Annotated in this window: 91 protein-coding genes; 43 read left to right on the top strand and 48 right to left on the bottom strand. The window is 32.9% G+C overall.

Annotated elements, in window-relative coordinates; all coding sequences use genetic code 11:
- Positions 1–98 precede the first annotated feature (98 nt).
- The 9 genes from AAGV28_RS05105 to AAGV28_RS05065 all read right to left on the bottom strand — a co-directional run bounded on the left by AAGV28_RS05105 (position 99) and on the right by AAGV28_RS05065 (position 7,445).
- Complete coding sequence (locus AAGV28_RS05105) at positions 99–455, bottom strand: helix-turn-helix domain-containing protein (RefSeq protein WP_373405748.1); 357 nt, start codon at positions 453–455, stop codon at positions 99–101.
- Between the two features lie 5 nt (positions 456–460).
- Positions 461–754, bottom strand: coding sequence for a type II toxin-antitoxin system HigB family toxin (locus AAGV28_RS05100; protein WP_373405747.1), 294 nt, complete (start codon positions 752–754; stop codon positions 461–463).
- A gap of 91 nt (positions 755–845) precedes the next feature.
- Positions 846–1,586: an acyl-[acyl-carrier-protein] thioesterase gene (locus tag AAGV28_RS05095; RefSeq protein ID WP_373405746.1), complete on the bottom strand. Its 741-nt coding sequence runs from the start codon at positions 1,584–1,586 to the stop codon at positions 846–848.
- A 21-nt stretch (positions 1,587–1,607) separates the two neighbouring features.
- Positions 1,608–2,531 (bottom strand): tRNA (adenosine(37)-N6)-dimethylallyltransferase MiaA, encoded by a 924-nt coding sequence (gene miaA, locus AAGV28_RS05090; protein WP_373405745.1) that lies wholly within the window; start codon positions 2,529–2,531, stop codon positions 1,608–1,610.
- A 1-nt stretch (position 2,532) separates the two neighbouring features.
- On the bottom strand, positions 2,533–3,366 hold the full coding sequence (locus AAGV28_RS05085) for an ion transporter (protein ID WP_373405744.1): 834 nt from the start codon (positions 3,364–3,366) through the stop codon (positions 2,533–2,535).
- An 11-nt stretch (positions 3,367–3,377) separates the two neighbouring features.
- Complete coding sequence (locus AAGV28_RS05080; RefSeq protein ID WP_373405743.1) at positions 3,378–4,739, bottom strand: exonuclease domain-containing protein; 1,362 nt, start codon at positions 4,737–4,739, stop codon at positions 3,378–3,380.
- A 77-nt stretch (positions 4,740–4,816) separates the two neighbouring features.
- Positions 4,817–5,485 (bottom strand): YggS family pyridoxal phosphate-dependent enzyme, encoded by a 669-nt coding sequence (locus AAGV28_RS05075; protein WP_373405742.1) that lies wholly within the window; start codon positions 5,483–5,485, stop codon positions 4,817–4,819.
- Between the two features lie 18 nt (positions 5,486–5,503).
- Positions 5,504–6,391, bottom strand: coding sequence for a 3-hydroxyacyl-CoA dehydrogenase family protein (locus AAGV28_RS05070; protein WP_373405741.1), 888 nt, complete (start codon positions 6,389–6,391; stop codon positions 5,504–5,506).
- Positions 6,392–6,479: 88 nt separating this feature from the next.
- Positions 6,480–7,445 (bottom strand): Gfo/Idh/MocA family protein, encoded by a 966-nt coding sequence (locus AAGV28_RS05065; protein ID WP_373405740.1) that lies wholly within the window; start codon positions 7,443–7,445, stop codon positions 6,480–6,482.
- Between the two features lie 123 nt (positions 7,446–7,568).
- Between AAGV28_RS05065 and AAGV28_RS05060 the strand changes: the two genes are divergently transcribed.
- Positions 7,569–8,210: a protein-L-isoaspartate(D-aspartate) O-methyltransferase gene (locus AAGV28_RS05060; RefSeq protein ID WP_373393144.1), complete on the top strand. Its 642-nt coding sequence runs from the start codon at positions 7,569–7,571 to the stop codon at positions 8,208–8,210.
- 154 nt (positions 8,211–8,364) lie between these two features.
- Here AAGV28_RS05060 and smpB read toward each other — a convergent pair whose 3' ends face one another.
- Positions 8,365–8,820, bottom strand: a complete 456-nt coding sequence (gene smpB / locus AAGV28_RS05055) for an SsrA-binding protein SmpB (RefSeq protein ID WP_373405739.1) — start codon at positions 8,818–8,820, stop codon at positions 8,365–8,367.
- A gap of 70 nt (positions 8,821–8,890) precedes the next feature.
- Between smpB and AAGV28_RS05050 the strand changes: the two genes are divergently transcribed.
- On the top strand, positions 8,891–9,118 hold the full coding sequence (locus AAGV28_RS05050) for a VF530 family protein (RefSeq protein WP_373405738.1): 228 nt from the start codon (positions 8,891–8,893) through the stop codon (positions 9,116–9,118).
- Here the strand turns inward: AAGV28_RS05050 and AAGV28_RS05045 are convergent.
- On the bottom strand, positions 9,115–9,969 hold the full coding sequence (locus tag AAGV28_RS05045; protein ID WP_373405737.1) for an aldose 1-epimerase family protein: 855 nt from the start codon (positions 9,967–9,969) through the stop codon (positions 9,115–9,117). The two genes, AAGV28_RS05050 and AAGV28_RS05045, sit on opposite strands and share 4 nt — an antisense overlap.
- A gap of 123 nt (positions 9,970–10,092) precedes the next feature.
- Between AAGV28_RS05045 and AAGV28_RS05040 the strand changes: the two genes are divergently transcribed.
- Both AAGV28_RS05040 and cmk read left to right on the top strand, forming a co-directional pair.
- The gene (locus AAGV28_RS05040; protein ID WP_373405736.1) at positions 10,093–12,345 is read left to right on the top strand and encodes a M1 family metallopeptidase; all 2,253 of its coding nucleotides are present in this window, start codon (positions 10,093–10,095) and stop codon (positions 12,343–12,345) included.
- 153 nt (positions 12,346–12,498) lie between these two features.
- Entirely contained in the window at positions 12,499–13,185 is a 687-nt protein-coding gene (gene cmk / locus AAGV28_RS05035; RefSeq protein ID WP_373405735.1) for a (d)CMP kinase, read from the top strand.
- Positions 13,186–13,319: 134 nt separating this feature from the next.
- Here cmk and AAGV28_RS05030 read toward each other — a convergent pair whose 3' ends face one another.
- Positions 13,320–13,742, bottom strand: coding sequence for a GNAT family N-acetyltransferase (locus AAGV28_RS05030; protein ID WP_373405734.1), 423 nt, complete (start codon positions 13,740–13,742; stop codon positions 13,320–13,322).
- Between the two features lie 163 nt (positions 13,743–13,905).
- Complete coding sequence (locus AAGV28_RS05025; RefSeq protein ID WP_373405733.1) at positions 13,906–14,421, bottom strand: hypothetical protein; 516 nt, start codon at positions 14,419–14,421, stop codon at positions 13,906–13,908.
- Positions 14,422–15,138: 717 nt separating this feature from the next.
- Between AAGV28_RS05025 and rpsA the strand changes: the two genes are divergently transcribed.
- The 14 genes from rpsA (at position 15,139) to AAGV28_RS04955 (ending at position 41,649) form a co-directional block, all read left to right on the top strand.
- The gene (gene rpsA / locus AAGV28_RS05020; RefSeq protein ID WP_373405732.1) at positions 15,139–16,917 is read left to right on the top strand and encodes a 30S ribosomal protein S1; all 1,779 of its coding nucleotides are present in this window, start codon (positions 15,139–15,141) and stop codon (positions 16,915–16,917) included.
- Between the two features lie 474 nt (positions 16,918–17,391).
- On the top strand, positions 17,392–19,992 hold the full coding sequence (locus AAGV28_RS05015) for a gliding motility-associated C-terminal domain-containing protein (protein ID WP_373405731.1): 2,601 nt from the start codon (positions 17,392–17,394) through the stop codon (positions 19,990–19,992).
- Positions 19,993–20,024: 32 nt separating this feature from the next.
- The gene (locus tag AAGV28_RS05010; protein WP_373405730.1) at positions 20,025–20,960 is read left to right on the top strand and encodes a PorP/SprF family type IX secretion system membrane protein; all 936 of its coding nucleotides are present in this window, start codon (positions 20,025–20,027) and stop codon (positions 20,958–20,960) included.
- Between the two features lie 10 nt (positions 20,961–20,970).
- Positions 20,971–23,094: an OmpA family protein gene (locus AAGV28_RS05005; RefSeq protein ID WP_373405729.1), complete on the top strand. Its 2,124-nt coding sequence runs from the start codon at positions 20,971–20,973 to the stop codon at positions 23,092–23,094.
- A gap of 502 nt (positions 23,095–23,596) precedes the next feature.
- A complete protein-coding gene (locus AAGV28_RS05000) occupies positions 23,597–26,335 on the top strand; it encodes a substrate-binding domain-containing protein (RefSeq protein ID WP_373405728.1) in 2,739 nt (912 codons plus the stop codon).
- A 231-nt stretch (positions 26,336–26,566) separates the two neighbouring features.
- Positions 26,567–27,877 (top strand): sugar porter family MFS transporter, encoded by a 1,311-nt coding sequence (locus AAGV28_RS04995; RefSeq protein WP_373405727.1) that lies wholly within the window; start codon positions 26,567–26,569, stop codon positions 27,875–27,877.
- 4 nt (positions 27,878–27,881) lie between these two features.
- Positions 27,882–29,483: a glycoside hydrolase family 32 protein gene (locus AAGV28_RS04990; protein WP_373405726.1), complete on the top strand. Its 1,602-nt coding sequence runs from the start codon at positions 27,882–27,884 to the stop codon at positions 29,481–29,483.
- Positions 29,484–29,617: 134 nt separating this feature from the next.
- Positions 29,618–32,785 carry a SusC/RagA family TonB-linked outer membrane protein gene (locus AAGV28_RS04985; protein ID WP_373405725.1) on the top strand — a complete coding sequence of 1,056 codons (3,168 nt, stop codon included), beginning with the start codon at positions 29,618–29,620 and terminating at the stop codon, positions 32,783–32,785.
- Between the two features lie 9 nt (positions 32,786–32,794).
- Positions 32,795–34,540, top strand: coding sequence for a RagB/SusD family nutrient uptake outer membrane protein (locus AAGV28_RS04980; protein WP_373405724.1), 1,746 nt, complete (start codon positions 32,795–32,797; stop codon positions 34,538–34,540).
- Between the two features lie 223 nt (positions 34,541–34,763).
- Positions 34,764–36,983, top strand: coding sequence for an alpha-galactosidase (locus tag AAGV28_RS04975; protein WP_373405723.1), 2,220 nt, complete (start codon positions 34,764–34,766; stop codon positions 36,981–36,983).
- 54 nt (positions 36,984–37,037) lie between these two features.
- Positions 37,038–37,943: a carbohydrate kinase family protein gene (locus tag AAGV28_RS04970; RefSeq protein ID WP_373405722.1), complete on the top strand. Its 906-nt coding sequence runs from the start codon at positions 37,038–37,040 to the stop codon at positions 37,941–37,943.
- 253 nt (positions 37,944–38,196) lie between these two features.
- Positions 38,197–39,315, top strand: coding sequence for a vWA domain-containing protein (locus AAGV28_RS04965; protein WP_373405721.1), 1,119 nt, complete (start codon positions 38,197–38,199; stop codon positions 39,313–39,315).
- A gap of 135 nt (positions 39,316–39,450) precedes the next feature.
- Positions 39,451–40,914: an AAA family ATPase gene (locus AAGV28_RS04960; RefSeq protein WP_373405720.1), complete on the top strand. Its 1,464-nt coding sequence runs from the start codon at positions 39,451–39,453 to the stop codon at positions 40,912–40,914.
- 141 nt (positions 40,915–41,055) lie between these two features.
- Entirely contained in the window at positions 41,056–41,649 is a 594-nt protein-coding gene (locus tag AAGV28_RS04955) for a 2OG-Fe(II) oxygenase (protein ID WP_373405719.1), read from the top strand.
- Between the two features lie 206 nt (positions 41,650–41,855).
- Here AAGV28_RS04955 and fucP read toward each other — a convergent pair whose 3' ends face one another.
- The 4 genes from fucP to AAGV28_RS04935 form a co-directional block, all read right to left on the bottom strand.
- On the bottom strand, positions 41,856–43,184 hold the full coding sequence (gene fucP, locus AAGV28_RS04950) for an L-fucose:H+ symporter permease (RefSeq protein ID WP_373405718.1): 1,329 nt from the start codon (positions 43,182–43,184) through the stop codon (positions 41,856–41,858).
- A gap of 87 nt (positions 43,185–43,271) precedes the next feature.
- Entirely contained in the window at positions 43,272–44,063 is a 792-nt protein-coding gene (locus AAGV28_RS04945; RefSeq protein ID WP_373405717.1) for an SDR family oxidoreductase, read from the bottom strand.
- Positions 44,064–44,066: 3 nt separating this feature from the next.
- Positions 44,067–44,894: an amidohydrolase family protein gene (locus AAGV28_RS04940; protein WP_373405716.1), complete on the bottom strand. Its 828-nt coding sequence runs from the start codon at positions 44,892–44,894 to the stop codon at positions 44,067–44,069.
- Position 44,895: 1 nt separating this feature from the next.
- Entirely contained in the window at positions 44,896–45,912 is a 1,017-nt protein-coding gene (locus AAGV28_RS04935) for a zinc-binding alcohol dehydrogenase family protein (RefSeq protein ID WP_373405715.1), read from the bottom strand.
- Between the two features lie 133 nt (positions 45,913–46,045).
- Between AAGV28_RS04935 and AAGV28_RS04930 the strand changes: the two genes are divergently transcribed.
- Positions 46,046–47,080 carry a LacI family DNA-binding transcriptional regulator gene (locus AAGV28_RS04930; protein ID WP_373405714.1) on the top strand — a complete coding sequence of 345 codons (1,035 nt, stop codon included), beginning with the start codon at positions 46,046–46,048 and terminating at the stop codon, positions 47,078–47,080.
- Positions 47,081–47,328: 248 nt separating this feature from the next.
- Here the strand turns inward: AAGV28_RS04930 and AAGV28_RS04925 are convergent, their stop codons facing one another.
- The 4 genes from AAGV28_RS04925 to AAGV28_RS04910 all read right to left on the bottom strand — a co-directional run bounded on the left by AAGV28_RS04925 (position 47,329) and on the right by AAGV28_RS04910 (position 51,139).
- A complete protein-coding gene (locus tag AAGV28_RS04925) occupies positions 47,329–48,861 on the bottom strand; it encodes a cryptochrome/photolyase family protein (RefSeq protein WP_373405713.1) in 1,533 nt (510 codons plus the stop codon).
- A gap of 3 nt (positions 48,862–48,864) precedes the next feature.
- On the bottom strand, positions 48,865–49,506 hold the full coding sequence (locus AAGV28_RS04920; protein WP_373405712.1) for a flavin reductase family protein: 642 nt from the start codon (positions 49,504–49,506) through the stop codon (positions 48,865–48,867).
- A 117-nt stretch (positions 49,507–49,623) separates the two neighbouring features.
- Positions 49,624–50,184 (bottom strand): DUF6642 family protein, encoded by a 561-nt coding sequence (locus AAGV28_RS04915; RefSeq protein ID WP_373405711.1) that lies wholly within the window; start codon positions 50,182–50,184, stop codon positions 49,624–49,626.
- 76 nt (positions 50,185–50,260) lie between these two features.
- Positions 50,261–51,139 (bottom strand): AraC family transcriptional regulator, encoded by an 879-nt coding sequence (locus tag AAGV28_RS04910; protein WP_373405710.1) that lies wholly within the window; start codon positions 51,137–51,139, stop codon positions 50,261–50,263.
- A 261-nt stretch (positions 51,140–51,400) separates the two neighbouring features.
- Here AAGV28_RS04910 and AAGV28_RS04905 point away from each other — a divergent pair, with 261 nt between their 5' ends.
- The 5 genes from AAGV28_RS04905 (at position 51,401) to nagB (ending at position 63,874) form a co-directional block, all read left to right on the top strand.
- A complete protein-coding gene (locus AAGV28_RS04905; RefSeq protein ID WP_373405709.1) occupies positions 51,401–53,836 on the top strand; it encodes a beta-galactosidase in 2,436 nt (811 codons plus the stop codon).
- 91 nt (positions 53,837–53,927) lie between these two features.
- Positions 53,928–56,276, top strand: coding sequence for a beta-galactosidase (locus AAGV28_RS04900; RefSeq protein ID WP_373405708.1), 2,349 nt, complete (start codon positions 53,928–53,930; stop codon positions 56,274–56,276).
- Positions 56,277–56,422: 146 nt separating this feature from the next.
- Entirely contained in the window at positions 56,423–59,326 is a 2,904-nt protein-coding gene (locus tag AAGV28_RS04895; RefSeq protein ID WP_373405707.1) for an exo-beta-1,4-galactosidase, read from the top strand.
- Positions 59,327–59,715: 389 nt separating this feature from the next.
- On the top strand, positions 59,716–61,809 hold the full coding sequence (locus tag AAGV28_RS04890) for an alpha-L-fucosidase (RefSeq protein WP_373405706.1): 2,094 nt from the start codon (positions 59,716–59,718) through the stop codon (positions 61,807–61,809).
- Positions 61,810–61,960: 151 nt separating this feature from the next.
- A complete protein-coding gene (nagB, locus tag AAGV28_RS04885; RefSeq protein WP_373405815.1) occupies positions 61,961–63,874 on the top strand; it encodes a glucosamine-6-phosphate deaminase in 1,914 nt (637 codons plus the stop codon).
- A gap of 208 nt (positions 63,875–64,082) precedes the next feature.
- On the opposite strand, the gene argH is transcribed toward nagB, so the two are convergent.
- From argH to AAGV28_RS04830, 11 genes are all read right to left on the bottom strand, one after another.
- Positions 64,083–65,363 (bottom strand): argininosuccinate lyase, encoded by a 1,281-nt coding sequence (gene argH / locus AAGV28_RS04880; protein WP_373405705.1) that lies wholly within the window; start codon positions 65,361–65,363, stop codon positions 64,083–64,085.
- Between the two features lie 68 nt (positions 65,364–65,431).
- On the bottom strand, positions 65,432–66,514 hold the full coding sequence (locus AAGV28_RS04875) for a M20 family metallo-hydrolase (protein ID WP_373405704.1): 1,083 nt from the start codon (positions 66,512–66,514) through the stop codon (positions 65,432–65,434).
- A gap of 112 nt (positions 66,515–66,626) precedes the next feature.
- Complete coding sequence (gene argB, locus AAGV28_RS04870; RefSeq protein ID WP_373405703.1) at positions 66,627–67,412, bottom strand: acetylglutamate kinase; 786 nt, start codon at positions 67,410–67,412, stop codon at positions 66,627–66,629.
- 70 nt (positions 67,413–67,482) lie between these two features.
- Complete coding sequence (locus AAGV28_RS04865) at positions 67,483–68,430, bottom strand: N-acetylornithine carbamoyltransferase (RefSeq protein WP_373405702.1); 948 nt, start codon at positions 68,428–68,430, stop codon at positions 67,483–67,485.
- Between the two features lie 104 nt (positions 68,431–68,534).
- Positions 68,535–69,296, bottom strand: coding sequence for a glutamate 5-kinase (proB, locus tag AAGV28_RS04860; protein WP_373405701.1), 762 nt, complete (start codon positions 69,294–69,296; stop codon positions 68,535–68,537).
- An 87-nt stretch (positions 69,297–69,383) separates the two neighbouring features.
- Positions 69,384–70,580: a glutamate-5-semialdehyde dehydrogenase gene (locus tag AAGV28_RS04855; protein ID WP_373405700.1), complete on the bottom strand. Its 1,197-nt coding sequence runs from the start codon at positions 70,578–70,580 to the stop codon at positions 69,384–69,386.
- A gap of 178 nt (positions 70,581–70,758) precedes the next feature.
- Positions 70,759–71,895 carry an aspartate aminotransferase family protein gene (locus AAGV28_RS04850; protein WP_373405699.1) on the bottom strand — a complete coding sequence of 379 codons (1,137 nt, stop codon included), beginning with the start codon at positions 71,893–71,895 and terminating at the stop codon, positions 70,759–70,761.
- Positions 71,896–72,022: 127 nt separating this feature from the next.
- Positions 72,023–73,000 (bottom strand): N-acetyl-gamma-glutamyl-phosphate reductase, encoded by a 978-nt coding sequence (gene argC / locus AAGV28_RS04845; protein WP_373405698.1) that lies wholly within the window; start codon positions 72,998–73,000, stop codon positions 72,023–72,025.
- A gap of 102 nt (positions 73,001–73,102) precedes the next feature.
- Positions 73,103–74,296, bottom strand: coding sequence for an argininosuccinate synthase (locus tag AAGV28_RS04840; protein ID WP_373405697.1), 1,194 nt, complete (start codon positions 74,294–74,296; stop codon positions 73,103–73,105).
- Positions 74,297–74,334: 38 nt separating this feature from the next.
- A complete protein-coding gene (locus AAGV28_RS04835; protein ID WP_373405696.1) occupies positions 74,335–75,000 on the bottom strand; it encodes a GNAT family N-acetyltransferase in 666 nt (221 codons plus the stop codon).
- A 421-nt stretch (positions 75,001–75,421) separates the two neighbouring features.
- Positions 75,422–76,600: a hypothetical protein gene (locus AAGV28_RS04830; RefSeq protein WP_373405695.1), complete on the bottom strand. Its 1,179-nt coding sequence runs from the start codon at positions 76,598–76,600 to the stop codon at positions 75,422–75,424.
- 658 nt (positions 76,601–77,258) lie between these two features.
- Here AAGV28_RS04830 and AAGV28_RS04825 point away from each other — a divergent pair.
- The 11 genes from AAGV28_RS04825 (at position 77,259) to AAGV28_RS04775 (ending at position 95,715) form a co-directional block, all read left to right on the top strand.
- Complete coding sequence (locus AAGV28_RS04825) at positions 77,259–82,241, top strand: translocation/assembly module TamB domain-containing protein (protein WP_373405694.1); 4,983 nt, start codon at positions 77,259–77,261, stop codon at positions 82,239–82,241.
- Entirely contained in the window at positions 82,228–84,516 is a 2,289-nt protein-coding gene (gene tamL, locus AAGV28_RS04820; RefSeq protein WP_373405693.1) for a translocation and assembly module lipoprotein TamL, read from the top strand. Before AAGV28_RS04825 ends, tamL begins: the two co-directional genes overlap by 14 nt.
- Before the next feature lie 126 nt (positions 84,517–84,642).
- Entirely contained in the window at positions 84,643–85,461 is an 819-nt protein-coding gene (locus AAGV28_RS04815) for an MlaE family ABC transporter permease (protein ID WP_373405692.1), read from the top strand.
- Positions 85,461–86,219 carry an ABC transporter ATP-binding protein gene (locus AAGV28_RS04810; protein ID WP_373405691.1) on the top strand — a complete coding sequence of 253 codons (759 nt, stop codon included), beginning with the start codon at positions 85,461–85,463 and terminating at the stop codon, positions 86,217–86,219. The genes AAGV28_RS04815 and AAGV28_RS04810 overlap by 1 nt, the downstream gene beginning before the upstream one ends.
- A 6-nt stretch (positions 86,220–86,225) precedes the next feature.
- On the top strand, positions 86,226–86,984 hold the full coding sequence (locus AAGV28_RS04805) for an MlaD family protein (protein ID WP_373405690.1): 759 nt from the start codon (positions 86,226–86,228) through the stop codon (positions 86,982–86,984).
- A gap of 41 nt (positions 86,985–87,025) precedes the next feature.
- On the top strand, positions 87,026–88,033 hold the full coding sequence (locus AAGV28_RS04800) for an AI-2E family transporter (protein WP_373405689.1): 1,008 nt from the start codon (positions 87,026–87,028) through the stop codon (positions 88,031–88,033).
- 169 nt (positions 88,034–88,202) lie between these two features.
- Entirely contained in the window at positions 88,203–90,029 is a 1,827-nt protein-coding gene (locus AAGV28_RS04795; RefSeq protein WP_373405688.1) for an SLC13 family permease, read from the top strand.
- Between the two features lie 3 nt (positions 90,030–90,032).
- Positions 90,033–90,935: a mechanosensitive ion channel family protein gene (locus AAGV28_RS04790; RefSeq protein ID WP_373405687.1), complete on the top strand. Its 903-nt coding sequence runs from the start codon at positions 90,033–90,035 to the stop codon at positions 90,933–90,935.
- Between the two features lie 39 nt (positions 90,936–90,974).
- On the top strand, positions 90,975–91,316 hold the full coding sequence (locus AAGV28_RS04785) for a hypothetical protein (protein WP_373405686.1): 342 nt from the start codon (positions 90,975–90,977) through the stop codon (positions 91,314–91,316).
- Positions 91,317–91,627: 311 nt separating this feature from the next.
- Positions 91,628–93,181 carry a DUF748 domain-containing protein gene (locus AAGV28_RS04780; protein ID WP_373405685.1) on the top strand — a complete coding sequence of 518 codons (1,554 nt, stop codon included), beginning with the start codon at positions 91,628–91,630 and terminating at the stop codon, positions 93,179–93,181.
- A gap of 197 nt (positions 93,182–93,378) precedes the next feature.
- Positions 93,379–95,715 carry a glycosyltransferase gene (locus AAGV28_RS04775; RefSeq protein WP_373405684.1) on the top strand — a complete coding sequence of 779 codons (2,337 nt, stop codon included), beginning with the start codon at positions 93,379–93,381 and terminating at the stop codon, positions 95,713–95,715.
- Positions 95,716–95,783: 68 nt separating this feature from the next.
- On the opposite strand, the gene AAGV28_RS04770 is transcribed toward AAGV28_RS04775, so the two are convergent.
- From AAGV28_RS04770 to AAGV28_RS04750, 5 genes are all read right to left on the bottom strand, one after another.
- On the bottom strand, positions 95,784–97,241 hold the full coding sequence (locus AAGV28_RS04770) for a glycoside hydrolase family 130 protein (protein ID WP_373405683.1): 1,458 nt from the start codon (positions 97,239–97,241) through the stop codon (positions 95,784–95,786).
- Between the two features lie 618 nt (positions 97,242–97,859).
- The gene (locus AAGV28_RS04765) at positions 97,860–98,015 is read right to left on the bottom strand and encodes a DUF1328 family protein (protein ID WP_373405682.1); all 156 of its coding nucleotides are present in this window, start codon (positions 98,013–98,015) and stop codon (positions 97,860–97,862) included.
- A gap of 229 nt (positions 98,016–98,244) precedes the next feature.
- Positions 98,245–98,694, bottom strand: coding sequence for a ferritin-like domain-containing protein (locus AAGV28_RS04760; RefSeq protein WP_373405681.1), 450 nt, complete (start codon positions 98,692–98,694; stop codon positions 98,245–98,247).
- A gap of 263 nt (positions 98,695–98,957) precedes the next feature.
- Positions 98,958–99,974 carry a helix-turn-helix domain-containing protein gene (locus tag AAGV28_RS04755; RefSeq protein WP_373405680.1) on the bottom strand — a complete coding sequence of 339 codons (1,017 nt, stop codon included), beginning with the start codon at positions 99,972–99,974 and terminating at the stop codon, positions 98,958–98,960.
- 56 nt (positions 99,975–100,030) lie between these two features.
- A complete protein-coding gene (locus AAGV28_RS04750; RefSeq protein WP_373405679.1) occupies positions 100,031–100,192 on the bottom strand; it encodes a hypothetical protein in 162 nt (53 codons plus the stop codon).
- A gap of 305 nt (positions 100,193–100,497) precedes the next feature.
- Between AAGV28_RS04750 and AAGV28_RS04745 the strand changes: the two genes are divergently transcribed.
- The 5 genes from AAGV28_RS04745 to AAGV28_RS04725 all read left to right on the top strand — a co-directional run bounded on the left by AAGV28_RS04745 (position 100,498) and on the right by AAGV28_RS04725 (position 102,831).
- Positions 100,498–100,923 carry an OsmC family peroxiredoxin gene (locus AAGV28_RS04745; RefSeq protein ID WP_373405678.1) on the top strand — a complete coding sequence of 142 codons (426 nt, stop codon included), beginning with the start codon at positions 100,498–100,500 and terminating at the stop codon, positions 100,921–100,923.
- Between the two features lie 347 nt (positions 100,924–101,270).
- Positions 101,271–101,573, top strand: coding sequence for a YtxH domain-containing protein (locus AAGV28_RS04740; RefSeq protein WP_373405677.1), 303 nt, complete (start codon positions 101,271–101,273; stop codon positions 101,571–101,573).
- Positions 101,574–101,581: 8 nt separating this feature from the next.
- A complete protein-coding gene (locus AAGV28_RS04735) occupies positions 101,582–101,971 on the top strand; it encodes a hypothetical protein (protein WP_373405676.1) in 390 nt (129 codons plus the stop codon).
- Positions 101,958–102,296: a hypothetical protein gene (locus AAGV28_RS04730; RefSeq protein WP_373405675.1), complete on the top strand. Its 339-nt coding sequence runs from the start codon at positions 101,958–101,960 to the stop codon at positions 102,294–102,296. Before AAGV28_RS04735 ends, AAGV28_RS04730 begins: the two co-directional genes overlap by 14 nt.
- Complete coding sequence (locus AAGV28_RS04725) at positions 102,289–102,831, top strand: hypothetical protein (protein WP_373405674.1); 543 nt, start codon at positions 102,289–102,291, stop codon at positions 102,829–102,831. The genes AAGV28_RS04730 and AAGV28_RS04725 overlap by 8 nt, the downstream gene beginning before the upstream one ends.
- A 337-nt stretch (positions 102,832–103,168) precedes the next feature.
- Here AAGV28_RS04725 and AAGV28_RS04720 read toward each other — a convergent pair whose 3' ends face one another.
- Positions 103,169–103,789, bottom strand: coding sequence for a CatB-related O-acetyltransferase (locus tag AAGV28_RS04720; RefSeq protein WP_373405673.1), 621 nt, complete (start codon positions 103,787–103,789; stop codon positions 103,169–103,171).
- A gap of 371 nt (positions 103,790–104,160) precedes the next feature.
- Here AAGV28_RS04720 and AAGV28_RS04715 point away from each other — a divergent pair, with 371 nt between their 5' ends.
- A complete protein-coding gene (locus tag AAGV28_RS04715) occupies positions 104,161–104,442 on the top strand; it encodes a hypothetical protein (protein WP_373405672.1) in 282 nt (93 codons plus the stop codon).
- A gap of 329 nt (positions 104,443–104,771) precedes the next feature.
- On the opposite strand, the gene AAGV28_RS04710 is transcribed toward AAGV28_RS04715, so the two are convergent.
- The 3 genes from AAGV28_RS04710 to AAGV28_RS04700 all read right to left on the bottom strand — a co-directional run bounded on the left by AAGV28_RS04710 (position 104,772) and on the right by AAGV28_RS04700 (position 106,821).
- Positions 104,772–105,296 (bottom strand): hypothetical protein, encoded by a 525-nt coding sequence (locus tag AAGV28_RS04710; RefSeq protein WP_373405671.1) that lies wholly within the window; start codon positions 105,294–105,296, stop codon positions 104,772–104,774.
- Between the two features lie 434 nt (positions 105,297–105,730).
- Positions 105,731–106,165 carry a hypothetical protein gene (locus tag AAGV28_RS04705; RefSeq protein WP_373405670.1) on the bottom strand — a complete coding sequence of 145 codons (435 nt, stop codon included), beginning with the start codon at positions 106,163–106,165 and terminating at the stop codon, positions 105,731–105,733.
- A 101-nt stretch (positions 106,166–106,266) separates the two neighbouring features.
- A complete protein-coding gene (locus tag AAGV28_RS04700) occupies positions 106,267–106,821 on the bottom strand; it encodes a hypothetical protein (protein WP_373405669.1) in 555 nt (184 codons plus the stop codon).
- Between the two features lie 510 nt (positions 106,822–107,331).
- On the opposite strand from AAGV28_RS04700, the gene AAGV28_RS04695 reads away from it, so the two are divergent.
- Positions 107,332–108,027: a hypothetical protein gene (locus tag AAGV28_RS04695; RefSeq protein ID WP_373405668.1), complete on the top strand. Its 696-nt coding sequence runs from the start codon at positions 107,332–107,334 to the stop codon at positions 108,025–108,027.
- A gap of 141 nt (positions 108,028–108,168) precedes the next feature.
- The gene (locus AAGV28_RS04690) at positions 108,169–108,615 is read left to right on the top strand and encodes a GNAT family N-acetyltransferase (protein WP_373405667.1); all 447 of its coding nucleotides are present in this window, start codon (positions 108,169–108,171) and stop codon (positions 108,613–108,615) included.
- Between the two features lie 116 nt (positions 108,616–108,731).
- Here AAGV28_RS04690 and trpA read toward each other — a convergent pair whose 3' ends face one another.
- The 7 genes from trpA to trpD all read right to left on the bottom strand — a co-directional run bounded on the left by trpA (position 108,732) and on the right by trpD (position 115,267).
- On the bottom strand, positions 108,732–109,493 hold the full coding sequence (gene trpA / locus AAGV28_RS04685) for a tryptophan synthase subunit alpha (RefSeq protein WP_373405666.1): 762 nt from the start codon (positions 109,491–109,493) through the stop codon (positions 108,732–108,734).
- Between the two features lie 133 nt (positions 109,494–109,626).
- Positions 109,627–109,947: a gamma-glutamylcyclotransferase family protein gene (locus tag AAGV28_RS04680; protein ID WP_373405665.1), complete on the bottom strand. Its 321-nt coding sequence runs from the start codon at positions 109,945–109,947 to the stop codon at positions 109,627–109,629.
- A 135-nt stretch (positions 109,948–110,082) separates the two neighbouring features.
- On the bottom strand, positions 110,083–111,267 hold the full coding sequence (trpB, locus tag AAGV28_RS04675) for a tryptophan synthase subunit beta (RefSeq protein ID WP_373405664.1): 1,185 nt from the start codon (positions 111,265–111,267) through the stop codon (positions 110,083–110,085).
- A gap of 10 nt (positions 111,268–111,277) precedes the next feature.
- The gene (locus AAGV28_RS04670; protein WP_461782281.1) at positions 111,278–111,916 is read right to left on the bottom strand and encodes a phosphoribosylanthranilate isomerase; all 639 of its coding nucleotides are present in this window, start codon (positions 111,914–111,916) and stop codon (positions 111,278–111,280) included.
- Positions 111,917–112,038: 122 nt separating this feature from the next.
- Positions 112,039–112,818: an indole-3-glycerol phosphate synthase TrpC gene (trpC, locus tag AAGV28_RS04665; protein ID WP_373405662.1), complete on the bottom strand. Its 780-nt coding sequence runs from the start codon at positions 112,816–112,818 to the stop codon at positions 112,039–112,041.
- 22 nt (positions 112,819–112,840) lie between these two features.
- Positions 112,841–114,238 (bottom strand): Fic family protein, encoded by a 1,398-nt coding sequence (locus tag AAGV28_RS04660; protein WP_373405661.1) that lies wholly within the window; start codon positions 114,236–114,238, stop codon positions 112,841–112,843.
- 36 nt (positions 114,239–114,274) lie between these two features.
- The gene (gene trpD / locus AAGV28_RS04655; RefSeq protein WP_373405660.1) at positions 114,275–115,267 is read right to left on the bottom strand and encodes an anthranilate phosphoribosyltransferase; all 993 of its coding nucleotides are present in this window, start codon (positions 115,265–115,267) and stop codon (positions 114,275–114,277) included.
- Between the last annotated feature and the right edge of the window lie 76 nt (positions 115,268–115,343).

The following is a 115,343-nucleotide window of genomic DNA, read 5'->3' as shown; positions in this document are numbered from 1 at the left end:
TTAAGATTTTAAAGTAAATAAAAAAAGCCAAACTAAAAAATTTAGCGTGACTTTTATAGCTTATGATTTGGAAAAATTAGGATTGTTTTTAGAAACAATCAATAGGATTGAATTAAAACATCTGTAGGAATATGTAATCCTTCATGTAATTTTCTAATCATTTCAAGAGATAATTTTCTTTTACGATTTAAAATTTCACTGGCACGACTTTTTAATCCCACTATTTTAGCCAAATCATTTTGATTGTAATTCATTTGTTCCATTCTAAATTTAATTGCTTCAATTGGATCCGGAAGAGCAATAGGGAAGTGTTCTTTTTCATATTGATCGATTAGAATTCCAAGAATTTCTAATTCATCACCATCTGGAGTATTACTTTTTGCATCAAAGATAATTTCAAGTCTTTCGAGTGCTTTTTCGTAATCTATAGCTGTTTTTATAGGTTTAATTTCCATAATTATTAAATTTCATTAGCATTGATTTTATCATATTCTGAATGCGTTCCAATAAAACGTATCCAAACCATTTGATAATCATAATTTATTTTTAAAATCAAGCGATATTTGTTTCCTTTTATATTGAAAACAACACGATTGCTATTCAAAATACTGACACTTGGATAGTCTAACTTTATTTCATTAGGATTTTTCCATTCTGCTTTTGATACTTCTAAATACCAAGATTTTAGTTGTTGTTCACAATCGGCATGTGATTCCCAAAAATCTCTCAATATTTTTTTAGCGATGACTCTCAAGCTTTTCTATTTTAGGCAAAGATATTAAAAAGTTCCCCTTTTGGGAATTGTTTTTTATTAAAATGTTTGTAAATTTTTAGTCTTAAAAACATTATCCTAAATTCAACTGCAACGCAAAGCAGTTTTTATCTTCTTTGGTAATACTAAAAACAATGGAATCGTCGGAAGCATTTTCATGAATCATTACTTGATCTCGTAATGAAAGTTCTTTCATGAAATTCATTTCGAAGCTTTTTATTTTTTGCTTCAAAATAATTTTTTCGTCTACTAAATCCATACACCATTCCAGATACTTAACATTATTAACGTGGTTGACAATATCCAAATCTGATAAAATAACAGTTTTGCTAAAAACTTCTTCTTTCTCAGTATTGATTTCAATTTTCGAAAAACTCTCTTCGGTCGCTTTTACATCTGGGAATAGTTCAAAGTGATCATGTGTAAGTGTTAACAATTCTGGACGACGTTTTTTAGTATTGAAAACCGCCCAAAAAGTCTCGCAACCCACCATCTTTTTACCATTAACATACATTTCCAGAGCACGAACGGAACGTGAATTCTCTAAGCTGTTAATCCATGTTTTTACTGTTACGGTATCTTTCCACTTTGGCAAATCGCTAATTTCTACTCGCATTCTGCTCAAAACCCAGGCTTGATCAAATTCCTGCATGTCAGAAAAACTGATACCTCCAATTTCAGAATGTGTCGCTGCTGTGAGTTGTAGCAAATTACACAATTCGGTATATTTTAGGTTTCCCGAAGGCAAACATTGGGTAAAATTGATTTCAAAATCTTTGCTTAGTACAGAAGTGAAATTAGAATCTATTGGCATGGGTATTTTAGATTAACGATTTTAGATTTTTTTATTTAAATTAATATAATCAACTATTTGATGAGTTGGTGTTTCAAAATGAAACCATTTGGTGTTTTCATCTCGTTTGAACCATGTAAGTTGACGTTTTGCAAAACGACGCGTATTTTTCTTAATTTCTTCTATGGCAAATTCTAAAGAAAATTCTTTTTCAAAATAACTAAACAATTCACGGTAACCAACGGTTTGTAGTGCATTTAACTCCTTATTTGGATACAAACTCTTGGCTTCTTGCAGCAAACCTTCAGTCAACATGATATCAACACGCTGATTGATGCGATTGTACATTACATTTCTTTCGGCTTCAAGCCCAATGAGAATAGGAGTGAAGTTTCTTTCGTTTTTTGTTTGGTTTAAAAAAGAAGAATATGGTTTTGAAGTTCCAATACAAACTTCTACAAATCGCATCATACGTTGCGGATTGAGTAAAGTTTGCGGATTTTCGATATTGATTTTTTCGAAATAATCAGGATCTTGTTTTTTTAGCTCTCCTTGCAAATAACCAATTCCTAGCTTTTCATATTTAGCGTTGATTTCTTGGCGTACAGCCGAATCTATTTCGGGGAAAGTATCAAAACCTTGTAAAATAGCATTGACATATAAACCTGAACCGCCAACTAAAACTACATAATCATTGGTTTTGAACAACTCTTCAATGGTTGCAATGGCTTCTTTTTCGAAATCACCTACGGTATAATTTTCAAAAATAGATTTGTTTTGGATAAAATGATGTTTTGCTGCAGCCAATTCTTTTGGATTAGGTACAGCAGTTCCAATAGTCATTTCCTTGAAAAACTGACGGCTATCACAAGAAACAATTTCGCATTTATAATGATTGGCTAACTGAATACTCAAAGCTGTTTTTCCGATAGCTGTGGGACCAATTATAGTAATTAGGTGTTTCATTTTAATTGTTTTCGAACGAATGTCCGCATTGAGGACAAAATTTTGCATTAACAGGATAATCGGTATTGTCGCAATTTACGCAAGGATTTTGATGATGCGTCATTTTATTCTGGTTGAATTTGCTTATTTCAGCCGACACAATTCCTGTAGGTACGGCAATGATACCATAACCTAAAACCATTACAAAGGAAGCAATAAATTGACCTAAAGGTGTTTGTGGAGAAATATCACCATAACCTACAGTGGTAAGTGTAACTATAGTCCAATAAATGCTAATTGGGATACTAGTAAAACCATTTTCTTTCCCTTCTACTAGGTACATTATTGAACCAATAATTATGGTACTAATAAGTACAAAATAGATAAAAACAACTATTTTTCCACGGCTTGCAATAAGTGCTTGTTTTAGTTTATAAGAATGGCTAGTAAATTGTGGATTGTTTAAAATTTTGAATAAACGCAATAAACGCAAGGCTCTTATAACAGTTAATATATTATAACCTGTAAGAAAAAGTGAGGCATACATAGGTAAAATAGCCAATAAATCAATAATGCCATAAAAACTAAAAATATACCGAATGGGTTTGTTTATACATAGAATTCGAAGTAAATATTCGATAGTGAAAAATACGGTTATAATCCATTCGAGTGTAATTAAGTACGTATGGTATTTTAAATCAAACTCAGCAACGGTTTCCAGCATTACCAGAAGTACACTTACCAGAATAACTCCCAATAGTATTAAATCAAATAACCGTCCCGCTCTGGTATTTGTATGGTAAATGATTATATAGACTTTTTTTCTAAACTTAGAATACATTGAGGAAAACTCCATTTGTTGAAAATTTAAAAATGAATTAATTTTAAAGCTTTATTTTTTCTAATGTATGCGTGGATAATTCGTTGTATATCTCTATTGCTTTCCATCGGGATAAGAATGTTTTTCAGGATGTTAACATTAGTAATTTGGTAATTCAAATCATAAAAAGCATAGCCTTTGTAAATACCATTTTCAATTAAAACAGCACTTCTTTCATTTATGTTTCTGCCTCTGCTAATGATAATCATGCTTTTGTTTTCAAATGTATGATTGCTAATAAAATTTTCTACACGAGCATTGTAAATTTCAGTAGATTCTATACCAATGCAGGCTCCATTACATTCTTTTATATTGTACTGAAAACATTCTTTTTTGGTTTCGTATAACCCATTTAATTTTTGGCATAACTGGTGTTTTTCGGTTATGCTGAACAGAAAACTTTTTCCTTCTTGTAACGAAGCAAAAGCGGTAATTTCTTTTTTACGACCGTCTGTTTTTTGTAACTTTAAATTAAAATAACCGTTTGAATCTTTTTCTAAGTAGAGTGCATATATAAAAATATTTTTGCGTTGGGCTCTATTCAGAATAGGTTTATTGACTTTTATTTCCTGACTTTCTTTTAATAATGCAATAAGTTCACTTCCAGTTTCATCAAAAGTAACTGTATAAACTTCATTTTGGATGCGTTTACTCTTTTTGGTTATGCCTGTAAAATGTTGATTGATTCTTTTTTTAATGTTATTGCTCTTACCAATATAAAGAATATCCCCATTTTTATTATGAATGTAATAAACTCCAGTTTGGGAGGGTAAATCCCTTAAAATATCCAGCAGTTTAGGCGCAATGCCTTTTTCTACCTCGATTTTGATAAAATCTTTCACAATTGATTTTTCAAGGTCTTTTTCGAGTAGCATTTTGAATAATTTTACCGTAGCCATAGCGTCACCACTGGCACGATGTCTATCGGCCATTGGAATACCCAGAGCGCGAACTAATTTCCCTAAACTATGCGAAGTTTGTTCAGGCAATAATTTCTTAGATAGTTCAACTGTACAAAGGGTTTTTGTGTTGAAATCGTATCCTAAACGGCGAAATTCGGTTCGTAAAATTCGATAATCAAATGAAGCATTATGAGCAACTAAAACACAATCAGTCGTGATTTCGATAATCCGCTTGGCTACTTCGTAGAATTTAGGTGCCGAATGCAACATAGCATTATTTATCCCTGTTAATTTTACCACAAAAGGCTGAATAGGAATTTCGGGATTTACTAAACTGATAAACTGATCCACAATTTGATGACCGTCAAACTTATAAATAGCAATTTCGGTAATGCCCTCTTCGTTGAATTGTCCTCCAGTAGTTTCTATGTCTAATATTGCGTACAAAATAAGTATTCAGTTTACAGTTAACAGTTTGCAGATTTTAATCTGAAATTATAAATCGTTTATTCTATAATGAAAAATCAATTTCTTCCTCCAAAGATACTGCTTCCTACACGAATCATCGTGCTTCCAGATTCAATAGCTAATTTATAATCGCCCGACATTCCCATGGACAGGGATTTCAGATTGCAGATTTCAGATTTCAGATTTTGTTTTGAATCAAAAATAGATTTCAAATGGGTAAATTCTTTTTTGATTTGATCTTGATTATCTGTAAAAGTAGCCATTCCCATCAAACCCACAATTCGGATGTTTTTCATTCCTTCTTTTTCGTTCTCAACAAAATCAAAAATCTCATTTAGCTCTTTTTCATCCAAACCAAATTTAGTTTCTTCCTCAGCAATGTGAATTTGTAGTAAACAATAAATTACACGGCGGTGTTTTTGAGCTTGTTTGTTGATTTCTTGCAATAATTTTAAACTATCCACACCGTGAATCAAACTCACGTATTCTGCCATAAATTTGACTTTATTGGTTTGAACGTGACCAATCATGTGCCATTGAATGTCTTTGGGCATTTGCGCCCATTTTTCAGTCATTTCCTGAATTTTGTTTTCCCCAAAAATTCGTTGACCCGCATTATAAGCTTCCATCAAATCAGCAACAGGTTTGGTTTTAGAAACCGCTACCAGAGTTACTTGTTCAGGCAAATTGTTTTTTATCGACAGTACATTTTCTGCAATTGACATTGTTATGTTTTTTTAATTCTATTGGAATTGTTTCGAAACTTTTTCTGCTTTTTTACTTTCGCTGTAATCATAAAATCCTTCTCCTGATTTTACACCTAATTTTTTAGCATTGACCATATTGACTAAAAGTGGACAAGGAGCGTATTTTGGATTTTTAAAACCATCATACATCACATTTAATATGGATAAACAAACATCAAGCCCAATAAAATCAGCTAATTGTAAAGGTCCCATCGGATGCCCCATTCCTAATTTCATTACAGTATCAATTTCGCTCACTCCAGCTACTTTGTTGTATAAGGTTTCGATGGCTTCGTTAATCATGGGCATCAAAATTCTATTGGCAACAAAACCAGGATAATCATGAGCTTCAACAGCAGTTTTTCCTAATTTGGATGCTAGTGTCATAACAAATTGGTTTACTTCATCACTGGTGTTGTAACCACGAATGACTTCTACTAGTGGCATTATGGGAACAGGATTCATAAAGTGCATACCAATTACTCGTTCTGGATGCGCCACTACAGCTGCAATTTGAGTAATAGAAATAGAAGAAGTATTAGTAGCAAAAATGGTGTTGTGGGAACAAAATTCGTTCAGCTTTTTGAAAATTCTAAGTTTTAAATCCAGATTTTCAGTTGCAGCTTCAATAACTAAATCAGCACCAACGACACCGTCTTCAATATCTGTGTAACAAATAATGTTCGAAATGGTTTTCATTTTATCTTCGGCAGTAATGCTTCCTTTGTTTTGCATCCTATCCAAATTGGTAAAAATAGTGGTCATTCCTTTTTCCAAAACATCTTCAGAAACATCAATCAATTTTACGGTAAAACCATTTTGGGCAAAAGTATGAGCAATTCCGTTACCCATAGTTCCTGCGCCTATTATTGCTACTATTTTCATTTTGTAAAAGATTGATATTTATAATTTTAGCCACGAATTCATCAATTAATTCGTGAATTCGTGGCTAACTTATCTTTTTATTTTTGAATTATTTCTTGAAACAAGCTATAATTTGGTGTGCCACTCTAAGTGCCTCGGTGGCCTGATCTAGCGTCACAATTGGAGTTGTATTATTAACAATGGCATCAGCAAAAGTTTCTAATTCGTCTAATATGGCGTTGTTTTGTTGCACTTCAGGATTCGAAAAATAGATTTGCTTTTTTACACCTTCGGCATTTTGTAAAATCATATCAAAATCTCCGGGAACTTCGGGAGCATCTTTCATTTTGACCACTTCACATTTTTTTTCTAAAAAGTCAACTGAGATATAAGCGTCTTTTTGAAAGAAACGCGTTTTGCGCATGTTTTTCATCGAAATACGGCTTGCTGTTAGATTGGCAACACAACCATTTTCAAATTCGATTCGGGCATTGGCAATATCTGGAGTGTCACTAATAACAGAAATTCCGCTGGCGCTAATGTTTTTTACTTTCGAATTAACAACACTTAGAATAACATCAATATCGTGAATCATTAAATCCAAAACTACGGGAACATCTGTACCACGCGGATTGAATTCGGCCAAACGATGTGTTTCTATAAACATCGGATTTTCGACCATATTTTTAGTTGCAATGAAGGCAGGATTAAAACGCTCTACGTGTCCTACCTGACCTTTAACATTGTATTCGTTAGCTAAAGCGATAATTTCTTCGGCTTCTTCAATGGTATTTGAAATGGGTTTTTCGATAAAAACGTGTTTCCCTGATTTGATGGCAGTTCTAGCACATTTGTAGTGTGAAAGGGTAGGAGTTACAATATCGATTACGTCTACAGCATGAATTAATTTAGCAATAGTATTGAAGTTTGTGTATCCAAATTCTTTTGATATTTTTTCGGCGTATTCCTGATTTTCATCATAAAAACCAACTAACTCATATTTTTCAGATTGTTGTAATAAACGCAAATGAATTTTACCTAGATGACCAGCACCTAAAACTCCTACTTTTAGCATGATAATGTATTTTTAACAAAAATAGGAAATTCAAATTAAAATAATAGAATAATTGATTTGGATTTTGGATATTGCTTTTTGGATTTTTTACTGCTATTTTTACCAAAAATTAATTCCCCAACATTGAAAGATACAGCAAAACATCAAGGACTTCGCAATCAATTAGTAAGCACTTTACAACAAAAAGGAATTACTGATTTGAAGGTGCTTGATGCGATAAAAAAAATCCCAAGACACCTTTTTTTGAACTCTAGTTTTGAAGATTATGCGTATCAGGACAAAGCATTTCCTATAGGTGCAGGGCAAACTATTTCGCAGCCTTACACCGTGGCGTTTCAATCTCAGTTATTGGAAATAAAAAAAGATCATAAAGTTCTTGAAATTGGTACAGGTTCTGGCTATCAAACAGCAGTTTTGTGTTTGATGGGCGCTAAAGTGTACAGTATTGAGAGACAAAATGAGTTGTTTAAACAAACGTCAGCTTTGTTACCAAAATTAGGAATTAGACCCAAACATCTTACTTTTGGCGATGGTTATAAAGGTTTACCAACCTATGGTCCTTTTGATAGTATTATTGTTACTGCGGGTGCTCCAATTATTCCAAAACCATTGATGGCTCAGTTAAAAATAGGAGGAAGATTAGTAATTCCGTTAGGAGAAGATGTACAGGTAATGACGTTGTTGATTCGAAAAAACGAAACACAGTTTGAAAAACATGAATTAGGTGAATTCCGATTTGTTCCTTTATTAGAAGATAAAAATTAAAAAAGGTAAACACGGATTTCACAAATTTACACGAAGTTCAATCTGTTCTAATTGCACGAATTTTAAAACTATTCTATAATTCGTGTAATCCAATTTTAATATTTCAAATTTGCGTTATTTCGTGTAATTCGTGGCTAAAAAAAATGCGAATATTTTAATTATAAGCTTTTTTGATGCGGTCCAAATCTCGTTTTGTATCTTGTTCTTTCAAAGATTCGCGTTTATCGTAATTTTTCTTACCCTTGCAAAGACCAATTTCTAGTTTAGCCATTCCTTTTTCATTGGTAAACAATCGCAAAGGAATAATAGTTAAACCTTTGGCTTGTACACTTCGGGCTAGATTTTTTAATTCTCGTTTGTTTAAAAGCAATTTTCTTTCGCTTCTGGATTTGTGATTGAATTGGTTTCCAAAAGCATATTCTTCTATGTAGGTGTTAATGGCAAATAGTTCAGTGCCAGTAAATTCACAAAAACTTTCGGTGATATTAGCTTTTCCTAATCGGATGGATTTGATTTCAGTTCCCGCTAAAACAATTCCAGCAGTAAATTTTTCGATTATTTCATAATCAAATCGAGCTCTTTTATTAAGTATGTTGACAGTTTTTAGCATAGGATTGCAAATGTAGGAACAATTACTAAAATTCCACAATTTTTTAATGAAATTGATATAAATTTGCTTTATGGAAAAACAAATTTCAAACGATCCGCTTCACGGAGTGACTTTAAAAGCAATACTGGAAAAATTAGTTGATTTTTATGGATTCGATACTTTGGGCGAATTAATAAAAATTAAGTGTTTTACTGAAAATCCAAGTATAAAATCAAGTCTGACTTTTTTAAGAAAAACCGATTGGGCCAGAAAAAAAGTCGAAGAATTGTATATTCAATCGTTAAAAAAAATGGGTTAAAAAATGGCTACTGAAAAAATTGAATTAAAAATTGAATTAGCTTCAATAATTTGGATTCCTTCTTTTTCAAAAAGATTCCCCGTTGATTCATCAGTATCAGAGTATCCATACCAAGGTTCGATACAAAGAAAAGGTGCGTCTTTTTTAGTCCAAATCCCTAAATGTGGGAAACCTTGAAAATCAATTTTTAGTAAAGGAATTCCATTTTTTAAAATGTTTAGACTTTCTGATTCTAAACTTTTAAAAATCAAAGCATCATTTTCGAATAATGGATAATTTAACGGGACTAAGTTGTCTTGTTTTTCGACTCTTTTAGTTTTTTTTGAAATCAAATCGTTTTCTAATAAATGATAAACTAAAGTTTCGTCTTTTTCGAATTGTAATTCGTAATCTTCAAAATTTCCATTTAAAGCAAAAGCAGGATGCGCACCAATAGAGAAAGGCAATTGCGATTGATTTTTATTGATGACGTTGTATGCAATGTTTAGTTTTTTACCTTCCAGAGCATAAATTATTTGTAATTCAAATTCAAAAGGATATATTTTTAATGTCTCAACTGAAGATTGAATTGAAAAAGTAACGCTATTTTCGGTTTTATCAATGAGTTCGAAATTCATATCTCTAGCAAAACCATGTCGGGCTAATTGATAAGAAGTATTATCTATTTGAAAAGAATTGTTTTTAAGTGTTCCTACAATTGGAAATAAAACAGGCGAATGTTTTCCCCAATATTCCGGATTTCCTTCCCAGATGTATTCTTTTTGAGTGTCGTTTGCTAGCAATGAGCATAATTCGGCTCCTTGGTGTTTGATTTTTGCAGTTATCTGTTTGTTAGAAAGTATTGATATCAAGATGCAGTTTGTTAAGTATGAAATTAAAAGTATAAATATATTTCATAAATTTTAATTAAACATTAAATTATATTAAAGTAATCTGTAATTTTTTTTATTAATTTGTTTCAAATTGGAAAAAACATGAAAAACATTCGATTCGGAGCTATTTTTCAGATAGCAATATTATTCGGAGCATTGTCTTTGCAGGCTCAGGAAACATCAGTTCTAAAAACTAATTACGATTATCACGATGCTTTTGCACCATTTTTTTATACTCAAAATGGTACAGCAACCCGTTCGGCAAGTGGTCAGCCAGGAGCTGAATATTGGCAAAACCGTGCTGATTATAAATTAACGGTCAGTTTAAACGAACAAACTAATGAGATTACGGGTACTGATATTATTACTTATACTAATAATAGTACTGATGCCATGTCTTTTTTATGGCTGAATTTAGAACAAAATTTATTTAAATCAGATTCTAGAGGTGAGGCAATTGTACCCATTACAGGAAGTAGAAATGGTGCTCGTGGACAAATTTTTGATGGTGGATACAAAATCAAATCGGTTAAAATAATCAAAATCGATAATAAGAAAATTAATGATGTTGAAGCAAAGTTTCTTGTAAGTGATACTCGAATGCAGCTTTTTCTTCCAGAAGAATTAAAATCCAAAGGTGGGAAAATCGAGTTTAAGATTGAATACTCCTATATATGTCCTAATGAAGGTTCAGATAGAACTGGAGTTTTAGAAACTAAAAACGGGAAAATTTTCACTATTGCACAGTGGTATCCTCGTATGTGTGTGTATGATGATGTAAGAGGTTGGAATGTAAATCCTTATTTAGGAGCTTCTGAGTTTTATTTGGAATACGGAGATTTTGAAATTGCAATCACTGCTCCATCAAATCATGTAGTGGTATGTTCTGGTGAATTAATGAATCCAAAAGAAGTGTATTCTACTGAAGAATTTAAACGATTTAATGAAGCTAAGAACAGTGATAATACTGTTGTAATTCATTCATTGGACGATGTGTTGGCTGCTAAAAATTTGGTAACTACTGCTACTAAAACATGGCGTTATAAAATGATTAATGCACGTGATGTTTCTTGGGCTTCTTCGCCAGCTTTTATTTTAGATGGTGCTCAAATCAACTTGCCAAGCGGAAAAAAATCATTAGCATTATCGGCTTATCCTGAAGAAAGCGCTGGTAATGAGGCATGGGGTCGTTCTACAGAATATGTAAAATATTCGATAGAAAATTATTCTAAAAGATGGATGGAATACACGTATCCAGTAGCCACAAATGTTGCTGGAAATGAAGGTGGAATGGAATATCCTGGCATTGTTTTTTGCAATTGGAAGTCTAAAGGAAAAAGACTTTGGGGTGTTACAGATCATGAGTTTGGGCACAACTGGTTTCCTATGATTGTAGGTTCTAACGAACGCTTATTTGGCTGGATGGATGAAGGTTTTAATACTTTTATCAATTCATTGAGTGATATTGATTTTAATAATGGAGAATACAAGGATGAAAAAGTAGATATGCACGAAAGGGGTACTGCTTATACCAGTTCAGAATTAGAACCCATTATGAGTTCGCCAGACAATATGAAAGAAGCGCATATTGGCGATTTGTGTTATTCTAAACCAAGTGCGGGATTGGTTATTTTGCGCGAGCAGGTTCTAGGGCCAGAACGTTTTGATTTGGCTTTAAAAACCTATGTAGAGCGTTGGGCATTTAAACATCCACAGCCAGATGATTTTTTTAGAACGATGGAGAATGTTGGAGGAGAAGATTTAGCTTGGTTTTGGAGAGGTTGGTTTCAATACAATTGGCGTTTTGATCAAGGTATCAATTCAATAAAATACATTAAAAATGATCCTAAAAAAGGGGTTTTAATCACCATAGAGAATTTTGAAAAAATGCCGATGCCAGTAGTTTTGGATGTTAAAACAAAAAGCGGTAAAGTAAACCGTGTAAAATTACCGGTAGAAGTATGGCAGAAAAATGTTGTATGGACTTTTGAACATAATTCGACAGAAGAAATAGAAAGTATTACTCTTGATCCAGATCGTGTTTTCCCAGATATTAATTCGGCAAATAATGTTTGGACAGCTGGTAAAGGAGTGGTTGAAGAAGATATGATTTATGATCCTTATTTGGGTACATTTTCGAATGCGAGAATGCCAATTAAGATTGTTGTTTCAGAAAAAAATACTTTGCTGAATGTAGAAATTACCGATTATCCTGAGTTCTCTGTTGATGCTGTTGGAAAAGATGAGTTTGAATCTAAACGTGCTGGTTTGAAATTCAAATACAATAAAGACAAAACAGGATTTGATATGATTATAGGAGATGGAAGAACAATTCCATTTACAAAAGATAAATAATTCTAAAAATATTTGAGTTTTAGGCGGCTATTGAATTTCAATAGCCGTTTTTTTTATTCGAAATTTATATCCACAAAATCTTTGTAAGCTAAGCTTAAAAAAATGTACTTTTATTGCTTTTTTATTTGATTACTAATTTTCAATACATTCATTTTGGATAAAAAGATTACAATTGCAATTGATGGATATTCTTCTACGGGGAAAAGTACTTTGGCTAAACAACTAGCTAAAAAATTAGGTTATGTATATGTCGATACAGGAGCCATGTACCGAGCCATTGCTTTTTTTTCGATGCAACACGGTTATATAAATGCTGATTCTTTTAACAAAGAATCATTAATAAATAGTTTGCCAAGTATTCGTTTGCAATTTCAATTTAATCCTGATTTGGGTTTTGCCGAAATGTATTTAAATGATGAAAATGTGGAGAAGCAAATCAGAACCATCGAAGTTTCTAGTTTTGTGAGCAAAGTGGCTGAAATTACTGAAGTTCGAACGAAACTAGTCGAGCAACAACAAGAAATGGGCAAAAACAAAGGCATTGTGATGGATGGAAGAGATATAGGAACCGTTGTTTTTCCAGATGCCGAACTTAAAATATTCATGACGGCATCTTCGCAAACACGTGCTCAAAGACGTTATGATGAGTTGATTCAAAAAGGCGATACGGTTACTTTTGAAGAAGTATTTAAAAACGTAGAAGAACGTGATTATATCGATACACACAGAAGCAATTCTCCATTAGTAATAGCTGATGATGCTATAGAGATTGATAATTCTAATTTAAATCGTGAGGAACAGTTTAATTTGGTTTTAGAATTGGTTAGAGAGAAATTGTAAACGATTATTTTGTGTACATAATCTACTTCCGCAATCTTGTCATTGCGAGGAACGAAGCAATCTCATTTAGTAACTCGACAAAGTTGCTCACTGTTGCGGGCACGGAAAACATTTCTGTGCTAACCTTCTTTTATCTATATTTTTTTTCGATAATAATATTTCTCAAAACCTTTTGGAAAGTCAGTTTCGGTTCCAATTTTTTCAAAGCCTAGTTTTTCATAAAATCCGGGTGCTTGGAATGAAAAAGTGTCCAAACTTATAAACCGACAATTCCGATTTTTAGCTTCTTTTTCTGCTTCTGTAATTAATTTTCGTCCAATTCCTTGGTTTCTGTTTTCAAGTTTGACAACAAGAGTTTTTACTTCCAAAGTTCCCCAAATGGAACGTCCATAGAGTCCACCAATAATTTCATCCAGTTCATTTCTGGCAATTATTTCAATCGGTTTGTTAATTTCGTTTTTAAACTCCTGTGTTTTACTTAAATTATATTCAACAAGCAATTGGATAACTCTGTCGTGAGATTCTTGGTTAATTTCGTCGGTTACTTTTATTTTCATTTTTAGAAATGGTTAAAGTGTTTGATGTTGCTTACTGTTACGGGCACGGAAAACATTTCCGCGCTATCGGGATTTTTATTGAGACACGAGTGCGACGCTCGTCCAAGCTGAGAGGGAACGGTAATTCCACTAATTTGGAAATTATGCAAGACCTATGTTGGTATTAGTTTTTCTCTGCTTTATTCCACCAAAATATCAAATAAATGAAAGGTGAGTGAATTAATAAATTAAGTATATAATTCAAATATGGTCTATTCCATAGCAAAGGGATCTTATAAGCAATCCAAGTAATTACATATATAATTCCGATAACTATAATTATTGCAGCAATAGCACCTAAAATATTTTTTAATTCTCTGTGAACAGAACCAGTAAAAGGCATAATCATTAAGCCAATAATTAAAATAATAAAGAAATAATTAGATGTCAAAACCATCCAAAACAATGAGCGAATAGGCTTTTTTATAGCTGTATTTTCGTTTTTGTTAATCGGGCTTTTAATTTCGGTTTTATCTGATTTTTTAAAAATATTGAGTTGGCTTAAATCTAAATTCCGCAATCGGTCAGAATAGTGTGTTCTTTTAAAAATTCGATTTTCTAATTCAGTCAGTTCGACAAGTTTTAAAGAGTCAGTTTTATATATTTTCTTTATATTATCAATGGATTCTAATTTTTCCATTTTATTATTCAGATGATAGTCGTAAGAAAAGTTAAAATAGTAATCACAAGTAGTTAGAACAGAAATTGAAATGATAAATATAGAAGTCCTTAAACCAAAATGGATGGATTTGTTTTCAAAAAAATTAAATACTCTGTCTAATATTTTGTCCATTTATAAATTAATTATAACTATTTTATATATTACAAATCACATAAATCAACCTAATTTTGGGTAGATAGGTCTGAATAATTATCAGACTTTATTGATTCCAAATATATTCTTTTTTTCAGAATTTTATTCCAAAATATATATTATTTATAAATGATTACTGTAATGTTTGTAAACAGTTTAATAATAGATGAAATGTTCTTTTTATATTTAAATAGTCAAAATAAGGAATGTTTTTAAGTTGTTGAAAAATCAAAAGTTATGAATAGCCCTGATCGAGCCGATATCCTCGTAGAGATAAAGGCGAGAGCAGGAGGGAAGTACTTTGAAAACCAACTCATTGTGCTCCTAACAAACGGAAAAAGCGTGTAAAATGTCTTCTCTTTGGGTTTTGTGGTGATTATCAGTGGGATTTGTTTTGTAGTTACGTAAAAAAGAATTAATTTTGCACACCTTTTGGTGAATAAGAGTTTCCTTTAGGTATCAACTAATTATACAAACAACTTCTGTTGTTTTCTATCACATTAAGAAACTCGAGAGAATACAGAATACAAATTTTTTATCAGCATGTCTGAACAAATTAAATCACAAGAAGAGTTTTTAGCAAATTTTAACTGGCACAACTTTGAAGAAGGTATTGATGCAGTAGATGAAAAAAACTTACTAGAATTCGAAGAATTAGTATCAAAAACTTTCATTTCTACAGATCAAGAAGAAGTAGTTGAAGGAGTTGTAGTTAGAATTACTGATAGAGACGTTATCGTTGATATCAATGCTAAATCTGAAGGTGTTATTTCTTTAAATGAATTCCGTTACAATCCAAACTTAAAAGTAGGTGACAAAGTTGAGGTATTAATTGACATCCGTGAGGACAAAACAGGTCAATTAGTATTATCTCACCGTAAAGCACGTACTATTAAATCTTGGGATAGAGTTATTGCAGCTAATGAAACTGGAGAAATCGTTAATGGTTTCGTTAAATGCAGAACTAAAGGTGGTATGATCGTTGACGTTTTCGGAATTGAAGCGTTCTTACCAGGATCTCAAATTGACGTTAAGCCAATTAGAGACTACGATGTTTATGTAAATAAAACTATGGAATTCAAAGTGGTAAAAATTAACCACGAATTCAAAAATGTTGTTGTATCTCATAAAGCGCTTATTGAAGCGGATATTGAAGTACAGAAAAAAGAAATCATCGGTCAATTACAAAAAGGACAAGTATTAGAAGGTGTTGTTAAAAACATTACTTCTTACGGTGTATTTATTGACTTAGGTGGTGTTGACGGATTAATCCACATTACTGACCTTTCTTGGTCAAGAATCAACCACCCATCTGAAGTTCTTGAATTAGACCAAAAACTGAACGTTGTAATCCTTGATTTTGATGATGAGAAAACAAGAATTCAATTAGGATTGAAACAATTAAACGCTCACCCATGGGATGCATTAGATGCTAACTTAACTATTGGTGATAAAGTTTCTGGTAAAGTAGTTGTAATCGCTGATTACGGTGCATTTATCGAAGTTGCTGAAGGTGTTGAAGGTTTGATCCACGTTTCTGAAATGTCATGGTCTACTCATTTACGTTCTGCTCAGGATTTCGTAAAAGTAGGTGATGTTGTTGAGGCTCAAATCTTAACTTTAGACAGAGACGATCGTAAGATGTCATTAGGTATCAAACAATTATCTCAGGATCCTTGGACTGATATTACTTCTAAATACCCAGTAGGTTCTAAACATACAGGTATCGTTAGAAACTTTACAAACTTTGGTATTTTCGTAGAATTAGAAGAAGGAATTGATGGATTAATCTACATCTCTGACTTATCTTGGACTAAGAAAATCAAACACCCATCTGAATTTGTAAATGTTGGTGAGAAATTAGACGTAGTTGTATTAGAATTAGATGTTGATGGACGTAAATTATCTTTAGGTCACAAACAAACTACTGCTAATCCTTGGGATCAATACGAAGATTCTTTCGCTGTAGGAACTATCCACAATGGTGAAATTTCTGAAATCGTTGACAAAGGAGCTACTGTAGAATTTGGAGATGATATCGTTGCTTTCATTCCTACTCGTCACCTTGAAAAAGAAGACGGAAAGAAATTGAAAAAAGGTGAATCTGCTGATTTCAAAGTAATCGAATTCAACAAAGAATTCAAAAGAGTTGTTGCATCTCACACAGCTATCTTCCGTGAAGAAGAAGAGAAAAATGTGAAAGCAGCTACTGAAAATACTTCATCTAACTCTTCTACTAATGCACCAGCTGCAACCTTAGGAGATAACAATGATGTATTAGCAGCATTGAAAGCTAAAATGGAAAAATCAGAGAAAAAATAATTTTCTCCTATTTTTTTAAATATAGAAAGTCCCGCAAATTTGCGGGACTTTTTTTTGTTCCATATTTTAAAATAAGTATGCAAACTATATAATGTCGTATTTTGAAATGATATCACGCTGTTTAAAGCATTAACTGGTAGTTGTTTGATCCAACAAAGCCTCTTTTGACTTTACGACTTTAAAACTTTCGACTTAATTATTTTTTAAGAAGAAAAGGATTTTGTTGAATTTTAGTGAGAATAGTGTGTATCTATAATATGTAATGATTTTGATTTTAAGTTTCTTTGAACCGTAATTTCTAAAAAAAATTGATTTAAACCGTTTTTTGATGCATTTTGTCGAATTTTTTAGATATTCTTGATGCTTTATTTCTTACATTAGCATTGTATTATCCGTTAATCTAACCTAATTGAGTATTATATGATTAGAAAACTACTTTTTTTTATAAAAAACTACTTTGTAAAACTTTCTTTTTTGTTTTTATTAATCTTATCCATAGATAGTTACTCCCAATGTGCTGGAGAAAGTGATGAAATATTAATTTGTGACGTAGAAAATCCTGTATACAAAAATATTGATCTTTTTGCTCTTTTAGGCGGAAGCCCAGTTTCAGGAGGTACTTGGATTGATAATTCGAAACCTCTCGAAGAAAGTATTTTTAATGGTTTTTTAGATGCGCAAAAATTAAGAAATAGTGGTATTTACACCTATACTTATATTCAAGATCCTACAACTTTAGGTTGTACTAGTAGTAATGAAGCAACAATTACAGTAAAAATTGGTCCGTATGCAGGTTATTCTAGTCCTAATATTTCTACTTGTGATGATGTAGAATCTTTTAATTTGTTTCAAGCTTTTGATGGAACAAAACTAGCGCCGCAACAAAACGGAATTTGGACAGCTAATGATACATCTTTGTCTTTAAATGGAAATACAATTAATCCAAAAATTTTAGGTGAAGGTACGTATTCCTATACTTACACTATGTCTGCTTTAGAATCTTGTGTAGCTCAAACAGCTACAGTTTTTGTTTCGGTGTTTAGAAAACCCAGACCTGGTTCGCCATCAAATTTAATTTTGTGTAGTACAGATAATTTAGCAGCATTTAATAATCTCAACTTAAATAGCCGTTTACAAGGTCAGGATAGTGGTGGAAGATGGACTGAAGATGAATTAGTAACGAATGAACTAACCAGTCTTAATGATAACCGAATTAATATTCAAAACATCTATAATACTCTAGGTGCTGGAACTTATAATTTTACCTATACCGTTCTATCAACAAATCCTATTTGTACAGATTCCCAATCAATAGTTCAGATTATAATTGAAGAACCAATTGATTTTACAGGAGCTACTTTAGTTGTTAATTCTGATATTTGTGAGAATCAAATGGCTACGGCAAATTATACCGCAATACTTACTAAAGGATCACAGCCCGTACCTAATGGGATTTATGATATTGTTTACGAAATAACTAACGGAACTAGTACCACAACTTTAGCCGTTGAAGGTACTTTTATAGAGGGTGTTTTTACTTTCGATATAAATCGGTTGAATTTTCCAGTAATTGCAGATTATACCGTTCGTATTATTAGTATTAGAAATAGATCTTTTTATAATGTGTGTACTAATATTATAGGAACAATTTCAGACGTTTTGACAATTACTCCAATGCCTAGAATAAATTCGGCTACGGTTCTAATTCCTTCAGTATGTAAAGGAGTTGCAGCTACAGCTGAAATTTCAGGAAATACTAATTTAAGTAATGGTAATTATAGAATTACTTATAATTTATCAGGTGATAATACTGCTACAAATCAACAATTAGATTTTACGGTTACAAATGGAGTAGGACAATTATTAATTCCCGCAAATTTGATTCCGAATGTAGGAACAAATACTGTATTTAATATTACTTCTATACTGGATTTAGCATCAGGATGTACAAACACCGCATCTTTATCAAAAGTATTTACGATTAGGCCTTTGCCTAATGTTGCATCGGTTGTTGTAAATATCAATACTATTTGTTTGAATCAAGACGCAACAATTCGACTTTCGGGATTAGGTAGTTTAACAAATATCACTTTAGATTATTCTTTGTCGGCTGCAAATATAATTTCGAATCAAAATGTTACACTTTCGGTAAATTCAGGCAATGCGAGTTTTGTAATTCCAGCTTCGTTTCTTCCTAATCCGGGAAATACCACATTCACATTGAATACTTTATTGGACAATTCAAATGGTTGTACTGCTATTATTTTGAATAATAATCAGTCCTTTTCCGTGAGTGCTATTCCTAATAATCCAGTTGCTAATAATTTTAATTTTTGTAAAAATGATTTAAGTACCATTGCTAGTTTAACGCCAAATGGCACGCAATACCAATGGTTTGATTCGGTTTCAAGTACAACAGCTTTAAACGGTTCTACACCTTTAGTTACAGGAACTTATTATGTAAAAGAAGTTAATTCTTCAGGATGTGAATCGGGTAGAACAGCTGTAAGTGTAACGATCAACACAACAGATTTACCAACATTAGATACTGATGGTCAAAACTTTTGTGGATTGGATCAACCAACCATTCAAAATTTAAGTGAAAGAACCAATGCAAGTGGAATTTTATATTGGTTTGATGCTGCTGCAAATGGAAATCAAGTGACTCAGAATACACTATTGACAGAAGGAATGACTTATTATGGATATAATTTTTCAACAACAACTAATTGTTACTCGGATGCTTTAGAAGTTACTGTGTCGCTTTCTAATTGTGATGTTACTCCTGACTTTTTTGTACCCGATGGATTTTCTCCAAATGGAGATCAAGTAAACGACGTGTTTAGAATTCCAAAAATTGAATTCATCTATCCTGATTTTACTTTAGAAATTTACAACCGCTACGGAAATTTAATGTTCAAAGGAAATCGGGATAAACCCGAATGGACGGGCAGAAATTCAGATTACAATGTAGGAATTGATGGAATAGCGCCAAACGGAGTTTATTTTTATGTCCTTCAATTTAATAAAGGGAATAAAAAACCTGTTCAGGGAAGACTATACCTAAACCGATAGTTAATTTTCATTACATTAAACTAAACTTCGAAATGAAAAAAATAATATTATATATCAGTTTTTTATTCCTGGTAATAAAAGTATCTGCACAGCAAGATCCTGAATACACACACTATATGTACAATATGAATATTGTCAATCCCGCTTATGCTACAGGTACTCAGGCTATGCTAGATTTAGGAATCCTGTATCGTTCTCAATGGGCTGGAGCTATAGGCGCTCCTAAAACATTTAACTTTTTTGGACACACTGCTTTGAGTAAAAAAGTTGAAATGGGTTTGTCTATAATTTCAGATGATATTGGTGATGGAGCTTTAAAAGAAGACAACTTCAACGCTGATTTTGCTTATGTTCTTGATGTAAGTAGTAAAGCTAAATTGTCCTTTGGATTGAAAGCAGGATTTACTTCATTCAAAACTAATTTCAATGGTTTTCAATTTGAATCAGGTGATTCATCTACAGACGAAGCATTTTCGGATAATAGAAATACTATTTTCCCAAACATTGGAGTAGGAGCCTATTATTTTACTGATAATTATTATTTAGGTTTATCAGCACCTAGTTTATTTTCGTCAAAACATATCGAAGAACGCGCAGGAATTAATGCTTTTGGTTCTGAGCAAATCCATATGTTTTTTACAGGAGGATACGTTTTTAACTTGTCAGACACATTTAAATTAAAGCCTGCTTTTATGACTAAAATTGTTCCGGGATCAGCGGTTTCCTTAGATCTTTCGGCAAATGTACTATTCAACGAAAAATTTGAACTGGGTGCAGCTTATCGTTGGAATGACGCCGTAAGTGCTTTAATGAGTATTAAAGTTTCGCCAAGCATTAATGTAGGTTACGCTTATGATTACACGACTTCTAATTTTGGACAATTCAATTCAGGGACACATGAAGTTTTTGTGTTGTTTAATTTAGATTTACTAGGAAAAGGATATGATAAATCACCAAGATTCTTTTAATATGATAGCGATGAAAAGAATATACCTCATTCTAATTGTACTTACCCTACAATTTGCACAAGCGCAAACACAAGATTTACAAAGAGCCAAACGCTTATTTGAAAGAACGTATTACAGTGAAGCAATTCCTGTATACGAAAAGATTTTAAACGAAAATCGTTCTTTTGAAGTAGTTAAAAACTTGGCTGATTCGTATTACAATACTAATGATTACGCAAATGCACAAAGACACTATCGCTTTTTAATATCAAGTTTTCCCGAATCTGCAACAACAGAATATTATTTCCGATATGCACAAACCTTAAAAGCTTCAGGAAATTATGAAGAGTCGAATAAAGTGATGCGTGATTATTTTTTGAGTACCAATAATCAAAAAGCTATAGAGAAGCTTGAAAAAGAAAATCTAGTTTTAGAAAATATCTCAGCATTAGGCAATCGATTTGATATAAAAAACATGTTGATTAATACACCAAATTCTGAATTTGGAGCAGTTCCCTATAAAGATAAACTGGTTTTTTCGGCAGTAATAAGTAAGCCTTATATTTTTGAAAAAGTGTACAAATGGAATAACGAAAGTTACTTGGATTTAATGTCGGTTTCGCTTAAAAATCCTAAAGTCGATTCGATTAAGAAATTTTCTATCGAATTGAATACTCCATTGCATGAATCTAATGCTGTTTTTACTAAAAATGGAAAGACAGTGTATTTTACACGCAATAATTCTAAAGATGGCATAAGAACTAAAAACGATGATAAAGTATCGGTGCTCCAAATTTTTAAAGCCGAATTAATTGATGGAAAATGGCGAAATATTACCGCTTTACCATTTAATAGTGATAATTATTCGGTAGAACATCCTGCGTTGAGTAATGATGAGAAAACCTTGTATTTTGCTTCAGATATGCCAGGTTCTGTAGGTTCTTTTGATATTTACAGCGTGGCAATTTTAGGTTCTGATTTTGGTAAACCAAAAAACCTTGGGCCAACAATTAATACCGATAAAAAAGAACAATTTCCGTTTATTTCAAAAGACAATAAGCTCTATTTTTCTTCTAATGGTCATGCAGGTTACGGTTTTTTAGATGTTTTTGTTTCCGAAATTAAGAATAATGAGTTTTCTACTCCAGTAAATATTGGTTTACCAGTAAATTCAGGATATGACGATTTTTCTTTTGTAATTGATTCAGATACCAAACACGGTTATTTTGCTTCAAATAGAAAAGGAGGAAAAGGAAGTGATGATATATATGAAGTGAGTGAAATTCAGCCTTTAGTTGTTGAAAATTGCATGCAGTATATTTCAGGAATTATTACTGATGTTGACACTAAACTTCCTTTGGAAAACACCAAAGTAAGTTTGCAAGATGCCACTAAAAAAGAAATAGAAACAGTTGTAACTACTGCCGATGGACGTTTTTCTTTTTCGGTAGATTGCGAAAAAAGTTATGTTGTCTCTGCTTCAAAAGAAGCGTATACCCAAGACTCAAAATTCTTGAAATTGTATAAAGAGAGAAAGAAAATTAACGATGCTTCGATGGCTTTAAAATCAATGGAAGCTATTAAAAAAGAGGAATTAGTTGTTGAGCAACAAAAGAAAAAAGAAGAATTAGCAGCACTTGAATTGAAGAAAAAAGAAGCTGCAATTATAGCTCAAAAAGTTAAAATTGAAAAAGAAATTGCGGCTAAAAAAAGTATTGTTGAAGCTGAAATCAAGAAGAAAGAAAAAATTGAAGCAATTATAGCAACCGAAAAAGATATTGTAAAAGATAAAGAAAGGTTACTAATTAAAACAGATCCTATTTACTTCGATTATGATTTATGGTACATTCGAAAAGAATCAAAACCAATCTTAAATAGAGTAATTGAATTGATGAAAAAATACCCGGATATGGTGGTTGAAATCGGTTCACATACGGATAATCGTGGTAATGGGAAATACAACTTAGATCTTTCGTCAAAAAGAGCTATTTCTACCAGAGCGTATTTTCTTAATCAGGGAATTCCAGCTAAACGAATTTTAGCTAAAGGCTATGGAGAAACGGTTCAAATAATAAGATGTGAACCAAGTGATTCTTGTACAGAAGAGCAACACGAATTAAACCGAAGAAGTGAATTTGTGATTAAGAATTTGTAATACTAGGTAGTGAAAATTATATAATGTCGTATTTTGAAACGATATAATTTTTTTTAAAAAAACTTATTGTTGTTTAAGTCAACAAAGCCTCTTTTCTTTACGACATTAAAACTTTCGACTTACATACCTTGTTTTAAAAATAAGTACAAAAAAGGTTTTCAAAATAATATATTTTGGAAACCTTTTTTGCTTTAATTCTTTGTAGCATTCCCCTGTTTTAAACAATAAAGTTAGGAACAATTTTGAATGTTCTGTTTTTCTAAAAAAAGCTTTTTTTTAAACACTTCTAAAAGGTGTTATTTTAACAAAAACATGATTTTTTACTAGATTTTATAGCCTAGATTAGGCTATATTTATAAAAAAAAGGTTAAATTTACTTTTCAAGTATAGTTTTCTTCTGGACTTGTTATCCCTAAAATAATTCTTCCTAATTATTTTACAAGTTGTTGACTCAAGAAGATTTTTCTAAACTATTTTTTCATTTATTTAAATCCTAAATTTCATGTATTCCATTGTAAAATATATTTTGCTGTTTTTTTTAGCGTTTATAAGCTTAGTTTCTTGTAAACAAGAACAAAAAAACAAAATTCAAGTGGGTTTTTCTCAGGCCATGACTACTGACGATTGGCGAAAACAAATGAACAGTTCGATGAAAATTGAAGCTTCATTGCGGCCTGAAGTCAATTTAACAATTAGTGACGCTAATAATACTATTCAAAAACAAATTGATGATATCGAAAAGTTTATTTCGAATAGAGTTGATGTTATTATTGTATCGCCCATTCAATCAAAACCTTTAACTGCTGTAGTCGAAAAATCAATTAAAGCAGGCATTCCTGTTTTAGTTGTAGATCGAAAAATAGAAGGCGAAAATTACACTGCTTATTTAGGAGCGGATAATATAGAAATAGGTAGAATTGCCGCCAGATACATCATTTCCCACAGTAAAGGATCGGGGAAAATTATTGAAATCATGGGAGCTAAGGGTTCGTCACCAGCTTATGAACGAAGTATGGGATTTAATCAACTTGTGAGTGAAAACAAACGTTTTAGTGTAACAAATGTGATTCAAGGCGATTGGGAAAAAGAATCAGTTAAAAAACCTTTAAAAGCCGTTCTTTTACAAAATCCAGATGTCGAATACATCTTTGCCCACAATGACCGCATGGGATTAAGTGCCTGGGAAACCGCTAAAACATTAGGTTTAGAGAAAAAAATAAAATTCCTGGGAGTTGATGGACTAAATACAGTTAATGGTGGGATAGAATTGGTAAAAAGTGGTGTTTTAGATGGTACTATTTTATATCCAACAGGTGGAAATGAAGCTTTGAAATTAGCATTGAAAATGTATAATAAAGAGACAATTGCTAAAACCAATATTTTAAATACCATAGTAATCGATAAGAATAATGCTGAAATTATCGAAAACCAAATGGATAAGGTAGATCAGCAACAAGAAGTTATAGAATCGCAACAGGGTGCTATAAACCTGCAAGAAAAAGAATACGCTTCGCAAAATAATCTGGTAAGGCTGTTGAGTTTCTTTCTAATGATTATTTTAAGTTTAACAGTTTATAGTATTTATTCTACTATTTCCATTGCAAGAAAGAAAAAGCTACTGGAAAAATTCAATCTTACCGTAATTGAGCAAAATAACGAAATTCAGGAAATGGCAAAAATTGCAGAGCGAAGCAACGAAGCCAAATTGAATTTCTTTACGGGACTTTCGCATGAGTTTAAAACACCTATAACTTTGATTATGAGTTATGTGGAATCTTTAATCGAAAACGAAAAAATCAAAGGAACTAAACTCATCGATGAGATAAAATTGATTCATAAAAACTCCAATCGATTGCTGCGATTAATTAATCAGTTGCTGGATTTTAGAAAAATTGAGGAACAAAAATTTACTTTGAGAACTTCGAATGCAAAAATCTATGATTTTACAAATGAAGTAATGAAAAATTTTAAAGGAGAAGCTACTCGTAGAAACATTGATTTTCAGTTGGTTTGCAAAAATAAAAGTCTCGAATTGTTTATGGATTTAGGTTTGATGGACAAAGTTTATTTTAATTTACTTTCTAACGCTTTCAAATTCACACCCGATAATGGAAAGATCAGTATTTCAATTACTGAAAATCAAGATAATACGGTTAAAATTAGTTTTAAGGATTCTGGAATAGGAATACCTGAAAATGAGCTACATAATGTTTTTAGCCCTTTCTTTAGAGCTTCAAATAATAATAAAAATAGTTCTGGAATTGGATTGCATTTGTCTAAAGAATTTGTGCTTTTGCACCATGGAAAAATCGAATTAAAATCAAAGCAAGGCAGTGAGTTCGTGGTTACATTATTGAAAGGAAAAAGCCATTTACAGCCTTCAGAAATTATAAATAGAGCCGAAAATCCAAATCTCACTCCAAATTTAATACTCGATAATTTAGATATTAAGTCTGATTTAAATGATGTTGATCCTATTTCTGATTCCGAAAAACATTCGCTGTTATTGATTGAAGATAATATTGACTTGGTTCATTTTTTAAAGAGTAAATTATCTAATGAATATGTAGTGCATACATCTGATGGAAGCGATGCTATCGAAAAAGCAACCGAAATTGTTCCGGATATTATCATTTGTGATATTAATTTAGTAGACAAAGATGGTTATGAAATAAGCAAAGTATTAAAAAAAGATTTGCGTTCTTCTCATATTCCAATTATTATTTTAACGGCACAAAGCAATAAAGAATCAGTTTTAAAAGGATTGCAAAGTGGCGTAGATCAATATATTACTAAACCTTTTAGCTTTTCTATTTTAAAACAATCTATTTCAAGTTTACTTTTTAACAGAGAAAAACTTCGCTACTATTACACTAATAATATTTATCGAATAGAACCAGAATCCCGATTTGGCAATCAGGAACAATCTTTCATTACAAAAATGAATGATATTATCAAGTTCAATATCGAGGATCCTAAATTCTCTGTAGAAGATCTGGCAGATAAATTAGGTGTTTCCAGAGTGCAGTTGTATCGAAAAGTTAAAGCAATCATCGGAATTAACATAAGTGACCATATTAATAATGTGAAATTAGAGAAAGCAGCTGAGCTTTTAAAGGCTAATGAAATGAATATTTCGGAGATCGCATACTCACTTGGATTCTCTTCGCCCAATTACTTTTCTACAGCTTTTAAGAATAAATTTGGAATTTCACCAAAGGAATACAAATCTTCTAATTAATAGTGGTTTAAAATTTGATACAAATCAGGTATCAATTTTAAACTTAAGGTAACAAAATCGAAACTACACGGTTTTCGTAAATAAAATTAAAAATCTTAAAACCCTTGTAAATAAAGACTTTGGTTTAAAAATAGCAAACCTTCATTAATTATTGAATTAAATTGTAACATCGTTAAAAATAAGTTGTTTTTTTTACAGATACCTTAGCAATAAGTTTTTAATACATGTACAATGAATAAGATATTACTTTGGTCTGTTACTGCTGCACTGGCAGGTTTTCTATTCGGTTTTGATACCGTAGTTATTTCTGGAGCTGATAAACAATTACAGCTACTTTGGCATTCATCTGATGCTTTTCATGGATCTGTTGTTATGGCAATGGCACTGTGGGGAACAGTTATAGGAGCCATTTTTGGTGGAATCCCCACTAATAAGATAGGTCGCAAAAAGACATTATTTTGGATTGGTATTTTATATTTTGTTTCGGCAATTGGTGCTGCATTTGCAAATGATCCTTATGTATTTGCTGCCTTTCGATTTATTGGAGGTTTGGGAGTAGGGGCTTCAACGATTGCTGCTCCAGCGTATGTTTCAGAAATTGCTCCAGCGGATAAACGCGGACGATTAGTTGCCCTATATCAGTTTAATATCGTTTTAGGGATTTTGATTGCTTTTATTTCCAATTACTTTTTAAAAGATATTGGAGAAAACGCATGGAGATGGATGGTAGGTGTTCAGGCTTTTCCATCAGTGATCTATATTCTATGCATACTTACCATTCCAGAAAGTCCAAGATGGTTGTTGTCTAAAAATCGTGATGAAGAAGCACGCAAAGTGTTATTCCAAATTGATCCATTAGCTAAACTTAGCGACATCATGGACGATTCAAGAGAAAACGGCGTTACCAAACATGAAAATATTTTCATGAAAAAATACCGTTTCCCATTAATATTAGCTTTTTTAATTGCCTTTTTTAATCAATTTTCTGGAATCAATGCATTCTTGTATTATGCACCTAGAATTTTTGAAGAAGCAGGTTTAGGACAAAATACCGCTTTATTGAGCAGTATCGGAATCGGGGTTACGAATCTTATATTTACTTTAATTGGTGTTGCATTAATTGACAAATTAGGAAGAAAGTTGTTAATGTACATTGGTTCTGTTGGATATATTATTTCTCTTGGATTAGTTTCTGCCTCTTTTTATTATGGTTGGGGAGGATTATCGGTGCCAACTTTCCTTTTTTTATTTATTGCCTCACACGCCATTGGTCAGGGAGCTGTAATCTGGGTTTTTATCTCTGAGATTTTTCCAAATCACATTCGTGCCTCAGGACAAGCTTTTGGAAGTACTGTCCACTGGGTTTTGGCAGCAATTATTCCTTCTTTAATTCCGATGTTATTTACAGAAATTGGTCCAGAAACTGTTTTCTTAATCTTTACCATTATGATGGTGTTCCAGCTGTTGTTTGTAATATTTATGATGCCAGAAACCAAAGGAATTTCTTTAGAAAAATTAAGTAGTAAATTAATAAAAAAATAAAGATATGTATCTAATTAATAAAAGAAACTGCATTAAATCAGCAAGTAGTATATTCGGTTTTTTGGTTTTGTTTGCTTGTAAACAAGCTCCGTTTACGGATAAAAATGAATATTCAAATGAAGAACTTTACAGACCAAACTTTCATTTTACACCAAAAAAAGCTTGGATGAACGACCCTAATGGGATGTTCTATTACAACGGCTACTATCATCTTTATTTTCAACATTATCCAGATTCAACTGTTTGGGGGCCGATGCATTGGGGACATGCTATAAGCACCGATATGGTGACATGGACCGAAAAACCAATCGCCATTTACCCAGATGAGAAAGGATATATTTTTTCAGGAAGTGCGATAGTGGATTTACAAAATACTTCTGGTTTTGGGAGTCTGAAAAATCCTCCAATCGTAGCAATGTTTACCTATCATGATCCAATAAAGGAGAAAGCCAATGCACCAGGGATACAATCTCAAGGAATTGCTTATTCATTAGACGAAGGGTTGACTTGGACTAAATATAAGAATAACCCAGTAATTGAGTTTCCGAGTATCAAAGATTTTAGAGATCCAAAAATGATCTGGGATAATATTCACAAACAATGGTTGATGGTTCTGGCAGCGGGAGATAAAACCATGTTTTATGCTTCCAAAAACCTAAAAGATTGGGAATTACTATCTGATTTTGGTAAAAATATTGGGGCGCATGGTGGTGTTTGGGAATGTCCTGATTTCTTTCCAATGCTTGTTGAAGATTCTGAGGAATACAAATGGGTGCTTTTACTGAGTATCAATCCGGGAGGTCCTAATGGAGGTTCGGCTACTCAATATTTTGTAGGAGATTTTGACGGTAAGACATTCAAACTGGATGAATCCTTTTCTAAAGATATAAATCAGCAAAAAGGATTATGGATTGATTACGGAAGAGATAATTATGCAGGGGTCACCTGGTCTAACATTTCAGAAACTGATGGCAGAAAATTGTTTATGGGCTGGATGTCCAATTGGGATTATGCAAACAAAGTTCCTACCGAAAAATGGAGAAGCAGTATGACTATGGCAAGAGAATTAAAACTGATTAAGGAGGATAATCATTACAGAATTACTTCTCATCCAGTTAAGGAATTACAAAATTATGTATCAAAGACCATAAAAAAAGAAACACTTAAAATTAAAGATAAAAAAACAGTCTTAATTGATAAATCGCTAGTTGATTTATCAAAGTTAGACATTCAGTTTACTTTGAAGAACTTGAAGAAAGATGTTTATACATTTTCATTTTCTAATGGTTCCAATAATACCATAAGCTTCGGAATAAATAAAAAAGAGAATTACTTTTTTATTGACAGAAGAAAATCAGGGGATTTATCCTTTTCAGACGTTTTTGCAAAGCAAATTTCTAAAGCACCTTTTACGGAAGATTTTAATGAAATGAATGTCAGGGTTATCGTTGATAAAACTTCAATTGAAGTTTTTTATAATGACGGCAAAACAGTTATGACAGAAATATTTTTTCCAGAAAAACCCATGGAAACATTTAATGTTACCAAAGAAAATTTTGAATTCACAATCGAAAACTTAACTATTAACCAATTAAATTTTAACTAAAATAACTAGACCATGAAGTAACAATTATTCTTTAAAAACCAATGAAATTTTTGCTATTACCGAGTGAAATTTCCAATTCAGTATTGAAAACTAAATAATTAACCAAATTAAATTTTAACTAAACTATCTAAATTATGAAACTAAAAATCATTTTTTACTTAATTCTAATGGGGTCCTTTTTTTCACTTTCGGCCCAAAACATAGGAGTAAATGGAATCGTAACTTCTTCCGAAGACGGAATGACTTTACCCGGTGTATCTGTTCTGGTCTCTGGAACTAGTATAGGAGTCACAACTGATCTAGACGGTCGTTATGAACTTAAAAATGTAGATGCAAAAGCTACTTTGAGCTTTAGCTATGTGGGTTACACTAATCAAACAGTGCAAGTTAATGGTCAAACTACGATAAATGTAGTTTTGAAAACTGAATCGCAGCAATTAACTGAAGTAATTGTAACAGGATATTCTAAAGAACGAAAAGTTGATGTTACTGGTGCTGTTGTTGTTGTTGAGATGAAACCTATTGAAGGACAAAGTATGAGTTCTGGTAATGCAATGCAGGCTATGCAAGGTAGGGTTGCTGGTTTGTCAATTGAAAAATCAGGCGATCCAAGCGGAACTAGTAGTAGAATTTTAATAAGAGGGGTAAGTACCTTAGGGAATACCGATCCTTTGTATGTAATTGATGGTGTTCCTACAGTGAGACCAGAGGTTTTTGCCAGTTTAAATCCAAGTGCGATAGAGTCGGTTCAAGTATTAAAAGATGCTTCTGCTTCTTCTATTTATGGTTCAAGAGCAGCAAATGGAGTTATTGTAGTAACAACTAAAAATGCTTTTAAAGGCGAAAGAATGAATGTGTCTTATAGTTCAAGTGTTTCGGCTATGTCAGAGAAAAATCAAAGGTATAAAATGTTAAACGCAGTAGACAGAGGTAAGGTTTTATGGCAAGCTTCTGTTAATGATGGAGTGCGTCCAGAAGATGCTTTTGGAACTATTTACAACTTTGATTGGAATGAGGATCTAAATAATCCTGTATTGAATAGTGTTGCGGCTCAGCCTTTTGTTGGAGGAGATACTAATATGCCAGCTGGAGATACGAATTGGCAGGATGTGATGTATAAAACAGGATTTGTTATCAATAACGATTTCTCTGTTTCAGGAGGTACAGATAAATCTAATGCAATGTTAAATTTAGGATATTTGGATAATAGTGGTATGTTGAAATATACTAATTATGAGAGATATACTGCAAGATTAAACTCCAATTTTAAATTGTTTAATGATAAAGTACGATTTGGTATTAATTCTCAATTTACCCAATCTAATGAAAAATTAGCGGCTAATGATGTAGGTAATGCGCCAACACCAAGTTTAGCTATTTCATTAGCACCAACAATCCCAGTTTATACAAATTCTGGTGGATATGGAGGACCTTTAGGAGCAGGATATTCTGATAGAAATAACCCTTTATTGATGCAATATTTGAATCGTTGGGATAATACAAAGAGAGTTTCTTTGTATGGAAATATTTTTACCGAAATTGATTTGGCTAAAAATCTTACTTATAGAAATAGTGTTGGTATTGATTTTAATGATTTCAGCAGAAAAGATATAGAGCCTATGGTTAGTAATGGATCTGTAAACAGAACTAACAATAGTTTGACTCATGATACCAATAAATATTCTAGTTTAACAATATCCAATACCTTAAGTTATAATGTTAAACTTTCAGACCATAAGATTGGGGTTATAGTTGGTACAGAGTCAGTTAAAACAGATTTCAATACTTTATTATCTCGAGCAGAGGGTTTTGCTGTAGAATCAGAATCTTATTTTGTATTATCTGCCGCTTCTGGTATTAGAACATCCAATGGTCTTTCAACAGGAAGTAGATTGCTTTCTCAGTTTGGAAAGTTAAATTATGCGTTTTCCGATAAATATTTGGCAACATTTACCATAAGAAGAGACGGTTCTTCTCGATTTGGTGAAGATAATAGATATGGTGTTTTTCCGGCAGCTACAGTAGGATGGAAGATTAGTAATGAAAACTTCTTGAAAAATATTGAAGCCATCTCATCATTAAAACTTCGTGCTGGTTATGGCGAAGTAGGAAATCAATCCATTGGCGATAATGCAAGTTTAGGTTTATATGAAGCAAGGTATGGATCTAATCAAAATGTTTTTGTTCCTGATTTTTTTAATATTTATTATAATGTAGGAACAGCTTATGATTTGGGTGGAATTAATACAGGAAATTTACCATCTGGTTTTGTTTCTATACAAGCGGCTAATTCAGGATTGAAATGGGAATCTACAAAAGAGATAAATCTAGGACTTGATTTTGCTTTTTTACAAAATAAATTATCAGGATCATTTGATTATTTTTCTAGAAAAACAGACGGAATTTTAATTAAACCACCAGTTGCATCCGTATTAGGAGAGGGACAACAACGTTTTGTAAACGGTGCTTCTACTGAAAATAAAGGTTGGGAATTTGTTTTAGGGTATTCGGATACTTTTGATAACGGGTTTAATTTTAATGTTACCACTAACTTTGGGGCTACACGAAATAAAATTACTCAATTACCAGAAGAAGTAAGGTCAGCTTATCCAGGTACAGCCATAAATTCTATTGTTGGTCATTCGCAATTTGAAATTTTTGGGTACAAAACCGATGGATTGTTTCAATCACAAGAGGATATAGATTCTCATGCTACACAGGTAGGGTCTCGTTTAGGAGGGATTAAATTTGTGGATATTAGTGGACCTAATGGCGTTCCTGATGGGAAAATAGATTCTAATGATAGAACTTTTATTGGTTCAACTCAACCAAAATTAGAATATGGTATCAATATAAGTTTAGGATATAAAAACATTGATATGTCCATCTTTGGTTCAGGAGTTTCAGGAAGAAAAGGAGTTGATCCGTATATTTATTGGAATAATTTTGTTCAAGGTAGAGAAAATGCTGGGCCAGGAACATTGAATGCATGGACACCAACAAATACCAATAGTGAAATACCTTCACTGACTACAAATAATACAGATTATGCTAATATGTCCGATTACTTATTAAGAAACAATTCATATTTTAAAGTTAGAAACATTCAAATAGGCTACACCTTACCTGAAGCAATTGTGAACAAAACAGGGTTTTTAACAAATTGTAGAATTTACGCACAAGGAGAAAACTTGTTTTGGTTCACTCCAAAAGGCTATGTAGGTGCTGATCCAGAACGCACAGTTGTAGATAGAATACCAGTACCTACAACATACTCATTAGGTATCAATTTAAATTTTTAATCAATTCTCATGAAAAAATATAATAAAATAGTTATCAGCTTCTTGTCAATATTAGTTTTGGCATCTTGTAGTGCAGATTTTTTAGATTATGAGCCTACAGGAGTATTGCAACTAGATGAAGTTGCAACAACAGCCAATGCAGATGCTCTTGTTACTGCTGCCTATGCAGCTATTGGAAATGACGAAATGATTGGACCAATTACCAATCAATGGGTTTATGGTAGTGTGCGATCTGATGATGCTTACAAAGGCGGAGGAGGTCGAGGTGATGTAGATGTAGTAGATCGTTACGAACAATATAATTTGACAATTGCAGATTATGGAGATTGGATGTTGCCTAGAACATGGACGAATCATTACAAAGCAATTTCCAGAGCTAATTTTGCGTTATCAGTTGTCAATTCATTATCAGAAGCAGATTATCCGCTTCAAAAACAAAGACAGGCTGAATTACGTTTTTTAAGAGCACATTCTTATTTTATGTTGAAGCTGTTGTTCAATAAAGTACCTTTTATTACAGAAGATCTTAGTAAAGAGGAAATTTTGGAAACATCAAATGATTTGACTTCTGATGCTTTATGGAATAAAATTGCCGAAGATTTTATTTTTGCTCATGACAATTTACCTCCTACGCAAGAACAAGTAGGTAGAGCGTCTAAGAACGCTGCATCGGCTTATTTGGCAAAATTAAGACTGTATCAGGCATACGAACAAAATGATGAACATCAAGTGGTAAACATCAATCTAACAAGGTTACGAGAGGTTATTGATTATGCTAACGAAGTAACAGGAGATTTAGAATCTGATTTTGGTTTCAATTTTTTGGATGGTCATGATAATGGACCAGAATCTATTTGGGCTGTTCAGTTTTCTATTAATGATGGAACAAATGTGGGAAGAGTAAGTTTTGTTACGGGGTTAAATTCACCTCACGGGAGTGCACTTTATGGATGCTGTGGATTTCACTTGGCTAGCCAAAATATGGTAAATGCTTTTAAAACGGATGCTGTTACTGGGTTACCATTATTAGATACTTTTAATAATTCAGATATTTTTAATACTGTAGATGGTAATGGGAAATCATCACTAACATCAGGTGTAACACTTGATCCAAGAATTGATCATACAGTAGGAGTACCGGGAAGACCATTCAAATATAAAAACACTTTGAAGACGGCTGGTGATATGGTTTACAATTTTAGTTGGGCCAGAGAGCCTGGGGTTTATGGTTACTTTGGTAACATGAAAGAACAACAATCTCCAGACTGTTCTTGTTATGTGAAAAACGGACCCTTTGTTGGAACATCTAAAAATGTAGATTTTATTAGATATGCAGATGTATTATTATTCAAAGCAGAAGCATTAATTCAATTAAACAGACAAGATGAAGCGCTACCAATTATCAATCGAATAAGAGCAAGAGCCGCAGCAAGTGCAACTATGCCTTTAGCCGCTGGAGCTTCAAACGTGTATAAAGTAGAACCATATCTAGGATTTCCAAATAAAGAGTTTGCTTTAAAAGCACTAAAATTTGAAAGAAGATTAGAATTTGGTATGGAAGGACCTCGCTTTTTTGATCTTGTAAGATGGGGCGAAGCTGAGCAGGTTTTAAATGCGTATCTCAATGTTGAGAAAGTAAAAAGAGGTTTTCTTTCAAGTGCCAAATTTACTGCGGGTAGAGATGAATATTATCCAATACCTCAAAGAGAAATTGATTTTACAGGAGGATTGTATACTCAAAATCCTAAGTATTAAAAATAAGGTTAATAATGGTTGTTTAAATTAGTTGAATCAGATTAAGGGCGAGTTTCTACTTGCCCTTAACTGTTTCTTAATTTTGATTTTAATAGGTGTTGATTGTGTTTTTCTGATACGTTTTTTATTTACTGTGTACTATTGAAGTAACAAATCATCATTGAAATATCGCATCATACTCAATTAAACATCCAAAAAAAACAGCGTTTTCAAATAAAAAATTATGAAAAAAGGAAGACTACAATATTTGAATAAAATCATATTTTTTTGTGGTTTTATGATAGGTATAGCTCATGTTTCAGCACAAACTATTATTCCAATAGCCACCGAAAATAATTTGTTATTGATGCAAACAGACAATAACAATAGATTGAGAACAGTCTATTTTGGGAAACCGCTAGAAAACGAAGATGAATATAAAGCTGTTACTGAAAATTATAATTATGATGAATCTAATGCGGGCATTTATAATTCGGCTTACACGCCTGCGGGTACTTGGAATCTCTCTGAACCTGCAATTCAGGTAAAACATGCCGATGGAAATCCATCATTGGAATTGAAGTATGTGAGTCATAAAAAAGAAAAAATAGATGCTAATACTTCTGTAACTAGTATTCTTTTAAAGGATTCTGTTTATCCGTTTGAGGTGACTTTGTTTTATAAAGTTTGGGAAAAAGAAAATATAATCGAACAATGGACCGAAATTAAACACAAGGAGAAAAAACCAGTTGTTTTGCAAAAATACGCATCGGCTAATTTATATTTTGCTAATAAAGATTTTTATCTTACAAGTTTTCAGGGCGAATATCTAAAGGAAATGCAGCCTGCCGAAACCAAACTTTTACAGGGAATAAGAACGGTAGATTCTAAACTGGGAACCAGAGCAATGTTGTTACAAACGCCTAATTTTATAGTGTCATTTGGAAAACCAGCTTCAGAAAATGAAGGAACGGTTCTATTAGGACAGTTAGCATGGAGTGGTAGCTTTAAGCTTGACTTCGAAATTGATTCGCATAAAAACCTTCGTCTCATTGCGGGAATCAACCCGTTTGCTTCTGAATATGCGCTAGTTCCAAATGAAACCTTCAAAACTCCGTCCTTAATTTATGCCTTATCGAATAATGGAACTGGAGAAGCTAGTAGAAATTTACACAATTGGGCTAGAAAACACAGAATATTGGATGGTCAAGGAGAACGTCTTACCTTGTTAAACAACTGGGAGGCTACCTATTTTGATTTTGATGAAAATAAAATCGTAGATTTATTTAAAGATGCCAAGGATTTGGGTGTAGATATGTTTTTATTGGACGATGGTTGGTTTGGTAATAAATATCCACGAAATAATGATGATGCAGGATTGGGCGACTGGCAGGAAAATAAAAAGAAGTTGCCAAGTGGACTGGGTTATTTGGTAAAAGAAGCTAAAAAAGAAGGAGTGAAATTTGGTATTTGGATTGAACCTGAGATGGTTAATCCTAAAAGTGAGTTATATGAGAAACATTTGGATTGGGTAATTAGACAACCCGAAAGACCTGAGATTTATTACAGGAATCAGCTGGTGTTGGATTTATCGAATCCCGAGGTTCAGGATTTTGTTTTTGGAATCGTAGACAATTTGTTTGTAAAAAATCCAGAATTAGCGTTCATCAAATGGGATTGTAATGCGGTTATTTATAATGCGTATTCGGCTTATCTAAATAAAAAAGGAATTCCTCAGTCTAATTTGTATGTTGACTATGTTAAGGGATTGTATAAAGTACTGCAACGCATTCGTGCCAAATATCCAAAAGTTCCCATGATGCTGTGTTCCGGTGGTGGTGGTCGAGGTGATTATGAGTTTTTGAAATATTTCACTGAGTTTTGGCCAAGTGATGACACCGAGCCTGTAGAACGAATATTTCTACAATGGGATTATTCATATTTTTTTCCTTCTATTGCAACAGATAATCATGTTACCGATTGGGGGAAACAACCACTGAAATTTAGAGTCGATGTGGCCAGTATGGGTAAATTAGGTTTTGATATTGTAGCCAGTAAATTAGATGCCAATGACAAAATATTTTGTAAACAAGCCATCAGTAATTATAACACATTCAAGGATATTGTGTGGCATGGTGATATGTTTCGCTTAGTTAATCCACATGAAAATGATATTGCGGCACTGATGTATGTAAATGAAAATAAAAGTAAAGCGATTGTTTTTAATTATTTAGTGAATAATAGATTTAGCATTACGGCAACTAAACGACCGGTAGTTTTTAACGGTTTAGATCCAAAGAAAAAATATACAGTAAAAGAGATTAACTTATATCCTGGAGTAACTTCAACACTTGCTGCTGAAAGAGTGTTTACTGGGGATTTTTTAATGAAAGCAGGCTTTAATCCCAATGTTACTTTACAAAGAACTAGTGTAGTTTTAGAGGTTAGTGAAGTTAAAAAATAAAATGTAATTTGTATTAATCTACAGAACACATGTTGTGTTCATAATTTTAAGTTTATGAAAAATAAAAAAGAATTAAAAGCAGTTGCCTATGGAGAGGTGCTATGGGATGTTTTTGGAAACGAAAAAAAGATTGGTGGAGCACCATTGAATGTAGCTTTACGCATGAAAACTTTAGGTTGTGAAGTTGGAATGATTAGTTGTGTAGGTAATGATGAAGATGGAGAAGCTATAATTAATCATGTTAAAGGATTAGGATTGGAAACCGATGCCATCATTAAATCGGAAGATTTTCCAACAGGATTGGTTAATGTGACCTTAAATGAACGCGGTTCGGCTAGTTATGAAATTGCATACCCATCGGCTTGGGATAAAATCATATTGAATGATGTAGCTAAAAATCTAGTTTCAGAAGCTGATGTGTTAATTTACGGTAGTCTAATTTGCAGAGACCAAGTATCAAGACAAGCACTTGAAGAGTTGCTGCTAATGGATGTGTACAAGGTTTTTGATGTTAATTTAAGGAAGCCTCACTATTCGTATGAAATTCTAATACAGTTGATGAATTCAGCCAATTTTATTAAGTTCAATGATGAGGAATTATTAGAAATAGCTGCCGAGATGCATTCTCCTTTTGAAAGTCTTGAAGAGAACATGCTTTTTTTCGCTGAAAAAACTAAAGCTGCTGCTATGTGTGTTACTAAAGGAAAGCATGGTGCTATACTGTTATGGGAAGGACAACTTTATAAAAACGAAGGTTATCCCATAGTAGTTTCGGATACTGTTGGCGCAGGAGATTCTTTTTTAGCAGCTCTAATTACGTCCTTATTAACTGGTAAAGCACCACAAACAGCTATTGATTTTGCTTGCGCAATAGGAGCCTTAGTCGCCGAGGCTCCGGGAGCCAATCCGGATATTTCACTTTCAGCAATTGAGCATTTAATGGCTAAAGTAAAAGTGTAATTTAAACTTCAAAAGTCTGCAAACATTTGCAGGCTTTTGTGTTTTATTGAGGATTTATGAATTTTCCTCCTTCGTTCAGGAACAAGGAAACTAGTAACGTTGATGGGGAATATCACTAATTTAAAACCTTACAAAACTATTGTTATTGCGTTGCTTTTGTTACTGAAATTGCCATTTAAATTGATTTCTTTTAACTTAAAATTAATAGCTGTTCAGTTAAAGTACATTTTAAAATAATGTAATTTTAATGGCTATGGAAAAGAGCAATAAACAAGGATTCTATTTTAAACAGTATCAGGCTCCTAATCAATCCCCATTTGATAAACTGTTTGAGATATTCAAAGAGTTAATCACACATACTTCCGGGGATTTTGATGAAGCTATCGATTGGTTGCGGGAATTAGACAAGGAATATAAATTGACTGATGAGCATTATACCATTGATGACTTTATTGAGGATTTAAAGAAAAAAGGCTACATCAAAGACGAAGTGAAAGACGATGGAACTTCAGGTCTGGGAATCACTGCAAAAACCGAAAGAGCCATACGGCAACAAGCCTTAGACCAGATATTTGGTAAGTTAAAACGTTCCGGAAACGGAAATCATAAAACAAAACATGCCGGAAACGGTGATGAACATACGGGTGAATTCAGAGAATTTCATTTTGGCGATAGCCTGGAACGAATTTCTTTAACAGAAAGTTTACGCAATGCCCAAATTAATAATGGCGTGGATAATTTCATGCTAACCGAAAATGATTTGGTTGTTGAAGATACACAGTTCAAAGCCCAGATGAGTACCGTTTTGATGATTGATATTAGTCATAGTATGATTTTGTACGGTGAAGACCGAATTACGCCAGCCAAGAAAGTAGCTATGGCATTGGCTGAATTAATTACGACACGATACCCGAAAGACACTTTAGATATTTTGGTTTTTGGAAATGATGCCTGGCCTATTGCTATCAAGGATTTACCCTATTTAAAAGTGGGACCATTTCATACGAATACCGTTGCCGGTTTGCAATTGGCAATGGATTTGCTTCGAAGAAAACGAAATACCAACAAACAAATTTTCATGATTACCGATGGAAAACCGAGTTGTGTAAGAGAACGCGATGGTTCTTATTACATGAACAGCAACGGACTTGATGAATATATTGTTGACAAATGTTATACTCAGGCACAACAGGCTAGAAAACTACACATTCCAATCACGACTTTTATGATTGCCAGCGATCCTTATTTGCAAAAGTTTGTCAATAAATTTACCGAAGCCAATCAGGGAAAAGCTTTTTACACCGGTTTAAAAGGTTTAGGCGAAATGATTTTTGAGGATTATGAAACGAATCGGAAGAAGAGATTAAAGTAGTTGGCAGTGGTCAGTTGTTAGTATTCAGTAAATCTAATAATGATAAAATAACAATAAATAAAAACGTTTATTTGATGAAATCATATTGTAATCTTACAATTTTTCAATCTTTAAATCATACAATTTAAATTAAACATGAAAATAGAAAACATAAATACCCTAGGCGAATTAAAAAAATCAGGATACCAAAGTAAAACCATAAAAGATGAATTGCGTCACAATTTGCGCGAAAAAATAAAATCAGGGCAAACTACTTTTGAAGGCGTTCACGGTTTTGAAAACACCGTAATTCCGGAGTTGGAACGCGCTATTCTTTCGAGACATAATATCAATTTGCTAGGACTTCGTGGTCAGGCAAAAACCAGATTGGCTCGAAAAATGGTCGAATTATTGGATGAGTACATTCCGTTTGTGAGTGGTTCTGAAATAAATGATGATCCATTGAACCCCATTTCGCGTTTTGCCAAAGATTTAATTGCTGAAAAAGGTGATAAAACCCCAATTTCTTGGTTGCATAGAAACGAACGTTTTTTTGAAAAACTAGCCACTCCAGATGTAACTGTTGCCGATTTAATAGGTGATGTCGATCCAATAAAAGCAGCAAATTTGAAATTATCTTATGCGGATGATCGCGTGATTCATTTTGGGATGATTCCGCGTGCCAATCGTTGTATTTTCGTGATAAACGAATTACCCGATTTGCAAGCCAGAATTCAGGTTGCTTTATTTAATATTTTGCAGGAAGGCGATATTCAAATTCGCGGGTTTAAATTACGAATGCCACTCGATATGCAATTTGTATTTACAGCAAATCCCGAAGATTATACGAATCGTGGAAGTATTGTAACACCATTGAAAGACAGGATAGGTTCTCAAATTTTGACCCATTATCCTGAAAACCTAAAAATTGCCAGAAAAATTACGGAACAAGAAGCTAAATTAGATACAACTCAAAACGATACGGTTTATGTTCCATCATTAGCCAAAGATTTATTGGAACAAATTAGTTTTGAAGCCAGAGAAAGTGAATTTATCGACCATAAAAGCGGTGTGAGTGCCAGAATGAGTATTACGGCTTATCAGAATTTACTCAGTACTGCTGAACGTCGTGCTTTGAAAGCGGGTGTTGATAAAACTACTTTGCGATTGTCCGACTTTATGGGAATTATTCCTTCGATAACAGGAAAAGTAGAATTGGTTTACGAAGGAGAGCAGGAGGGAGCGGCTGCTGTTGCCGAGTGTTTAATAGCTTCGGCGGTGCGTACCATTTTTCCAGCTTATTTTCCTAAGATTGAGAAATTAGAAAAACCGAATGATAAAACGCCTTATTCGGATTTAATAGAATGGTTTTTTGCCGAAAGTGGTTTTGAATTATTAGATGATTGTTCTGATGAAGATTATGAAAGAATTTTGGGAGCTATTGTACCATTGGAAATCTTACTCAAAGAATACCAGGCTGATTTAGCAAAAGAAGATAAGTTTTTTATGAAAGAATTTATTCTTTGGGGCTTAGTAGAATATCGAAAATTAAGTAAAGATAGAGTGGCTGAAGGCTATCAGTTTAAAGATATTTACGGAAGTTATATTAGTAAATTGTAGATTTTTATAAATTTGAAATACAAGGATTTAGATTCATTTCTAAATCCTTTTTTTATTTACAGCAATTAAAAGTTATAAATGTAATTGGTATATCTTTTTAGTCTACTTTCGCTAGCTAGCCCTATTTTGGGTTACCACAAAATGGAAAAAAACTTTGAGGCTTTGATTGCCTCGTACATTGAAAATAAAGTAGGCATATCAGAACACTTTTTATCTGATGAATTGGCCAATAATTTAAAACAAAATCTATATTCCTTAAACGAGAAAAACTTATTAAAAGAAGCTGGAACAGGAAATTCAGAAGCTATTGCTTATGATAGTGCTGTTCGTAGTGATTCGATTTATTGGTTGGATAAAAAGCATAATAATGTTTTCGAAAATGAGTTTTTTAAACATATTGAGGATTTTATTCGGTATCTGAATCAAAGCTGTTATACTGGAATTACGGGTTATGAATTTCATTATTCCTTATATGAAAAAGGCGATTTTTATCTGAAACATTTGGACCAGTTTCAAAATAATTCGCGTAGAAAATTCTCGATGATTAGTTATTTAAACAGCAATTGGCAAACTGCTGATGGCGGAGAATTGTTGATTCATCAGGATAAAACCAATCAAAAAATAAGTCCTACACAAGGAAAAACGGTTTTCTTTAAAAGTGATGAATTGTTGCATGAAGTTTTACCAACACAAACTACTAGAATGAGTATTACAGGTTGGTTAAAATGTGATTAATAAAAAACTCCATACGATTGCTAATGAGCAAATGCGTATGGAGTTTTTTTATGAGTTATGTAAGAGCCTGTTTAAATTTATTTAAAAAAAGAAATTTTCTTTTTCCCCGTCCCTAAAGGGTGAAAAATTTCTTGAAAATTCATCAAAATTACACCCTTTAGGGTCAGGGGAAATTAATTTTAATTAATTTTAAACAGGCTCTAAACCTAATTCTTTAAAGTCATACGACCATAATTAGCAACTACAGCTAAACATATTAAAGGCAGAATAAACGAAAAATTAACCTCAGGTATGAAACCTAAAATTTTTACATCCGAGAATCCAGGACCGCCACAGTCTAAAATACTTCCTTGTAATACAGGCATTAAAGCACCTCCTACAATTGCCATTACTAATCCTGCCGAACCAATTTTAGCTTCGTCACCCATGTCTTTTAAGGCAATTCCGTAGATGGTTGGAAACATAATCGACATGAATAAAGAAACTCCAACCAGAGAATACAAACCTATTGTTCCTGAAAGTAAAATAGCTCCTGCGCAAAGTAGCACACCACCAATACCAAATAACATTAATATTTTGGATGGATTAATGGTTTTCATTAAAGCCGTTCCAATCCATCTTCCTGATAAGAAAATAATCATTGCGGCAATATTGTACCATGAAGCCGTTAATTGTTGGTCACTAACCAATCCTTCATTGATATTGTCGACATATTGAAAAATAAATGTCCAACACATAATTTGAGCACCTACATAAAAAGCTTGGGCAATTACTCCTTGGATATACGTTTTATTAGCAAATAATTTTCTAAAAGATTCTGAGATGGACATTTTATCATGATCGGCTGTTTTAGGAATTTTGGTAAAAAAAACAATTACCATAATAGCCAAAACTACTAGTCCTAAAATAATGTAAGGAATACTGATTATTCCCAAATCGTTTTCGCGAATACCAGCTTTTGCTGTTTCGGATAAGCTGTCATAAATTAAAGTTCCTGAAGCGTCTTTATCGTCTGATCGCAAGGCGGAAATAACAAATTGTTGTGCTACAATCATTCCCATTAAAGAACCAACAGGATTAAAAGATTGTGCTAAATTCAATCGGCGAGTGGCTGTTTCTTTGTCTCCTAAAGCTAAAATTAAAGGATTAGATGTGGTTTCTAAAAACGCTAGACCACAGGTAATTACCCATAATGAAATTAAGAAAAAATTATAATCCTGATAAGCCGCAGCTGGGTAAAATAAAAATGCTCCCGAAGCATACAAACACAAGCCTAAAATGATTCCTGATTTGTAGCTGTATTTTCTAATAAATAATGCTGCTGGCAATGCCATAAAAAAGTAACCAAAATAGAAAGCAAATTGAACTAAAGAAGCCTGCATATTTGATAATTCTGGCATTACTTTTTTAAAAGCAGAAACCATTGGATTTGTTAAATCATTGGCAACTCCCCACAAAGCAAATAAGGAGGTAATGATGATAAACGGAAAAAGTAATTCCTTTTTTACTACAGGAATTCGAGTGGATTGGTTCATTTGTATAAATTTAATAGGTTTGGTTGATTGGTAAAAAAAGAACAAACCATAGCATTATATGACTTGTTCTTTAAAATAGAAACAATATTATTCTGTTAATAACGAACGGTCTAAGTGAACGTAACCACCATCGCAAAAGATGAATTGTCCTGTAGTATGTGATGATCTTTCTGAAATGGTAAACAAACAAGTATCAGCAATTTCATCAGGAGTTGTCATTCTGTTTTCCAAAGGAATTTTTTTGACGATAGATTTTAATTTTTCTTCACCGTTTTCCAATGTTTTAATCCAGGTGTCATAAGCAGGAGTCCAGCTTTCGGCAATAATTACAGCATTCACTCTTATCGAATGTTTGATTAAATCTACCGCCCATTCGCGAGTTAATCCTAAAACACCGCCTTTGGCAGCAGCATAGCCCGAAGTTCCGCCTTGACCAGTTAATCCAACTTTAGAACCAATATTCAAAATGGGACCTTTAGAAGCTTTTAAATAGGGAAGAGCGTGTTTCACTGTTATAAAGTAGCTTACCATATTCAGTTTCAAAGAATCCATAAATTCTTCGTAAGAAGCATCTAATCCCGCTCCATCATTAACACCAACATTGTTGATTAAAGCGTCAATACGACCGTATTTAGCAACAATTTTTGCTATCGCTTCTTCAATATGTACCGGATTCGTAACATCAGTTTTGCAAAACAAACCATCAATTCCTTGCTTTTGAATTTCTTCGATATAAGAAAATCCACGGTCGTTTCTATCAATTACCGCAGGAATTGCACCTTCGGCAGCCAAGTGTTGCAAAATTGTTTCTCCAATACTTCCTTTAAGTCCAGCCGCACCTGTAATTACAACTACTTTTCCTTTTAATCCTAAATCCATAATTTATAAGTTATAAAATTGCATTGCATTACCACCCATAATGGCAGCTTGCTCTTGGGAGCTTAATTTCGCAATGAAATTGGTTACTAATTCTTTTGTTTTTGTATAATTTCCCGCCACTAAACACACTGGCCAATCGGAACCAAAAAGAATTCGGTTGGCGCCAAAAGCTTCTAAAACCAATTGCATATAAGGTTCAATTTGTTCGGGAGTCCAGTTGTTGTAATCGGCTTCGGTAGTCATTCCTGAAAGTTTGCAATACACATTTTGGTATTCACTAATCGCTTTCATTAAAGCTGCCCAACCATCATAAAATCCGTCTTTTATGTACGGTTTTGCAATATGATCGATGATGAATTTTTGATTTGGAAACCGGCGTACTAATTCTAATGCTGCGCCTAATTGATGTGGAAAAATCAGAATGTCATAAGTGAAATTGTATTTTTCTAAAGCGGCAATTCCGTTCTCGAAATCAGGACGCAACATGAAATTAGGATCGGCTTCGACCTGAACCACATGTCTAAATCCTTTTAGTTTTGAAAATTGGCTGTAGTGATTTAAAACTTCATCAATAGTAGAAGCTCTTAAATCAACCCAACCTACAACTCCTTTGATAAAGTCATTTTTTTCGGCTAAATCCAAAAGAAAATCCGTTTCGGCCAATGTTTGATCTGCTTGCACAGCCACACAACCATCAATAGCGTTAGTTTGGTAAACCAATTTTAAATCTTCTGGCAAAAAATCACGACGAATGATTTTCATATTATCGTCTAGCCAAGCGTGTTTTTCCGCTTCGTAGATCCAAAAATGCTGATGTGAATCGATTATCATATTACTTTGATTTAAAATCTACAGTAGCTTTAATTACGCCTGTTGCAGGGTTTAGCCAACTATCAAAATTGGCAATCATTTCAGTATAAGGAACATTATGACTAATGTACGATTCTGTTGGGAATTGGTCTAAAATGCTAATTACGTGTTCAAAGTCTTCAGTAGTAGCGTTACGGCTGCACATTAAAGTCATTTCTTTAGCATGAATTGCTGGATGATTATAAGTCAATTCACCTTTGGATAAACCAACAAGTACAAATCGACCACCGTGAGACATATAATTTGGGCAGCTTTCTAAAGCACCTTTGTGTCCTGAAGCATCAAAAACAGCCGTACATAAATCGCCATTTGTAATTTTTGTAATTTCTTCAACCGTATTTTCACCTGCTTTCACCGTATAATCCACACCGATTTTTTCTTTGGCGTAAGCCAAACGTTGCTCGTTCATATCAATTGCGATTACTTTAGCACCGGCAATTTGAGCCAATTTCATAATCCCAATTCCGATAGGTCCACAACCCACTACAGCAATAGTTTCTCCTGGTACAATAGCCGCTCTACGAATAGCGTGTGCTCCAATTGCCAATGGTTCTACAATAGCCATTTGGTCGTCAGATAAATTATTTGCTGGTAAAAGGATGGAAGTAGGGACAGTAATTTGTTCCTGCATACCACCATCGGTGTGAACGCCTAAAACTTTGATATTGGTACAACAATTGGTTTTTCCGTTTCTGCACGCAATACAAGTTCCGCAACTTACATAAGGCATGATTACAACATTATCTCCAGCTTTAATTCCTCTTGGATTATCTCCAATTTCGAGTACTGTTGAAGCCAATTCATGTCCTAAAATTCTAGGATAGCTAAAAAAAGCTTGATTTCCGCCATAAGCATGCAAATCAGTTCCGCAGATTCCTACTTTGTTGATTTGTAATAAGGCTTCGTTTTCTTTTCTAACGGGTGCTTCTTTTTCTTTTAAAATAAATTCACCTGGTTTTTCGCAAACAATATATTTCATGTTTCTTATAATTATTCATTTTGTTCCATCGTTTGAACAGTTTTAGAAATAAAAAAAACACAACTTGAAATGTATTGTGCTTTTTGTTTAAAATATTATATTTGTTCAATCGATTGAACAAATATAAAAATAATTGGAGAATAACAAAAAATCCACAATAAAAGATATTGCAACTTTATTAGGTTTAACACCTTCTGCAGTTTCTAAAGCATTGAACGATCATCCCCGAATTAGCGATAAGACTAAAATGGCGGTCAAAGAAGCGGCTCTTCAGCTGGATTATCAACCCAATTATTTGTCGAGTGCTTTACGAAAAGGGAAAAGTAATTTGGTGGGGGTAATTATTCCTCGTGTCAACAGTCATTTTTTTTCTTCGGTAGTGGAGAATATCGAAAAAGTACTCAATCTGAACGGTTACCATATCATCATGACGCAGTCAAATGAATTGTATGCCAAAGAATGTCAGGAAATTGACACTTTGTTGAAAATTCAAGTTGATGGTATTATTGCCTCTATGGCCAATGAAACTATTGATTTAGAATATTATCAAAAAATTAAATCCAAAGGCACCGAATTGGTTTTGTTTGATAGAGGCGAGGAGGAGTTGCATGTGGATTATGTGGGAATTGACGATTACAAAAGTAGTCATTTGGTTATTGATCATTTGGTTTCACAAAATTGCAAACGAGTAGCGCATATTGCTGGTTTTAATCACATTCGAATATATAAAGAAAGAATTCGCGGTTACAAAGACGCACTCGAAAAATGGAATTTACCTATTAACGAACATTGGATTATAGAAAGTAATTTGAGAATAGAAGATGGTCGTCGTATCATGCAACAATTACTGGATGCGCCAGAAAGACCCGATGCAGTTTATGTAGCGGGAGATATTGCGGCGCTGGGTGCGTTACAAGTTATTTTGGAAAATAATATTAAAATTCCTGAGGAGATGGCGTTGATTGGTTTTAGTGATGAGCCTTTTACTTCGTTGACACAGCCTTCCATTTCAACAGTAAATCAGCACAGTGACCAAATTGGGAAATTAGCTGCAGAAGCTTTCCTAGAACGAATCAATAATCCTAAGAAAAAAACGGTGAATCGCATTATTTTGGAGCCTGAATTAATCATCAGACAGTCTTCTAATAAAAATGGGCTTTCTTCTTAATTCTATATTTTAACCCGTTGGGTAAAATTATCAAAAACGTCAATGGTAGTGTTTTTTGCGTAATGAAACCTAACGAAGTGGTTCAGCGAAGCTAAATGAAGCGAAAAATGTATCGAGAACCGTTTTCTATTCAATATTTTCTTGTTCTCGATACAAATTTTCCGAAAAAGCTGTCGCGTTTTCTGAAAATTCACTCGAACTGACGAAAATTTAATATCCAAAAACAATTTCACCCAACGAGTTATATTTTAATAATCATCCATGTTCTGGATAATGCTGTTGGCTTTCAGTTTGATTTGGCATAAATCTTCGGGTTTGATTTTGTTTAATAAATTGAGCATCATTCCCATACGTTGGTTTTTTTGAAAATATTCTTTTTTCTCATCCAGAAAATTCCAATACAAGCTGTTGAACGGACAAGCTTTGTCGCCAAATTTTTCTTTGACATTGTAAAAACATTTGGCACAATTATTACTCATTTTATTGATATAACTTCCAGAAGATACATAAGGTTTTGTGGCAATAATTCCTCCATCAGCATACTGAGACATTCCACGAGTATTGGGCATTTCGACCCATTCAATAGCATCAATATAGACTCCTAAGTACCAATTGTCTACCTCATCGGGATGGATTTGTGTTAAAAGTGTAAAATTCCCAATTACCATAAGTCGCTGGATGTGATGGGCATAAGCTTCATCTAAACTTTGCTGAATGGCGTGTTTCATACAGTTCATTTTGGTATTTCCCGTCCAGAAAAAATCAGGTAACTTGTTGGTGTTGTTCAACACATTCATTTGGGCATAATCGGGCATTTCCTTCCAGTAAATTCCTCTTATATATTCGCGCCATCCTAGAATTTGTCTCACAAATCCTTCTACTTGCGAGAGCGTTATAGTTTCTTTGTGCGCATTATAGTAAGAAACTACGGTATCAATTACTTCTTTTGGCGAAAGCATTTTACTATTCATGGCAAAAGACAGTCGGGAATGAAAAAGGAATTTTTCATCAGTGTGCATAGCGTCTTCGTAATCACCAAAGTGGCGTAGTAAATTTCGGCAGAAATAATCTAGAACTTCTAGACATTGCTCTCGTGAGCTAGGCCAACTGAAATTTTCGACATCAATGTTTCCGAAAGTAACGATATTGGCGGATTTAATTTGGGCAATAATTTTAGCCACATTGGTGTGGAAATTTTTTTCAGCAGGAACAGGCACTTCTCCTTTGTATTTTTTTCGATTATCAGCATCAAAATTCCATTGATTTCCTATGGGAGTGGATCCATCCATTAGAATATGATGTTTTTTACGCATGTTGCGGTAAAAATTTTCCATCAATAATAATTTTTTACCTTCAAAAAAAGTTGAAAGTTCCTCTCTTTTGGTATAAAAATGCTCCGAATCAACTCCTTCTGATTCAATTTTTATCTGAGAACAAATGCTTTTTAGCTGCTTGTCCAATCGGTATTCATCGGGTAATTGGTATTCAAATTTTTCGATTTTGTAGTTTTCGATACAATCCGTAATAATTTTTTCCAGATTTTGTGGGTTGTTTGTATCAGTAATTTCAAAATAGACAACTTGATGTCCTGCTTTTTTTAGCGAAAGATGAAAATTTCTCATCGCCATAAAAAAGGCTACAATTTTTTGAATGTGGTGCTTTACATAATTGGTTTCTTGTTGCATTTCTGCTATCAGATACAGGGTATTTTCATCTGTTTTTTGAAACCAAGAATGCTGAATGTTTAATTGGTCACCAAGGATTAATCGTAGTTTTTTCATTTCTTATTTTTTGAAAAATGAAGTAGTGGGAACTTCTTTTCGAGCATATTGAAAACGATCGACTAGTTTTGGTAAACAGTAACCGTCAAGACCGTTTAGGGTTACAACATTGCCTTTGTCAATTTGCAGCCAACCATCATTATGTTCAAGTTCTTCGTTAAAAAAAACATCTTCAATAGCAGCGATAACATGAATGGTATCGTTCTCTTTGATGTAATATTCATTGAGGTATTTGCAGTGTAATTGTACAGGACTGCCTTTTACAAATGGGATTTGGATGTTGTTTTTATATTCTTCTTCCAAATTTGTTTTATCAAATTCAGAAATTCCCAATTCATAATTTGCAGAGGTATGATGCGCATCTTCAATCATATCTACTGTAATGTGGTTGATGGTAAAATAACCGGTCTCTTTTATGTTTTTGTAAGTATCTCTAGGGACTGTTGTAGGACGCATTATAAAACCTATCATTGCAGGGTTGCTGCCCAAATGGGTTACACTGCTAAAAATAGCCACATTGGAGTCGCCATCAGAAGATTTGGTGGCAATTAAATTAGCTGATTTATAACCCGTACAGGAATTAATTAAATTTAATCGTTCTATTTTCTCCATTTGAGAAATAGCTTCTCTTGAAATGTGTTTCATGTGTATGTTGTTTACACAAATATACTTGTTAGATTATAAAAAGAGCCATAATTAGATTAAAAATTTTAAGATATGTTTGAAATAAATTAAAATTAGTTAAACAAAACAAGAAGTGGATTAATAGTACAATCTAAAATCCAGATGTTTACACAAGGCATAATTTTTTTGATGTAATTCTTCCACTATTTCAACAACATCATCTAGTTCTTCGCACAAGCCAAAAAAGAACTTATCGAGATGAATGCTACTTATATTGTATTCTTTTATTCCATAACCAGAAATGGCTTTAGCACCAGTAATATCAAGGAAATATTGCGATTCCTCCGAGGTCAAATCCAATACTTTTTTATTAGCAAAGTGTACGATTTTACCTTTGAGCTTTCCTTCAAATAATTCGGCTATTTCTTCTAAACTGTAATAATAATCATGTAAGCAAATATTATTTTCTTGTCCGGGCATCACCAAGTAGATAATTTGGTAATCTTTAAAATGATGATCATCATAGAGTAAAGCACTTAGACTTTCTTCCAAACCTTCAATGGTATCGCAATTTTTGTAAATACTGGAAATTTGGTGTTCAAACGCTAAATGTTCTAAGTTTTGGAGCGTCTCGGTATCAATATTAGTTTCTATATCAGGAACACCTTCGAGACAAAAAATAAAGTTTTCATAAACCATGCAAATCTGTTTTTAGGTTGCTTTAGGTTTACAAATGTATGATTTATTAAGATGGTTTTTAGTTCGAATGTGCCTATTAATTGTGCGTTTTTTTATATTGCATTGGTGATAAACCAATTTGCTTTTTGAACATTCGAGAAAAATAATAAGGATCGTCAAAACCTACTTCTTTGCATATTTCTTTGATGTTGAGATTAGTGAATTTAAGGTACTCACAGGCCTTTTGTATTTTTAAGCGAATGAAGAATTGGATAGGAGAATAAGCTGTTTTATGCTTGAAGAGTTCAGAATACCTAGAAACCGAATAAAAAGCTTGGTTAGCTAATTCGTTAACAGTTAAAACTTGATTTAAATGGGTTTTCATGAATATAATCGAATGACTTATTTTATCTTCGATAGGATTATCGGAAGTATTGGAATAACACAGTGAGCTAAAAAAAGTAAGCAGTCTAAAGTGAATGAGTTCCATTTTTTCATCCGTAAAATCATTTTCTAAAAGATTGATTATCTCGTTTAATAGAATTATTCGACTTTCGTCAAAAGCGATATTGACCGATCCATTGCCAGAAACTGAAAAACGCTTGTAAAATGTTTGGGCATAATTTCCATCAAAATGAATCCAATAAATACTCCAAGCCTCTTTTAAAGAACTTCCGTATTGATGAGCGGTATTTTTAGGAATGATAAAGCCTGTATTTGGTTTTAGATTAATGGTTTTTTTATTGATTTTAATCCAACCCTCACCTTCTATGCAGTACAGGAAAATATACTCCTTAATCCCATTTTTTCTAGAACAATTGTGATGTTTTGCATTGGGAAAATAGCCTATTGCGTCAAGAAAAAGATTATTCGAAAAGGGGTGAAGTTTTACTTTTTCTTTTTGATCTGTTGACAAAACGACCATAGTTTGCCCCAAAAAACCATCTTTTATTTTTAATGTCGGTAGATTATTCATTATAATTATACTATTACGATATAAATTAGTTCAAGGTCGTAAGATAGTCCATTTATTCCAATTAATAATCCATTTATTAGTAGATTGCTAAATGTATTTTTGTTTCATCATTAATTAAACCAAATTATAAACCCCAGAATGCGTATTATGGTAGGATTTTTGCGGTTTTGATTTATTAGAAATGGTAATTTTGGATTAACTAAAATTAAGAATGCAGTTGAATTTTCGTAAAAAAACATTAGAAATATTAAATATATATTCATGAAAAAAATTAAAATCTTTTCACTGTTCACTATCACATTATTCTTGTTTTCTGCTGTTTCGATAGATGTAACTGCCCAAAATAATTATTCCATTGATATCACTAGAGTCAATACCGACGTGATTCGTGGTCATCTTGATTTGGGTGGGACAAATACTAAAGGCGACAAGATTGATGTAAATAGTTTTTATCTGGAACGAAACGGCAACCCTTTTATTCCAGTTATTGGGGAATTTCACTTTAGTCGTTATCCACATCAATATTGGGACGAGCAATTAAAAAAGATGAAAGCGGGTGGAATTACTGTGGTAGCAACCTACGTTTTTTGGAATATGCACGAATTTAAGGAAGGAACTTTCGATTGGAGTGGGGATCTTAATGTTCGTAAATTCACAGAATTGTGTGCTAAAAATGGTTTGGAAGTTATCATGCGCATTGGACCTTTCGCTCACGGTGAAATTCGTAATGGCGGTTTACCGGATTGGTTGTATGGTCGTCCAATTGATGTAAGAAGCAATGACCTAGTCTATTTGTATTATGTAAACCGTTTGTATCAAGAAATTGGTAAACAATTGAAAGGGTTACTATTCAAAGACAATGGCCCTATTGTAGGAGTACAATTAGAAAACGAATACCAGCATTCCACAGCACCCTGGGGATTTACCTATCAGGATGCTCCAAAAGAGCGCACTGTTGCAGGAAGAGATAAAAAGATTATTCAGGATGGTGTTGGAATTAATGACAAGGGGAATGAGTTTGCAGATGTAGGTCGTGATCACATGAAAACACTTAAAAAACTAGCTATTGATGCGGGTTTGGTAGCGCCTATTTATACTGCTACTGGTTGGGGTTATGCTACTATTGTCGAAAAAGGTTCTATTCCTGTTATGGCAGGTTATGCTTACCCTTTTTGGACAGCAGGAAACAGTCCGTCTCCCTTTTATTTGTTTAAAAACATCCATCAAAAACCAGATTATGCACCTGTAAGCTATGATGTAAATTTATATCCATCTCTGGCAGCCGAATTAGGTACAGGAATGGCAGTTACTTATACAAGACGTCCACGTGTTCCCGGCGAAAGTTTTCTTCCTATGATGGTTCGTACAGTGGGAAGTGGAACTAACGGGTTGGGATTTTATATGTACCACGGTGGAACTACACCTTCTATTGGTAATTATTTTTTAACCGAAGGCGCGGGACTTCACAATAAATCCTACGATTATCAAGCTCCTATTGGCGAGTTTGGAAAGGTAAGCAGTGGCTATTATCCATTAAAGTTGATGAATTACTTTTTAAAAAGCTATGGCAACGATTTAGCACCACTCTATCCTATATTACCTTCGACTAATGACAGTATTAAAGCCACTGACACTAGTACTTTGCGTTATGCCGTAAGGGGAGATGGTAACAAAGGTTATTTGTTTATGCATAATTTTCAGGATCATTTAGAGATGAAAGATTTATCAGGTTTGAAAATTAATGTAGCCACTAATTCGGGACAGCTCACCTTTCCTGATACGGGAACTTTCACGCTTAAAGCAGGTAGTTCAGCAATTTTTCCTTTTAATGTAAATTATGATGGGGTAGCGATTCGAATGGCAACAGTGCAGCCGTTTTGTAAGTTTACGAATAAGAATAAAAAGTACAATGTGATGGTTTCGATAGATGGCATTGCTCCAGAAATAGTGCTTAAAGGCAAAATAAAAGTGAACGGTCAAGGAATAAAAACTATAATTAGAAATGGTAATACTGTTGTAGTTTGTAGCACTGAAAAAATAAATGAATTCGAAATAAACGGGGTCTCATTTTTAGTTTTACCAAATAGCGAAGCAGAAAAGGGATACTTGATTGGTCAATCGGACAATCAAAAGTTAGTAATAAGTGATGCATTGGTATTGGATAATAATGTAACAACCACACTAATTAGCAATAATCAGGAGAATATTGATTTTGCTGTATATCCTTTTGCTGCCGTCACTTCGGTTGATGGAAAGCTTACAAAAGGAAAATCGACGATTAAAAGCATCAGTGTGTGGAAGTTGAATGTTCCAAAAGCAGACACTACAATTCAATTGGTACAGGCTGATAACAGTCATTTTGTACTTAAAGCGGGTAGTTTAGATTTATCAAAAGCAAATGATGTTTTCATCACTTTTGATTATCGTGGTGATCGTGGCATTTGTATGATGAACGGTGAGTTGCAAACAGATGATCTTTACACCAGTAAACCTTGGACAATTGGTTTAAAAAGATACCAGGAAGCTTTAAAAACAAGCGATATGTACTTCTATTTTATGCCAATGCAGAAAGATGCTCCTTATTTGAGTTATTTGGATAAAAAAGTACTGCCTGATTTTAGTGATAAAAAGAGTTTTCTGGAAGTAAAACAACCTCAAATTTCAGTGGAATATAAAGTGAATGTAGAGATTAAATAGGAAACAAAACACCAACTATAAATTAAGTCATTTTTAATTTTGGTTTACTACTAGCTAAATGTATTTTTGAAAAAACAATTATTTATAACAGATGAAAATATCAAAATTAATTCTTGCTTTAGCATTTTTGATAACGGTAACAATTCAAGCTCAAAGTTCTGGAAAATCAGGATCCTTTGAGGCTGGGGAAAAGGCATTTCTATTAAACGGAAAACCATTTTTAGTACGTGCTGGAGAAATTCACTTTCCAAGAATTCCGAGAGAATATTGGGAACAGCGTATCCAAATGTGCAAAGCCATGGGAATGAATACCATTTGTATATATCTTTTTTGGAATTTTCACGAACAACAACCCGACCAATTTGATTTTACAGGACAAAAAGACGTAGCAGAATTTGTGCGATTGGTTCAAAAAAACGGAATGTATTGCATTGTCCGCCCTGGCCCTTATGCCTGCGCCGAATGGGATATGGGCGGTTTGCCATGGTGGCTTTTGAAGAAAAAAGATATTCAGGTACGAACCAAAGACAACCCTTATTTTATGGAACGTTCTATCAAATACTTGAAAGAAGTAGGCAAACAATTGGCTCCATACCAAATTCAAAATGGTGGCAATATTATCATGGTTCAGGTCGAAAATGAATATGGCGTTTTTGGTAAAGATGTAAACTATATGTCACAAGTTCGTGATGCTGTTCGTGCTTCAGGTTTTGACAAAGTGCAATTGTTCCGCTGCGATTGGAGCTCTAACTTCTTTAATTATGAGGTAGATGGAGTGTACACCGCATTGAATTTTGGAGCAGGTTCTAACATCGAAAAACAGTTTGAAAAATATAAAGAAATTTATCCAAAAGCGCCGCTAATGTGCAGCGAATACTGGACAGGTTGGTTCGATTATTGGGGACGAGCGCACGAAACCCGTTCGATAAGTAGTTTTATCGGAAGTTTGAAAGACATGTTGGATCGCAATATTTCATTCAGTTTATACATGGCACACGGTGGAACATCTTTCGGACAATGGGGCGGAGCCAATGCACCTCCTTTTGGAGCCATGGTATCTTCTTATGATTATAATGCACCAATTAATGAAGCTGGATTACCTACTGACAAATTCTATGCGGTTCGTGATTTGATGAAGAATTACCTGAATCCTGGTGAAACCATTCCAGAACCACCAGTAAATTATCAGATGATTTCAGTTCCTAAAATTATATTTAAGGAGTCGGCATCACTTTTTGAAAACCTTCCGAAAGCCAATAAATCGGAATTGATTCAACCGATGGAAAATTTTGATCAGGGTTGGGGACGCATTTTGTACCGTACCAAATTACCCGAAAATAGCACTTCATTTGATTTAAAAATTACTGATTTGCACGATTGGGCTGCCATTTATATCAATGGAAAATGGATAGGAAATTTAGACCGTCGCAAAGATGAAAATACTATCAAAATACCAGCAGTAAAAAAAGGCGATGTGCTTGATATTCTGGTTGATGCTTTGGGCAGGGTGAATTACGGAAAAACCATTATTGACCGAAAAGGAATTACCGAAAAAGTAGAAATACTATCTGGTTCAAATTCTACTAGTCTTAAAAATTGGGAAGTTTTTAATTTTCCAGTGGAATATGATTTCCAGAAAAAAATGAAATTCAAAACAGAAAAAGCAAACGGTCCAGCTTGGTACAAAGCTACTTTTGATTTGAAATCTACTGGAGATACTTACCTTGATATCAGTACTTGGGGCAAAGGAATGGTTTGGGTTAACGGATACAATTTAGGGCGTTATTGGAAAATTGGACCGCAACAAACCTTGTTTATGCCAGGTTGTTGGTTGAAAAAAGGGAAAAACGAAATCATAATTCTGGATTTAGAAACGCCTACAGCAACGCAAATTTCGGGTGTTACGACCCCTGTTTTAGATAAAATTGTGATTGACGAATCGCTTTTGCACCGTAAAAAAGGAGAAACTTTAGATTTATCTGCCGAAATTGCTGCTAATGAAGGAGAATTGAGCAGTGGTCAGGGTTGGAAAGAAGTCACTTTCGATAAAGAATTCGAAGGTCAGTATTTCTGTTTTGAGGCGTTAAATTTCCAAAACCCAAAAGACACCAGCAGCAGTATTGCTGAAATGGAATTGATTGGTGTGGATGGTTTGCCAGTAAATCGTTCCAATTGGAAAATTGTGTATGCCGACAGTGAAGAGATTTCGGTAGGAAACTATTCGGCTGAAAAAATATTCGACCAACAAGAATCCACTTTTTGGTCTACAGCTTGGACAGTTTCAAAAACGCCACATCCGCATCAAGTTGTGGTAAATATGGGAGAAAACATTAAAATTAAAGGATTTAAATATTTACCCCGTACGGATAAAAGTACCAATGGAAATGTAAAATCCTATCGATTTTATATTAAATCATCCTCGTTTTCCATTAAAAAATAAGGTTTAGTATGAAAAACAAACAAACCATTATGTTCATTAAGATAATGAAGAGTAGCAATGTTCTTTACTTTCTTAAATTTTATTAATGGTTAAAAAAAAATGTTCTGCTTAGCGGCGGACAGCCATAAAAAATAATACACAATACTATGAAAAAATTCAATTACGTCTGCCTCATATTGGCAATCCTATTTTCTTTAAGCAGTTTCAAAGGAAAAGACGAAGTGATTCATTTGGATGGCAACTGGCATTTTGAAATGGATCGAAATAACGAAGGAGTGACTGCCAAATGGTACAACAAAAATCTTTCGGATAATATCAAATTGCCAGGTTCGATGGCGGAGTTTTTGAAAGGAGATGAAATCACTTTGAAAACCAAATGGACAGGTTCTATTTATGATAGCTCTTTTTATTTTATTCCAAGATTAGAAAAATACCGTCAACCGGGTAATATTCACATTCCTTTTTGGCTCACTCCGGCAAAACATTACGTTGGAGCCGCTTGGTATCAAAAAGAAGTGAACATTCCTGCCAAATGGAAAGGCAAACGCATTATTCTTCATTTAGAAAGAACGCATATCGAAACCCGAGTTTGGGTAAACGACAAAGAAGTAGGTTTGCAAAACTCGTTAGTAGCTCCACATATTTATGATTTAACACCTTTTTTGAAGGAAGGAAAACAGCGTATTTCTATTCGAATAGACAACAGCATTAAAGAAATAAATGTTGGTCCTGATTCACATAGTATTACTGATCATACACAAGGCAACTGGAATGGAATTATTGGTAAAATAGCGTTGGAGGCTATTGCACCTGTTTATATAGACGATGTTCAGATTTACCCTGATGTAAAAAACAGAAAAGCGCGTGTTAAAATCACGATTAATAATAGTACTTCAAGTATTTTTAGCGGAAAAATAGTCCTTTCTGCAAAAAGTTTCAACAGTTCTAAATCTGATAAAACTCAGGAGATAAAGAGCAAAATAGTAGTAGCAAAATCAGATACTAAAACTATTGAGCTGGATTTGCCTTTTGGAAAAGGAATGTTGATCTGGGACGAATTTGATCCAGCTTTGTATCATTTGGATGTAAATTTGAATGCCAAAGGAATAAAATCCAATAAAAAAGTTCAGTTTGGAATGCGTGAATTTAAAATTAATGGGAACCAATTTTTAATCAACGGAAATCCTGTTTTTCTTCGAGGAACACTGCATAATTGCGAATTTCCGTTAACGGGTTATCCTGCTACAACAGTAGAAGCTTGGGAAAAAATTTACAGAAAGATAAAGTCTTATGGTTTGAATCACGTCCGTTTTCACTCTTGGTGTCCACCAGAAGCTGCTTTTATTGCTGCCGATAAAGTGGGACTCTATTTACAACCCGAAGGCCCGAGTTGGCCAAACCACGGTCCTAAAATAGGATTAGGTCAGCCTGTTGACAAGTTTTTATACGACGAAACGCTCAGAATGGCAAAAGAATACGGGAATTATGCTTCTTTTACTATGTTGTCCGCAGGAAATGAACCAGCAGGAAATCAGGTAAAATACCTTAATGATTTTGTCGATTTTTGGAAAGCCAGAGACAGCAGAAGAGTCTATACAGGAATGTCAGTAGGCGGAAGCTGGCCTGTAGTTCCTAAGGCTGAATACCAATCTCGTGGTGGTGTAAGAGGTTTAGAATGGAAAAAAATGCCAGAAACCGAAACGGATTTTAGTGCAGGTATTGCACCGTTTAAAGTGCCATTTGTAGCTCACGAAATTGGTCAATATTGTGTTTTTCCAAATTTCGAAGAAATTCAAAAATACACAGGAGTTTATAAAGCCAAAAACTTTGAGATGTTCCGTCAGGATTTAGCAGATCATAATATGAGTAATCAATCTAAAGATTTCCTGAATGCTTCTGGAAAATTACAGGTTTTATGCTACAAAGGAGAAATTGAAAAAATGTTGCGAACACCAGGTTATGCCGGTTTTCAAGCATTAGGTTTACAGGATTTTCCTGGTCAAGGAACGGCTCTTGTAGGAGTGCTGGATGCTTTCTTTCAAGAAAAAGGATATGTTACAGCTAAAGAATATTCGAGATTTTGCAACGAAACTGTTCCATTGGCTAAAATCTCAAAATTTGTTTACACCAATACAGAAACTTTCAAGGCCGAAATTTTACTATTCCACTCAGGAAAAACACCATTAAAAAATGCTGTAATCAGTTGGACAATCCAAAACGAAAAGGGAATCGCACTAGCTTCAGGAAGTTTCGATGCTAAAACTTTCGAAAACGGAAACGGATTGTTTGTTGGAAACCTAGCTTTTAAGTTGGATGAAATCAAAGAAGCCACGAAATTAAATTTAGAAGTAAAAGTAAACAATACTGCTTTTATCAACGATTGGAATTTTTGGGTGTATCCTGATAAAAAAGTGGAAGCCTCTCCTTCTATTTATTACACGACAGTGTTAGACGAAAAAGCCAAAGAAGTCTTGAAAAATGGGGGGAAAGTATTCTTGAATGCCTCTGGAAAAGTGGTAAAAGGAAAAGAAGTAGAAATGCACTTTCTGCCGGTTTTCTGGAATACATCTTGGTTCAAAATGCGACCGCCACACGTAACAGGAATGCTAATTCAGGATAAAAGTTCAGCTTTTGCTGATTTCCCAACGAGTTTCCACAGTGATTTACAGTGGTGGGAAATTCAAAATCGTGCTCAAGTGATGAATTTAGAAGATTTTCCAGTTGATTTCCGTCCAATAATCCAACCTATCGATACTTGGTTTATGAATCGCAGATTGGCTTTGGTATTCGAAGCTCAAGTAGGAAAAGGAAAAATCATAGTAAGTAGTGCTGATTTAAGTCCTGATGTAACAAACAAACCTGCTGCGAAACAATTGTTTTTGTCGCTACAAAACTATATGAATTCAGACCAATTCAATCCTAAAAATCAACTGACTCTGGATGTAATACAAGACATTTTTGTAAGTCCATCCAAAGAACAATTCAAGACTTATACCAAAGACAGCCCGGATGAATTGAAACCCAATTCGAACCAGAACAAAGTCAATTAATTCTAACTACAATAAAGCCCATAAAATTAATTTTGTGGGCTTTTTTATTGGTCTCAAAAATAGTTAAACCTATGTGCTTTAGTGCATTTTCCTTTCAGGTTCTAGAAATATTCACCGCCAATTCGCAAATTATTTTTTTTCCAAGTCTTTAAATTTGTGAATTTGCGGTGGATTTTACTTTTCAATCTCGCAGACTTTCATTTTACCAAACTAAATCTATTGACTTTAAGTCCATAGTGGTTTATTGTTCTTAAAAGCAAAATTACTTGATTTAATTATCCTAAGTACTTCAAAAATTGTTGTTTGTCGAAATAATATTCGATGCAATACTTTTTATTTTAAATTTATGTTTTATGCACTTATTTTATAAAATATAAATTACTGTTTTAATGAAAAATATATTTTTTTCGCTGTTTTTTTTGAGTTTTTTATCGACAATTACTGCCCAGGAAAATACAAATGCTCCTAAACCATTTGGTCCATTACCGTCACAAAAACAAATCGATTGGCAGGAAATGGAGTTCTATGCTTTCATCCATTTTTCGTTAAACACTTTTACTAATAAAGAATGGGGTTATGGAGATGAATCGCCTGAATTATTCAATCCAACTGCTCTGGATGCACGTCAATGGGCTAGAGTAGCAAAAGAAGCGGGAATGAAAGGAATTATATTAGTAGCTAAGCATCATGATGGATTTTGTTTGTGGCCATCGGCATATACAGAACGTTCTGTAAAAAACTCCCCTTGGAAAGAGGGAAAAGGCGATGTCATTAAGGAATTAGCTGCAGCTTGCAAGGAGTATAATTTAAAATTAGGATTGTATCTTTCTCCTTGGGATAGAAATCGGGCAGATTATGGTAAACCAGAATATGTTACTTATTTTAGAAATCAGCTGAAAGAATTGCTTACTAATTATGGGGATGTTTTCGAAATGTGGTTTGATGGAGCTAACGGCGGCGATGGCTATTATGGTGGTGCTAATGAAACCAGAAAAATCAATACACTTGAGTATTATGATTGGGATGAAACCTATAAATTAATTTATAAAATAGCTCCCAAAACACTGGTTTGGGGAATTGGTCCTTCGGAAGCAAGATGGATCGGAAATGAAGAAGGTTTTGCTAATGCAACTAACTGGAGTCTTTTGCGTCAAAAAGATGATTTAGCAGGAAAGGTACATTATTCCGAATTTATGTCGGGACATGAAGATGGCGAAAAATGGGTTCCAGGAGAAGCTGATGTTTCCATTCGACCAGGTTGGTTTTATCATGAAGTAGAGGATGATAAAGTACGGTCACTGGACGAAATGGTTGATATTTATTATAAATCCATCGGTCGTAATGCCACTCTTTTATTGAATTTGCCTCCGGATAAAAGAGGATTGATTAACGAACACGATATTGCGAGATTAAAAGAATTTACTGCAGTTATTCAATCGGATTTTGAAACAGAATTATTAGCAGGAACTAAAGTAACGGCTAATAATATTCGAGCAAACGACGATACATTTTCTGCTAAAAAACTTATTGATGGCGATAAAAATTCGTATTGGGCTACAGATGATGGTGTAAAAACGGCAGCTGTGGTATTTGAATTTGATACGCCAACGGCGGTTAATCGTGTTTTACTTCAAGAGTATATACAATTAGGGCAACGTATAAAAGGGTTTACTGTAGAAGCGAAAGTGGATGGGAAATGGAAAACGATTGCTACCGAAACAACTATAGGTTACAAAAGAATTTTACGATTCGATAGAGTGCTTGCTTCGGAATTGCGAATAACTATTACAGATGCCAAAGCATGTATTGTTTTGTCGAACATTCAGGCTTTTAATGCACCTACTTTTGTGCGTATGCCTGAGGTGAGTCGAGATAAAAATGGCGAAGTAACGATGAAATCTGAAGAGGGGAATCGTATTTATTTCACTGTTGATGGTGCTGTTCCGTCAGTAAAAAGTATTTTGTACAAAGCTCCTTTTCGATACAATAAAGCGGTTCAAATAAAAGCAATTGCAGTAGATACATTAGAACATAAAAGCAGCGCGGTTCAATCGGCTAGATACGGAATGTCTAAAGAAAAATGGAAAATCGTGGCGGCCTCTAGCGGAGATATGAATTCGGTACAGCGAATTATAGATGGAAATCCTGCTACAGGTTGGAGTTTTGGAGATAACAAACATCAATTGCCTCAAGAAGTTTCTATTGATATGGGGAAAGTTATTACAATAAAAGGATTTAGTTATGTGCCGCAACAAGTGGGAAATAATCTGGATTTGATTTCGAATTATGAGTTTTACACCAGTGTTGATAATAAGAAATGGACGAAGCAATCTGAAGGAGAGTTTTCGAATATAAAAAATAATCCAATAGAGCAAATCAAACTTTTTTCGAAAGTAAAGTCGAGATACATAAAATTTGTAGCAAAAGCAGGAATTGGTAAAGGAAACAGCGTTACGATATGCGAAATAAACGTAATCGAGTAGCTCTAATTGTGATGGAGGATTGTTCCAAAACAATTTTAAGTTTATAATTATGTCTTTTGGCGAAGACCAATAGTTATTAGTCGAATTTTTAATTCTAACCAGTAATAAAGTTTTAATTTTATCCTATAATAATAATCCAATGACTGTTAAAATGATTAAAGAAGGTATAAGTTATAGAGAAGCAGGAAAATTTGAAGAAACACGTTTTGAAAAAATTCACAACGTAATTTTTGATTCGTCTAAAGAAGCTTCAGTTTTAGTAGCACATGAAATAGCCAATTTAATTCAGCGAAAAGAAGAATTAGGCGAACCTTGTATTTTGGGACTTGCAACTGGATCTTCGCCCATAAAAGTGTATGAGGAATTGGTTAGACTGCATAAAGAAGAAGGTTTAAGTTTTGCCAATGTGGTGACTTTTAATCTGGATGAATATTATCCAATGGATAAAAGCAACATTCAGAGTTACCATCATTTTATGCATGAGCACCTTTTTGACCATGTAGATATTCTTGCCGAAAACATTAATATTCCAGATGGAAATGTAAGCAGTGAAGAATTACAACAATATTGCATTGATTATGAAATGAAGATCAAATCTTATGGAGGATTGGATTTTCAGTTATTAGGAATAGGTAGAACGGGACACATTGGATTTAACGAACCGGGTTCGCATATTAATTCAGGAACCCGAAGTATTACACTGGATCATTTGACTCGTGTTGACGCTGCACCCGCATTTTTAGGAATTGACAATGTACCTAGAAAAGCCATTACTATGGGTATTGGTACTGTTCGAAATGCTAAAAGAATCGTGCTTTTAGGTTGGGGAATTAGCAAAGCGGATATTCTAAAAAATACTATTGAAGGTGAAATTTCTTCTCAAGTACCCGCAACTTATTTGCAGGAACATAGCAATACTACTTTTGTTTTAGATAGTGAAGCTTCTTCCGAATTAACCAGAGTAAAAACACCATGGTTGGTTAAATCATGTGTCTGGACAGATGAATTAAAACTAAAAGCAGTGGTTTGGTTAAGTGAATTGACTAAAAAGCCAATTCTAAAGTTGACCGATAAAGATTATAATGATAATGGAATGTCTGGCTTATTAGCAGAAGAAGGAACGGCATATAATTTGAACATCAAAATGTTCAACCAATTGCAGCACACCATTACTGGTTGGCCAGGAGGAAAACCAAATGCCGATGATACTTACAGACCAGAACGCTCTAATCCTTCTAAAAAGAGAGTGATTATTTTTAGTCCACATCCTGATGATGATGTGATTTCTATGGGAGGAACTTTTGACAGACTGGTAGAACAAGGACATGAAGTACATATTGCTTACCAAACCTCAGGAAACATTGCTGTTTCTAATGATGAAGCCTTAAAATTTGCCGAAGTATCAACGGTTTTAAATGCATCGTCAAGTGAATCAGATAGTATTATTAATTTCTTGAAGAATAAAGGAAAAAATGATATAGATTCTGTTGCCGTTCGAAAATTAAAAGGGTTAATTAGAAGAAGTGAATCTTTAGGAGCTACCCGATATTTAGGTGTTCCAGATGAAAATGTTCATTTTTTAGATCTACCATTCTATGAAACAGGAACAGTAAAAAAAGGTAATCTTTCAGAAGCCGATATTAAAATTATGTGTGACCTTATTGATGATATTAAGCCTCATCAAATTTATGCCGCTGGAGATTTAGCTGATCCACACGGAACTCATAAAGTGTGTTTAGATAGTTTGTTTGAAGCCTTAAAACAATTGAAACACAATAGTTATATGGATGATTGTTGGGTTTGGTTGTACCGAGGTGCTTGGCACGAATGGGAATCGTACCAGATAGAAATGGCAGTACCTATGAGTCCTGACCAAGTTCTTAAAAAACGTCATGCTATTTTTTATCACCAATCTCAAAAAGATGGTGTTATGTTCCAAGGTGATGATAGTAGAGAATTTTGGGTTCGTGCCGAGGATAGAAACAGAGCTACAGCAAAAAAATACAATGATTTAGGATTAGCGGAGTATGCTGCTATTGAAGCATTCAAGCGATATCATTTTTAAGATAAATTGATGGTAGAGTGAATTAGTTTATTTTTGGTTATTTACTAAGTTACCCTGAAAAAAATGCAACCTTTTTGGTTGCATTTTTTGTTTTTTTTCAATATTCATTGACTTTAGTCAACGGAATTTATTTTTTTATTTGCCTTTACTTAGATGATAATTTATTTGGTTTTAGCCAATTAATGGAATTTTTTTTGGATGAATATTTTTAGTAAGCCAAATTCATTTTTTCTTTAATTTCGGCCAGACAAAGGTTATTGATACTTCCTTCGTGCGTATGTTTGGTTTCTTTTGGTGATTGATACGTTCCAGCTTCTAATTGTTCAGCAACGGCTTTATAAGCATCTCTAAAAGGCATCCCTGCTACTACCATTTCGTTTAAAGTATCTACAGTAAACAGGTAATTGTATTTTTTATCGTTTAAGATTTCGTCTTTTACTTTGATGTCTTTGATAGAGAAAATGGCAATATCCAAACAGGCTTGCAGGTTTTGAATAGCCGGAAACAATCCTTCTTTCAATAATTGCAAATCACGGTGGTATCCACTTGGAAGATTATTGGTAATCAAAGTGATTTCATAAGGCAAGGCTTGAATTTTGTTGCATTTACCACGAATTAACTCAAAAACATCTGGGTTTTTCTTGTGTGGCATGATACTGGAACCTGTAGTCAAATGAGCTGGCAAGCTGATAAAATCAAAATTCTGACTCATATACAAACACACATCCATAGAAAATTTAGCCAAAGTAGCAGCAACGCTACTCATTGCAAAAGCCACTGTTTTTTCTGATTTTCCACGGCTCATTTGTGCCGCAACCGAATTGTATTTCAAGGTTTCGAATCCTAATTCCTGAGTAGTAAAAGTTCGGTTGATAGGGAAGGAGCTTCCGTAACCAGCAGCGGAACCCAATGGATTTTGATCGACTACTTTTAAGGCTGCGTTTAGCATCGTAATATCGTCAATCAAGGTTTCAGCATAAGCCGAAAACCACATTCCGAAAGAAGAAGGCATCGCAATTTGCAAATGCGTATAACCTGGCAACAACACATTTTGGTGTTTCTCTGCCGATTCCATTAATAAATCAAAAAGCGTTTTTACCTGAGATTTCAAGTCTTTTACAACATCTTTCAGGTATAAGTTTACATCAACTAAAACCTGGTCGTTACGGGAACGGGCTGTGTGGATTTTTTTACCAGCATCACCTAATTTTAACGTCAAAAGATATTCTATTTTAGAATGTACATCTTCAAAACTGTCTTCGATTTCGAAATTGCCTTTGGCTACATCAGCAATAATTTCGTTTAAAGCGACTACTAAAGAATCAGTTTCAGTTGGTGTTAATAATCCAATTTTTCCCAACATTTTAGCATGTGCAATAGAACCTAAAGCATCGTATTTAGCCAAAACTAAATCGAGTTCTCTGTCGTTTCCAACGGTAAATTGTTCGATTTGTTTATCTGTTGGTATTCCTTTTTCCCAAAGTTTCATTTTTAACTGTTTTTGGTTTATAGTTTATTGTTTTAAGTTCCAATTTGATGATTATTGGAATTTGGAATTTAAATATTGGAATTTATTTTAAAAAAGTCTGAAAGTATTTTGATATACAATTCAATTCCTTCTACTATTTCGTTTATGTAGATAAATTCATCAGCCGAGTGGGAACGCAAGCTGTCTCCAGGTCCTAATTTTAATGATTTACAACTCAAAACCGATTGGTCTGAAAGCGTAGGGGAGCCATAAGTAGTTCTGCCTAATGCAATTCCTGCTTGAACTAATCCATGAGTTGCAGGAATAGACGAAGCTTTTAAATGCATAGAGCGAGGTGTAACTTCGGCATTCACACTTTCTTGTATGGTATCTAAAATTTCCTGATTGGTGTAGCAATCATTAACTCGGATATCCACTACCAAATTGCATTCTGATGGTACTACATTATGTTGTTTACCAGCAATGATTTGGGTTACGGTCATTTTCACAGGTCCTAATGCAGTCGAAATTTTTTCGAATTTATAGTTTTTAAACCATTCGATTACAGGAATAACATTATATATTGAATTGTCATCGTTTTGATGAGCGGCATGACTGGCTGTTCCTTTTACTTTTACATCCAGTACTAATAAACCTTTTTCGGCTATAGCCAATTGCATTAAAGTAGGTTCGCCCACAATAGCGCATTCTAGTTCAGGTAAATGTTTTAAAACACTATTTAAACCATTTTTACCGCTGCTTTCTTCTTCTGCCGAAGCTGCCATTACAATATTGTAAGGTAAATTTTCATTGGCATAAAAATAAGTAAAGCTTGCCATTAACGAAACCAAGCATCCGCCAGCATCATTACTTCCTAAACCAAATAATTTTCCTTCTTCAACAATAGCTTTAAATGGATCATTGGTGTAAGCCTGATTGGGTCTAACGGTATCGTGATGTGAGTTTAAAAGTAGAGTAGGTTTATTTTTATCAAAATATTTATTGAATGCCCAAACATTGTTATTCTCTCTCTTGAAAGGTATTTCGTTTTGGTTAAACCAATTTTCTATTAAAAGAGCGGTTTGCTGCTCTTCACTAGAAAACGAAGGTGTTTCAATAAGGCTTTTTAATAAATTAATTGCTTCTTGAGTAAGTGTTTCGATGTTTTTCATTTTTTTTGTTTTTCCGATAGAGTTAGACTCTCTGGGAGTTTTTTTAGAAGTTTTTCTTCTAATTCTTAAACTAGGATTGATTTGCTTCTATAAAAAGACAAATCAACTGTGTTTATAATTGTATGCTTGTGCAAATAGCATCAGCATTTTTTAACATTTTGTGGTGTCCAATTTTGATTTTCTGCACTCCTTTAGACAGACTATTAAAACAGTTGTCTAATTTAGGAATCATTCCCGAATGAATAACACCTTCTTCTTTTAGTTTAGCATAAAGCTCCGAATTTATTTGTTGAATTACTGAATTTTCGTCTTCAACATCCGTAAGAACTCCCGCTTTTTCGAAGCAATAATTTAAGGTTACTTCAAAAATTTCCGAAAGGGCAATGGCCAATTCACTTGCAATGGTATCCGCATTCGTGTTTAGTAATTGTCCGTTTTTATCGTGTGTGATAGCACAAAAAACAGGAGCTATTTCTAAACCGATTATTTTTTGCAATAAAGGCGTATTTACTTTTTTTACATCACCCACAAAACCATAATCTATAGTGGGATGATTTCTTTTTTCTGAAAAGATTAGATTTCCATCCGCACCAGAAAAACCCATGGCATTGGTATTATTTGCTTGTAATTCGGCGACTACATTTTTATTAATTTGACCAGCATAAATCATCACAGCAATATCCAGCATTGGCGCATCAGTAATACGACGACCATCAACCATTTTTGGTGTTAAGCCTACGCTTTGAGCCATTTTAGTTGCTGATTTTCCACCGCCATGAACTAAAACTTTAGCTCCTTCGATTTTAGAAAAATCAGAAAGAAATTGTGTTAATTCGGTTGGATTATCGATGATGTTTCCACCTATTTTTATGATAGATAAGCTTTCTTTATTTGCCATTTTTATTTTATTTTAGATGCTATTTTGGCTTTGAGAACTTTCGAAAAGTTGTCAAATCTTCTCAAATCTACTACTTTTTATTTTTTAAGATTTTTTGCAACACTAATTGTGCAGCATAGGTTCTGTTGTTTGCCTGCTGGATTACGATTGAATTTTCGCTATCGATAACTTCATCCGCTACAATTACGTTACGTCTAACAGGTAAGCAGTGCATGAATTTTGCATTATTGGTCAATGCCATTTTTTCGGCTGTTATGGTCCAGTTTGTATCCGCATTGGTAATTTGACCATACTCATTGTAGTTGCTCCAATTTTTGGCATAAATAAAATCGGCGTTTTCAAAAGCTTTATCCTGATCGTATTCAATTTTTGAATCTTTGGTAATTTCAGGATTTAATTCGTAACCTTCTGGATGGGTAATCACAAAATCAGCATCTTGCAATTGCATCATTTCTACAAAGGAATTGGCAACAGCTTGTGGCAGCGCTTTGGGATGGGGAGCCCAAGACAAAACAACTTTTGGTCGGTGTGGTGTTTTAAATTCTTCCATCGTAATGGCATCTGCTAAAGATTGTAAAGGATGTCCGGTACAACCTTCCATATTTACGATAGGCACTGTAGCGTGTTTTAAAAATCCAGACAATACAATCTCGGCATTGTCTTTATCTTTTTCGACTAATCCTGCAAAAGCTCTAATGGCGATTATATCACAATATTGTGAAACTACTTCAGCGGCTTCTTTGATATGTTCTGATGCGCCTTGACTCATGATAGCACCGTCTTCGAATTCAAGTGTCCATCCTTCACTGGTAAAATTCATTACCATGACATTCATTCCTAAATTCAGGGCGGCTTTTTGTGTGCTCAAACGGGTTCTTAAACTAGGATTGAAAAACAACATTCCTAAGGTTTTGTTTTTACCTAATTTTTTATGTTTAAGAGGATTCTTTTTTATTTTAAGTGCATCTTGAACCCATTGTGACAAGTTGTCGATGTTTTTTATTGAGATGTAGTTCATTTTTATATGATTTTTATCCTCACCCCAGCCCTCTCCAAAGGAGAGGGAGCCGAGTTTGGAAAATTATTAGTCTTTTATCATTAGTCTATTCTCTTTAATCTTAATTAGACAATCTTAGTAAATGCAATTTCGTTCTTCAAAGCATTCAAGATAAAATTATCCTTCAAACCGTTCACAATCCAGGTTTCAATATTAGCTTCTTTTGCGATGGCTACTGCTTCAATTTTAGATTGCATGCCGCCGGTTCCATGTGAGGATTTAGAATCTCCAATTTCTTTTTCTAAATCTTTCAGTTCTTTCACTGATTGTATCGTTTCAGGAGTTCCTTTCTCCATCGATTCTTTGGTGTAAAAACCATCGGTATTGGTAGCAATAATCAAAATATCTACTTTTAATAAAACAGCGGCTAAAGCAGCTAATTTATCGTTGTCTCCAAATTTAATTTCATCCGTAGCTACCGTATCGTTTTCGTTGATGATAGGGATGTAATTGTTTTTAACTAAAACATTAATCGTATTTACAATGTTTTTTCTAGTTTGTTCTTTTTCGAAATCAGAATATGAAAGTAAACATTGTGAGGTATTTAAACCTAAATCCTTGAAGTTTTCATTGTAAATCCGCATTAAATGTGGTTGACCAATAGAAGCCAAAGCTTGCTTTACAAAAACATCTTTGTCGTTATTGTCTAACTTAACAAATTGTTTTGCCGCAGCAATAGCGCCCGAACTCACAATGATAAATTCGTATTCATCGTTTAAGGCGGCTATTTGCATACCAATATCTTCAATCTTTCCTCTCGAAATATGATTGGTTTCTTTGGTAAGCGTATTGCTTCCTAGTTTTAATAAAATTCTTTTTTTTGCCATTTTATTCAATTACGAATTACAAATTAAAAATTACGAATTTAGACATTTTTATTGACCGTAATTCGTAATTTTTAACTCGTAATTGATTTATCTAATTTGTCCGTCTCCGTAAATATACCATTTATTGGTAACCAAATGCTGTAAACCAATTGGTCCACGTTGGTGCAATTTATCGGTACTGATGGCTAATTCTCCACCTAAACCAAATTGCCCTCCATCGGTAAAACGAGTAGAAGCATTATGATAAACCGATGAAGCATCAATGTTTTCCATAAATTCTTGCGCAATAGCTTTGTCTTCGGTAATAATTGAAGCCGAATGTCCACCACAATATTTGTTGATTTTAGTAATCGCTTCTTGTTTTGAATCGATTGTTCCAATTACAATTTTGTAATCCAAAAACTCTTCGTACCAAATCAAATCATTTTCTATTGCAGGAACCTGAGTCGCTTTTGCGAAAGCATCATCACCTAAAATAGTTACATTGTATGCTTTTAATTTGGCTACCAATTCGTTAGCAAAACCTTCCCAATTTGGAACATTAGTATCAATTAAAACTTTATCTAAAGCATTACAAACTGATATGTTTGAGGTCTTTCCGTTAATAATAATGGATAATGCTTTGTCTAAATCAGCATCGGCATTTACATACACAAAGTTATTTCCACGACCGCTTACAATTACAGGACAGCTTGCGTGCTTTTTAGTAAATTCAATCAATTTTTCACCACCACGAGGGACAATCAAATCCACTCTTTGGGTTGGTTTTTCAAGGAAAGCTTGGGTTTGTATTCTATCATAATTCAAATATTCAACCCAATCCGTGCTTACGCCATTGCTTTCTAAAGCTTGGTGCCAAAGGCTTACAATTTTTTGGTTCGAAAGCAAGGATTCTTTTCCGCCTTTCAACAAAATTTTATTCCCTGATTTAAAGGCAATTCCACCTGCTTCCACCGTTACATCTGGACGTGATTCGTAAATAATCAAAATCGTTCCAAAAGCAGCCGTTTTATTGCTGATTTTCATTCCGTTATCATGGGTGAATTCATAACGAACCTGACCCACAGGATCTTCCTGACTAGCCAATTGTTGTACAGAAAGAATCATCCCGTCCACTTTGGCATCATCAACGAGTAGCCGTTTTTCCATAGCCAAATCTTCACCATTGTAATTGGCTAAATCTTGTTGATTGATGGCTTTCAAAGCTTCTCTTTCTTGTTCTAAAAGCGTTGCCATAGTAGTCAATACGGCGTTTCTTTTTGCTATGGATAATAATGTGTTCATTTGTTTTTTTTTAATAATTATAAAATCTGTAAAATCTGCGTGATAGATTTAGCACGCAGATTTTACAGATTTTTGCAGATGCTTATTCCTTGTAGTCAGAGACTTTGCGGAGGATGTTGATAAATAAATTTATTTTAACATCTGAAATCAAAAATCGTTAATCTACATTCAAAAATCATTATTTTAATTCTGCCAAACTTTCTTGTAACGCCACGATAAAAGTATCAATTGCAGCAGTTGTAATCGTTAATGGTGGAAGGATTCTCAATAAGTTTTTATTGTTAGAACCTCCTGTAAAAATGTGTTTTTCGATAATCATTTTCTTTCTCAAAGCATTCACGTCAAAATCGAACTCAACGCCTAGCATCAATCCTCTTCCTTTTACTTTGATGATTTCTGGAATTACTTTAATGGCTTCTAGGAAATAAGCTTCTACTTTTGCAGCATTTTCCATCAAATGATCTCTTTCGATAATATCCAAAACGGCAATACTGGCTGCACAGGCTAGGTGGCTTCCTCCAAAAGTAGTCCCTAATAAACCATAACTAGCTTCAAAATGCGGTGCAATTAAAATACCTCCAATTGGGAAACCGTTCCCCATTCCTTTGGCCATGCAAATAATGTCTGGCTTGATATTGTGAAATTGGTGCGCAAAAAACTTCCCGCTTCTACCAAAACCCGATTGCACTTCGTCTAAAATTAAAACTACATCATTGGCTTTACAAACTTTTTCCAAAGCCTGAAAAAATTCGGTTGTTCCTTGGTCTAAACCACCAACTCCTTGAATAGGTTCGATGATAACGGCACAAACATCTCCTTTTTTTAATTCTGCTTCTACCAAATCAATTTGGTTCAAAGGCAAGAAAGTAACGGCTTGTTGTGCGTTTAATGGCGCAACAATTTTTTTGTTATCGGTTACAGCAACTGCTGCAGAAGTTCTTCCGTGAAACGAATTGTCAAAAGCAATTACTCTTGATTTTTTTGTGTGAAAAGAAGCTACTTTTAAAGCATTTTCATTGGCTTCAGCACCAGAACTACATAGAAATAAGCTGAAATCAGTTAAGCCAGAAGCTTTTCCTAATTTCTCTGCTAATTCTACTTGTAAAGGATTCTGAATCGCATTCGAGTAAAAACTCAAATTATCCAATTGTGCTTTTACTTTTGCCACATAATCGGGCTGAGTATGACCAATAGAAATTACTCCGTGACCAGAGTATAAATCCAAATATTCGATTCCTTTATCGTCTGTAATGATGCAATCTAATGCTTTTACAGGCGTGATAGGATATAATGGGTAAACGTCAAATAAGTTCATTTTGTTTTAATTTAAAGATTTAAAAATTGAATGATTTAAAAATTCATTGCTGTATTTAAATGAATTTTTAATGTGTAAGATTTTCTAATTTTTTAATTATTAAATCCTTCAATCTTTTAATTGTTTTTTAGAATCCACACGGTTTCAAGTGCAATCCAGTAGTCTCTTCCAATCCAAACATTAAATTCATGTTTTGAACAGCCTGACCAGAGGCGCCTTTCAATAAATTATCAATTATTGAAGTAATTAAAACCCGGTTTCCTTTTTTCAATAAACTAATAATACATTTGTTCGTTTGTACTACCTGTTTCATGTTGATGTTAGTAGTAGTCACCGTTACAAAGGGTTGGTCTGCATAAAAAGCTTCGTATTTAGCCACTAAATCTTCTAAGCTTTCTTCTGATTTGGTATATAATGTAGCAAAAATTCCTCTAGGAAAATCCCCTCTGTTGGGAATAAAAATTAATTCGTCACTGTAAGAAGCTTGCAACTGTTTGATACTTTGGTTGATTTCGCCTAAGTGTTGGTGTTCAAAAGCTTTGTAATGTGAGAAATTGTTGTTTCTCCAGCTAAAATGAGAAGTAGCCGCTAAACCCACGCCAGCACCCGTACTTCCCGTTGTGGCATTGATGTGAACATCTTCACTCAATAATCCGTCAGCTGCTAATGGTAATAAGGCCAATTGAATAGCGGTAGCAAAACAACCTGGATTGGCAATATAATTTGCTTTTTTAATGTCGGTTTTATTCAATTCAGGCAAGCCGTAAACAAAGGATTTTCCGTTAAAGTCTTTGTCTTTTGTCAAACGAAAATCATTTCCTAAATCGATGATTTTTGTATTATCTGAGAATTTGTTGTTTTCTAAAAAGGAAATGGATTTTCCGTGTCCTAAACACAAGAAAAGTACTTCTACATTAGGATTAACGGTATCTGTAAAATTCATTTCGATATCGCCCAACAAATCTTGGTGCGCCACAGATAGTGGTTTTCCAGCGTTTGTAGTGCTGTAAACAAAATCCAATTGCGTATTCGGATGAAACATTAGAATTCTAATTAACTCTCCTGCCGTATATCCTGAACCACCTATTATTCCAACTTTAATCATAATATTTTTTTTAGTCTAAAGTTTTAAAGTCTAAAGTTATAAAGTTCATTGGAGGCTATTACTCGCTCTTTTGACTTTATGATATTCGACTTTTTGACTTCATTATTCGTAAATCTCTTTATTCACTGAAGAGAAGATATTTTGAGCATTACCTAAGATTTTAATAAATCCTTTAGCATCATCTGATGTCCAGGCGTTGTTCATTTCGCCATATTGACCAAAACCAGTGTTCATTAAATCATTTTCAGACTCGATTCCATCAAGTATAAAATGATACGGTTTCAAAGAAACAAATACTTTTCCGTTCACTGTTTTTTGAGTGTCTTCAAGGAAAGCCTCGATGTTGCGCATTACAGGATCCAAGAATTGACCTTCGTGGAATAGCATTCCGTACCAGTTGCCTAGTTGTTCTTTCCAGTATTGTTGCCATTTTCCTAGCGTGTGTTTCTCTAGTAAATGGTGTGCTTTTATAATGATAAGTGGAGCAGCAGCTTCAAAACCAACTCTTCCTTTGATTCCGATAATAGTATCACCTACGTGAGTGTCTCTACCAATGGCATAGGCACTAGCTAATTTTTCTAACACCACAATATTATTCGAAGGTTTGTCAGCAATTCCATTTACGGCTACTAATTGGCCGCCTTTGAATTCAAGAGTTACTTTTTCTTCACCTTCTTTTGTTAATTGAGATGGGTAGGCCTCACTCGGTAAAGCTTGGTGCGAAGTCAAGGTTTCTTTTCCTCCAACACTGGTTCCCCAAAGTCCTTTGTTGATTGAATATTGTGCTTTTTCCCAAGAATAGTGAACTCCGTTTTGAGATAAATAATCTACTTCTTCTTGTCTTGATAATTTCAGGTCACGAATAGGAGTGATGATTTCGATTTCTGGAGCGATGGTTTGGAAAATTAAATCAAAACGAATTTGGTCGTTTCCAGCACCTGTACTTCCATGAGCAATTGCAGTAGCACCCACAGATTTAGCATATTTTATAGCTTCAATTGCCTGAAAAACACGTTCAGCACTTACAGATAATGGATACGTATTGTTTTTTAATACATTTCCATAAATTAAATACTTGATGGCTTTGTCATAATATTTATCTAAGATAGTAAGATTAGCGTGTTTCGCACTTCCTAACTCATAGGCTCTGTCTTCGATAGCTTTTAATTCAGCATCATCAAAACCTCCTGTATTAATTAATACGGTGTGAACTTCATATCCTTTTTCATTTTTTAAATATTTAAGGCAATATGAGGTATCTAAACCTCCACTATAAGCTAATACAACTTTTTTCATTTTTTTTGGGCTATTAATGGCTATCGGCTTTTGTGCTTTTAGCTGATTAGATTTAATTTTTTATACAGTTTGATCAATTCGTCTTTATTTTCTAAAAACAAGGCTTGTTTGATTTTTTTCAATCGATTCCAAATCCGCACATTAAATGGATGTTTGGGTGGATCTTTTGGTTTTTCGGCAGGATCATAAAGCATTCCCGTACACAAACACATTTTGTACTCTTTACTTTTTAATATTTCAAAATTAGTACAGGTTTTACAACCTGACCAAAAAGTAGGGTCGCTGGTTAATTCCGAAAAAGGAACAGGTTTGTATCCTAAATCCGAGTTGATTTTCATTACCGCTAAACCCGTTGTGATACCAAAAACTTTGGCTCCTGGATATTTTTTCAACGAATAATCAAAAACAAAGGTTTTAATTTTCTTAGCTAAGCCTAAATTTCTAAAATCAGGATGTACAATCAGCCCTGAATGCGCAACAAATTTTCCGTGTTGCCAACTTTCGATATAGCAAAAACCTGCAAAATTTCCTTTTTTGTCCAATGCAATAACAGCATCCTTATTTTCCATTTTTTTCTGGACATATTCAGGAGTTCTTTTTGCTATTCCGGTTCCTCTCAATAAGGCAGACGTTTCTATCGTATCGCAAATAATTTGTGCGTACTTAAAATGTTCTTCTTGAGCTATAACAATAGAGATATTCATTTCAAAAGATGAATTTTGGGTTAAAAAATGTGAAATAATTAAATTTTAATATGGAACCTTTTTTGAAATTGACTGCAAAATTAACATAATAAAGCCAACAAGAAAAAATGTAGGAATATAAAAAAAATAAAATTTTACTTTTAGGATATGTAAATCCAATAAATAACGATTGTAATTTCAATGTGGTGATAATAAAATAATGAATAATAAGACCAAAAGCATTTTTAGATACTATACTAGTATCCGTACTTCGGGCGAAGTAACTGGCTTGTCTATCCGTGACAATGAGGAAATATGTACACTTTTATAATTCATTGGTGCAAAAGTACACATATTTTTCAAACAGAACAGTGTTTTATAATTTATTTTAACATTTGGATTTGTTGATCAAAAAGTTGTAATCTATTGGATTATATGGAATTTAAAATTTATTCCGCACTATAATTCCTTTGAGTTTGGCTTTCAAATCTTCGCCTGTATTATAAACCATTTGTTCGTTACTAGGAAACGGAACTAATTTTCGATTAAAATAAGAGTAATAGGATTCTTCTGTTGCTCTTTTATCGCCTTTGTAGGTCGAATAATCATTACTAAAAACAGATTCAGAGGCTAAAGGATAAGTTTGTAAAAGTTGTTTGTTTGTAAAATTGATATAATCCACATTTGCAGTAATTTGGCAAGCTTTAAACTGGTTGAATTCTCTAATTCGAATTACAATAGTTTTTAGATTATCAACTTTAATTGTTTTTCCAAGGCTGTCTTTTACGGGTTTACCATTTTTATCTAAAAGATCTTTAAAACCTTCTTTGATGACTTTTTCTTTAACAAATTCTTTCTCTTTTATTTGTTCAGGGGTGATGTTGATTGCTCTAAAATTGACAATGATTTGGTAATCATACTTGATTTGTTTTTGAATGCTGTTGTGGTAAACAGTCCATTTATCGTTCATTCCAAAGGTGTTGAAATCCAATAAATCATTTTGCAAAGCAACTGGAATAACCATATTAGTTTGGTTGCGTAAAGCTACATTTACATAATATCTTCCTTTGATTAAGGCTTCTTCTTGTAATTGAAGAGTGTTTTGGTAATTGGGATTGATTTGGTTTAGATATTCCAAATCGTCATAGGCTTTTCTAATCTCCACTTTGTTGGTTGACTGCAATAAGGCTTTGCTATTATCGTATAAATATTTAGACAACGCTTTTTTGCTTTCAACAATAGGTTTGTTGTAATTGTCGAAAGTGAATCTGGCATTCTTATTTTCTTTCAACAATTTTAAAGGGAGCAAAGGTTTTATTTTTTCCTGACGATTATCTAATTGTACATAGATGTTGAATATTTTTTCCAAATTAGAAGGGTTTTTGTCTTGTTCTAATAAATTCAAACTGTTTAAATCTCTTTCTTTGGCTTTAAAAAAAGCTTCTTCTAGCAAATAAACATATTCCTGATTTCCTTTTTTATCTTTATTCGAACGCAAATTAGAAATAGCATTGTCAATTGCTTCGTCATAATTTCCTGTAGTCAACAAATTCCTAGTTTGTTTCACACCGCAAGAACTAATAAATAAAAGTATAGAGAGTAGGAGTAGTTGTTTTTTCATTTTTAATATTTTGGACAAATATATTTTTAAAAAACTAATTTATTCTAATTATTGGGGCGCTGTTTAAATTTATTTTTTATAGCTATCCGTTTCTGATACCAATCAGTGAAAATAGCAAACAAATGAAATGGATTATAACTGATTTTTGCAGATTTTAATTTACAAAAAACTATATAAAATCCCCTTTCTATTGGTTCCATTAGTGGCATCCTTGGACTATTATTTATTTAGTTCGCTTAGCGGATATTGATGTTTTTTTAATGAATTTTCCATTTTAAGTTTCTTAAAGATGAGTAAATTAACGACTCAGATATAATTTCTGTGGTTTAAATAAAAATTTTTTCCGTACCAAAGAGAAAGTAGTACGAGCTACTTTACCTCTTTTGTTAACTTTAAAGAGTTTATTTTTGAAATTATACGATTAGAAGTTGAAATTCTAAAATTATTCCATGTAATTATGTAATGCCTTTCCTGTTTAATCAATATACCTTTGCTAAGATGTTTTATTAATGGAGGATTTATTAAAAAATTGAAATAAATGGTACTTTTTTTAATACTATTTTGAAATGAGAAATACTTATTATCTAATTACCTTTGCAATGATTTTCTTTATAAATAATATACTCAAATGATATAGTTTAATTGTCTGTCAAAAAATATGATATCTACAAAATTAAAAAAAATAACTAAAATTATATTAAGAATTATACTATTCTTTATTGCGCTTTTTTTGTTCATTGTACTTGCATTGCAAATCACTTTTGTCCAAAATTTTGTAAAAGACAAGGCTATTACTTATTTAGAGAAAAAGATTAAAACAAAAGTACAAGTAGGTGCTATTGAAATAGGTTTACCAAAAAAAGTCATCCTTCATGATTTTTATTTTGAAGATCAATCTAAGGATACTTTGTTAGCGGGAAAATCTCTAAAAGTAGACATCAGTCTTCTTGAATTGCTCAATAATAAAGTTGAAATCAATTCGATTGATTTAGAAAAAATTACGGCTAATATTAAAGTAAACAAAGATTCCGTTTTCAATTTTGATTACATTATCAAAGCTTTTGAATCTCCAAATGTAGCTAAAACAGAAAGTAAACCAATGGAGATTTTTATTAAAAAAGTCAATCTTGATGGTATTAAATTCAACTATAAAGACGCCGTTGCTAAAAACAATATTAACCTATTTATCCATCATTTTGACGCAAATATTGATGAATTTGATTTAAACAATTTATCTTTTGAAATTCCCAAAATCAATTTAAAAGGATTAAAACTAAATCTAAATCAAGACCTTGTTGAAGCTGCAAAAAAAGCAACTAAAAAAATTGAAAATGAAGCTAAAACTACTATCTTAAAAATGAAATTAAAAGATATTAATTTAGAAAACATTGATTTAAATTACAAAGATGAGTTAACTAATTTAGATACAAAAATTCAATTTGAAAAGTTACAAACCACAGTAGAAACCATTGATCTAGAAAAACAAATTATTGTTTTAAATTCAATAGCATTAAATAAAACCAGCGGTGCTCTTACATTAACTAAATCGGTTAAAGGTACCGTCAAATCTGAAGAAAAAGTGTCTGGTTTTCCTTGGAAAATTAATGTAGAAAGCATTGCAATACGCTCTCTTAACTTCAAATTCGATAATGATAATACACTAAAAACACAAAAAGGAATTGATTATAATCATTTGGATTTGAAAGATTTGTCATTAGAAGGAAAAGCATTGGTTATCAATGGAGATTCCTATAGTGGAATCATCGATTCGTTTACTTTTAAGGACAAAAGTGGTTTTCAATTAGACGAATTAACTACCGAATTCAGTTATGCTACTAAAGGTGCTTCCTTAAAAAAATTATATTTAAAAACGCCTAACACTACTTTACAGGATGCTATATTAGTTACTTATCCATCAATAGAATCGCTGAGAAAAAATATAGAATATTTAGCTGTAGATGCTACTTTAAAGGACAGTAAAATAGCTTTTAAAGATGTTTTATTACTTGTTCCGCAATTGAATACCAATGCTGTTTTTAAAAATTATCCCAATGCCATTGTAAATTTTAATGCTATTGTAAAAGGGAAATTGGATAATCTACAAATTGAGAGATTCAGTGCAAGCGGAATTGGTACTACAAAAGTTAATGTGAGAGGAACCATCAAAGGTTTGCCTAATGTGGATAAAAGTGTTTTTGATGTTGCAATTCTTAATTTTGAAAGTTCATCAAAAGATATTCTTGCTTTTACACCTAAAAATACCATTCCTACTACGCTTCAACTACCAGAAAAATTCAATCTAAAAGGGATTTTTAAAGGAAGTATTACAGCATTTAAAACCGATTTGGTGCTAAATAGTTCTTTGGGGAATGCCATTGTAAACGCAACTTTTGACCAAAGTAGAAAAAATAATGAGAAATATATTGCTGATGCTACGGTTGAAAATTTTGATGTTGGAAAATTAATCAAGAACAAACAAATTGGAAAAGTATCTGCCAATGCTACTATAAATGGTAGAAGTCTTGATCCAGCAAAGGCAACGGCAAAGTTGACTTCAAAAATTTTGAAAGCACATTACAATGCCTACGATTATAAAAACATCAACCTTAGCGGAAACATCCATAATGGTGTTTTTGAAGTTAATGCTAATAGTACAGATCCTAATTTAACCTTTGTTTTAGCCGCAACAGGAACATCCAATCCTAAAAAACCAACTGTAGATTTAAAACTGAATCTGGATATTATAGATTTGAATAAGTTGAATCTTCATGCGGGTCCATTAAAATTAAGAGGTGATGTTAGTGCTCATTTTGACGATTTAAACCCTGATAATCTTAACGGGACAATCGATGCTAGTAATTTTACAGTTGCTTTAGAAAAAGAGCAATTTTCATTAGATACCATAAGTCTTAAAGCAATTTCTACTATCGAAAGAGATTCTATTATTTTAAAATCTCAATTTATTAAAGGATTGGTATCCGGAAATTATAAACTTTCTACCATTGGCAATCAATTGATGAATTCCATTTCTAAATACTATAAATTAAATAATGGATATGTCAAAAACGAAGAAAATCAAAATATGGATTTTAAATTCGTTGTTAAAGAACATGCAATTACTAAAAAAATACTGCCTGAAATTAAAGAACTATCTGAAATAACCATCGAAGGAAAATACAATTCAGTAAATGATACCATTATAATCAATGCTTCGATTCCGAGGTTAGTTTATGGAGCTAACGAAATTTCAAATGGTATTTTAAAAATCAATAATCAGGATAATGCTTTGCTTTATAATTTGTCTTTGGGTACACTTAAAAACAGTCAGTTTGAAATTCCAAAAACAACCTTAATTGGTAAATTAGAAAACAATACCATTGATTATGAATTGAATATTAAAGATCTAGAAAACAAAGAAAGGTATGTCATTAATGGAAATTTCAAAGATATAGTAGGAGTATCAGTTATCCATCTCAATCCTGAAAAACTGCTTTTAAATTACGAGAATTGGAAAATTGACCCCAATAACACTATTAAATTAGAGGAAAAAGGTATACAGGTTTCAAAATTCGAAATTCAAAATGATGGACAATTGTTTGCTATTCAATCAGAAAAAAATGTTGCTAATGCACCCATTCTAGTCGATTTTAAAAACTTTAAATTAGAAACCTTAAGCAATATAGCCAAATCAAATTTTGAAGTAGGCGGTGCTGTAAATGGAAAAGCTACGGTTAAAAACGCAACCAAAGACCCATTATTTATTGCCGATTTAAATGTTGAGAATTTTAGAATTAAAAATGATACTGTTGGAAATTTAGTAATTAAAGTAGATAATAGAACGGCTAATTTGTACCGTGCTAATGTAGGTTTATCTGGTTTCGATAATCAGGTGAATATTGGTGGTAACTATAATATAAGCAATCAGAGTTTAGATTTTATTGTAGATATTGAAAAACTCCAAATGAAATCTGTACAAGCTTTTACAATAGATAATCTTAAAGAAAGTGAAGGCTATTTGAATGGGAAATTAAATGTTCAAGGACAGGCTTCTAATCCTAATGTGAATGGAAATATAAAATTTAATTCAGTTGCTTTTAATGTGACTCAATTAAATTCAAAATTCAAATTGAATGATGATAATATATCTTTCAATTCCAATAAAATTATTTTTAAAAACTTTAATCTTCAGGACGAAAAGGAGAATCCTTTAACGGTAAACGGCACAATCAATAGTCAGGATTATACTAATTTAGGGTTTGATTTAAATTTGACCGCTAAAAATTTCAGAGCTGTAAACTCAAAGGCAAAAGACAATCGTTTATTTTATGGAGAGTTGTATTTAGATAACAATATAGATATTAAAGGGACTTTGAACAATCCTATTATTGATGGAAGCATTAAGGTGAATCCAGATACAAAATTTACTATTGTATTACCACAAGACAATCCGTCTATTGCCGATAGAGAAGGAATTGTGGAATTTATAGATCAAGATCAGCCTGTTTTAATTACTGTTGAAGATCCAACGAAGGAACTTGTGCAAACAGAAATTAAAGGAATTAATGCTTCGGTAAATATTGTGGTGGATAAAAAAGCAGAAATTTCAATTGTAATTGATGAAGCGAATGGTGATTTTTTAAAATTACAAGGAGAAGCTGAATTAACTGGAGGAATTGATCCATCGGGTAAAACCACATTGACCGGTAAATACGAATTTACAGGAGGAAGTTATGAAATGAATTTTAACTTGATTAAAAGAAAATTCGAAATCCAACCTGAAAGTTATATTTTATGGACTGGTGAACCCACAGCTGCAACCACTAATATTACAGCTGTTTATAAGGTAGAAGCTTCGCCACTGGATCTTGTGGACGATCAATTGACAGGGATAACTGCCGAAACTAGAAATACCTACAAGCAAAAAATTCCCTTTGAAACTAATTTAATGATGAAGGGCGAATTATTACGTCCTGAAATAAGTTTTGATATTATTTTGCCAGAAGGAAACAACAATGTTTCGACCGAAATTATAAACACTACACAAGCAAAATTAGAACAAATTAGGCGTGATGATGATGCGATGAACAAACAAGTATTTGCATTGTTATTATTGAACCGTTTTATAGGCGATAATCCATTTGAAAGTGAAGCTGGTGGTACCAGTGGTGCTTATTTAGCCAAACAAAGTGTCAGTAAAATTTTGTCGCAACAGCTCAATAATTTAGCAGGAGATTTGATAAAAGGTTTTGAATTGGATTTTGATCTTCAGGCTACAGAAGATTATACAACAGGAGAAAAACAAGAAAGAACAGATTTAACTGTTGGTCTTTCAAAACAATTATTCAATGACCGATTAAAAGTTACTGTGGGAAGTAGTTTTGGTGTAGAAGGCGCACAACAACAAAATGAACAATCTACAAATATAGCTGGAGATGTTTCCGCAGATTATTTAATTTCAAAAGATGGTCGCTATAAATTTAGAGCTTATAGAAAAAATAACTACCAAGTAGCCTTACAAGGTCAGGTAATAGAAACAGGTGTAGCTTTTATTATTACGATGAACTACAATAAATTTAAAGAGTTGTTTCAAAATAAAGGCAAAGCCAATAGAAAAAAACAGAATAAAAATGAGAATCAATAACTACATCATACTACTTTTTTCAGCAAGCTTATTCTTGGGTTGTAGCGGTACTAGTAAAATTCCAGAAGGAGATTTATTATATGTAGGGCATACTATTTCGGTTAAAAAAGGAGAAGAGCCTAAAAAAGTTAGAAAGAAAATAAAATCAGAATTGGATGGATTAATTCGTCCTAAACCCAATAAATCCTTTTTAGGACTGCGTCCAAGTATCTTTTTTTACAACCTCATTGGTGAAGCTAAAAAAGAAAAAGGTTTTAAACATTGGGTCAAATATAAATTAGGCGAGGAACCTGTTTTAATGAGTAAAGTTGATTTAAATTACAATCAAAAAGTAATACAAAATTATGTTGAAAACAGAGGTTTTTTTAATGCAATAAGTAAAGCTGACTCTATTAAAAAAGGCAAAAAAGCAAAAGCCAATTACGAAGTGGCGTTAAACGCACAATATAAAATTAAGTCGGTTGTTTTTCCAAAGGATTCTATTCTTTTAGGAAAAGAAATTAAACTACTTGAAGAAAATAGTTTTTTAAAAGTAGGTAATGCATACGATTTAGATCATATTAAAAACGAACGTTCTCGTATTGACTTAAAATTAAAAGAGCGCGGTTTTTATTATTTTAACGAAGATTACCTTTTAATTCAAGTAGATAGCACAGTGGCTAAACATGAAGTAGATTTGCTTGTAAAAATTAAAAACAATATTCCTGAAAAAGCAAAGATTCAATATTCAATCAATACTATTTATGTCTATCCCAGTTTCAATTTAAAGAGAGATACGGTTTCAAAACGAAAAATGGATACCATTAAATATGGTGATATTACTATAATGGATAATAAAACGGTGTTTAAGCCTTTTATTTTTGATAAAACATTATTGTTTAATAAACAGGATTTATATAATAGAACTACTCATAATTTATCGTTGAACCGATTGATTACATTAGGAACATTCAAGTTTGTCAAGAATGAATTTAAAGAAAATAATACCTCTAAAAATGAATTAGATGTCTATTATTATTTGACTCCGTTACCAAAAAAGTCGATACAAGTCGAGGCATTGGCCAAAACAAATTCGGCTAATTATTCTGGAACCGAATTAAATATTAATTGGAGTAATCGTAATTTATTTAAAGGAGCAGAACTATTAAACATATCCGCATTTACAGGAATAGAAGTTCAGGTTTCAGGACAAAATAAGGGATTTAATGTGTATCGTTTTGGAGGGGAAGCCAGCTTGATTTGGCCGCGATTTATTTCTCCTTTCCAAATGAGTTCGGGCAGTGCTTATGTACCTAAAACAAAAGCATCTTTGAGTTATGAATACCAATTGAGAACAAAGCTCTATTCGTTAAAAACCTTCAATAGTTCGTTTGGATATTTATGGAAGGAAAACGAAAGAAAAGAACACAATTTAAGTTTGGTCAATATCGCGTATACTTCACCTAATGATGTATCGGAGTTGTATCAATCCCAAATTGATGAAAATGCTTCTTTGCAAAAAGTAATAGATCGACAACTTATTTTTGGCACTACCTATACTTATACTTACACTAATACCATGTTGAAAAACAAAAAAAACAACATTTATTTTAAAGGAGGAATTGATTTTTCAGGAAATTCATTAGGATTGTTGTTAGGTGGGAATGATGAAACTCCTAAAAATTTACTTGGAGTTCCATTTAGTCAGTATTCAAAATTGGAATTTGAATTCCGTCATTATTATAATTTTAATAAAGAAACCACACTTGCAAGCCGAATTATTGTAGGTGGAGGAATACCTTATGGAAATTCGAAAGATTTACCTTTTATCAAACAGTTTTTTATTGGAGGAACAAGCAGTGTGAGAGCTTTTAGAGCAAGATCTATAGGTCCAGGAACCTTTGATGGAAGTACGGTAACCGATAATTCATTTTTGCCAGACCAATCGGGAGATTTAAAGCTTGAGTTTAGTACTGAATTAAGAGCTAAAATATACAAAATTGTAAAAGGAGCTGTTTTTGTTGATGCAGGAAATATATGGTTACTGAATGAAACTACTGAAAAGCCAGGAGCTGAATTTACGGGACAATTTTTAAATCAATTGGCAGTAGGAACTGGATTAGGTTTACGTTTTGATTTTAATTTTTTAGTGCTTAGAACCGATTTAGCATTTCCATTAAGGAAACCTTATTTGCCAAAAGGAAGTCAATGGGTTATTGACGATATTAAATTTTCAGATGGAGCTTGGCGTAAAGAAAATTTAATTTTTAATGTAGCTATTGGGTATCCTTTTTAATATCAGTCTTTTATACGTAAATCGTTAGTGTGTAATAATAGGTATTATGTAAGATAAATCTAAAATAGTATAAATTTTACGCCATAAAAGGGTATATCTTTATTTAATAATTCAAAAAATAAAGATATGCTCAAAGAATTACTCAAACCAGATAGAGTTTCTTTAAATTCTCCCTCTTTTATTGGTCGTATAAAAGATTATAGTATTTCCTTTTTAATTGATTTGGCAAATGCTACACAGTATTTAAAAATAGTGTTCAATAGCTTTTTTACAAAGAGGTTTGAATTTCAAGAATTCTTAAAACAATGTTATCAAATAGGAAACAAATCCGTAGGTTTAATTTCCATTACAGGTTTAATCATTGGTTTAGTTCTAACCATTCAATCCAGACCTCCATTGGTTCAATTTGGGGCGGTAGCCATGTTACCAGGAATGGTTGCTATTTCGATAATTAGAGAAATGGGACCTGTAATTACGGCTCTAATTTGTGCTGGAAAAATAGGTTCAAGTATGGGGGCTGAATTGGGTTCCATGCGCGTGAGTGAACAAATAGATGCTATGGAAGTATCTAATACCTATCCCATTAGTTTTTTAGTTATTCCAAGAGTCTTAGCTGCCATTGTAATGATTCCATTGCTTACAATGTATGCAGATGCTATTGGGATTTTTGGCAGCTGGTTAGGAATAAATATTAAGGACGACATGAGTTTACGATTATTCTTAAATCAGGCTTTTGTTAATGTAGATTTTATTGACATTATTCCTGCTGTGATTAAATCCTTCTTTTTTGGTGCTGTTATTGGTTTAGTAGGATGTTATAAAGGATACAATGCTGGACGAGGAACAGAAAGTGTTGGGATTGCAGCAAACTCAGCTGTAGTAACAGGATCATTATTATTAATCATTGTAGACTTAATTGCTGTACAAATAACCGATTTATTATAATGGAAGACCAAACTAACAAAAAACACACAAACAAGGTAGTTATAGAAATTAAAAATCTTGAAAAAAGTTTTGGTGAGACTAAGATACTTGATGGAATTGAGTTACAACTTTATGAAAATGAGAATTTAGTTGTATTAGGAAAATCAGGGTCAGGAAAATCGGTTTTAATAAAGTGTATTGTGAGTCTTTTAAAACACGACGCGGGTAGTATTACTGTAGGCAAATATGAATTGACCGATATTAATGAAGAAGATTTAATAAAAGTACGCAAAAAAATAGGCTTTCTATTTCAAGGTGCTGCACTCTATGATTCCATGACGGTAAGAGAAAATTTGACTTTTGCGTTATCAAGACTAAAAGAAAAGTTTTCTAAACAAGAAATAAATGATAAAATTACCGAAGCCCTAGAAAATGTAGGTTTACCTGACTCAATTGATAAAATGCCATCTGAATTATCGGGGGGAATGAAAAAAAGAATAGGCTTAGCAAGAACATTGGTTGTACATCCTGAAATCATTCTATATGATGAGCCCACAACGGGGTTAGACCCCATAACTTCAGATGAAATAAGTCATTTAATAAACGAAACTAAGGCTAAATTTAAAAATTCGTCCATCATTATTACTCATGATATTAATTGCGTTAAAACGGTGGCGGACAGAATTATTATGATTAAAGACGGAAAAGTTTATAAAGAAGGCAATTTACGGGAATTCATCAACGACGATGACGCTTATATTAAATCATTTTTTAAATAAATAATTATGACAACAAGTAGTACTACATACAAAATAAAATTAGGGATTTTTGTATCTTTAGGGATATTGATTTTATTTCTAATTATTTTCTTTATTGGAACTAACCAAAATTTATTTGGTTCAAAATTTAGAGTTAAAGCTAATTTCCGTAATGTAAGCGGACTTCAAATTGGCAGTCAAGTTCGTTTTTCTGGAATAGCAGTTGGAACCATCGAAAATATTGTAATAATTAATGATTCTACTGTAAATGTTGAGGCAGTGATGGATCAGGAAATTAAAAGATTTATAAAAAAAGACAGTAAAGCTTCGATCGCTTCTGAAGGTGTGATTGGAAATAAAATTTTAATCATTTCACAAGGAAACACAAGATTGCCACAAGTAAAAGATGGGGCAACAATTGACTCTTTTGAACCTGTAGAATTTGATGATATAATATCGTCCATTAAAGTCACGGCTGAAAATGCAGAGATTATTACCGGAGAACTTGCACTTTTGTTAAATAATATTAATAATGGAGAAGGGACTATTGGAAAACTAATGAATGATGAGCAGATGGCCAAAGATTTAGATAAAACCATGGAAAATCTAAAAAAGAGTTCGAAAGGCTTAAGTGAAAATATGGAAGCTGCTAAAAGTAACTTTTTGTTAAGAGGTTATTTTAAAAAGAAAGAAAAAGAAGCAGAAAAAGTAAAGAAAGAGGCCGAAAAAAAAGAGAATGACGCTAAAAAGCAAGCCGAAAAAGAAGCTGAAAGAGCAAAGAAATAATAACTAATTTAACTAATCTTTAAACCGAAATAGAGTTAACAATGAACATTATTAATCCAAAAATAATTCGTCAAATCTTCATCCTCTTATTAATTTTTTTAATGGGAGGATTGATTTTTAGGGAAATGATTCCTTATCTTTTAGGTGTATTTGGAGCTATTACATTATTTGTATTGCTAAAAGGGACTATGAGAAAACTGGTAAACAAAGGATGGAGTCCTAATTTAGCAGCAGCAACTCTTATGTTTTTGTCATTTATTTCTATTTTAATTCCTGTTATAGGAGCCTTAATAATGTTAGGTAATAAAATAGGTCAGGCAACAAAAAGCACAGAAAAATTTATAAAAGTAGTGAAAACTCATCTAAAAGATTGGGAACATTCTTTAGGTTTTAGTATTACAGACCAAATTGACGCTTCATCCGTTTCCAGTGGAATAGCTAGTAGTGTTACTGATATTTTAGGAAGTACAATGAATGCTTTTATTGCCATTGCTATAATGTACTTTTTTTTGTTTTATATGCTTATCAATCAAAGACAACTCCGAAAGGTTTTGATAGAATACATTCCTATGAACAACGAAAGTCTGGAAACATTGGGTGTTACAGTTAGTGAAATGGTGCGATCTAATTCATTAGGAATTCCTTTAGTAGCAGTAGCTCAGGGTTTTGTAGCCTTATTAGGTTTTTTGATATTTGGTGTAGAAAGTCCGTTTTTTTGGGCGGTAGTGGTCACAATTGGTTCGATGATTCCTTTTATTGGAAATTTATTGGGCACACTTCCTGTTTTTATATTAGCATTGTCTGATGGCGATGCGTTTCAGGCATGGGGAGTTCTTTTGTATGGTGTGATAGTGGTAGGAACTACAGATAATATTATTCGTTTGTATGTATTAAAAAAAATGGATAATGTTCATCCTTTAATTACTCTTCTAGGAGTAATAATAGGAATTCCGCTTTTTGGGTTTATGGGTTTGGTATTTGGTCCTTTATTAATTAGTCTGTTCTTGTTGATAGTACGTATTTATAAGCAGGAATTTGCAAAAGAATAGGAAACATTTTATGGGAGCCGGTTTAAATTTATTAGCAAAATAAATTTTCCTTTCCTGTCTCGCCTCCGCGGGTGAAAAATTTCTTGAAATTCATTTTGATGAATTTTAAACTGACTCTAAATTATTCTTGTTGAAAAGTAACTTTTTTCAAAACGATAAACACTAGTATATGGATTGGAATATCTTTTTAATGTTCGGGGTACTATTGATTACAATAGTGTTATTTGTCTTTGAAGTTTTCTCGATAGACAAAATAGCATTTTTTATCATTGTATCATTAATTTTATTAGGTCTTGTAACACCCGAACAAGGCGTCAGTGGTTTTTCAAATAATGCAACAATTGCGGTACTCGCTTTAATGATATTAGCTATTGCTATGGAAGAAAATGGAGTTATCCATTGGCTTACTTCAAGTATGGGAAAGATTAAATCATTGCCCATTTATATTATGGCTCCTGTTTTTATGTTTTTTACGGCAGCTATTTCGGCTTTTATAAGTACAACTGCAGTGGTGATTGTATTTATTAAAATTGTCAACCAGCTTTCAGAAAAATATAAAATACCACAATCTAAACTACTATTGCCTATTTCTTTTGCAGGTATTTTAGGTGGATCTTGTACTTTGATGGGAACATCAACTAATTTAATTGTAAATTCTGTTGCCAATAATTTAGGAGCTGAACAGATAGGTTTTTTTGAATTCTCAATTTTAGGTGTTGTATTTTTAGTTGTTGCTATTATTTTTATTACACTAACCTTAGGATGGCTTCCGTGGGATAAAGCAAAAAGTCTTAGTAAAGATTACGAAATTGAAGATTATATTACTAAGATTAGAATCAATCCCGAATCAAAATTAATTGGGACAAAAATTCAAGATAGTTTTCTGTTTTTAAATGAAAACATCTCGCTATTACAAATCATAAGAAACAATCTTGTACATAATTCTCCAGGAAAATACATTACGCTTAAAGAAGGCGATGAGCTTCTTTTGATGTGTAATATTGAGAATTTAACATTGATAAAAAAATCAGATGATTTTTCGGTTTATGAAGAAAAAGACGTAGCTGAATCACAAGCTGAGACTGAAAAAAACAAAGAAACAGAACTTAATACGGAACTAAATGAAAATGTTTTTGTAGAACTTTTAATTCTTCCTGGCGCTATTTTGATTGATAAAAACATGAGCAGTTTAAGGAGTTTTATGATTCAAGATGCGATTCCTTTGGCCATAAAAAAGAGAAAAACTTTAATGAATTTAAAGGAAAGAATTGTGCGGAATAGTATGGATAATTTGGTTTTAAAAGCTGGTGACCGTTTATTAGTAGAAGTGCCAAAAGCGCAGCTACCTGTACTGCAATCTATGGAGAATGTAGTTTTATTACAAGAGTATGATACCGTTAATAAAACTTCAAATTTTAAAAAATATTTTTCATTAGCTGTTTTACTTTTAGTAATTGGTCTAGCAGCAACAGGTTTGTTGTCTATAATGGTCAGTGCATTAACGGGAGTTAGTATATTATTGCTAACAAAAAATCTGGATTTGAATACGATTTACAAAAAAGTAAATTGGCAAATCTTTTTCTTGTTGGCAGGGATGATGCCATTGGGTTTTGCTATGCACAATACAGGTACCGATATTTTTATTTCAGAAAAATTATTGGATTTTTTAGGTGGTCAGTCTAATTACATTATCATAGGTACACTATTTTTAGTAACTATGTTATTAAGTGGTGTTGTAAGTAATAATGCAACGGCTGTTATCATGACTCCCATTGCTATCTCAATTGCTCAAGGTATGAATTTAGACTTTAAGCCATTTATATTAACAATTATGTTTGCTGCTAACTTTAGTTTTTTTACTCCAATGGGCTATCAGACCAATACTATAATTTACGGGATAGGGAATTATAACTTTAAACACTTTTTACTAATAGGCGGAATATTGAGTGCGATTTTATGGCTATTAGCAACATTTTTATTAACAAAAATGATATAAAGTATGAAAAATAATTTTGCATTAGAGGAAACTTTAAACAGTCTATGGGATAAGTTAGCCGGATGGCTTGATGCTTTCATTCTTAAATTGCCAAATTTTATTATGGCAATTCTAATCATGGTCTTGTTTTATTTTATTGCACGAAGTGTAAAAAAAATTCTGCAGAAAATTCTATTGTATCGAGTGGCTCAAAAATCCATCCAAAACATTTCTGTAAAAATTGTTTTTATAGTAGTCTTATTAATTGGTTTTTTTATAGCTCTAAGCGTATTAGGGCTTAATAAATTATTGACAAGTGTGCTAGCCGGTGCTGGTGTCCTGGGTTTAGCCATTGGATTAGCGTTGCAAGGAACATTGAGTAATACTTTTGGTGGAGTAGTATTATCGTTCATGGATAAAATAAGAATAAACGATTACATTGAAACATCTGAAGCGAAAGGATTTGTTTCAGAAATAACACTGCGAAATGTGGTATTGCGCCAAACCGATAATAATTATGTAATTGTACCGAATTCAAAATTTGTAGATAATTCTTTTACTAATTATTCGATAAGCACCCGAAGCAGGATTGCCGTAAAATGCTCAGTGAGTTACGAAAGTGATCTTCAAAAAGTAGAAGATTTAGTAATACGGATTATCAATGAAAATTTCAAACAAGAGGAGGGAGAAACGGTAGAATTTTTCTTTACAGAATTTGGTGATTATTCAATTGGTTTTATGACGCGTTTTTGGATAGATATGATTAAAATTAAACAAGAGCATGACGCCAGACATAAGGCTATAAAACTTATAAAAAGTCATTTTGAGACTGAAGGTATAAAAATTCCATATCCAATTCGAACGTTGGAATTTGGAAAAAACACTTTCGATACTAAATATGAAAATGACAATCAAGAAAATATTTAGCATACACATATTCTAATAATAATTTTAAAAAAAAAGAAAATGAAAAATCAATTTGACAAACATGAGATAGATTATATAAAAATATATCAGAGTAAAGGTTTTGCGGCTAATTTTTATTTTAAAGATAATAAATTGATCAATAGTGATACTAAAACGGAATACCTACCAACCGATATTTTTGTAGTTGCAGAACACAGATATGAGGGGATGAGTAACCCTTCGGATATGTCGATTTTGTACATCATTAAAACAAAAAATGGCGACAAAGGTACATTACTAATGGGATATGGACCTACTGCGGATCTAGAACTAGCTGAATTTTTTAAAAAAATTCCCGAAACAAACGTTTCAGACGAAGAAAATATCAATAATGATAAATAGATTCGTGCCTTCCATTTAAAATAAAGTCCCCAGTATTTATTGATAAAGCATAGCAATATGTTGTATTTAGAGCCTGTTTGAATTTATTTTATTTAATAAATTTTCTTTTTCCCCGTCCCGCCGCGGCGGGTGGAAAATTTTTTAAAAATTCATCAAAATTACACTCTTTAGGGTTTGGGGAAATTAATTTTGATGAATTTAAAACAGGCCCTTTATAGCAGAAATATAAATTGTTATAGTTCTGTTATAATAATGGAACGCCTTTCAATTTGAAACCTATTTTGAAGTTGAATTCTACCAATAAAAATCTTATGAAGATTAGAAATAAAAAATTTATTGCGATACTCTCCATTTTAGTACTCATTGTATTGACTGTATTTGTATTACAATGGTATGCTAAAAAATATATGGAGGAATTTATAATTGAAAAAATCCCTTCAAATTATAGTATGAAATATGCTGATATAGATATTAATATTTTATTGGGTAATATAGCATTAAACAATGCAACGGTGAAAATTAAAAGTAAAGATGCACAACAATACCACACTGCTATAAAAACAGAAAGTATTGAATTAAACGGTATTGGTTATAGGGATTTATTATGCAATGAAATACTGACTATAAAAAGTCTTCAGTTAAAAAATCCTAAGCTTCATTACTATCCGTACCAGCAAATTGTTTCGAAAAAAGCCAATATCAATACCAGAGACAAAGGGATAAAAACGCTCACTATTAAGAAAATAGCTGTTACAAATGGAAGCGTTGCAATAATGAAAAAAAGTGCAGATAGTATTAAAGTAGCACTTTCATCTTATAATTTAACAATCTTAGGGAGTAGTATCAATTTAAAATCTACCGAAGAAATGCCTGTAATTTTTGATAGTTTCCAACTTGAGGCTCAAGAAATAATGGTAGATAATAACGATTATGATAAACTTAAAATAGACTCTATTTCAGCCAATAAAGAAGATTTGAAAATAACTAACTTTCAAATCGTTCCAAAATACAATAAAAAAGAACTTTCTGCACATTTAAAAAAAGAACGTGACTATATAAAGTTGAAAATTCCACATATTATTTTAAAAGAACTAGATTTTAATTTTAAACAAACCCGATTGGCTATTACAGCGACATCAGGCGAAATAGTAAAGCCAAACTTAGAAGTTTATAGAGACAAACTAATAGCTGATAACTTAACAGCCAAACCATTGTATAGTACGTCTTTAAGAAATTTGTCTTTTGACTTCAATATTGATCAGATAAAAATTAAAAAGGGTTATATTTCTTATGCTGAATTAGTGGTGCCTGATAAAAAAGCAGGAAAGTTGTTTTTTGATGAGGTTGATGCTACTGTCTACCACATTTCCAATTTAAAAAAAGCTAAAAAAACAGAAATAAAAATCAAATCTAAATTGATGGGAGTTGCTCCTTTAACATTGAATTGGAGTTTTGATGTAAATAATTCTGCTGATGCGTTTATGGTTAACGGTTCCGTTAGTAATTTAGATGCTCAAGTTTTAAATCCTTTTTTTAAACCCAATTTAAATGCGTTGGCCGAAGGAACGCTTCAGCAAATGTATTTTAACTTTAACGGAAATTCTACGGCGTCTAAAGGAGAAATGAAGATGAAATATGTCGATTTTAATTTTAAAATATTACAAAAGAATAGTAATAAAATAAATAAATTTTTAACCGCTGTAGGGAATATTTTTATACGCAAAGATTCTAAAGCTGACCCGAAAGATTTTCGTTACGGAGAAATTGATGCTGAACGTGATTCAACCAAGTCATTCTTCAATTACTTATGGATTAATGTAAAAAGTGGTATTGTAAATACGCTAACTGGTAACGGTAAAAAATAAGCTGATAAGTTAATAGAAATGGATTTATTCTATTGAATAGGTTATGGTATTAAAAAATAAATACAAATTCTGGATTTAATTGGATTGGGTTAACAATTATCTTTTTAAGGGTAATGTTAATGTTTTATAAGGAATAAATTAGCTAGGACATTATTGAATTGTTTAATGATGTAAAGTGAAATTTAATTAGAGTTCTTATGAAATACAGTCAAAACATACAAAGCAAAGTCACTAATACACTTCTTAAAAAAGAAAAAAATATTTTTAAGAGAACAATTAGTATTGAAAATAAAAATAGCAAAGCCCAACCCTTAGCAAAAATACTATTAGTAGCCACTTATCCACCCAGAGAATGTGGAATTGCCACTTACACATTTGATTTAAAAAGTGCATTAGACCATAAGTTTGAAAATTCTTTTGATATCAAAATATGTGCATTACAATCTAAAACTGATGAATACAATTATAAAACAGAAGATGTAAGTTTAGTTTTAAATACGGATAGTTCAGCATCGTATGAGTCCATTGCTGATACAATAAACTCAGATAAAGATTTAGAACTGGTCATGATTCAACATGAGTTTGGGTTGTTTAAAAACAGTGAAGAATCCTTTTTAAAGTTTTTAAAAGCACTCACAAAGCCAATAATTATTGCATTTCATACCGTGCTTCCTAAACCAAATGGAGCTTTAGAGAAAACAGTAAAAGAATTAGCAGCTCTGGCCAAAAAAGTTACGGTTATGACAAAATCTTCGGCTGAGTTACTAAAAAATACTTACGGTATAGATCCAGATAAAATAAAAATTATATCGCATGGAACGCATTTGGTTAAACATCTGGACAAATCTATTCTTAAACAAAAACACCATGTTTTAGGTAGAAAAGTTATTTCCACATTTGGTTTTTTAGGACCAGGAAAAAGTATTGAAACTACTTTAAATGCTTTGCCAGAAATTATTAAAGAACATCCTGATATTTTGTTTTTAATAGTAGGCAAAACCCATCCCACGCTATTCCATCAAGAGGGGAATTCGTATATGGATTATTTAAAAAAAATAGTTGAGGATTTGGAGATAACCGATTATGTCAAATTTGTAAATAAATTTGTGCCACTTCCTGAATTGTTAGAGTATTTACAACTATCAGATTGTTATGTATTTACGTCAAAGGATCCCAATCAAGCTGTAAGTGGCACGTTTTCCTATGCAGTAAGTTGCGGTTGTCCTATTGTTTCAACGCCTATTCCACATGCTACAGAAGTTTTACAACACGGTCAGGGATTGTTATTTGACTTTGGCAACTCTAAACAATTAGCCAAAATAATGAATGAATTGTTAAAGGATGAAGATTTGCTAAAGAGTATGAAAATGAAAGCATTGCATACATCTTCGTCCACTTCATGGGATAATGCGGCGATTTCTCATGGGCATCTTTTTTCAGAACAAATAATACAAACATTAAAGCTAAAATATAAAAAACCAAAGTTAAATCTGGATCACTTGAAAGCCATGACTACTGATGTGGGTATTATTCAGTTTTCAAAAATTGACACTCCCGATTTAGAATCTGGTTACACCTTAGATGATAATGCTAGAGCTCTTGTAACGGTTTGCGAAAATTATAAGCTGAGAAAAAATCCAGAAGATTTAAAATTAGCAATAATCTATATTAACTTTATCCTGAAATGTCAGCGCGATAATGGTTTGTTTTTAAACTATGTGGATAAACATAAAAAATTCACCAACCAGAATATCGAAGTAAATCTAGAAGATTCTAATGGAAGAGGCATTTGGGCATTAGGAATTGCTTATTCTTCATTAGAGGAAGCCATAGATATTGATACTACATTGTTTCAAAATATAAAATGGTGTGTTAATTATTTTAGTAAAGAATTGTATCAATTTAATTCTCCTCGTGCTTTGGCTTTTGCCATAAAGGGATTGTATTACTTCAATACAATTGAAAATGATACTAAGACAACTGCAATTATAAATGAGGCAGCAAAAAAACTTAGAAATCTCTATAATTCTCATTCTGAAAACGATTGGAAATGGTTTGAACCTTATCTTACGTATGGAAATAGTGCTTTATCAGAATCCCTTTTATATGCGTGGAAATCTACTAACGAACCAGAATTTAAACTTATAGCTAAAGAATCTTTTGATTTTTTACTGTCTAAAATCTTTACAGAAGACACTATAAGAGTTATTTCTAATAAAAATTGGCTGATGAAAGGTGTTGATGAAAAATCAGCAGAAGTAGGTGGCGAGCAACCCATAGACGTTGCCTACACCATTTTAGCTTTAAAACAATTTAATGCAGCGTATCCAAATGAAGGATATGATGAAAAAATGGAAGTTGCTTTTAATTGGTTTCTGGGCAATAATCATTTAAAACAAATTATATATAATCCTTGTACAGGTGGCTGTCACGATGGCCTGGAAGCTTACAATGTAAATTTAAACCAGGGTTCAGAATCCACAGTAAGTTACTTGTTAGCCAGATTAGCTTTTGAAGAAGAGGAAATCATCTAAAGAAGAATATTTGCACATAAAAAAGCTTACAAGATTTAATTTTGTAAGCTTTTTTGTTATGCTATATTTTACTTTTTTAGTTCGGCTAATAATTCATCCATATTAACCGTAACATAAGAGGAAGCATAATCTGAAACAGCGTAAGGCAAGATCAAATGATTATTGTGAATAATACTGCCGCAGGAATAGACAACATTAGGAACATAGCCATTTCTTTCTTCTTCTAACGGAGATAGTAACGGATCTTTTAGTCTTCCAATTTCTATTGTAGGGTCTTCTAAATCCAATAGGGAAACACCAATACAATAGCGTCTCATAGGACCTACACCATGAGTAATAATCAGCCAACCGTGATCTGTGTAAATAGGGGAGCCACAATTTCCCATTTGGGTAAATTCCCAAGGAAATTTAGGTTCTTGGATTTTTATGGGATCGTTCCATAATGTAATCCTATTCGAATAAAACAAGTAATTGTTAACGCCGTCTATTCTGGCTAACATGGCATATTTTCCTTTTATTTTTCGAGGAAAAAGAGCGAAATTTTTATTCTGAGCTCCATATCCGTGCATAGGCATGATTCGGAAATTTATAAAATCACTGGTAGAAAGTAATTTTGGAAGTATTGTAAATCCATCATAAGCCGTATAAGTAGCATAAATTTTTTCCGTACCATCATCTTCGGTAAAACGTACAAATCGTGCATCTTCAATTCCACGACTCTCAGAGGAAGAAATGGGTAAAATAGCACGTCCGGATATTTTAGAATCTTTGTTAAATTCAATATCATAATACGAATTGACTAACCAGGTCATTTCTTTAAGCGCTTTTCTTTTTGGCTCAGCAATGTCAAGTGCCAGTATATTTCTAACCGCTTCTTTTAAAGTGTAATATTCAAAACGATTGGGTAAGGTATCCATAATAGGAGTCGAATATTTTTTAGGAATATTCATCTCTTGCATCTTATCCATAAATCGTTTTTTGTTGTATGATTTTTTCTTAATAATGGTTGGTAGATCAATATGTTTGTGTGCTTCCACCATTTTAAGATTATTGGATGCGTCTAAAATCCCTTTTCTAAATACAATGGAAGACAAATGGCCTTCACCTGTAGCTCTAAAGGATAAGATGACTCTTTTTTCTCCTTCCGCTAAGAAAGACTGATCAAAATCCTCCATTATGGAAGGATTAAATAAGGCGGCGGCCTCTAGCGAATATTCTAAAGTAGAATAAGAACCTATTAAAAGTCGTCTTTCCATAGAAAGTTTCTCATACTCTATTCCTATAGTGTCGATAAGATTCTTATAATTGTTGGCGTGTTTTAAGAAAATTTCTGAAAGATTTCTATGTCTGTTTTTGAATTCATTAAAGGTGTTTTCTAGTTCCTGTTTGACCATTTCTTCGCTTAAACTCATTATCCGGTGGACTAAATTAATAGTTCGGGCATCTCCATTATTGAAAAAACGGGCAACCACTCTACTAGAGTCAGGTTTAAAATAAAGTGTTTTACGAATTACTTGAACTGCCATAGTATTATTTTATTTTTTAAATTGATTTATATTTTGGTGCAAAATCAAAACAATATGAATTGACTTGGTTATTAAAAAAAAATATATCCCTTAGAAATGGTAATAAAAAAAGGAAATTTATATTTTAAGAAGAGAAGTGGTAGTAGTGCCTTTTATATGAACAGCTATAAATTAATAAAGGTGAAATTATCATAATTCCACCTTCATTAATCGTTTATTTATACTTGCATTAGTATAATAAAATTGATTTTTTTTCAATAAGCTTATAAGAATTAACCCGTTGGGTGAAATTATCAAAAACGTCAGTTCGACTGTTTTTTGCGTAATGAAACCTAACGAAGTGGTTCAGCGAAGCTAAATGAAGCGAAAATGTATCGAGAACCGTTTTCTATTCAATATTTTCTTGTTCTCGATACAAATTTTCCGAAAAAGCTGTCGCGTTTTCTGAAAATTCACTCGAACTGACGAAAATTTAATATCCAAAAACAATTTCACCCAACGAGTTAAGAATTAGCTGTTTTCTAGGTAGTGTTCCATACAATTTAAATGTTCTTTTATCATTTTTTAACTCGAAAAAAGGAGTCTTAATAATCAAATAAATTGCAGTAAAATTTTATTCTATCTTCTTCCTCTAATAAAAGAAATAATGAATAATATAATAAAGATGAAGAATAAAACTTTAGCAATACTTGCTGCTCCTGCAGCTATACCACCAAATCCTAACACACCGGCTATAATAGCTAAAATGATAAATGTAATTGTCCAACGTAGCATAATTTTTTATTTTTTTAGGTTGATAATTTTAATACAAAAATGAGGTTCAATTTAGAATTCCCTTTTTGTTGTTACTCAAATTTATACCATATTCCATTGGTTTTTTAACTCAAATAACACAATTTGTAACGCAATATATTATTTAGCGCCATTTTTTGGGATAAGAAAAAGCAAACCTAAGGGAACGAAATAAATTATTTTTCCCTCTTAGGTAGCTAGTTTTAATTGATTATTTCAAATCCTCTATTTTTTTTATTACTCTAAGATCGTTTTCTATAGCTTCTTTTTGTTTTAGCAACAGAGCACGTGTTCTTAGAGGCAATGACGATTGATTGAGAATTTCATTATAGTCTTCTAAAGCGGCTTTTTCGCCAGTAATGGCTGCTTCCAGCATTGATTGCTCATTATCAACAGAAAAAAGCGCTTTTATATCCATCCAAGTTCTATGTGCTGCACCAGTAATGCTTCCGTTAATATCATCCTGAAGACCGAACATTTGAAACTCAATATTTAATTCATTTCCAAAATCATATCTTTCTTTGGATTTTTTTTCAAAATATTTCTTCAAGAAAATGTGATCGGTATGTTCTGAGGCTTTTTGAAAACCTTTTTCACCATCGTGAATTTTTTCTAATAGATTATTTAATTTAATGCTCAGGGGCTTAGTGTACTTTTCCATAATTATAAATTGTTACGATTAAAATTGTATGTTTTTCAATGTGTTTTATCCAAGATCGTTTTGATAGAAAGATTTTTTTTTACTAAATTCCAAAATTATAGTAGATTCAATTGACGCATATCAATTTTTTTTGAGCACAAATGCCTGTTTGTGTAAATTTAACATGCCGCTACTTCACAAATATGAAGTTTAAAAAAGCAAACGAAAAACACTAATACTATAAAAGCCAGTTCAAACAAACTGGCTCTAATTTTATTAATAACTTAACCTATGATGACCACTTTATTTTGATGGTTTTGATAATGCTTAGGACTGCAATTGTATTTTTCTTTGAAAATTTTAGAAAAGTAACTTCTGCTGGTAAGACCAACGGTATATACAATTTCAGAAATATTAAGTTCAGAGGTTCTAATCAAATTTTCGGCAACTTCGACTCTAATATTTCTAATAAAATCAGTAACAGTTCTGTTGTGCATAATTTTAAAACCTTCTTGCAATTTAAATGACGATACACCAAATTTTTTGCATAAATATTTTAAACTGTATTGAATTTCGGGATTCATCATGATATATTCAGAAATTCTTTTAACAATTTTCATATCCGATTGTGAAAGGGAGTTAAAACTATTTCCTGCTTTAGTTAAATCGTATTTGTGTTGTTCGATTTCTAAAGCTAAAATTAAATACACATTACTATTAATCAATAGATTTCTAACTATTCCTTTTTGTTTGATAGCGTTAAGAATATCTATTTTTTCAGCAATTTTTAAGTTCAACGATCCAATGTAGGATAGCTGATTGTTTTCTTTATTTTTTTTAAAGGTATTTTTTAGCTGATCTTTTAATTCTTTATCATAGACTGATAAAGTATCAACACTTATCATGGAAACTTTTATTTGCTGGTTTTTACTAAAACTAAAATAAGTACTTTTTTTAGAACCATTAGAAAAAATTCCTGTTTGAAATTGATTTAATTTGTTCTTTTTACCATCTTCACCAAAACTTTGTATAAGGCAACCATTAGAACAGTATCCAAAATGAATTGAATTTGAATTGTCATGTTTATAGACAAAAGAAGCATCTTCTTTGAATTCAATTTCATATTCAATATAGCATATTGCCTGCTCAATAGTAATCCCAGAGATAAATCCTTTTCCTATCTCATTGTCTATTTCTAATCGGTATTCCTTTGATTTTATTTCTAGTTTGCCACCTAATTGTGCTTGTATTTGTTCAAAAATACTGTAGAGATAATTGGACGTTATTGAAATAGTTTTCATGCTGTCATTTTTAAAGTTAATCGCTAATTGTTTTTGTTATATCATTAAACAATTATTTATCCTTTATTTTTCAACGTTTTTTTTAGGTTGAATGGAAAGAGTTTTAAATCTTTTATTTCATTTTGAGAAGAGATTATATATTTTTTTACAAACTCTTCAAGGCTTAAAGTCTGCTTTATGACAGCGTTTTGTTTTGTATTTATATTTGAATTTTTCATAGTTATTGTTTATTAAATAATGATATGGGATTGTTGCAAAATTGCAATAACAATGCTAAGGCTTTGTTATAGAATTTTTCTGTTGTGTTACATAATTACACTTTCTCAATTGATACAGCAATAAAAACAAATCAAATTTATTTGTAAGTTATTGATTTTTAGTGAATAAAGTTTTGTTTATTCTCTTTTTTGCTATGTAGCAACTATAGTTGTAATTTAAAACAGCTTTTGGATTAGGTTAAAATAGATTTTATTTGAGTTAACCCCATAGGCTTTTTAAGGTCAATTTTACAAAAACATAAACAATGAAAAAATACACAACTGCCATTTGGAGTGGCAACGTAAAGGACGGAAACGGATATTTAATATCAGAGAGTAAGGCATTAGACAATACGCAGTATTCATACAACAGTAGGTTTGACAAAGGAACAGGAACAAATCCTGAGGAACTTATGGCTGCAGCACACGCTGGATGTTTTACAATGCAATTAAGTGCCGATTTGACTAAAGCTGGATTTACACCCGAAGTATTAGAAACAAAATGTTCGATTATTATGGAGGAAGGTCGTATTACAGCATCAGAACTTGTTGTTAAAGCAAAAGTTGCTCGTATAAAAGAGGAGCAATTTCAAGAGATTGCTATTGCTGCAAAAGAAAATTGTCCAGTAAGTAAAGCTTATGATAGTTTAGAGATTAGTTTGAGTGCTAATTTAGAAAACAGTGCTGTTTAGCACTACAGTTGTTCTAACTTTTTATCAAAGTGTGGTAATTCTATAAGTTTTCTAAAATATATTATAATGAAGTAGTTCCGAATGTAATGCATCTTTGTAAAGTAGAAATGATAAAGATTATTATGGAAAACAAGATCGAAATATTCGTTGTTCAACTATACATGATGGCTTTTATGGCATCACAGCGTTTTAGTCCAGTTTACAATTTGTTCTTCTCTTAAAAATAATTTAAAGAAGGCACTATTATAAAAGGGCTTATAAAAGAATACATTTAGATTAGAAAATTTAAGATTACTAAACGAGTAATCATTTTAAAACAATTAATAAAACTAAAAAAAAGAAGAAAGATGAAAACAGCTAAAACAATTATTGGGGTATTAGGAGGAGTTGCAGTAGGTGCTGCATTAGGAATATTATTTGCTCCAGATAAAGGCACAAATACTAGAAAAAAAATTGCTGAAAAAGGAAATGACACTAAGAATTCACTTAAAAATTGTGTGAGTGATTTATTAGAGAATTTTTCTGAAAAATGTGATGCCATGTTAAACAAGGCCGAAGGTTTAGTAAATGAAGGTGTAAGCAAAACAGAAGAATTTGTTGCTGAAAGCAAAGAAGACCTGAATAGTGCTAAAAATCAAATCTATAAATAAAAGTAAAAATGGACACAATTACAACAAACATAGAACTACTGTACAAAAAAGCTAAAGAGTACGCAGACATTAATATAGAATTAATTAAACTTAATTCAATTGATAAAATTGCCGATGTACTGTCCTCACTTATTTCTAGGGTAGTACTATTTATGTTTGTTGTAATGTTTGTTTTGTTAATAAACATTGCGTTGAGCTTATATTTAGGAGAGCTTTTGGGTAAAGACTATTTAGGATATTTAGTAGTATCAGTTATTTATTTGTTTTTAATTATTCTTATCAATTACAACAAAGATAAATTAATAAAAACTCCAATAACAAACATGGTAATTGCTAAATTATTAAAATCAAAATCAATGTCAAACCGTTCAAAAACAACTCAAGATGGCATCCTATAAAGATCAAAATACAGCCCTAGACGAAACAATTGCACGTTTAGAAATCGAAAGAGAATTAAAATTTGAAGAATTGAAATATCAAATGAATACTACTTTCCAAAGCATGAAACCTATTAATATTTTAAACGGAACTTTAGAAGATTTAAAACAATTTCCTGAAGTAAAATCGAATATCTTGCAGCTTGCAGTAAGCGTTGTGGGAGGTTATTTGTCTAAGAAAATATTGGTTGGAAATCCACATTCTACTTTTAAAAAAATATTAGGTTATCTTTTACAATACGGCATAACCAATTTTATTTCAAAAAAAGTAAATTCTAATGAATAAATATATGATAAAAAATACTAAAATTTTTGCCTTATTATGTGTTTTAATATTTTCTAGTAGTGCGATAGCTCAACTAAAATCAGAAAATTACGAACGAAATTTTAAATTTGGTGTAGGAATTAATACTGGTTTACCACTTAATGAACCTTATAGTTTAAATATGGGCGGAGATGTTAGAATACAATACAATGTTTCCGAAACCTATTCCGTATGTTTAACAACAGGATACAATAGTTTATTTGTAAAAAACAACGCTCCAAATTTTGGTTATATTCCTGTAAAAGTGGGTTATAAAACATTTCTTTTTAGTAATTCCTTTTATGCAATGAGCGAAATTGGAGGTGCCTTTTCTACTAGTAAAGCCTATAAAAATAATTCTATGTTATTTTCTCCAAGTGTGGGATATGCTACTAAATATATTGATATCAGTGTGAGATATGAATTTTTAAAAGATTTTCCTATGATTAAAGACCATGTAGCAGATACTGGTTTGGCACAAATAATGCTTCGTTTGGCTTATGGATTTGATTTGTAAAAATCATATCACCTTTAATCACTTATTTCGATATAATTAATTTTGATTTCTAAAAACTCGTTGGGTGAAATTGTTTTTGGATATTAAATTTTCGTCAGTTCGAGTGAATTTTCAGAAAACGCGACAGCTTTTTCGGAAAATTTGTATCGAGAACAAGAAAATATTGAATAGAAAACGGCTCTCGATACATTTTTTGCTTCATTTCATTACGTAAAAAACACTACCATTGACGTTTTTGATAATTTCACCCAACGGGTTTCTAAAAGTAATTTTAGACAAAGTAATTAAAGCAATAAAATCCCATCAGTTGTTGATTACAGCTAATGGGATTTTTTTATCATAATAATTTTTCAAAATCATTATCAGTTAAATGCTTTAAATTCTTTGTAATTTTTTCTATTTCCCAATTCCACCACTTAATTTCTAATAGCTTTTGGATCGTTTCTTCAGAGAATCTTTTTTTGATTTCCAATGCTGGATTGCCACCTACAATTGTATAAGGCGCTACATCCTTAACTACAGTAGCATTTGTTGCAATAATTGCTCCATCGCCTATGGTTACTCCTGCCATAATGGTAGCGTTGTAACCAATCCAAACATCGTTTCCTATGTTAATATCGCCTTTTTTAGGGTAGTTTTTTCCGTCCATGGCATTTTCCCAACCATTTCCAAAAATTGCAAAAGGATAAGTCGTTAAAGCATCGGTTAAATGATAGGCTCCATTCATTATAAATTTAACGTCAGAAGCAATCATGCAAAATTTTCCAATGATTAATTTATCGCCAATAAAGTCAAAATGGTATTTTACATTTTTCTCAAAGTTTTCTATGTTTTCAAAATCATCATAATAAGTGTAATCTCCAACAATTATATTTGGATTTTTAATGATGTTTTTTAAAAAACACAGTCGTTTGTGTTGCTCTAGTGGGAAGATAGTATTTTTATCAGGTCCTGTCATATTTTTAGTGTTGATTCAAATTAAGTTGTATTCTCTTTTTAATGCTTAAATAAATTGATTATCAGAATGTTTTGGTGTAAAGCAGCAACCAAATGGGCTAATGTTTTATTAATTTTTTGCTCTTAAAATGTTTAAAATAACATTGTAAAATTTTGATTTGCTTTCAAATGTAACTCTTGTAATTTAAACTTAAAAGCTGTTCAATACCATTAAATAGTAGGCTAAGCTTAGAAAATTAATAAAAAATTGGCATAAAAAAAAAAGATAATTTTTAATTTTATGTAGAAGGTTATTGTACAGTAAAACAAAAAAATAAAACATTTTGTTTTACTACAATATTTCAGGTTAAGTATTAATTAAATTTTACGATTATGACAGAAGAATTCACAACCATTGAGAAAGAGAACATTTCTTCTCTTATGTTCCCATCCACTGATGTTCTGGACGATGATAACGAAATAAAAACAAGAACAAGCGAAATCAATCGGGCATTATCATTGGGGAATTTAGAACATTCAAAAATTAAAATTTTCTTTGAAGACAATCAATCTAAGAAGATAGTAAATACTACGGTTTGGGCGGTTACTGATAAAAACGTTATTTTAAAACAAGGAGTAATGATCCCAATTCAAAGAATATATAAGTTATTTTAGTGTCTTGCTATCAACAATTATTGTTTGTATTTAGGATAAAAAACGGCGTAAGTCTCTATAGATTTACGCCGTTTTTTATTGATTTTTTTATCTTTTTTTTGTACCGCGTTGCAAACGCTACGATTTGTTTTTATTTAGTAGGTACTCGTGCAATCGAGCAACGGTTGGTGTTCAAATTTACTATTCTAACAAACTTGTCATTCCGAAGCATGAGGAATCTCTGCCAGTAACTCGACAAAGTAATATGTTATGTATTGATTATTGTCTAAGTGTTGCGGGGAAGGAAAATAGTTCCGCGCTATCGGGTATGCTATCTTTTGTTGTCACAATTAATATCTAATTCCTAGAGTCAGTGGTAGTAAGAATGACTGTTGAGTTATCATGATTCCTGACTTTATGTATAGTCCAAAATTTTCCTTGATTTTATAATTTATTCCAAGTCCAAATTCCGTATGTATCGTTCCCGACCCACCTTCATATTGATTCCAAATATGGTTATAGCCAAGTCGTAAATTTAACACAGGTGTTACTCTCTTTTTAAATGGTAAATATTCTAAATCTCCAAAAATTGCAACTCCGTCAATACCGTCAAAATTGAAGTAGCCCAAGCCAATTCCTGTAAATATCTTTCTATCTTTAAATGTCACTCCGTTAATAGATGTGACGTTAAAACCGTTTTGCCTATTGTCAATGTTGTAGCCTTTCCAATTTGGGCCTGGGTCAACCGTAAAAGTTCTGGATAAATAATTGATATACCCTGTTTCAATTCTTCCTGAATAAGAAGTTTGTGCTTTTGTTGTCATAGTTAAACAAAGCAGTAAAACGAGGGTTGTCAATAAGGTTTTTATTTTCATCAGTTATTGTCTTTTATTATGCTCTATAACGGTTTGTAAATTAGCGAATAAGCTGAAACTCCGCTAGTAACTCGACAAAGTAGTTTGTCATGTTTTGTATTGATTATTGGTTCAGTGTTGCGGGGACGGAAGAGCTTTTTGCTAACGGTAAGGCATACAACTTTCTTATCTAGCTGGAAAAGTATTGTTGAGATTGCTTCGCCAGTTCACTATCGCTCGTGTCCTCCTTCGTCGGAAAGACAAACGGTTCGGGTTTGGTTTTTGGAAAAAAGTTTTAAAGCACAGTACCCACAAACTTGTCATTCCGAAGCATGAGGAATCTCCGCCAGTAACTCGACAAAGTATATTGTTTTGTATTGATTATTGGCTCAGTGTTGTGGGTACGGAATAGCTTTTTGCGCTAACGTTAAGGTATATCCGAGCAATAGTTTTTTTTATTCCATATAAATGTATCCACATTTATTGCAATGCCAAGATTTAGTCCATTCCATATATTTTTTGGGAAAAGTTATAGAATTATATTTATAAGTTACTTTGATAATTTTAATTGCAAAACCTACTAAAAGTATTGCGATTAATCCAAAAATAGAACCTTTAGTATCTAATTCGTTTATGTTTACAAGAAATATTAAGCCTATGGTTATTATAAAAAAGGCTAATAAATATGAGTTTTTTTTTGGAGGAGAAACTTTTTCAGCTAAAAGCGATTGAGATTTACCTGAAGTATTAGTTGAAACACTTCCAACCACAACACCTGTGCCTATTCCTACACCAACAGTTTTGCTATTTGTAGAAATATTATTTGTTCCCTTTTCATAAATTAAACTTATTTTTTGTGTGTTTTCTGAATTACAATTTTTACATATCATATTTCTAGATTTCTTTTTATAGTTGTTGCAGTTGTAAAAGCAATTTTGGTTAACGTCTATATGTATTACTGGTATAGAACTTCATCAGTTGTTTGTTTTTTTTATCCGTTTTCATTTATGTCTTTTTGCCAAATTGCTATATCTATTTGTTGAGTTGAGAAATTAAATTTCTTTGAAAGATATTTAATCCGTTTTAAGTATTCGTTGTATTCTTTTGTTGTGTAAGAAGTTTTCTTTGTAGATACTTTAAATATTTGTCGCCAATTTCTAAAATCAATTACAGAATAATTTTCAGGATAACACAAGGTCAGAATTGATGAAGCAACTGGTATTTCAACACCATAAAGTAACGTTAGAGATTTTAATTTTAGTACTGTTTCGATATCTTTATTTTTCTGTGTTAACAAAAAGGTTGTCTTGGTTATTAGTTCAATATTATTTTCGGTATTATTCTGTCTTATTTTAGTTTGTCTGCTATATTGTTTTCTTAATTTCCATTCTAAGATTTGTTCAAGTTCATTTGCTTTTAGATAAAATGGTGTCCTTGTTTTTTTTAGATTTTCAAACTGTAAGATTAATTTTTCAGTCATTTTATTGTCATCTGCTTGCGATATTAAAATTTCAATTTGACTTCTGTTATTAAATAAGTTTTCCATAATTATTTGTTTGTAAATAGATGAATTCTTGACTTGATCACTATATAGAAAGCAATACAACAATTAACTTAACAAAGTTTTATCACGCTTTCAAATATAAAAAATAATACTTACAAAGTGAGATTTTAATTTTTTTTACATTTTAGAGTTGTTTTTGCGCTAAGTTCAGTAAAACAAGCCCTCCGAAGCCAAAATAATGCCCTCCCGAGAGCTTCCGTGTCTCGCCCAAGGTCTTCCGTCAGCCTCCCACGAGCTTCCGTGTCCCGCCCAAGATCTTCCGTCAGCCTCCCACAAGCTTCCGTGTCCCGCTGATGGTCTTCCGTCCCATTCCCGTAAGCTGCCGTCCCCTTCATACGATAATTTGATTGGGTTTTGCAGTCATCGGAAGGCTTGTTTATTGCTTCTGAATGCATTATAGTATTTTTAAGTAGTATTTTTTTTATTTGTAAATGTAAACGCTAACATTATTTGAATATATTTGTAAGTATTAACCTTTAAACCAAAATTATTATGAAAAAACAACCAGTAACCAGGCTGTACAAATTTTCGGATGCTACTTTAGTAACCACTGCCAAAGAAAAAATTGCTTTTATGCGCAGAGATGTCACGGCTTTTACCCCTTTTGGTATTACGGCAGCCTTGGTGACGAGCCTAGAAACGGCTACCAACGCCTTTTCGAACACCATTACCGATATTGAGGCGGTAAGCAATCAAACTCAGGTTACGGCAAACAAGGATGCTAAGGCCGACCAACTGCGTGTAGCCATAAGAGCAGTTATGGCACGTGTAGAATTGCAGTTTGGCAGCAGTAGTGCTAAGTTTAAGAAGTTTGGTACAGAGGCACTATCGCAACAATCAGATGCTGATTTGCTCATTACCGGAAAAAGAGTGGTGCGGGTTGGGACCGAATTTTTGACGGCACTAGCTACCAACGGTTTGACTGCTGCCATGCTGACCGCTATTACTACTTTGTGCAACGAATTTGAAGCCTTAATTATTGACCATAAAGTAAAAATAGGCGAGCGCGATATTATGCAAGAAGACCGTGTAGAGGCTGGGAATGCAGTTTATAAAACCCTGGTGCAATATACCACGATAGGTCTTAGCATCTGGGAAACCAGCGACATTGCCAAGTACAACGACTATGTGATTTATAATACGCCAACTGGTGAAACACCTACCGTAGTTCCAGAACCTGCTGTTTAAAACAGCAGCGTATTGGTTTTCTATCAAAATCCTTTTTGTAATGTTGACTACACTACAAAAAGGATTTTTGATGTTGTAAGTACTGAGCAAAAAATACTATTTTTGACGTGCTTACTTATAAAGCACAAAAACACCTAGGGTATGGAAATAGTTTGGCAAATAAAAGCTTTTGAAGCATTGACGGTAATAGAACTCTATGCTATTTTGCGCTTGCGGTCGGAGGTATTTGTTGTAGAACAAAACTGTGTTTACCCCGATTTGGATGGTAAAGATGCCCAAGCCTTACATCTTTTTGGGACGTACAAGAATGAAATAGTGGCCTACAGCCGACTCTTTGAACCCGGAATTTATTTCGAAAATGCCTCCATTGGTAGGGTAGTAGTAGCCGAGCCTTATCGGAAAAACCAATGGGGTAGGGACTTGATGTTGCAATCTATTGCAGCCATCCAAAATCATTTTGGCGAAAGCCAAATTACCATCAGTGCCCAATTGTACCTTAAAAAATTCTACGAATCACTGGGGTTTGTAGCCTTTGGCAAAATGTATCTTGAAGATGATATTCCACACATTAAGATGATAAAGGATTAGTGATTCTTTCTGGTTTAAAAAAAGTTACCGCAAATTCGTAAATTGAAAGATTGAAAGATTGAAAGATTCAAAGATTCAAAAATAATTTGCGAATTTGCGGTATTATAATGTATAAACTATCGAATAGCTTTTACAAAATCGGCAATTTTTCCAGAGCCATTTTCCTTTAAATAGCTGATAAAAGCGCTGCCAATAATTGCTCCTTTGGCGTATTGAGTAGCTTTGTTGAAGGTTTCGGCATTGTTGATTCCAAAACCAATAACTTGTGGGTTTTTCAAGTTCATACTGGCAATACGTTTGAAATAATCTTCCTGTGTACTTCCAAAACCAGCTGAAGATCCAGTTACACTTGCCGAACTTACCATATAGATAAATCCACTGGAAACACTGTCTATAAAACGAATGCGCTCGTCAGAAGTTTGTGGTGTAATTAAAAATATATTGATTAATCCGTATTTGTCAAAAGTAGCTTTGTATTCGTCAGCATAAACATCTACCGGCAAATCAGGAATAATTAAACCATCAATTCCTATTTCGGCACATTTAGCACAAAAAGCCTCTACACCATACTGCAACATAGGATTGAAATAGCCCATAATTACTAATGGAATAGACACCGTTTTACGAATTTCAGCCAATTGGTCAAATAAAATTTGTGAGGTCATTCCGTTAAGCAAAGCAGCGGTGGAACTGGCTTGAATAGTAGGCCCATCGGCTAATGGATCGCTAAAAGGCAAACCAATTTCGATCATGTCTACGCCATTTTTTTCTAAGTCTTGGATAATTTGTACCGTATCATTTAAGTTAGGATATCCCGCCGAAAAGTAGATGGAAAGTATCTTTTTGTCTTCTTGTAATTTTTGTTCGATTCTGTTCATTTTATTTTTTTTTAAAGCCTAAAATCCGTCGAGTTTGTCATTCCGAGGAACGAAGGAATCTCATTAAGATACTCGCATAACGGAGATTCCTCCTTCGTTCCTCGGAATGACAATTTTGGGGTAACTGTTTTTTTTAATTGGTAACAATATAAGCCCAAGCCGTTTGAAGGGATTCTAAGGTTACTTCGATGCGTTTGTAATGCAAACCTTCATAAGTGTCAGCAAGATGCACATCTTCTTCGGTAATATCATACACTAATCCTGTAACAATATCGTCTGGATTTTCGGTAGCAACGATTATTGGGTATTTTTCTATTCCAAATTCTTCTTCAATTTCGATATAGTTGATTACAAAACCTATCAATCTGTCTGGAACTCCTTTAAGCGAGCGACCAAAAATGTTTTCCTGAATGTCTTTGTCTTTTAAAGTTCCGTAAGCGAATAATTTTTCCATTTGTTATGGTTTGAATATTGAACGTTCTATATTGTTTTGCGTTAGGGATGGTAGTGGAGCTCTTTTTTGAGGCATTTTTTTTTGCCTCAAAAAAAGCGGGAACGTACAGCCCGACCCGCCGCGGCGGGTAACGCCCTATAAAAATTTAAAATAATCGATATAAGTACTTAAATCTTTGTCGCCACGACCTGAAAGGCAAATAACAACTACATCTTCGGGTTTGAATTTTTTGTCGTTTAACACCGCAAAAGCATGCGAAGATTCAATGGCAGGAATAATTCCTTCCAGTTTACTTAGTTCGAGACCTGCTATCATAGCATCATCATCAGTGACAGAGAAAAATTCGGCACGCCCCGTTTCGGCTAAATGGGCGTGCATAGGGCCTACTCCAGGGTAATCCAAACCTGCAGAAATAGAATAAGGTTCGGTAATTTGTCCATCTGGGGTTTGCATCAAAAGGGTTTTACAACCGTGGATGATACCTACTTTTCCTAACTTGCTCGTGGCAGCACTGTGTCCGGAATGGATTCCTTTTCCAGCCGCTTCGACAGCAATGATTCCTACTTCTGGTTCGTGTAAAAAGTGATAAAACGTACCAGCGGCGTTACTTCCGCCACCAATACAAGCAATTATATAATCAGGATTTTCATGGCCTTCTTTTTCTTTTAATTGCCATTTTATTTCTTCCGAAATAACACTTTGAAAACGGGTTACCATATCGGGGTAAGGATGCGGTCCAATGGCAGAACCTATGATATAATGCGTGTCAACCGGATTGTTAATCCAGTCGCGAATGGCTTCGTTAGTGGCGTCTTTAAGTGTTCTGGAACCCGAAAGAGCTGGACGAACGGTTGCTCCTAGCATTTTCATCCTAGCTACGTTTGGCGCTTGTCGAGCAATGTCAATTTCACCCATGTACACAATACATTCCAGTCCCATCAAAGCACAAACAGTTGCTGTAGCTACACCATGTTGCCCAGCACCCGTTTCGGCAATAATACGTTTTTTGCCTAGTTTTTTTGCCACTAGAATTTGTCCAATAGTATTATTGATTTTGTGCGCTCCAGTATGATTCAAATCTTCTCTTTTAAGATAGATTTTAGTATTGTATTTTTCCGAAAGACGTTTTGCAAAATACAATGGACTGGGACGTCCTACGTAATCCTTTAACAATTGGTCAAACTCAGCTTTAAATTCTGGTTCAGCTGTAATTTTTAAATATTGTTGGCGTAATTCTTCTACATTAGGATATAACATTTCAGGAATGTAAGCTCCTCCAAATTGGCCATAATAGCCTTTTTCATCAACGTTGTATGACATCTTATATGTTTTAATTGGTAACAATGCGTTGTAGTGCATCCTTACATAATTGTACGTTTTTTAATCCTGGTTCTAATTCAAATTTACTGTTTACATCAATAGCATAAACGGGCAAATTAGTTTTTAGTATTTCATTAACAGCATCCATTTCATCAATACCTATTCCGCCGCTTAAGAAAAAGGGTTTGGTGGAAGGATAATTTTCTAAAACTTTCCAGTCAAAGGTAGTTCCGTTTCCTCCAGGTAATTTTCCTTTGGTATCAAAAAGAAAATAATTACAAACCGCTTCAAATGGCGCCAGTACGGAAAAATCAAAATCATCAGCAACCGAAAATACTTTTATAATTTCAATCTGAACTTGTTTCAGATTCTTTAATTCAGTTTTCAAATTTAAACAAAATTCTACAGATTCTTTTCCGTGTAATTGTACCGCTTGCAAATCGTGTTTTTGTACTTTTTCGATAATATTTTCGACCGTTTCATTTACAAAAACCCCAACTTTTTTAATAGATGGAGGCAGGTTAGGAATATCACCATCAAAATAGCGTGCCGATTTTTTCCAAAATATAAATCCCATATAATCGGGTAGGAGTGCGCCTACTTCGATAATATTGTTGGGATATTTCATGCCGCAGATTTTAATCCCCACCCCAGCTACCCCGCCGTGGCGGGAGGGAGTCGTTGTGTTATATGTGTTGGTGTTTTCCATTTATTTTCTAATAGTTAATCATTTCCACAAAATTAGAGTTCCCCCTTCGGGGGTTAGGAGGATTATAACTTCTCAATAAACTCGGTTGCTGCTTTTCCAGCATTGTCCGTTTTCATAAAGTTTTCACCAATTAAGAATCCTTTATAACCGTAAGGTTTTAGTTCGTTGATAGCATCCACTGAGCTGATACCACTTTCGGAAACTTTTACAAATTCATTCGGAATCATGTCCGCCAATTGCTTGCTGAAATCCAAACTGACTTCAAAAGTTTTTAAATTTCTATTGTTTACACCAATCATGTCTAATGTGGGCATAATTGATTTTTCTAGTTCTTCTTGGTTGTGCACTTCCAATAAAACTTCCAATCCAAGGTTTTTGGCAAACTCTGATAAAGATTTGATTTCTTCACGTGTTAAAACGGCTGCAATTAGCAAAATTAAGTCGGCTCCGTGAGCTTTGGCTTCTAAGATTTGGTATTCGTCTACGATAAATTCTTTTCGCAATAGCGGAATGTTTACCGATGCTCTTGCTAATAATAAATCCTCTAAAGAACCGCCAAAATATTTCCCATCTGTTAAAACCGAAATTCCGCAAGCACCAGCACTTTCATACCCTTTTACGACTTCTTCCACCGTAAAACCATAATTGATTTCGGCTTTAGAAGGAGAACGACGTTTGTGCTCGGCAATAATTCCAGAGTTACTGTTTCTTAAATTATTACTTAAAGAAATAGTCTTTTTTCCAAAGAAAACGGAAGCTTCCAATTGCGAAACTGGAATGATTGATTTTTTAAGAATGACTTCTCTTTTTTTGTCAACGATTATTTTATCGAGTATGTTCATTTTTGTTTTTTAAGCTTTTAAATTATTGAATATCATTTTTGATACTCTCAATTAAACTTTTTCCTAAATCTTTTTTCAATTTTTCGATGTTCCCTTTATGAGGGAATTCATTATAGGCAAAACTGTTTTTCCAAATTTCAAGATGATTGATAGAAAGATTTAAAGTGTATTTTGTTGATTCGAAAGTAATAGAAAAAACTATTTCGTATGGTGAATTATTTTTAGTCTTTTTTAAACCGTATTTAGAATGAAGCCATACTATCTTTTGAAAATCAGTCTTATAAAGGTCATGTCCAAATATTGTTAATTCTCTGGGTTTATAATCTTTATATAATTCACCCAATGATGTTTTTATGATTGATCCTAAATTTGATCCTAAATTTGTTAATACATTTGATGTAAACAGATATTCTTCGTTTTTATCATTGATAAACAGTTTAGTATTACTTTCACTGAATAAATCATCAAAATTAATGAGAATAGTTGATAATGGTTGCCAAACGTCTGTAGAAATAAATTGAAATACATCATAAATATTTTTAGGTGATTTTGTAAAATTTTCGCCTTCAAGTTGTCGTTTCAACAAACTAATTTCTTTGTGTAAATCATCTTCTTCTTCGATATCAATATCTTGAATAGCCTTTAAAACTAATTGTTCTGAACGTTCAATTAATCCTGCGCAATATTCAAAAAACAATTCTTTAGAACCACCATAACCCTGAATGTCGCTGATGTAATTATAATAAATTGTACGGTCTTTTTCGTTGATCCAAAAAGGATTGTACCCTAATGAAATAAGTATAAGATTAGTTAATATTCTAGCTGTTCTACCATTTCCATCATAAAAAGGATGGATGTCTAAATATTCCAAATGAAATTCCAACGCTACATCAATTGGATGTGGAGCATTTTTTTTATTAGCTTTAATAGCATCGATAGATGCATTTGTTTTGTTTAAAAGCGCATGTATTTTATCTGGTACTTCTTCTGGAGCAACAAATAAATATTTTTCTCCTTTAGAATTTATGATTTCGTTAGCTTGCTCTTTCCATTGTCCAATTTTGTTTTTTTGTTCTGGATTTTCTTCGTGCATAATGCCAGAATGGATTTCTTTAATTCTTTTTTCGGAAAGTCTTAAATCACCTTTACCAATTTTTAAAATTTCAGAAATCACTTTGTCATGACCTTGCATTTCTAAAACATCCTTCAACGGTTTGTCATTTACCGTAAGATTTCCAACCATTACACTACGGGTTTCTTCAATCGTAAGTGTATTACCTTCCATACTGTTAGAATTAAAATTCCATTCTAGTCTGAACTTGTAATTAATTTTCTTCTTTTGTTCAATAGTGAGTTCGCCAAAAGCTGCAACTTTAGCTTTTATAGCGTCAATTGTATCTTTTATTTTTTTATAACTCATATTGTTTTGTTTTTAGTTGGAGAAAGAAACGATATTTTATTTACTTAATTCTTGTAATTTCTTCAAAGCTATTAATCCCTTCCCTGAGAATAAACTTTCTTTGGCTTGTTCAAATCCTTCTAATGGCGTGCATCCTGTAACGGTAGCAATTGCCATAGCAGCATTGGCACAAACCACGTTATTTTGTGCTTCAGTTCCTTTTCCAGAAATGATATTCAAGAACATTTGAGCCGATTCTTCAACGGTTTCTCCGCCTTTAATTTCGCTTTGTTGGATCAATCGAACACCAAAATCTTCGGGATTAATCATTCCTTCTTTGTTATGCGTAATCACTTTTGTAGCTCCTGTTAAAGATACTTCATCATATCCATCTAGCGCATGAACAATTGTGAAATTACTATCGGTATTTTGGTACAAATAAGCGTACATTCTGGCTAATTCTAGGTTAAAAACGCCTAATAATTGATTTTTAGGGAATGATGGATTAATCATTGGTCCCAAAATATTGAAAATGGTTCTTACGCCTAATGCTGCACGAATAGGTCCCACGTTTTTCATAGCAGGATGGAATAGTGGAGCGTGTAAAATACAAATTCCAGCCTGATCCACACATTTCTTTAAGAAATCAGAATCATTACTAAATTTGACCCCCAAACTTTCCATTACATTACTTGAACCTGTAATAGAAGAAACGCCATAATTTCCGTGTTTTGTTACTTTTATTCCTGCTCCAGCCGTTATAAAAGAAGCTAAAGTCGAGATGTTGAAAGTGTCTTTTCCATCACCTCCAGTACCTACTAAATCTATAGTATTGTAATCGGATAAATCAATGCGTACGCACAATTCCTGAAGCGCTTCTCTAAAACCAGCCAACTCTTCAATACTAATGCTTCGCATCATATATACAGTTAAAAAAGCTGCAATTTGACTCGGATTATAACTTCCGTTAGAAATATTAACCAAAACGTTTTTAGCTTCTTCTTTAGAAAGCAATTCGTTGTTGATTAATCTATTTAATATGTTTTTCATTTTCCTCCCCCAACCCCTCCGAAGGAGGGGAGTTCCTATTGGGGTAAATAGGAGTTTATTAGTTTGTAATTTATTT

The organism is Flavobacterium zubiriense (assembly GCF_041729725.1).
Classification (GTDB): Bacteria; Bacteroidota; Bacteroidia; order Flavobacteriales; family Flavobacteriaceae; genus Flavobacterium; species Flavobacterium zubiriense.
Note: the sequence above shows the minus strand (reverse complement) of the source record. Positions and strands in the feature narration are given on the sequence as shown.

Bases quoted from the DNA above. Each gene is read 5' to 3' on its own strand.
- argC (WP_373405698.1), bottom strand. From the start codon at position 73,000: ATGATTAAAGTTGGAATAATAGGTGGTTCAGGATATACGGCAGGAGAG.
- AAGV28_RS04970 (WP_373405722.1), top strand. From the start codon at position 37,038: ATGAAAAATAAAAAAGAATTAAAAGCAGTTGCCTATGGAGAGGTGCTA.
- trpA (WP_373405666.1), bottom strand. From the start codon at position 109,493: ATGAACAGAATCGAACAAAAATTACAAGAAGACAAAAAGATACTTTCC.
- AAGV28_RS05030 (WP_373405734.1), bottom strand. From the start codon at position 13,742: ATGAAAATAAAAGTAACCGACGAAATTAACCAAGAATCTCACGACAGA.
- AAGV28_RS05070 (WP_373405741.1), bottom strand. From the start codon at position 6,391: ATGAAAATAGTAGCAATAATAGGCGCAGGAACTATGGGTAACGGAATT.
- argH (WP_373405705.1), bottom strand. From the start codon at position 65,363: ATGAAACTTTGGGAAAAAGGAATACCAACAGATAAACAAATCGAACAA.
- trpC (WP_373405662.1), bottom strand. From the start codon at position 112,818: ATGAACATACTCGATAAAATAATCGTTGACAAAAAAAGAGAAGTCATT.
- AAGV28_RS04715 (WP_373405672.1), top strand. From the start codon at position 104,161: ATGACAGAAGAATTCACAACCATTGAGAAAGAGAACATTTCTTCTCTT.
- AAGV28_RS05025 (WP_373405733.1), bottom strand. From the start codon at position 14,421: ATGGAAAAATTAGAATCCATTGATAATATAAAGAAAATATATAAAACT.
- AAGV28_RS04895 (WP_373405707.1), top strand. From the start codon at position 56,423: ATGAAAAAATTCAATTACGTCTGCCTCATATTGGCAATCCTATTTTCT.
- AAGV28_RS05105 (WP_373405748.1), bottom strand. From the start codon at position 455: ATGGAAATTAAACCTATAAAAACAGCTATAGATTACGAAAAAGCACTC.
- AAGV28_RS04875 (WP_373405704.1), bottom strand. From the start codon at position 66,514: ATGAAAAACATCGAAACACTTACTCAAGAAGCAATTAATTTATTAAAA.
- rpsA (WP_373405732.1), top strand. From the start codon at position 15,139: ATGTCTGAACAAATTAAATCACAAGAAGAGTTTTTAGCAAATTTTAAC.
- AAGV28_RS04695 (WP_373405668.1), top strand. From the start codon at position 107,332: ATGAAAAAACAACCAGTAACCAGGCTGTACAAATTTTCGGATGCTACT.
- AAGV28_RS04985 (WP_373405725.1), top strand. From the start codon at position 29,618: ATGAAACTAAAAATCATTTTTTACTTAATTCTAATGGGGTCCTTTTTT.
- AAGV28_RS04690 (WP_373405667.1), top strand. From the start codon at position 108,169: ATGGAAATAGTTTGGCAAATAAAAGCTTTTGAAGCATTGACGGTAATA.
- AAGV28_RS04680 (WP_373405665.1), bottom strand. From the start codon at position 109,947: ATGGAAAAATTATTCGCTTACGGAACTTTAAAAGACAAAGACATTCAG.
- AAGV28_RS04925 (WP_373405713.1), bottom strand. From the start codon at position 48,861: ATGAAAAAACTACGATTAATCCTTGGTGACCAATTAAACATTCAGCAT.
- AAGV28_RS04910 (WP_373405710.1), bottom strand. From the start codon at position 51,139: ATGAATAATCTACCGACATTAAAAATAAAAGATGGTTTTTTGGGGCAA.
- nagB (WP_373405815.1), top strand. From the start codon at position 61,961: ATGATTAAAGAAGGTATAAGTTATAGAGAAGCAGGAAAATTTGAAGAA.
- trpD (WP_373405660.1), bottom strand. From the start codon at position 115,267: ATGAAAAACATATTAAATAGATTAATCAACAACGAATTGCTTTCTAAA.
- argB (WP_373405703.1), bottom strand. From the start codon at position 67,412: ATGGCAAATAAAGAAAGCTTATCTATCATAAAAATAGGTGGAAACATC.
- AAGV28_RS04770 (WP_373405683.1), bottom strand. From the start codon at position 97,241: ATGGCAGTTCAAGTAATTCGTAAAACACTTTATTTTAAACCTGACTCT.
- AAGV28_RS04730 (WP_373405675.1), top strand. From the start codon at position 101,958: ATGGCATCCTATAAAGATCAAAATACAGCCCTAGACGAAACAATTGCA.
- AAGV28_RS04960 (WP_373405720.1), top strand. From the start codon at position 39,451: ATGAAAATAGAAAACATAAATACCCTAGGCGAATTAAAAAAATCAGGA.
- AAGV28_RS04980 (WP_373405724.1), top strand. From the start codon at position 32,795: ATGAAAAAATATAATAAAATAGTTATCAGCTTCTTGTCAATATTAGTT.
- AAGV28_RS05065 (WP_373405740.1), bottom strand. From the start codon at position 7,445: ATGCTAAAAGTAGGAGTTTTAGGTGCTGGTCATCTAGGTAAAATTCAT.
- AAGV28_RS04995 (WP_373405727.1), top strand. From the start codon at position 26,567: ATGAATAAGATATTACTTTGGTCTGTTACTGCTGCACTGGCAGGTTTT.
- AAGV28_RS04940 (WP_373405716.1), bottom strand. From the start codon at position 44,894: ATGATAATCGATTCACATCAGCATTTTTGGATCTACGAAGCGGAAAAA.
- AAGV28_RS04965 (WP_373405721.1), top strand. From the start codon at position 38,197: ATGGAAAAGAGCAATAAACAAGGATTCTATTTTAAACAGTATCAGGCT.
- AAGV28_RS04945 (WP_373405717.1), bottom strand. From the start codon at position 44,063: ATGGATTTAGGATTAAAAGGAAAAGTAGTTGTAATTACAGGTGCGGCT.
- AAGV28_RS04955 (WP_373405719.1), top strand. From the start codon at position 41,056: ATGGAAAAAAACTTTGAGGCTTTGATTGCCTCGTACATTGAAAATAAA.
- AAGV28_RS05075 (WP_373405742.1), bottom strand. From the start codon at position 5,485: ATGTCAATTGCAGAAAATGTACTGTCGATAAAAAACAATTTGCCTGAA.
- AAGV28_RS05085 (WP_373405744.1), bottom strand. From the start codon at position 3,366: ATGGAGTTTTCCTCAATGTATTCTAAGTTTAGAAAAAAAGTCTATATA.
- AAGV28_RS04795 (WP_373405688.1), top strand. From the start codon at position 88,203: ATGGATTGGAATATCTTTTTAATGTTCGGGGTACTATTGATTACAATA.
- AAGV28_RS04765 (WP_373405682.1), bottom strand. From the start codon at position 98,015: ATGCTACGTTGGACAATTACATTTATCATTTTAGCTATTATAGCCGGT.
- trpB (WP_373405664.1), bottom strand. From the start codon at position 111,267: ATGTCATACAACGTTGATGAAAAAGGCTATTATGGCCAATTTGGAGGA.
- AAGV28_RS04700 (WP_373405669.1), bottom strand. From the start codon at position 106,821: ATGGAAAACTTATTTAATAACAGAAGTCAAATTGAAATTTTAATATCG.
- AAGV28_RS04975 (WP_373405723.1), top strand. From the start codon at position 34,764: ATGAAAAAAGGAAGACTACAATATTTGAATAAAATCATATTTTTTTGT.
- AAGV28_RS04805 (WP_373405690.1), top strand. From the start codon at position 86,226: ATGACAACAAGTAGTACTACATACAAAATAAAATTAGGGATTTTTGTA.
- AAGV28_RS04790 (WP_373405687.1), top strand. From the start codon at position 90,033: ATGAAAAATAATTTTGCATTAGAGGAAACTTTAAACAGTCTATGGGAT.
- AAGV28_RS04890 (WP_373405706.1), top strand. From the start codon at position 59,716: ATGAAAAATATATTTTTTTCGCTGTTTTTTTTGAGTTTTTTATCGACA.
- AAGV28_RS04865 (WP_373405702.1), bottom strand. From the start codon at position 68,430: ATGAACTACATCTCAATAAAAAACATCGACAACTTGTCACAATGGGTT.
- AAGV28_RS04745 (WP_373405678.1), top strand. From the start codon at position 100,498: ATGAAAAAATACACAACTGCCATTTGGAGTGGCAACGTAAAGGACGGA.
- AAGV28_RS04780 (WP_373405685.1), top strand. From the start codon at position 91,628: ATGAAGATTAGAAATAAAAAATTTATTGCGATACTCTCCATTTTAGTA.
- proB (WP_373405701.1), bottom strand. From the start codon at position 69,296: ATGGCAAAAAAAAGAATTTTATTAAAACTAGGAAGCAATACGCTTACC.
- AAGV28_RS04920 (WP_373405712.1), bottom strand. From the start codon at position 49,506: ATGAAACACATTTCAAGAGAAGCTATTTCTCAAATGGAGAAAATAGAA.
- AAGV28_RS04905 (WP_373405709.1), top strand. From the start codon at position 51,401: ATGAAAAAAATTAAAATCTTTTCACTGTTCACTATCACATTATTCTTG.
- AAGV28_RS04855 (WP_373405700.1), bottom strand. From the start codon at position 70,580: ATGAACACATTATTATCCATAGCAAAAAGAAACGCCGTATTGACTACT.
- AAGV28_RS04735 (WP_373405676.1), top strand. From the start codon at position 101,582: ATGGACACAATTACAACAAACATAGAACTACTGTACAAAAAAGCTAAA.
- AAGV28_RS04840 (WP_373405697.1), bottom strand. From the start codon at position 74,296: ATGAAAAAAGTTGTATTAGCTTATAGTGGAGGTTTAGATACCTCATAT.
- AAGV28_RS04825 (WP_373405694.1), top strand. From the start codon at position 77,259: ATGATATCTACAAAATTAAAAAAAATAACTAAAATTATATTAAGAATT.
- smpB (WP_373405739.1), bottom strand. From the start codon at position 8,820: ATGCTAAAAACTGTCAACATACTTAATAAAAGAGCTCGATTTGATTAT.
- AAGV28_RS04810 (WP_373405691.1), top strand. From the start codon at position 85,461: ATGGAAGACCAAACTAACAAAAAACACACAAACAAGGTAGTTATAGAA.
- AAGV28_RS05095 (WP_373405746.1), bottom strand. From the start codon at position 1,586: ATGCCAATAGATTCTAATTTCACTTCTGTACTAAGCAAAGATTTTGAA.
- AAGV28_RS04935 (WP_373405715.1), bottom strand. From the start codon at position 45,912: ATGAAATATATTGTTTGCGAAAAACCAGGTGAATTTATTTTAAAAGAA.
- AAGV28_RS04815 (WP_373405692.1), top strand. From the start codon at position 84,643: ATGCTCAAAGAATTACTCAAACCAGATAGAGTTTCTTTAAATTCTCCC.
- AAGV28_RS04760 (WP_373405681.1), bottom strand. From the start codon at position 98,694: ATGGAAAAGTACACTAAGCCCCTGAGCATTAAATTAAATAATCTATTA.
- miaA (WP_373405745.1), bottom strand. From the start codon at position 2,531: ATGAAACACCTAATTACTATAATTGGTCCCACAGCTATCGGAAAAACA.
- AAGV28_RS04720 (WP_373405673.1), bottom strand. From the start codon at position 103,789: ATGACAGGACCTGATAAAAATACTATCTTCCCACTAGAGCAACACAAA.
- AAGV28_RS04915 (WP_373405711.1), bottom strand. From the start codon at position 50,184: ATGGTTTATGAAAACTTTATTTTTTGTCTCGAAGGTGTTCCTGATATA.
- AAGV28_RS04755 (WP_373405680.1), bottom strand. From the start codon at position 99,974: ATGAAAACTATTTCAATAACGTCCAATTATCTCTACAGTATTTTTGAA.
- AAGV28_RS04775 (WP_373405684.1), top strand. From the start codon at position 93,379: ATGAAATACAGTCAAAACATACAAAGCAAAGTCACTAATACACTTCTT.
- AAGV28_RS04710 (WP_373405671.1), bottom strand. From the start codon at position 105,296: ATGAAAATAAAAACCTTATTGACAACCCTCGTTTTACTGCTTTGTTTA.
- AAGV28_RS05000 (WP_373405728.1), top strand. From the start codon at position 23,597: ATGTATTCCATTGTAAAATATATTTTGCTGTTTTTTTTAGCGTTTATA.
- AAGV28_RS04660 (WP_373405661.1), bottom strand. From the start codon at position 114,238: ATGAGTTATAAAAAAATAAAAGATACAATTGACGCTATAAAAGCTAAA.
- AAGV28_RS04705 (WP_373405670.1), bottom strand. From the start codon at position 106,165: ATGATATGTAAAAATTGTAATTCAGAAAACACACAAAAAATAAGTTTA.
- AAGV28_RS05010 (WP_373405730.1), top strand. From the start codon at position 20,025: ATGAAAAAAATAATATTATATATCAGTTTTTTATTCCTGGTAATAAAA.
- AAGV28_RS04835 (WP_373405696.1), bottom strand. From the start codon at position 75,000: ATGAATATCTCTATTGTTATAGCTCAAGAAGAACATTTTAAGTACGCA.
- AAGV28_RS04900 (WP_373405708.1), top strand. From the start codon at position 53,928: ATGAAAATATCAAAATTAATTCTTGCTTTAGCATTTTTGATAACGGTA.
- AAGV28_RS04800 (WP_373405689.1), top strand. From the start codon at position 87,026: ATGAACATTATTAATCCAAAAATAATTCGTCAAATCTTCATCCTCTTA.
- AAGV28_RS05050 (WP_373405738.1), top strand. From the start codon at position 8,891: ATGGAAAAACAAATTTCAAACGATCCGCTTCACGGAGTGACTTTAAAA.
- AAGV28_RS04740 (WP_373405677.1), top strand. From the start codon at position 101,271: ATGAAAACAGCTAAAACAATTATTGGGGTATTAGGAGGAGTTGCAGTA.
- AAGV28_RS04725 (WP_373405674.1), top strand. From the start codon at position 102,289: ATGAATAAATATATGATAAAAAATACTAAAATTTTTGCCTTATTATGT.
- AAGV28_RS04990 (WP_373405726.1), top strand. From the start codon at position 27,882: ATGTATCTAATTAATAAAAGAAACTGCATTAAATCAGCAAGTAGTATA.
- tamL (WP_373405693.1), top strand. From the start codon at position 82,228: ATGAGAATCAATAACTACATCATACTACTTTTTTCAGCAAGCTTATTC.
- fucP (WP_373405718.1), bottom strand. From the start codon at position 43,184: ATGAACCAATCCACTCGAATTCCTGTAGTAAAAAAGGAATTACTTTTT.
- AAGV28_RS05005 (WP_373405729.1), top strand. From the start codon at position 20,971: ATGAAAAGAATATACCTCATTCTAATTGTACTTACCCTACAATTTGCA.
- AAGV28_RS04750 (WP_373405679.1), bottom strand. From the start codon at position 100,192: ATGAAAAATTCAAATATAAATACAAAACAAAACGCTGTCATAAAGCAG.
- AAGV28_RS04850 (WP_373405699.1), bottom strand. From the start codon at position 71,895: ATGAACTTATTTGACGTTTACCCATTATATCCTATCACGCCTGTAAAA.
- AAGV28_RS04785 (WP_373405686.1), top strand. From the start codon at position 90,975: ATGAAAAATCAATTTGACAAACATGAGATAGATTATATAAAAATATAT.
- AAGV28_RS04830 (WP_373405695.1), bottom strand. From the start codon at position 76,600: ATGAAAAAACAACTACTCCTACTCTCTATACTTTTATTTATTAGTTCT.
- AAGV28_RS05040 (WP_373405736.1), top strand. From the start codon at position 10,093: ATGAAAAACATTCGATTCGGAGCTATTTTTCAGATAGCAATATTATTC.